At 69.0% G+C, this 93704-nt stretch carries 95 protein-coding genes (1 of these 95 only partly in view); 52 read left to right on the forward strand and 43 right to left on the reverse strand.

Features of this window, described 5'->3' with window-relative positions; translation table 11 throughout:
- The 3 genes from QTI17_RS25685 to QTI17_RS25695 all read left to right on the forward strand — a co-directional run.
- Positions 1–272: the end of an MFS transporter gene (locus QTI17_RS25685; protein WP_286536503.1), read on the forward strand. Its footprint begins 985 nt before the window's first position; 272 of the gene's 1257 nt are visible here — the last part of the coding sequence; its start codon lies beyond the left edge, outside the window; it ends in the stop codon at positions 270–272.
- Complete coding sequence (locus QTI17_RS25690; RefSeq protein WP_286536504.1) at positions 269–1678, forward strand: MATE family efflux transporter; 1410 nt, start codon at positions 269–271, stop codon at positions 1676–1678. Before QTI17_RS25685 ends, QTI17_RS25690 begins: the two co-directional genes overlap by 4 nt.
- Before the next feature lie 175 nt (positions 1679–1853).
- Positions 1854–3947 (forward strand): site-specific recombinase, encoded by a 2094-nt coding sequence (locus QTI17_RS25695; protein ID WP_286536505.1) that lies wholly within the window; start codon positions 1854–1856, stop codon positions 3945–3947.
- Positions 3948–3954: 7 nt separating this feature from the next.
- Here the strand turns inward: QTI17_RS25695 and QTI17_RS25700 are convergent, their stop codons facing one another.
- From QTI17_RS25700 to QTI17_RS25710, 3 genes are read right to left on the reverse strand one after another with little or no spacing between them, the layout of a single operon-like run.
- Positions 3955–4596 carry a 2-dehydro-3-deoxy-6-phosphogalactonate aldolase gene (locus tag QTI17_RS25700; protein ID WP_286536507.1) on the reverse strand — a complete coding sequence of 214 codons (642 nt, stop codon included), beginning with the start codon at positions 4594–4596 and terminating at the stop codon, positions 3955–3957.
- Positions 4593–5489, reverse strand: coding sequence for a 2-dehydro-3-deoxygalactonokinase (locus QTI17_RS25705; protein ID WP_286536508.1), 897 nt, complete (start codon positions 5487–5489; stop codon positions 4593–4595). The genes QTI17_RS25700 and QTI17_RS25705 overlap by 4 nt, the downstream gene beginning before the upstream one ends.
- Positions 5490–5505: 16 nt before the next feature.
- Positions 5506–5898 (reverse strand): RidA family protein, encoded by a 393-nt coding sequence (locus tag QTI17_RS25710; RefSeq protein ID WP_286536510.1) that lies wholly within the window; start codon positions 5896–5898, stop codon positions 5506–5508.
- A gap of 227 nt (positions 5899–6125) precedes the next feature.
- On the opposite strand from QTI17_RS25710, the gene QTI17_RS25715 reads away from it, so the two are divergent.
- The 15 genes from QTI17_RS25715 (at position 6126) to QTI17_RS25785 (ending at position 22455) form a co-directional block, all read left to right on the forward strand.
- Positions 6126–7616, forward strand: coding sequence for an ABC transporter substrate-binding protein (locus tag QTI17_RS25715; protein WP_478140789.1), 1491 nt, complete (start codon positions 6126–6128; stop codon positions 7614–7616).
- 18 nt (positions 7617–7634) lie between these two features.
- Entirely contained in the window at positions 7635–8585 is a 951-nt protein-coding gene (locus QTI17_RS25720) for an ABC transporter permease (RefSeq protein WP_286536514.1), read from the forward strand.
- The gene (locus QTI17_RS25725) at positions 8582–9448 is read left to right on the forward strand and encodes an ABC transporter permease (RefSeq protein WP_286536515.1); all 867 of its coding nucleotides are present in this window, start codon (positions 8582–8584) and stop codon (positions 9446–9448) included. Before QTI17_RS25720 ends, QTI17_RS25725 begins: the two co-directional genes overlap by 4 nt.
- Positions 9445–10485 carry an ABC transporter ATP-binding protein gene (locus QTI17_RS25730; protein ID WP_286536517.1) on the forward strand — a complete coding sequence of 347 codons (1041 nt, stop codon included), beginning with the start codon at positions 9445–9447 and terminating at the stop codon, positions 10483–10485. Before QTI17_RS25725 ends, QTI17_RS25730 begins: the two co-directional genes overlap by 4 nt.
- Entirely contained in the window at positions 10482–11471 is a 990-nt protein-coding gene (locus QTI17_RS25735; protein WP_286536518.1) for an ABC transporter ATP-binding protein, read from the forward strand. The genes QTI17_RS25730 and QTI17_RS25735 overlap by 4 nt, the downstream gene beginning before the upstream one ends.
- A gap of 38 nt (positions 11472–11509) precedes the next feature.
- The gene (locus tag QTI17_RS25740) at positions 11510–12781 is read left to right on the forward strand and encodes an amino acid deaminase (RefSeq protein WP_286536519.1); all 1272 of its coding nucleotides are present in this window, start codon (positions 11510–11512) and stop codon (positions 12779–12781) included.
- Between the two features lie 8 nt (positions 12782–12789).
- The gene (locus QTI17_RS25745; protein ID WP_286536520.1) at positions 12790–13692 is read left to right on the forward strand and encodes a MurR/RpiR family transcriptional regulator; all 903 of its coding nucleotides are present in this window, start codon (positions 12790–12792) and stop codon (positions 13690–13692) included.
- Positions 13689–15194, forward strand: coding sequence for an N-acyl-D-amino-acid deacylase family protein (locus tag QTI17_RS25750; RefSeq protein WP_286536523.1), 1506 nt, complete (start codon positions 13689–13691; stop codon positions 15192–15194). Before QTI17_RS25745 ends, QTI17_RS25750 begins: the two co-directional genes overlap by 4 nt.
- 96 nt (positions 15195–15290) lie before the next feature.
- Positions 15291–16268, forward strand: coding sequence for a Bug family tripartite tricarboxylate transporter substrate binding protein (locus QTI17_RS25755; RefSeq protein ID WP_286522933.1), 978 nt, complete (start codon positions 15291–15293; stop codon positions 16266–16268).
- Positions 16269–16329: 61 nt separating this feature from the next.
- Positions 16330–17283: a 2-hydroxyacid dehydrogenase gene (locus QTI17_RS25760; RefSeq protein WP_286536524.1), complete on the forward strand. Its 954-nt coding sequence runs from the start codon at positions 16330–16332 to the stop codon at positions 17281–17283.
- 10 nt (positions 17284–17293) lie between these two features.
- Complete coding sequence (locus tag QTI17_RS25765) at positions 17294–18040, forward strand: FadR/GntR family transcriptional regulator (RefSeq protein ID WP_286536526.1); 747 nt, start codon at positions 17294–17296, stop codon at positions 18038–18040.
- Positions 18041–18118: 78 nt separating this feature from the next.
- Entirely contained in the window at positions 18119–19495 is a 1377-nt protein-coding gene (locus QTI17_RS25770; RefSeq protein ID WP_286536527.1) for an ABC transporter substrate-binding protein, read from the forward strand.
- A 19-nt stretch (positions 19496–19514) separates the two neighbouring features.
- A complete protein-coding gene (locus tag QTI17_RS25775; protein WP_286522926.1) occupies positions 19515–20387 on the forward strand; it encodes a carbohydrate ABC transporter permease in 873 nt (290 codons plus the stop codon).
- The gene (locus QTI17_RS25780; RefSeq protein WP_286522924.1) at positions 20384–21241 is read left to right on the forward strand and encodes a carbohydrate ABC transporter permease; all 858 of its coding nucleotides are present in this window, start codon (positions 20384–20386) and stop codon (positions 21239–21241) included. The genes QTI17_RS25775 and QTI17_RS25780 overlap by 4 nt, the downstream gene beginning before the upstream one ends.
- A 143-nt stretch (positions 21242–21384) precedes the next feature.
- Entirely contained in the window at positions 21385–22455 is a 1071-nt protein-coding gene (locus tag QTI17_RS25785) for an ABC transporter ATP-binding protein (RefSeq protein WP_286536528.1), read from the forward strand.
- A 32-nt stretch (positions 22456–22487) separates the two neighbouring features.
- Here the strand turns inward: QTI17_RS25785 and QTI17_RS25790 are convergent, their stop codons facing one another.
- A complete protein-coding gene (locus QTI17_RS25790) occupies positions 22488–22880 on the reverse strand; it encodes a DUF2846 domain-containing protein (protein WP_286536529.1) in 393 nt (130 codons plus the stop codon).
- Between the two features lie 246 nt (positions 22881–23126).
- On the reverse strand, positions 23127–24929 hold the full coding sequence (locus QTI17_RS25795; protein WP_286536530.1) for a DEAD/DEAH box helicase: 1803 nt from the start codon (positions 24927–24929) through the stop codon (positions 23127–23129).
- Positions 24930–25220: 291 nt separating this feature from the next.
- On the opposite strand from QTI17_RS25795, the gene QTI17_RS25800 reads away from it, so the two are divergent.
- Positions 25221–25466, forward strand: a complete 246-nt coding sequence (locus QTI17_RS25800; protein ID WP_286536531.1) for an AbrB/MazE/SpoVT family DNA-binding domain-containing protein — start codon at positions 25221–25223, stop codon at positions 25464–25466.
- A 220-nt stretch (positions 25467–25686) separates the two neighbouring features.
- Here QTI17_RS25800 and QTI17_RS25805 read toward each other — a convergent pair whose 3' ends face one another.
- Complete coding sequence (locus tag QTI17_RS25805; protein WP_286536532.1) at positions 25687–26940, reverse strand: tetratricopeptide repeat protein; 1254 nt, start codon at positions 26938–26940, stop codon at positions 25687–25689.
- A 252-nt stretch (positions 26941–27192) separates the two neighbouring features.
- Between QTI17_RS25805 and ettA the strand changes: the two genes are divergently transcribed.
- Both ettA and QTI17_RS25815 read left to right on the forward strand, forming a co-directional pair.
- A complete protein-coding gene (gene ettA, locus QTI17_RS25810; RefSeq protein WP_286522890.1) occupies positions 27193–28854 on the forward strand; it encodes an energy-dependent translational throttle protein EttA in 1662 nt (553 codons plus the stop codon).
- Between the two features lie 169 nt (positions 28855–29023).
- Positions 29024–30205, forward strand: coding sequence for a PQQ-dependent sugar dehydrogenase (locus QTI17_RS25815; protein WP_503011107.1), 1182 nt, complete (start codon positions 29024–29026; stop codon positions 30203–30205).
- Positions 30206–30245: 40 nt separating this feature from the next.
- Here the strand turns inward: QTI17_RS25815 and QTI17_RS25820 are convergent, their stop codons facing one another.
- The 4 genes from QTI17_RS25820 to QTI17_RS25835 form a co-directional block, all read right to left on the reverse strand.
- On the reverse strand, positions 30246–30632 hold the full coding sequence (locus tag QTI17_RS25820) for a carboxymuconolactone decarboxylase family protein (protein ID WP_286536534.1): 387 nt from the start codon (positions 30630–30632) through the stop codon (positions 30246–30248).
- Complete coding sequence (locus QTI17_RS25825) at positions 30577–31044, reverse strand: MerR family transcriptional regulator (protein ID WP_286536535.1); 468 nt, start codon at positions 31042–31044, stop codon at positions 30577–30579. Before QTI17_RS25825 ends, QTI17_RS25820 begins: the two co-directional genes overlap by 56 nt.
- Positions 31045–31078: 34 nt before the next feature.
- A complete protein-coding gene (locus QTI17_RS25830) occupies positions 31079–32452 on the reverse strand; it encodes a TAXI family TRAP transporter solute-binding subunit (RefSeq protein WP_286536536.1) in 1374 nt (457 codons plus the stop codon).
- Positions 32453–32565: 113 nt separating this feature from the next.
- Positions 32566–33582, reverse strand: a complete 1017-nt coding sequence (locus QTI17_RS25835; RefSeq protein ID WP_286536537.1) for a P1 family peptidase — start codon at positions 33580–33582, stop codon at positions 32566–32568.
- A gap of 65 nt (positions 33583–33647) precedes the next feature.
- On the opposite strand from QTI17_RS25835, the gene QTI17_RS25840 reads away from it, so the two are divergent.
- Both QTI17_RS25840 and QTI17_RS25845 read left to right on the forward strand, forming a co-directional pair.
- On the forward strand, positions 33648–33905 hold the full coding sequence (locus tag QTI17_RS25840; RefSeq protein ID WP_478140757.1) for an AbrB/MazE/SpoVT family DNA-binding domain-containing protein: 258 nt from the start codon (positions 33648–33650) through the stop codon (positions 33903–33905).
- Entirely contained in the window at positions 33899–34219 is a 321-nt protein-coding gene (locus tag QTI17_RS25845) for a type II toxin-antitoxin system PemK/MazF family toxin (protein ID WP_286536538.1), read from the forward strand. Before QTI17_RS25840 ends, QTI17_RS25845 begins: the two co-directional genes overlap by 7 nt.
- 23 nt (positions 34220–34242) lie before the next feature.
- On the opposite strand, the gene QTI17_RS25850 is transcribed toward QTI17_RS25845, so the two are convergent.
- The 11 genes from QTI17_RS25850 to QTI17_RS25895 all read right to left on the reverse strand — a co-directional run bounded on the left by QTI17_RS25850 (position 34243) and on the right by QTI17_RS25895 (position 42169).
- A complete protein-coding gene (locus QTI17_RS25850) occupies positions 34243–35226 on the reverse strand; it encodes a glycerophosphodiester phosphodiesterase (protein ID WP_286536539.1) in 984 nt (327 codons plus the stop codon).
- Positions 35223–35786 (reverse strand): YceB family lipoprotein, encoded by a 564-nt coding sequence (locus tag QTI17_RS25855; protein WP_286536540.1) that lies wholly within the window; start codon positions 35784–35786, stop codon positions 35223–35225. Before QTI17_RS25855 ends, QTI17_RS25850 begins: the two co-directional genes overlap by 4 nt.
- 49 nt (positions 35787–35835) lie before the next feature.
- Positions 35836–36630: an amino acid ABC transporter ATP-binding protein gene (locus QTI17_RS25860; protein ID WP_286536541.1), complete on the reverse strand. Its 795-nt coding sequence runs from the start codon at positions 36628–36630 to the stop codon at positions 35836–35838.
- Positions 36614–37267 carry an amino acid ABC transporter permease gene (locus QTI17_RS25865; protein WP_286536542.1) on the reverse strand — a complete coding sequence of 218 codons (654 nt, stop codon included), beginning with the start codon at positions 37265–37267 and terminating at the stop codon, positions 36614–36616. The genes QTI17_RS25860 and QTI17_RS25865 overlap by 17 nt, the downstream gene beginning before the upstream one ends.
- Positions 37268–37274: 7 nt before the next feature.
- Positions 37275–37937, reverse strand: a complete 663-nt coding sequence (locus QTI17_RS25870; protein ID WP_286536544.1) for an amino acid ABC transporter permease — start codon at positions 37935–37937, stop codon at positions 37275–37277.
- 15 nt (positions 37938–37952) lie between these two features.
- Positions 37953–38744, reverse strand: a complete 792-nt coding sequence (locus tag QTI17_RS25875) for a transporter substrate-binding domain-containing protein (protein WP_286536545.1) — start codon at positions 38742–38744, stop codon at positions 37953–37955.
- Entirely contained in the window at positions 38741–39538 is a 798-nt protein-coding gene (locus tag QTI17_RS25880) for a GntR family transcriptional regulator (RefSeq protein WP_286536547.1), read from the reverse strand. Before QTI17_RS25880 ends, QTI17_RS25875 begins: the two co-directional genes overlap by 4 nt.
- 228 nt (positions 39539–39766) lie before the next feature.
- Positions 39767–40201, reverse strand: a complete 435-nt coding sequence (locus QTI17_RS35090) for a GNAT family N-acetyltransferase (protein ID WP_353506730.1) — start codon at positions 40199–40201, stop codon at positions 39767–39769.
- 118 nt (positions 40202–40319) lie between these two features.
- Positions 40320–40643 (reverse strand): hypothetical protein, encoded by a 324-nt coding sequence (locus QTI17_RS25885; RefSeq protein ID WP_286536548.1) that lies wholly within the window; start codon positions 40641–40643, stop codon positions 40320–40322.
- A 64-nt stretch (positions 40644–40707) separates the two neighbouring features.
- Entirely contained in the window at positions 40708–41673 is a 966-nt protein-coding gene (locus QTI17_RS25890; protein ID WP_503011105.1) for a Bug family tripartite tricarboxylate transporter substrate binding protein, read from the reverse strand.
- 55 nt (positions 41674–41728) lie between these two features.
- Entirely contained in the window at positions 41729–42169 is a 441-nt protein-coding gene (locus QTI17_RS25895) for an OsmC family protein (RefSeq protein ID WP_286536549.1), read from the reverse strand.
- A gap of 192 nt (positions 42170–42361) precedes the next feature.
- Here QTI17_RS25895 and QTI17_RS25900 point away from each other — a divergent pair, with 192 nt between their 5' ends.
- A complete protein-coding gene (locus QTI17_RS25900; protein WP_286536550.1) occupies positions 42362–44056 on the forward strand; it encodes a long-chain fatty acid--CoA ligase in 1695 nt (564 codons plus the stop codon).
- A gap of 58 nt (positions 44057–44114) precedes the next feature.
- On the opposite strand, the gene acpA is transcribed toward QTI17_RS25900, so the two are convergent.
- A complete protein-coding gene (acpA, locus tag QTI17_RS25905; protein ID WP_286536551.1) occupies positions 44115–46337 on the reverse strand; it encodes an acid phosphatase in 2223 nt (740 codons plus the stop codon).
- A 170-nt stretch (positions 46338–46507) separates the two neighbouring features.
- Here acpA and QTI17_RS25910 point away from each other — a divergent pair, with 170 nt between their 5' ends.
- A complete protein-coding gene (locus tag QTI17_RS25910; protein WP_286536552.1) occupies positions 46508–47902 on the forward strand; it encodes a cytochrome-c peroxidase in 1395 nt (464 codons plus the stop codon).
- Here the strand turns inward: QTI17_RS25910 and QTI17_RS25915 are convergent.
- Both QTI17_RS25915 and QTI17_RS25920 read right to left on the reverse strand, forming a co-directional pair.
- Positions 47791–48282, reverse strand: a complete 492-nt coding sequence (locus tag QTI17_RS25915; RefSeq protein WP_286536553.1) for a RidA family protein — start codon at positions 48280–48282, stop codon at positions 47791–47793. The two genes, QTI17_RS25910 and QTI17_RS25915, sit on opposite strands and share 112 nt — an antisense overlap.
- Positions 48282–49640, reverse strand: coding sequence for an NAD(P)/FAD-dependent oxidoreductase (locus tag QTI17_RS25920; RefSeq protein WP_286536554.1), 1359 nt, complete (start codon positions 49638–49640; stop codon positions 48282–48284). Before QTI17_RS25920 ends, QTI17_RS25915 begins: the two co-directional genes overlap by 1 nt.
- 160 nt (positions 49641–49800) lie before the next feature.
- Here QTI17_RS25920 and egtB point away from each other — a divergent pair, with 160 nt between their 5' ends.
- The 5 genes from egtB (at position 49801) to QTI17_RS25945 (ending at position 53652) form a co-directional block, all read left to right on the forward strand.
- On the forward strand, positions 49801–51048 hold the full coding sequence (gene egtB, locus QTI17_RS25925) for an ergothioneine biosynthesis protein EgtB (protein WP_286536555.1): 1248 nt from the start codon (positions 49801–49803) through the stop codon (positions 51046–51048).
- Positions 51048–52037 (forward strand): L-histidine N(alpha)-methyltransferase, encoded by a 990-nt coding sequence (gene egtD / locus QTI17_RS25930; protein ID WP_286536556.1) that lies wholly within the window; start codon positions 51048–51050, stop codon positions 52035–52037. The genes egtB and egtD overlap by 1 nt, the downstream gene beginning before the upstream one ends.
- Before the next feature lie 38 nt (positions 52038–52075).
- Positions 52076–52357: a DUF427 domain-containing protein gene (locus QTI17_RS25935; protein WP_286522852.1), complete on the forward strand. Its 282-nt coding sequence runs from the start codon at positions 52076–52078 to the stop codon at positions 52355–52357.
- On the forward strand, positions 52354–53094 hold the full coding sequence (locus QTI17_RS25940) for a 2OG-Fe dioxygenase family protein (protein WP_286536557.1): 741 nt from the start codon (positions 52354–52356) through the stop codon (positions 53092–53094). Before QTI17_RS25935 ends, QTI17_RS25940 begins: the two co-directional genes overlap by 4 nt.
- 111 nt (positions 53095–53205) lie before the next feature.
- Positions 53206–53652 carry a universal stress protein gene (locus QTI17_RS25945; protein WP_286503925.1) on the forward strand — a complete coding sequence of 149 codons (447 nt, stop codon included), beginning with the start codon at positions 53206–53208 and terminating at the stop codon, positions 53650–53652.
- A 6-nt stretch (positions 53653–53658) separates the two neighbouring features.
- On the opposite strand, the gene QTI17_RS25950 is transcribed toward QTI17_RS25945, so the two are convergent.
- Positions 53659–54297 (reverse strand): RluA family pseudouridine synthase, encoded by a 639-nt coding sequence (locus QTI17_RS25950; protein ID WP_286536558.1) that lies wholly within the window; start codon positions 54295–54297, stop codon positions 53659–53661.
- A gap of 124 nt (positions 54298–54421) precedes the next feature.
- Between QTI17_RS25950 and QTI17_RS25955 the strand changes: the two genes are divergently transcribed.
- Positions 54422–55609, forward strand: coding sequence for an MFS transporter (locus tag QTI17_RS25955; RefSeq protein ID WP_286536605.1), 1188 nt, complete (start codon positions 54422–54424; stop codon positions 55607–55609).
- A 3-nt stretch (positions 55610–55612) separates the two neighbouring features.
- On the opposite strand, the gene QTI17_RS25960 is transcribed toward QTI17_RS25955, so the two are convergent.
- Genes QTI17_RS25960 through QTI17_RS25970 form a run of 3 tightly spaced genes read right to left on the reverse strand, consistent with a single transcriptional unit; the run spans position 55613 to position 56318 of the window.
- The gene (locus QTI17_RS25960) at positions 55613–55894 is read right to left on the reverse strand and encodes a 2Fe-2S iron-sulfur cluster-binding protein (RefSeq protein ID WP_286536559.1); all 282 of its coding nucleotides are present in this window, start codon (positions 55892–55894) and stop codon (positions 55613–55615) included.
- Entirely contained in the window at positions 55891–56175 is a 285-nt protein-coding gene (locus QTI17_RS25965; protein WP_286536560.1) for a VF530 family protein, read from the reverse strand. The genes QTI17_RS25960 and QTI17_RS25965 overlap by 4 nt, the downstream gene beginning before the upstream one ends.
- Positions 56172–56318 carry a hypothetical protein gene (locus tag QTI17_RS25970; protein ID WP_286522844.1) on the reverse strand — a complete coding sequence of 49 codons (147 nt, stop codon included), beginning with the start codon at positions 56316–56318 and terminating at the stop codon, positions 56172–56174. The genes QTI17_RS25965 and QTI17_RS25970 overlap by 4 nt, the downstream gene beginning before the upstream one ends.
- A 94-nt stretch (positions 56319–56412) precedes the next feature.
- Between QTI17_RS25970 and QTI17_RS25975 the strand changes: the two genes are divergently transcribed.
- Together QTI17_RS25975 and QTI17_RS25980 are read left to right on the forward strand one after the other, a co-directional pair.
- Positions 56413–56928, forward strand: a complete 516-nt coding sequence (locus QTI17_RS25975) for a GNAT family N-acetyltransferase (RefSeq protein ID WP_286536561.1) — start codon at positions 56413–56415, stop codon at positions 56926–56928.
- Between the two features lie 12 nt (positions 56929–56940).
- Entirely contained in the window at positions 56941–57846 is a 906-nt protein-coding gene (locus QTI17_RS25980) for a DUF808 domain-containing protein (RefSeq protein WP_286536562.1), read from the forward strand.
- 24 nt (positions 57847–57870) lie between these two features.
- On the opposite strand, the gene QTI17_RS25985 is transcribed toward QTI17_RS25980, so the two are convergent.
- Positions 57871–58092, reverse strand: coding sequence for a hypothetical protein (locus tag QTI17_RS25985; RefSeq protein ID WP_286536563.1), 222 nt, complete (start codon positions 58090–58092; stop codon positions 57871–57873).
- A 266-nt stretch (positions 58093–58358) separates the two neighbouring features.
- Between QTI17_RS25985 and QTI17_RS25990 the strand changes: the two genes are divergently transcribed.
- From QTI17_RS25990 to QTI17_RS26000, 3 genes are all read left to right on the forward strand, one after another.
- Positions 58359–61727, forward strand: a complete 3369-nt coding sequence (locus QTI17_RS25990) for an autotransporter outer membrane beta-barrel domain-containing protein (RefSeq protein ID WP_286536564.1) — start codon at positions 58359–58361, stop codon at positions 61725–61727.
- 94 nt (positions 61728–61821) lie between these two features.
- Positions 61822–62238, forward strand: coding sequence for a hypothetical protein (locus QTI17_RS25995; RefSeq protein ID WP_286536565.1), 417 nt, complete (start codon positions 61822–61824; stop codon positions 62236–62238).
- Between the two features lie 19 nt (positions 62239–62257).
- Positions 62258–63055, forward strand: coding sequence for an enoyl-CoA hydratase/isomerase family protein (locus QTI17_RS26000; protein ID WP_286536566.1), 798 nt, complete (start codon positions 62258–62260; stop codon positions 63053–63055).
- Between the two features lie 97 nt (positions 63056–63152).
- On the opposite strand, the gene QTI17_RS26005 is transcribed toward QTI17_RS26000, so the two are convergent.
- Together QTI17_RS26005 and QTI17_RS26010 are read right to left on the reverse strand one after the other, a co-directional pair.
- Entirely contained in the window at positions 63153–64250 is a 1098-nt protein-coding gene (locus QTI17_RS26005; RefSeq protein WP_286536567.1) for a M14 family metallopeptidase, read from the reverse strand.
- Between the two features lie 214 nt (positions 64251–64464).
- A complete protein-coding gene (locus QTI17_RS26010; protein WP_286536568.1) occupies positions 64465–65115 on the reverse strand; it encodes a glutathione S-transferase in 651 nt (216 codons plus the stop codon).
- A gap of 82 nt (positions 65116–65197) precedes the next feature.
- Here QTI17_RS26010 and QTI17_RS26015 point away from each other — a divergent pair, with 82 nt between their 5' ends.
- The 4 genes from QTI17_RS26015 (at position 65198) to QTI17_RS26030 (ending at position 69034) form a co-directional block, all read left to right on the forward strand.
- On the forward strand, positions 65198–65860 hold the full coding sequence (locus tag QTI17_RS26015) for an alpha/beta hydrolase (RefSeq protein ID WP_286536569.1): 663 nt from the start codon (positions 65198–65200) through the stop codon (positions 65858–65860).
- A 96-nt stretch (positions 65861–65956) separates the two neighbouring features.
- The gene (gshA, locus tag QTI17_RS26020) at positions 65957–67534 is read left to right on the forward strand and encodes a glutamate--cysteine ligase (RefSeq protein WP_286536570.1); all 1578 of its coding nucleotides are present in this window, start codon (positions 65957–65959) and stop codon (positions 67532–67534) included.
- A gap of 119 nt (positions 67535–67653) precedes the next feature.
- On the forward strand, positions 67654–68034 hold the full coding sequence (locus QTI17_RS26025; RefSeq protein ID WP_286536572.1) for a response regulator: 381 nt from the start codon (positions 67654–67656) through the stop codon (positions 68032–68034).
- An 82-nt stretch (positions 68035–68116) separates the two neighbouring features.
- Entirely contained in the window at positions 68117–69034 is a 918-nt protein-coding gene (locus tag QTI17_RS26030; protein WP_286536574.1) for an SDR family NAD(P)-dependent oxidoreductase, read from the forward strand.
- A 30-nt stretch (positions 69035–69064) separates the two neighbouring features.
- Here QTI17_RS26030 and QTI17_RS26035 read toward each other — a convergent pair whose 3' ends face one another.
- Positions 69065–69424 carry an HPF/RaiA family ribosome-associated protein gene (locus QTI17_RS26035; protein WP_286536575.1) on the reverse strand — a complete coding sequence of 120 codons (360 nt, stop codon included), beginning with the start codon at positions 69422–69424 and terminating at the stop codon, positions 69065–69067.
- Positions 69425–69581: 157 nt separating this feature from the next.
- Between QTI17_RS26035 and ylqF the strand changes: the two genes are divergently transcribed.
- Positions 69582–70544, forward strand: coding sequence for a ribosome biogenesis GTPase YlqF (gene ylqF / locus QTI17_RS26040; protein ID WP_286536576.1), 963 nt, complete (start codon positions 69582–69584; stop codon positions 70542–70544).
- A gap of 12 nt (positions 70545–70556) precedes the next feature.
- On the opposite strand, the gene QTI17_RS26045 is transcribed toward ylqF, so the two are convergent.
- Together QTI17_RS26045 and QTI17_RS26050 are read right to left on the reverse strand one after the other, a co-directional pair.
- A complete protein-coding gene (locus tag QTI17_RS26045; protein ID WP_286536577.1) occupies positions 70557–71480 on the reverse strand; it encodes an RNA polymerase sigma factor in 924 nt (307 codons plus the stop codon).
- Positions 71461–71766 (reverse strand): hypothetical protein, encoded by a 306-nt coding sequence (locus tag QTI17_RS26050; protein WP_286536578.1) that lies wholly within the window; start codon positions 71764–71766, stop codon positions 71461–71463. The genes QTI17_RS26045 and QTI17_RS26050 overlap by 20 nt, the downstream gene beginning before the upstream one ends.
- Before the next feature lie 145 nt (positions 71767–71911).
- On the opposite strand from QTI17_RS26050, the gene QTI17_RS26055 reads away from it, so the two are divergent.
- From QTI17_RS26055 to QTI17_RS26085, 7 genes are all read left to right on the forward strand, one after another.
- On the forward strand, positions 71912–72955 hold the full coding sequence (locus QTI17_RS26055) for an aldo/keto reductase (protein ID WP_286536579.1): 1044 nt from the start codon (positions 71912–71914) through the stop codon (positions 72953–72955).
- 131 nt (positions 72956–73086) lie between these two features.
- Positions 73087–74316, forward strand: coding sequence for an ABC transporter substrate-binding protein (locus tag QTI17_RS26060; protein ID WP_286536581.1), 1230 nt, complete (start codon positions 73087–73089; stop codon positions 74314–74316).
- A 79-nt stretch (positions 74317–74395) separates the two neighbouring features.
- Positions 74396–75271: a branched-chain amino acid ABC transporter permease gene (locus tag QTI17_RS26065; protein ID WP_286503956.1), complete on the forward strand. Its 876-nt coding sequence runs from the start codon at positions 74396–74398 to the stop codon at positions 75269–75271.
- A 7-nt stretch (positions 75272–75278) separates the two neighbouring features.
- Positions 75279–77228 carry a branched-chain amino acid ABC transporter ATP-binding protein/permease gene (locus tag QTI17_RS26070; protein ID WP_286536582.1) on the forward strand — a complete coding sequence of 650 codons (1950 nt, stop codon included), beginning with the start codon at positions 75279–75281 and terminating at the stop codon, positions 77226–77228.
- Positions 77229–77242: 14 nt separating this feature from the next.
- Positions 77243–77965, forward strand: a complete 723-nt coding sequence (locus QTI17_RS26075; protein ID WP_286503958.1) for an ABC transporter ATP-binding protein — start codon at positions 77243–77245, stop codon at positions 77963–77965.
- A 118-nt stretch (positions 77966–78083) separates the two neighbouring features.
- Positions 78084–78509, forward strand: coding sequence for an ester cyclase (locus tag QTI17_RS26080; protein WP_286536583.1), 426 nt, complete (start codon positions 78084–78086; stop codon positions 78507–78509).
- Positions 78506–79123 (forward strand): TetR/AcrR family transcriptional regulator, encoded by a 618-nt coding sequence (locus tag QTI17_RS26085; protein WP_286536584.1) that lies wholly within the window; start codon positions 78506–78508, stop codon positions 79121–79123. Before QTI17_RS26080 ends, QTI17_RS26085 begins: the two co-directional genes overlap by 4 nt.
- A 3-nt stretch (positions 79124–79126) precedes the next feature.
- Here the strand turns inward: QTI17_RS26085 and QTI17_RS26090 are convergent, their stop codons facing one another.
- Complete coding sequence (locus tag QTI17_RS26090; protein WP_353506729.1) at positions 79127–80296, reverse strand: Fic family protein; 1170 nt, start codon at positions 80294–80296, stop codon at positions 79127–79129.
- 124 nt (positions 80297–80420) lie between these two features.
- On the opposite strand from QTI17_RS26090, the gene QTI17_RS26095 reads away from it, so the two are divergent.
- Complete coding sequence (locus QTI17_RS26095; RefSeq protein ID WP_286536586.1) at positions 80421–81356, forward strand: M14 family metallopeptidase; 936 nt, start codon at positions 80421–80423, stop codon at positions 81354–81356.
- Between the two features lie 6 nt (positions 81357–81362).
- Here QTI17_RS26095 and QTI17_RS26100 read toward each other — a convergent pair whose 3' ends face one another.
- Positions 81363–82220 (reverse strand): M23 family metallopeptidase, encoded by an 858-nt coding sequence (locus tag QTI17_RS26100; protein WP_286536588.1) that lies wholly within the window; start codon positions 82218–82220, stop codon positions 81363–81365.
- Positions 82221–82228: 8 nt separating this feature from the next.
- Complete coding sequence (locus QTI17_RS26105) at positions 82229–84031, reverse strand: glutamine--tRNA ligase/YqeY domain fusion protein (RefSeq protein ID WP_286536589.1); 1803 nt, start codon at positions 84029–84031, stop codon at positions 82229–82231.
- Between the two features lie 136 nt (positions 84032–84167).
- On the opposite strand from QTI17_RS26105, the gene QTI17_RS26110 reads away from it, so the two are divergent.
- Positions 84168–84506, forward strand: coding sequence for a hypothetical protein (locus QTI17_RS26110; RefSeq protein WP_286536590.1), 339 nt, complete (start codon positions 84168–84170; stop codon positions 84504–84506).
- Between the two features lie 77 nt (positions 84507–84583).
- On the opposite strand, the gene QTI17_RS26115 is transcribed toward QTI17_RS26110, so the two are convergent.
- The 6 genes from QTI17_RS26115 to QTI17_RS26140 are packed head-to-tail and all read right to left on the reverse strand — an operon-like array spanning position 84584 to position 88792.
- Positions 84584–85405 (reverse strand): LytR/AlgR family response regulator transcription factor, encoded by an 822-nt coding sequence (locus tag QTI17_RS26115; RefSeq protein ID WP_286536592.1) that lies wholly within the window; start codon positions 85403–85405, stop codon positions 84584–84586.
- A 4-nt stretch (positions 85406–85409) separates the two neighbouring features.
- Complete coding sequence (locus QTI17_RS26120) at positions 85410–86471, reverse strand: sensor histidine kinase (RefSeq protein ID WP_286536593.1); 1062 nt, start codon at positions 86469–86471, stop codon at positions 85410–85412.
- Positions 86468–87505 carry an alpha/beta hydrolase family protein gene (locus QTI17_RS26125; RefSeq protein ID WP_286536594.1) on the reverse strand — a complete coding sequence of 346 codons (1038 nt, stop codon included), beginning with the start codon at positions 87503–87505 and terminating at the stop codon, positions 86468–86470. The genes QTI17_RS26120 and QTI17_RS26125 overlap by 4 nt, the downstream gene beginning before the upstream one ends.
- Entirely contained in the window at positions 87502–87792 is a 291-nt protein-coding gene (locus QTI17_RS26130) for a 2TM domain-containing protein (RefSeq protein WP_286536595.1), read from the reverse strand. The genes QTI17_RS26125 and QTI17_RS26130 overlap by 4 nt, the downstream gene beginning before the upstream one ends.
- Before the next feature lie 24 nt (positions 87793–87816).
- Complete coding sequence (locus QTI17_RS26135; protein ID WP_286536596.1) at positions 87817–88338, reverse strand: DUF6622 family protein; 522 nt, start codon at positions 88336–88338, stop codon at positions 87817–87819.
- Positions 88339–88378: 40 nt separating this feature from the next.
- Positions 88379–88792 carry a DUF2306 domain-containing protein gene (locus tag QTI17_RS26140; protein WP_286536597.1) on the reverse strand — a complete coding sequence of 138 codons (414 nt, stop codon included), beginning with the start codon at positions 88790–88792 and terminating at the stop codon, positions 88379–88381.
- 216 nt (positions 88793–89008) lie between these two features.
- On the opposite strand from QTI17_RS26140, the gene QTI17_RS26145 reads away from it, so the two are divergent.
- Together QTI17_RS26145 and QTI17_RS26150 are read left to right on the forward strand one after the other, a co-directional pair.
- A complete protein-coding gene (locus tag QTI17_RS26145; protein WP_286536598.1) occupies positions 89009–90301 on the forward strand; it encodes an efflux RND transporter periplasmic adaptor subunit in 1293 nt (430 codons plus the stop codon).
- Between the two features lie 10 nt (positions 90302–90311).
- Positions 90312–93425 (forward strand): efflux RND transporter permease subunit, encoded by a 3114-nt coding sequence (locus tag QTI17_RS26150; protein WP_286536606.1) that lies wholly within the window; start codon positions 90312–90314, stop codon positions 93423–93425.
- Positions 93426–93704 lie beyond the last annotated feature (279 nt).

The following is a 93704-nucleotide window of genomic DNA, read 5'->3' on the forward strand; positions in this document are numbered from 1 at the left end:
TCACCTTCCTGTCGACCGTGCCGCCCACTGCCGGCCTGGTCGCCAAGATGTTCGGCCCGGCCAACATGGCGATGCTGTTTGGCATCGTGATGCTGGCGCACCAGGTCGGCGGTTTCCTCGGCGCCTTCCTCGGCGGCTATGTGTTCCAGGCCACCGGCAGCTACGACATCGTGTGGTACATCGACATCGCGCTGGCGGCCGGCGCGGCGCTGGTCAACCTGCCGATCCGCGAGGCGCGGCCGGTGCTGGTGGCGAAGACGGCGGCGGCATGACGGCGCTCGACCCCCGCACCCGGCGCCTGCTCGAAGCGCCGATCGTGCCGACGCTGCTGCGGCTGGCCGCGCCCAACGTGGTGGTGATGGTCGCGCAGGCCTCGGTCGGGCTGATCGAGACTTTCTTCGTCGGCAAGCTCGGCACCGATGCGCTGGCCGGCATGGCGCTGGTGTTCCCGATCGTGATGCTGATGCAGATGACCTCGGCCGGCGCGATGGGCGGCGGCATCGCCTCGTCGATCGCGCGCGCACTCGGCGCCCGGCGGCGCGACGATGCCGATGCGCTGGTGCTGCATGCGATCGCGATCGCGGTCGGCTTCGGCGTGCTGTTCATGGCCGCGATGCTGCTCGGCGGCCGCTGGCTGTTCACGCTGATGGGCGGCGACGGCGCCTCGCTCGAGGCGGCCCTGGTCTATTCCCACGTGGCGTTCTCGGGCGCGGTGCTGGTGTGGCTGTTCAACTCGCTGGCGGCGGTGGTGCGCGGCACCGGCAACATGGCGGTGCCGGCCAACGTGACGGTGGTCGGCGTCGTGCTGCTCATTCCGCTGTCGCCGCTGCTGATCTTCGGCTGGGGCCCGGTCCCCGGTCTGGGCATCGCCGGCGGGGCGGTGGCGCTGCTGCTTTACTACCTGGGCGGTACGCTGGCGCTGTGGGCCTACCTGCGCTCCGGGCGCAGCCTGCTGCGGCCTTCATGGGCCGGCATGCGCTTCCGCTGGCCGCTGTTTCGCGACATCCTGCGCATCGGACTGGTCGCCGCCGTGTCGACCGTGGCGACCAACCTGTCGATCGGCATCGCGACCGCGCTGACCGGCCATTTCGGACCCGGCGCGATCGCCGGCTACGGCACGGCCTCGCGGCTCGAGTACCTGCTGGTGCCGCTGGTGTTCGGCCTCGGCGCGCCGCTGGTCGCGATGGTCGGCACCTGCATCGGCGCCGGCCAGCGCGAGCGCGCCTTGCGCGCCACCTGGGCCGGCGCGGCCATCGCCTTCGTGCTCTCCGGCGCCATCGGCCTCGCGGCGGCCCTGTTCCCGCGCCCCTGGCTGCTGCTGTTCGGACACGACCCGGCGATGCTCGAGGCCGGCGCCCAGTACCTGCGCGCGGTCGGTCCGTTCTATGGCTTCTTCGGCGTCGGGCTGGTGCTGTACTTCGCGTCGCAAGGGGCGGGGCGCCTGCTGTGGCCGGTGATCGGCAACCTGGCGCGGCTGCTGGTGGCCGGCCTCGGTGGCTGGCTCGCGCTGCGCTGGGGCGGCGACCTGCTGCATGTCTTCGCGGTCCAGGGCGCTGCGCTGGTGGTCTATGGCGTCGTCATCGCCTCGGCCATCGCCGGCGGCGCATGGTTCGGCCGCGTGGGGTGGCCGCGCACCACGGCGGGGCTGCTGCGCCGCATCCACCCTTCCTCTTCCTGATTCCCCAAGCCGGATTCTCCGAAAGGGCGGGTTGATCCGGGAGCGTCGCCGGGCCGCGGCTATCATCGGCGTCCCTCGCAGGGATGCCGCAGCGATCCGGCGTGTCTGAACCGGTTGGTTTCTTCACGCATGTTTTCCGCGGGGACCCGGCTGCGAGGATCTCTCCGGGAATTGCATGTTTCGTTCGCTCACAGCCTTCATCAGGAACTGGCGCGCAGCGCGCAGTGCCGGCCATCAGCTCGACGTGCTGCTGGCCATGGCCGATGCAGGCGCGTCGTACACCGAGCGAAGCGAGTGGCTGATCGAACTCGTCCACTGGATCCGCCGGGCCGGGAAGCTGCAGGCCGAAAGCAGCGACGACAGGACATCGGGCGGCGCGCGCCACTTCGCCGAACACACGCGGGTGCGCCATGTGCTGAACGTGCTCGACCGCAATCCGGCATGGAAAGCGAACGTCGCCGGCATCCTGCGCGCGATGCTGCGCGAGAGCGATGGCATCTCGCTGCTGTGCGATGCCGGCATGCCGGTGCATTCGGGCTTCGTCGGCGCGCTGGTCGAGCGTGTGCAGTCGCTGATGATTCCGCCGGCGCCGAACCGCCGCGAGCTGAGCGCGCTGTTCACGCTGATGTTCAGCGCCAGCCACGATGCCGAGTGGACCGATGCGCTGCCCATCGATCTGCTCGACCGCATCCGCGCGCTGTTCCGGCACGAGGAGGCCGACGATGCACGGCGCATCGGTGCGTTCTCGCTCGATTTCCTGGCCGCGCTGCACAACCTCACCTGCCAGATCAGCTCGACCGGCATGTCGCAACTGGTCCGCAGCCGGCTCGGCGATGCGGATGCGCGGGTGGCCACCGAGTCGCAGCCGTTCTACCGGCTCACGCGCGCCATGCTCGCGGTCGAGGCGGCGCACCGGGCGGTGGAGGAGGGCGCGGAGCCGGCGCAGCTCCTGCGCGAGGTCAACTACCTGCGGCTGGTGCTCGACCAGTGCCATGCCGCGATCGATGACGTGTTCAGGAACCTCTACCGCAATGGCGTCAGCGTCGACATCGTGTTCCAGATGGAGCGCATGCGGATGCGCATCGCGCGCACGGAACACCTCCTGGATGCGTGGCTGGCTTCGGACGACATGCGATCCGTCTCGCGCCTCACGGCCGAACTGGTCAAGGCCAACCAGGAAAGCCGAAGTGTTTCGCATCTTCTGAGCAGCAACATTTCGCTGCTCACGCGAAAAGTCGTCGAGTACAACGCCGACACCGGCGAGCACTACATCGCCCGCGACCGCCAGGAGTACCTGACGATGCTGCGGATGGCCGCGGGCGGCGGGCTGGTGACAGTGGCGACCGTGTGCGTCAAGTTCGCGATCACCGGAGCGTACCTGCCCTCGATGCTCGAAGGGCTGCTGGCCGGCATCAACTATGCGGCGAGCTTCCTGCTCATCCACTTCCTGCACTTTTCCCTCGCGACCAAGCAGCCGGCGATGACCGCGCCGACCCTCGCGCGGGAAGTCGACGGCGCCTCGACGCCGGAGGGGCTGGACGGATTCATGTCCTCCGTCTTCGCACTGATTCGCACGCAGGCGGCCGCGGTGCTTGGCAACGTGCTGATGGTCTTTCCGGCGTGCCTGGGCCTGCAACTCCTGTTTCAGGCGCTGTTCGGCACCGGCATCATTTCGCCGGTGAAGGCGCAGTCGACGCTGGAATCGTTCTCGCTGCTCGGGCCGACGCCGTTCTACGCCGCGCTCACGGGCGTGCTGCTGTGGTCATCCAGCCTGCTGGCCGGCTGGGTCGACAACTGGTTCGTGCTGCACCGCGTCGGCGATGCGCTGGAATACAACCGCCGGCTCCGGCTGACGCTCGGCGCGACGGGCGCGGCGAAGCTGGCTGCGTTCTGGCGTTCGAACATCGCGGGCGTGGCCGGCAACATCTCGCTGGGCCTGATGCTGGGGCTGGTGCCCGCGATTCTTTCCGGCTTCGCGTTCAGCTTCGACGTGCGCCACGTGACCTTGAGCACTGGTTCGGTCGGCGTGGCGGTCGGCGTGCTCGGCTGGGACGTCCTGCGGTCCGGCGCCTTCTGGTGGGCGCTCGCGGGCGTGGGCAGCATGGCGATCCTCAATGTGGCGGTGAGCTTCGCGCTCGCCTTCCACATGGCCCTGCGCTCGCGCGACCTGCGCTTTGCGCAGCTGAAATCCATCTACAGGAGCGTGGTGCTGCGCATGCTCAGCCGGCCGTTGGATCTCTTCTGGCCCCGGTCGCGGGCGCGCGCGTGATCGCCGGTCAGGCGCGCTGCGTGCGGTTGAACGCGGCAACGAAGCGCAGTGCGTCCTCGTGCACCGCGGCGGCACTCTTGCCCGGCTTGTAGAGCGCCGAACCGATGCCGAAGCCGGCCGATCCTGCGGCACGCCAGGCGTCCATGTTGTCGGGCGTGATGCCGCCGACCGGCATCAGCGGCGTGTCCTTGGGCAGCACCGCGAGCAGGGCCTTGACCACTGCCGGCGAAGCCAGCTCGGCCGGGAACAGCTTGAGCCCGGTGGCGCCCGCGGCCAGGGCGCCGAAAGCCTCGGTCGGCGTCATCACGCCGGGCAGGCTCACCAGGCCCAGGCGCACGGCCTCGGCGATCACCTCGGCGTTGAAGTTCGGCGCCACGATCAGTTCGCCGCCCGCACCCTGCACCGCCCGCACCTGCTGCGGGTCGAGCACCGTGCCGGCGCCGACCAGCGCCTGCGGGAAGCGCTGGCGCAGCAGGGCGATGCTCTCGAGCGGCTGCGGCGAATTGAGCGGCACCTCGAGCAGGCGGAATCCGGCGTCGATGATGGCGTCGCCCACCGCGGGCGCTTCGGCCGGCGTGAGCCCGCGCAGGATCGCCACCAGCGGCAGTGCCTGCATGGCGGCGGAGAATTTGGCGAGCGGAATGGTCATGTCTTTCGGTGGCTGGTGGAGTGAAGGGCGTGCAAGCCGGCCCAGGTGGCCTCGGCGCCGAGCGTGCGGGCCTGGGTGCCCGAGGCCTGCAGCGCCAGCTGGTAGCGCTGCGTGAGTGCGGGGCTGCCGATCAGCACCACGTCGACCGCGGCATGGACCGACTGGGTGCGCAGTTCTTCGCCGATCAGGATGCCCGACAGGTAGCTGGCGAGTTCGCGCGTCGGCATGCGGTCGAACAGCGCCAGGGTGCGCGCGCCGAAGGCGTTGTGCAGCAGCCCCTGGCCGTTGTCGGACTGCGTCACGCCCTGCAGGAAGGCGGCTTCGTCGAGCGGCGCCGAGGTGTCGAGCGTGCGCGCCAGGATCGAATGCTGGCTCAGCAGCGCATAGAGCTCGCCGGTCATGAAGGTGCGAAAGCCCGTCACCATGCCGTTCTTGACGCGGGCCCACTTGTTGTGCGTGCCGGGCAGCACGAACAGGCCGTCGCGCAGCCCGGTCAGCGCCATGGCGCCGAAGATCTGGACCTCCTCGCCGCGCATCACGTCGGGCACGCCGTCATGGCTGTCGTTGAGACCCGGCACGATCGAGATCCGCCCGGGCTCGATCTCGAGCACCTTGGCGCGCACCTCGGACAGGCCGGCGGGGCAGGGGCAGTAGGGGGCCTCGACCCAGCCCTGCTTGCTGCCGGCCATGCCCGAGATCAGGCAGCGGGTGCCCAGCGGGCGCATCCAGTCGCCGAACAGGGTCTCGAAGACCTCGGTGAAGCCGCCGGGCTTGACGCTCAGGATGCCGCGCGGATGGCTTTGCTCCTCGCGCACGCTGCCGTCGGCGTCGAGCAGCGCGCCGCGCAGCGAACTGGTGCCCCAGTCGACCGCCACCAGGTGATGGGAAGACATCGGCGCGGTCTCCGTCTCAGCCGCGCGGCTTGTAGGCCGTGACGTCGATCTCGACCTTGGCGTCGATCATCAGCCGCGCCTCGACGGTCGAGCGCGCGGGCCGGTGCTCGCCCAGGCATTCCATGTAGACGCGGTTGAAGCTGCCGAAGTCGCGCGCGTCGTCGAGCCAGACGCTGACCTTGGCAATGTCGGCCAGGGTGCAGTCGGCCAGCGCCAGGGCCTGCTCGATGCGCTTGAAGACCTGGCGCGTCTGCACCTCGATGCCGCCGACGACGACCTGGCCCTGGTCGTCGGTGGGCACCTGGCCCGAGACGAAGACGAAGTCGCCGGCGCGGGTGGCGGGCGACAGCGGACGGGCCTGGCGATCGGAGGCGATCGGCGACTGGCCGAGCATTTCAACTTTGGACATAGCGGTTAGATGTGTAATGAAATTACAGAAAAGTTAAGGGTAAACCCCCGTTTGACGCGCAATTCGCAGAGAAATACGATCGCCGATGTAATGTTATTACTCACGGAGCCGCGATGCAATCTTCCGCCAACACTGTAGCCACATCTGGTTTTCTCCGGTTGAAGCCAACGCGTGGATCGCCATGGCGTCCGCTCGCGGGGGCGTTCGCCGCCTGCGTCGCGCTCGGCCTGTGGGCCGGTGCGGCCCAGGCCGAACTGCCCAAGGGCGGGGCCGCCAATCTCGCCATGGTCGGCGAGCCGCAGGGCCTGGACCCGATGGTCAGCACCGCCGACCTGGTCGGCACGATCATGCAGCACGTCTACGAGCCGCTCTACACCTTCGACGCCAACTGGAACGTGGCGCCGATGCTGGCCGAAGGCATGCCGGTGGTCTCGAAGGACGGCCTCAGCTACAGCTTCACGATCCGCAAGGGCGTCAAGCTGCACAACGGGCGCGACCTCAACGCCGACGACGTGGTGGCCTCGCTGCAGCGCTGGATGGAACTCTCGCCGCGCGGCAAGTCGGTCGCCAAGGAAGTCGAGTCGCTGAGCGCCAAGGGCCCGCTCGGCGTCGAGCTGAAGCTCAAGAACCCGTATGCGCCGCTGCTGGCCCAGCTCGCGCTGCCGAGCGGCATGGCGGCCATCATGGCCAAGGAGAGCATCGCGCCGCAGCTCAAGGACTTCATCGGCACCGGCCCCTACAAGTTCAAGGAGCGCCGGCCCGACCAGTTCACGGTGCTGACCCGCTTCGACGGCTACAGCGCGCGCAAGGAAGCACCGAGCGGCTATGCCGGGCGCCGCGAAGCCGTGCTCGACGAACTGCGCTTCGTGCCGGTGCCGAATGCCAACACCCGCGTCGAAGGCTCGCTGTCGGGCCAGTTCCAGTACGCCGACCTGCTGCCGGTCGAGGCCATCGGCCGGATCGAGAAGGGCGCGCCGGCGGTGGTGCCGATCGTCACGAAGAACTTCGGCTTCCCCTACATCGTGTTCAACACCAAGGAGGGCGTGCTGACCTCGCAGCCGCTGCGACGCGCCGTGCAGACCGCGGTCGGGCAGGGCGAGCTGATGGCGGCCGGCTTCGGGGACAACCGCTTCTTCGTGGTCGAGCCGAACTTCTTCCCGAAGGGCACGCCGTACTACGCGGCGACCGGCAGCAACGTCTACAACACGCGCAATCCGCAGGCCGCCAAGGAGGCCGCGGCCAAGGCCGGCTACAACGGCCAGCCGATCCGCATCATGGCCAGCCGGCAGTACGAGTTCCACTACAACATGGCGCTGGTGATGTCCGAGCAGCTCAAGAAGGCCGGCTTCAAGACCGACCTGCAGGTGGTCGACTGGGCGACCCTGGTGCAGCGGCGCAACGACCCGAAGCTGTGGGACGTCTACTTCACCCATTCGGGCCTGTTCCCGGAACCGATGCTGTCGCCGCCGCAGCTCGGCGACGACGCGCCGGGCTGGTGGGATTCGGCGGCGAAGAAGTCCAGCCTCAAGGCCTTCAACCAGGAGACCGACAGTGCCAAGCGCGGCGCCTTGTGGGGCACGGTGCAGCAGACGGTGTATGACGAAGTGCCATTCATCGAGGTCGGCAAGTTCAACGGACTGTCGGCGCGCTCGGCCAAGCTCGAGGGCTACACGCCCGCCATCTGGCCGTTCTTCTGGAACACCGGCCTCGCCAAGTAGGCCGGAACGGAACGCCCCATGCTGCGCTTTCTGCTGACCCGCCTGGCGGGGGCCGTGGTGGTGCTCGCCATCGTCGCGGTGCTCGTCTTCGCGCTGACCCGGCTGGCTTCCGGCGATCCGGTCGCCCTGCTGCTCGGCGACCAGGCCACGACGGCCGACATCGCCCAGGCCCGCATCCAGTACGGCCTCGACAAGCCGCTGCCGACGCAGTTCGTGCTGTGGGTCGGCGAGCTGCTGCAGGGCAACCTCGGGCAGTCGCTGTTCCTGCAGCGGCCGGTCTCGCAGGCGCTGCTCGAGCGCGCCGAGCCGACCTTGTTCCTGGCCCTGTTCGCGGTCGGCATCGCGGCGCTGATCGGCATCCCGGCCGGCATGTCGGCGGCGATCTGGCGCGGCAGCGCGGCCGACCAGGCCGTGAGCAGCGTCGCGATGCTCGGCGCCAGCATCCCGAGCTTCTGGCTCGGCCTGATCCTGATCCAGTTCTTCGCCGTCAGGCTCGGCTGGTTCCCGGCCTCGGGCTACGGCGACCCGAGCGCGTCATTCGGCGAGCGCCTGCAGCACCTGCTGCTGCCGGCGCTGGTGCTGGGCCTGCTGAATTCGGCCTTGATCATCCGCTTCACGCGCGCCTCGATGCTCGACATCCTCGGCGAGGACTATGTGCGCACGGCCCGGGCCAAGGGGCTGCCCGAGCGGGTGATCATGGTCAAGCACGTGCTGCGCAACGCGCTGGTGCCGATCGTCACGGTGCTCGGCCTCACGCTGGCGCTGATGATCGGCGGCACGGTCGTGACCGAGACGGTCTTCAACCTGCCCGGCGTCGGCAACCTGGTGGTGCGCGCGGTGCTGCGGCGCGACTATCCGGTGATCCAGGGCACGCTGCTGGTCATTGCCGCCATCTACGTGTTCATCAACCTCGGCGTCGACTTCATCTACACGCTGGTCGATCCGCGCATCCGGCTGGAGGGAAAATGAGAGCCGCGATCGTTTCCCGCTGGAACAGCGCGATGCCGGTGGCGCGGCGCCTGTTCGGGCGCAAGATCGTGCTGGCGGCGGCCCTGGTGCTGCTGCTGGTGACCGGTGTCGCGGTGCTCTACCCGCTGCTGTCGGACGCCGACCCCGGCGCCATCGAGATCGGCCAGCGCCTGCATGCGCCTTCGCTCGAACACTGGGCCGGCACCGACGAGCTGGGCCGCGACGTGATGCTGCGCATCGTGCACGGCGCGCGCTACTCGCTGCTGATCGGCGTCGTGACGGCCGCCGGCGCGGTGTTGTTCGGCACCTTGATGGGCATGCTCGCGGGCTTCTTCCGCCGGCTCGACGCGCCGCTGATGCGCGTGGTCGACGCCATGATGTCCTTCCCCGACATCCTGCTGGGCATCGCGCTGGTGTCGATCCTCGGCGTCTCGCTTTGGAACGTGATGTTGGCGCTGGTGATCGTCTACACGCCGCGCGTCGCCCGCGTGGTGCGCGCCACCACGCTGGTGCTGCGCGAGCTGCTGTTCGTCGACGCGGCGCGCGCGCTCGGCGTGCGCACCCCGAAGATCCTCTGCAAGCACATCCTGCCGAACCTGATGTCGCCGATCCTGGTGCAGGTGACTTTCATCTTCGCCTACGCGATCCTGGCCGAGGCAGGACTGTCGTTCCTCGGCGTCGGCGTGCCGCCCGACATCCCGACCTGGGGCACGATGATCGCGGGCAGCCTCGACTATGCCGACCGCGCCTTCTGGACCATCTTCTGTCCCGGCCTGGCCATCGTGCTGACGGCGCTGTCGCTGCAGATGCTGGGCGACGGCGTGCGCGACCTGCTCGACCCGAAGCTGAGGAAGGCCGCATGAACGCGATCGCATCCGCAACGCCCCGCCTCGAAGTGCAGGGCCTGTCGACCTCCTTCGCCACCGAGGCCGGCCGCATCCAGAGCGTGGCCGATGTCTCGTTCGCGATCCGTCCAGGCGAGACGCTGGCGCTGGTCGGCGAATCGGGTTCCGGCAAATCCGTCACCAGCCTCACGCTGATGGGCTTGCATGCCAAGACCTCGCATGCGCAGGTCGAGGGCCAGGCCTGGTTCGTGCGGCGCGACGGCCGGCGCGTCAACCTGCTCGACCTGCCCGAGTCCGAAAAGCGCGCGCTGCGCGGCAACGAGCTCGGAATGATCTTCCAGGAGCCGATGACCAGCCTGAACCCGGTGCTGACCATCGGCGAGCAGATCGCCGAATCGGTCCGGCTGCACCTGAAGCTCGACCGCAAGGCTGCGCACGCCCATGCGCAGCGCATGCTCGAACTGGTCGAGATCCCGGCCGCGGCGCAGCGGGTCAACGAGTACCCGCACCAGCTTTCGGGCGGCATGCGCCAGCGCGTGATGATCGCGCTCGCGATGGCCTGCAACCCGACCCTGCTGATCGCCGACGAGCCGACCACCGCGCTCGACGTCACGATCCAGGCGCAGATCCTGGCGCTGATGGGCCGGCTGCAGAAGGAGACCGGCATGAGCATGCTGTTCGTCACCCACAACCTCGGCGTGGTCGCGCAGTACGCCGACGCGGTGGCCGTGATGTATGCGGGCCGGATCGTCGAGTCGGCGCCGGTGCACGACCTGTTCGCCCGGCCCGCGCATCCCTATACGCGCGGCCTGCTGGCCTGCCTGCCGGGCGTGGCGCGGCGGCGCGCCTCGCCGGTGCTGCCCGGCCGGCGCCCCCAGCTGGTCGCCATCCCCGGCCAGGTGTCGAGCCCCTTCGCGCCGCCGCCCGGCTGCGCCTTCGCGCCGCGCTGCACGCACCGCCGCGAAGCCTGCGACGCCCGCATGCCGATGCTCGATGCCAGCGGCGGCGATCGCCGGGTGCGCTGCATCGGATTCACCGAGGAGTTGGCCGCATGACGAGCGCAACATTGGCGAGCGAGAACCTGCTCGAGATCCGCAACCTGAAGAAGTACTTCGGCAAGGGCAGCCATCCGGTGCGCGCGGTCGACGACGTGAGCTTCGACATCCGCAAGGGCGAGACGCTCGGGCTGGTCGGCGAATCGGGTTCGGGCAAGAGCACCATCGGGCGCCTGCTGACGCGGCTGGTCGATCCGACCGGCGGTGCGATGTCCTACCAGGCGCAGGGCTCGGATGCGCCGCCGCAAGACCTGGCGCAGCTGTCGCAGTCGCAGTTCCGCCCCCTGCGCTCCAAGGTGCAGATCATCTTCCAGGATCCCTACGCGAGCCTCAACCCGCGCATGCGCATCCGCGAGGTGCTGGCCGAGGCGCTCGACACGCACGGGCTGGCCAAGGGGGCGGCGCGCAAGCCGCGCATCGAGCAGCTGCTCCAGCAGGTGGGCCTGCGCCCCGAACACGCCGAGCGATTCCCGCACGAGTTCTCCGGCGGGCAGCGCCAGCGCATCGGCATCGCCCGCGCGCTCGCGGTCGAGCCGCAGTTCATCGTCGCCGACGAGCCGCTGTCGGCACTCGACGTCTCGATCCAGGCCCAGGTGGTGAACCTGCTGGGCGAACTGAAGGAGCAGCTCGGCCTCACGCTGCTCTTCATCTCGCACGACCTGGACGTGGTCGAGTACCTGTGCGATCGCGTGGTGGTGCTGTATCTCGGCCGGGTGATGGAGATCGCGCCGACGCAAGCGCTCTATGCCAGCCCGCAACATCCCTACACGCGCGCGCTGCTGGCGGCGGCGCCGATCCCCGACCCGGCCCAGCGGCGCGTGGTCCCGCTGCTGCAGGGCGACCTGCCGAGCCCGGCGAATCCGCCCTCGGGCTGCGTGTTCCGCACCCGCTGCCCGCTGGCCGAGGAGCGCTGCGCCAGCGCCGACACGCAGCTGCGCGAAGTGCAGACTGGCCACTGGCACGCCTGCTGGCGCAACGATCTTTGAGTACGCTGGCGGCACACGAAGCACCAAACGGAACGAACATGACTGAAGAGCTGATCCTCGACCACCGAAGCAAGAGCTATCCGCTGGGCGCCGCGCCATGCCGGGCCGCCGACATCGGCCAGAAGGGCTGGAACGTGCTGGCCGATGACCTGGCCTATCCGCTGGCCGTCATCCGCCGCTCGGCGCTGGCGCACAACATCGCCTGGATGCAGGACTACGCCCGCCGCAAGGGCGTGACCCTGGCGCCGCACGGCAAGACCACCATGTCGCCCGAGCTGTTCGCGCAGCAGCTGGCCGGCGGCGCCTGGGGCCTCACCTTCGCGACCATCTTCCAGCTCGCCGTGGGCGTCGAAGCGGGCGCGCGGCGGGCCATCATCGCCAACCAGGTGCTCGCCGATGCCGATCTCGACGGCCTCGACGTGCTGCTGGCCGGGCACGGCGACCTGCGGGTCTGGTTCCTGGTCGATTCGCTGGCGCAGCTGGCGGTGATCGAGGACTGGGCACGGCGCCGGCAAAGCCCGCGGCGCTTCGACGTGCTGCTGGAGATCGGCATTCCCGGCCAGCGCACCGGCTGCCGCACGCTCGAAGAAGCGCTCGCACTGGCTGCCGCGATCTCGCGCTCGCCGGCCGTGCACCTCGGCGGCATCGAATGCTACGAAGGCGGCCTCGCCCGTTGCGACAGCGAGCACGACGCGCGTGAAGTCACGGCGCTGGTGCAGCGCGTGCTCGAAGTCGCGCGCTGCTGCGATGCGCAGAACCTGTTCGGCGACGACAGCGTGATGCTCACGGCCGGCGGCTCCGCGGTGTTCGACCTGGTCGTGCCGCTGCTGCGAGCACAGGGGCTGTCGCGCCCGGTGCTCGGCGTGCTGCGCTCGGGCTGCTATGTCACGCACGACAACGGCAACTACGCCCGCTTCCTGAGGCAGGTGGAGCAGCGCGAAGGGCTGGACGCCTCGCTGCGCGCGGCGCTGGAGGTCTGGGCGATGGTGCAGTCGGTGCCCGAGCCCGGGCTGGCGCTGCTGACCTGCGGCCGCCGCGACATCTCCTACGACCTGGAGCTGCCGGTGCCGGTGCGGCATGCGCCGCGCGGCGCCCGCGTGGCGGCCGATGCGCCGCCCGGCTGGACGATCAGCGCGCTCAACGACCAGCATGCCTACCTGCGCTTCGATGCCGCGGGCACGGTGCCGCAGGTCGGCGATCGCGTCGCGCTGGGCATCTCGCACCCATGCACCACCTTCGACAAGTGGCGCTGGCTCGCGCTGGTCGACGACGACCTGGCGGTCAGCGGCGCCATCAGCACGCGCTTCTGAGGGTCGACATGCACAACCCTTCCGTTCATCTCCTGCAGCGCCTGCGCGAGCGCATGGCGCTGCTGCCGGCAGCGCAGCGCAGCGTGGTGCAGTGCGTGCTGGAGGACCCGCGCGCGGCGGTGGCCGCCACGGTCGAGCAGCTCGCGCAGCAGGCCGGCGTGTCGATGCCGACCATCGTCCGGACCTGCCGCAGCTTCGGCTTCGAGTCGGTGCGCGAGTTCATGCTGGCGCTGGCCCAGGACCTGGCCGTCACGGGCTCCTACCTGCACCGCAGCGTGCTGGCCGAGGACAGCGCGGGCGACGTGGCGAGCAAGATCGTCCACGCCGCCGTGTCCTCGCTGACCGAGCTGGGCCGCCGCATCGACGTCGAGGTGCTGGACAAGGTCGCGAGCCGCCTGGCCGAGGCCCGGCGCATCGACTGCTACTCGGTGGGCGCGGCGTCGACCTTCATGGCGAACGAGCTGCAGAGCCGGCTGTTCAGGCTGGGCTGCACCGCCAACGCGATCTTCGATGCCCACCAGCAGCTGGTCTCGGCCAGCACGCTGGGGCCCGATGGCGTGGCCTTCGTGATCTCGCACGTCGGCCGCATGCCCTACACGCTCGAGGCCGCGCGTTTTGCGCGCTCGCAAGGCGCCACCGTGGTGGCCCTGACCCAGCCGGGCACCCAGCTGGCCGAGATCGCGGACCTGGTGCTCGCGGTCTCGGTGCCGCAGGACGCGGTGATGCGGGTCGGCACCGAAGCCTATCTGGCGCACCTGGTGGTGATCGAGATCCTGATGGTGCGGCTGGCGCAGAAGCTCGGACCGGTCGCGACGCGCGGCCTTCAGCAATTCAAGCAGCTGCTGCACAAGCACGGCTTCGACAGCGCCGAGTATTCGGGCGCGTCGGAGACATTCGAGGACGAACGATGACCATCCCGGACACTGGCGCCACGGGACCCGGCCACGCGACGCTGCTCAGGGGCGGCACGGTCGTCGATGGCAGCGACAGCCCGGGATGGCAGGGCGACGTGCTGCTCGCCGGCGAGCGCATCGTGTCGGTGGCGGCGCCTGGCCGGACATCCACCGATCTGCTCGCCAGCCTGCGCGCGCTGGGCCCCATCGACGAGATCGATTGCACCGGCCTGGTGGTCGCGCCCGGCTTCATCGACGTCCATACGCACGACGACTCGGCCGCGATCGAGAAGGCCGACATGCTGCCGAAGATCTCGCAGGGCGTGACCACCGTGATCGTCGGCAACTGCGGCATCTCGCTCGCGCCGATGGTGACCGACACGCCGCCGGCACCGTTGTCGCTGCTGGGCCGGGGCCAGTTCCGCCACGCCACGATGCGCGCCTATGCCGAAGCGGTGAACGCGGCGCGGCCGGCGGTCAACGTGGCTGCGCTGCTGGGCCATACCGCGCTGCGGATGCGCCACATGCCGGTGCTCGACCGGGCCGCCAACGCGGCCGAGCGCGCGGCCATGGCGGCCGACATGCAGGAGGCGATGGACGCCGGCGCACTGGGCCTGTCGTCGGGCGTGTTCTACGAAGAGGCGTTCGCCGCCGACGTCGACGAACTGGTCGCGGTCGCCAGCGTGGCGGCGCGCAACGGCGGTGTCTACGCCACCCACATCCGCGACGAACTGGCCGGCATCCTGCCGGCGCTGCAGGAGGCCGCGCTGACTGCGCGGCAGTCGGGACTGCCGCTCGTGATCTCGCACCACAAATGCGCCGGACCCGCCAACTGGGGCCGCACCCGCGAGACGCTGCCGCTCATCGAAGCGCTGGCGCAAGGCCAGGAGATCGGCATGGACGTCTATCCCTACACGGCCGGCTCGACCGTGCTGCGCGAGGACCTGGTCGACGGCATCATCGACATCCTGATCACCGGCAGCCAGCCGCACCCCGAGGTCGGCGGCCGCTATCTGGCCAACATCGCGGCGGAGTGGGGCGTCACGCAGCAGGAGGCGGCCCGGCGCCTGAAGCCCGGCAATGCCTGCTACTTCCAGATGCGGGAGGACGACGTGCAGCGCGTGATGGCGCATCCGCTCTCGATGATCGGCTCCGACGGCCTGCCGAACGACGAACGGCCGCATCCGCGCCTGTGGGGTGCGTTCCCGCGCGTGCTGGCCAGCTACTGGCGCGAGAAGGGCCTGCTGCGGCTCGAAGAGGCGGTCCACAAGATGACGGGCCTGTCGGCGGCGCGCTTTCGCATCGACGGCCGCGGCCTGCTGAAAGCCGGCCACATGGCCGACGTGGTGGTCTTCGATCCGCTGCGCGTGAAGGACGGCGCGACCTTCGAGCAGCCGCGCCAGTTCAGCGAAGGCATCGAGCGGGTCTGGGTCAACGGCGTGTTGAGCTACACGGCCGAGGGGCGCGCCACCGGTGCGCGCGCGGGGCGTTTCGTGCGGCGGGCAATGGCCGCCGGCTGATCGCGGCCGATCAGGGTTTCTCCTGCCGGCCGTCGAAGTCAATCATCATATGATTTGAATCGAGGGCTCCGCGGCGGGCTCCGCAGGAGACGATTCATGGCCCATTCATCGAACGCGGGGCGCCGGCAGTTGCTGCAGGGCCTCGGTGCCGCAGCCTTGCTGCCCTGGGTGCTGCCCGTGCAGGCCGAAGACTACCCGACCAAGCCGGTCGAACTCGTGGTGCCGGCCTCCGCCGGCGGCGGGACCGACGCGCTGGCGCGCGCCTTCGCGGAAGCCGCGAAAAAGCACTTCCCGCAGCCGCTGGTCGTCAACGACCGGCCCGGCGCAAGCGGCGTCGTCGGCATGAGCGACGTGCTCAACGGCAAGCCCGACGGCTACAAGGTCAGCGTCGTCATCGCCGAACTCGTGATCCTGCCGCACCTCGGCCTTTCGAAGTTCACCTACGCCGACTTCCAGCCGATCGCGCGCCTCAACGCCGACCCGGCCGCGATCACGGTGCAGTCCGACGCGCCCTGGAACACGATCGAGGAATTCCTCGCCGCCGCCAAGGCCAAGCCCGGCGAGATGAAGGTCGGCAATTCCGGCAACGGATCGATCTGGCACCTGGCCGCCGCGGGCCTCGAGGACAAGACCGGCGTCAAGTTCAACCATGTGCCCTACCAGGGCGCGGCACCCGGCGTGGTGGCGCTGCTCGGCGGCCACATCGACGCGGTGGCCGTGAGTCCCGGCGAAGTCGCGGTCCACGTGCAGGCCGGCAAGCTCAAGATGCTTGCGGTGATGGCCGACCAGCGCCTGAAGGCCTTCGACAAGGTGCCTACGCTCAAGGAGCGCAAGATCGACCTCTCGATCGGCACCTGGCGCGGGCTGGCGGTGCACAAGGCCACGCCTGCCGAGATCTCGACGGTGCTGCGCACCATGGCCCGCAAGGGCGCCGACGAGCCGCTGCTGCGCGAGCAGCTCGACAAGCTCAACCTCGGCTTCGCGTACCTCGACGCCGAGGCCTTCGGCCAGGCGATGCAGCGCGACCACGACTATTTCAAGCAGCTGGTGCAGAAGCTGGGGATCAAGGTATGAGCCCCCGCCCGGCCGTTCCGAAGGGGGCTCGCACCGCAGTGCGAAGCACGGAGGTTTTCCAATGAGCAGCGCCACCGACCGGCCCGAGCTGCTGCTCGTCGCGCCTCTGATGCCCTTCCTGCTCGACCAGCTGCGCCAGCACTACACCCTGCACGACCGCATCCACGTCAGCGACCCGGCTGCCTTCGCCGCCGTGGCGCCGCGAATCCGTGGCGTGGTCGCCAATGGCGAGGCCAAGGTGCCGCGCGAACTGATCGCGCAAATGCCGGCGCTGGAAGTGATCTCGGTCTTCGGCGTCGGCTACGACGGCATCGACGTCCCGGCCGCGCACGCGCGCGGCGTGCCGGTCACCAACACGCCGGCGGTCCTCAACGACGATGTGGCCGACCTCGCCATCGGCCTGCTGATCGCGGCCGCGCGCCGCATCCCGCAGGCCGACCGCTTCGTGCGCGCCAACGAATGGACCCACGGCCCGATCGCGTTGAGCCGCAAGGTCACGGGCGGCCGGCTCGGCCTGGTCGGCATGGGCCGCATCGGCCAGGCGATCGCCGAGCGCGCGCTGGCCTTCAAGATGGAGGTGGCCTACACCTCGCGCTCGCCGCGTGCCGGTGTCCCTTATGCCTACCACCCCGACCCGGTCTCGCTGGCCGCGGCGGTCGACTTCCTGGTCGTGATCACGCCCGGCGGCGCCGCCACCAAGGGCCTGATCGATGCCCGCGTGCTGCAGGCGCTCGGCCCCGACGGCTACCTCGTGAACGTCGCGCGCGGCAGCGTGGTCGACGAAGCCGCACTGATCGATGCGCTGCGCCACGGCACCATCGCCGGTGCCGGGCTCGATGTCTTCGCCAACGAGCCGAACGTGCCGGAAGCCCTGCGCACGCTGCCCAACGTGGTGCTGACGCCGCACATCGGCAGCGGAACGAAGCAGACGCGCGAGGCGATGGGCCAGCTCACCTTCGACAACCTGCACGCCCATTTCACGGGCCGGCCGCTGTTGACCCCGGTCGACGCCTGAGCCGATCGCGATGGCCAAGAACACCCATGGCCGCACGCTGGACCTGCTCGGCGAGGCGATCGTCTCGCGCCGCTACGCAGTCGGCACGCCGATGCCGGCCGAGCCCCAGCTGTGCGAAGCTTTCGGCGTCAGCCGCACGGTGGTGCGCGAGGCCGTGAAGTCGCTGGTGGCCAAGGGCCTGATCATCACCGGCCCCAAGGTCGGTACCCGGGTGCTGCCCGACGAGGACTGGAACTGGTTCGATCCCGACGTGATCACCTGGCAGGCGCGGGCCGGCCTCACGCCCGAGTTCCTGCGCGACCTGCAGGACCTGCGGCGCGCGGTCGAGCCGGCCGCGGTGCGGCTGGCGGCCGAGCGCGCAACGGCCGAGGACATCGAAGAGATCGAGGCCGCCTATGCCGGCATGAAGCACGCCGTGGAATTCGGCGGCGATTACGTCAGCTTCGACCTGCGTTTCCACAACGGCCTGCTGCGCAGCGCCCGCAACCGGATGCTGGCACAGATGAGCAAGGCGCTGCACGCGCTGCTGCGCACCAGCTTCGAGATCTCGACCATCAAGAAAGACGGCCCGGCGCAGTCCCTGCCGATGCACCGTGCCGTGCTCGACGCCGTGATCGCGCGCGATCCGGCGCGGGCCGAGCAAGCCATCATCCTGTTGATCGACGGCGCGCGCGCCGACATCGACGAGGTGCTGGGTTCGCGCCGACGACTGCCCCGGCTGTCGCGTCCGCCGCCGCGCCTGCGGGCCGCCGTCTGACGCGGAGCACCATAGTTACTTCCCACCCCCGGCTCGCGCATCGAGCTGTTCAGCTGCAAGAAAAAGGAGACAGGCAACATGAAATTCAAAGCACTCGTGGTCCCGACGATGATGGCCCTGGGCCTCGCCGTCGCCGGCCAGGCCTCGGCGCAGGAGAAGCTCACCGTCTGGTGGGTCAAGGGCTTCTACAAGGCCGAGGACGATGCCTTGTTCGCGGCCATCAAGAAGTTCGAGGACAAGCACAAGGGCGTCAAGGTCGAACTGTCGCAGTACCCGGTGCAGGACATGATCCCCAAGACCGTCTCGGCGCTCGACTCCGGCAGCCCGCCCGACGTCGCCTATGCCGACGTCTACGACTTCCAGGTCACGGGCAAGTGGGCCTATGACGACAAGCTCGAGGACATCAGCAGCGTGCTGGCGCCGATCGCCTCCCGCTTCGCGCCCAACACGATCGAGACCACCTTCCTCTACGACGACAAGACGAAGGCGAAGGCCTACTACGCCTTCCCGATCAAGCAGCAGACGATGCACATCGAGTACTGGATCGACATGCTCAACGAGGCCGGCTTCAAGGAGTCGGACATCCCGACGAACTGGAAGGACTACTGGTCGTTCTGGTGCGAGAAGGTGCAGCCCGCGAGCCGGCAGAAGACCGGCAAGCGCAACTTCGGCATCGGCATGCCGATGGGTGTCGATTCGAGCGATGCCTTCTATTCGTTCCTGACCTTCGCCGATGCCTACAACGTGAAGCTCGTCAGCGACAGCGGCAAGCTGCTGGTCGACGACCCGGCCGTGCGCGCCGGCCTGATCTCGGCCATGACCGACTACACCAAGCCCTACCTGACGGGCTGCACGCCGCCGTCCTCGACCAGCTGGAAAGACCCGGACAACAACGTCGCCTTCCACAACAAGACCACCGTGATGACGCACAACGCGACCATCTCGCTGCCGGCCAAGTGGCTCGATGACTCGAACAATGCCTCGCTCACGCCCGAGCAGCGCGAGGAAGCGAAGAAGAACTACACCGAGCGCATCCGCACGGCCGGCTTCCCGAACAAGCCCGATGGCAGCAAGATGGTCTACCGGACCGCGGTGAAGACCGGCGTGGTCTTCAAGGAAGCCAAGAACAAGGCGCGCGCCAAGGAGTTCGTGGCCTTCCTGTTGCAGGAAGAAAACCTCACGCCGTACGTCGAAGGCTCGCTGGGGCGCTGGTTCCCGGTGACCAAGGCCGGCCAGGCAAGCCCGTTCTGGCAGGCCGACTCGCACCGCAAGTCGGTCTACAACCAGTACGCCGCCGGCACGGTGACCTTCGAATTCACGAAGAACTACAAGTTCACGGTGCTCAACAACGAGAACGTGTGGGCCAAGGCGATGAATCGCATCGTGAGCGACAAGGTGCCGGTGGACAAGGCGGTCGACGAGATGATCGAGCGCATCAAGACGGTCGCTCGCTGAGCTGAAACGGCGGCCGACCATGAGTTCCACAGCAAGCGCCGTGACCGCGGCCGGCACCGCCGCGACACCCATCAAGCTCGGACGCTGGCAGTTCTGGGGGCGGATGATGGTCATCCCCTACCTGCTGGTGTTCGCCATCTTCGTGCTCTACCCGGTGTGCTACGGCCTCTGGCTGGCGCGCCATCCGCAGAGCTACGTGCACCTGGTCGAAGACCCGATCTTCTTCCGCTCGGTGATCAACACGATCATCTTTCTGGTCGTCGCGATCAACGTCAAGATGCTCGTGGCGCTGGTGCTGTCGGGCTTCTTCGTGCAGTCGCGCTGGTGGATCAAGATCCTCGCCGGGATCTTCATCCTGCCCTGGGCGGTGCCGTCGATCCCGACCATCCTTTCGGTGCGCTTCATGCTCAACCCCGAATGGGGCGTGATCAACACCACCATCTTCCGCCTGACCGGGCTCGACGGGCCCAACTGGCTCAACGACCCGACGCTGGCGCTCAGCTTCGCGATGCTGATGCACATCTGGAAGTCGCTGCCTTTCTGGACCCTGATCCTGGTCGCCGGGCGGCTCGCGATTCCGGGCGAACAGTACGAGGCAGCTTCGGTCGACGGTGCGAGTTCTTGGCAGAAGTTCCGCTTCATCAGCTGGCCGGCACTGCGCACGCTCTACGTGACCTCGCTGATCCTGTCGATGATCTGGACGCTGGGCGACTTCAACAGCGTCTACCTGCTGACCGGGGGCGGTCCGGCCGACCTCACGCACGTGCTGGCGACGCTCGGCATCCGCTACCTGCGACTCGACCAGGTCGATCTGTCGATGGCCTCCATCGTCGTCGCCATGCCGCTGGTGCTGCCGCTGGTCTATTTCATGATGAAGAGGTTGTCCAAATGAGCCGCAAGCGCTGGACCGTCAAGGCCGTCGGCAACGAGGCCAAGCTGCTGCTGATCGGCATCCCGGTGCTGCTGTGGACGCTGATCCCAATCTACCACATGGTGCTGTTCGCGATCTCGCCGCGCGGCACCGCGACCAGCGGCCGCCTGTGGCCGACCTCACCGACCTTCGACAACTTCTCGACGGTCTTCCATCAGAAGCACTTCTATCTCGATCATTTCTGGGTGCAGCTCGGCAACTCGCTGTTCATCGCGGTGGCGGTCGGGGCGATCACGCTGTTCGTCGCCACCACCGCGGCCTTCGCGATCAGCCGGCTGCGGGTGCGGGGCGGCCGCACGGTCATGAACATGGCGCTCTTCACCTACTTCATCCCCGCCGCGTTCCTCGCCGTGCCGATGTACAAGACCATGGGCAACTACGGCCTGCTCAACAGCCAGTGGGCGCTGATCCTCGCGATGGTCACCATCGCATCGCCCTATTGCATCTGGGTGCTCAAGCAGGCCTCCGACAAGCTGCCCTACGAGCTCGACGAAGCGGCGCGCATGGACGGCGCTTCCCCGCTGCAGCTGTTCCGCCTGGTGTACCTGCCGCTGATGGTGCCCTCGCTGGTGGCGGTGGGTACCTACGCGCTGCTGCTGGCCTGGAACGAGTACCTGTACGCCTTCCTGCTGCTGTCGAACGACCGCAGCGTGACCCTGGCCGTGGCGCTCGGCAACTTCCTCGCGGCCGACGATTCGCCCTGGGAACTGCTGATGGCGACCGGCCTCATCTACGCGCTGCCGCCGGCGGCCATCTACTACACGTTCAAGCGCTACATGGTCGGCGGCATCACCGCCGGCGCTGTAAAGAGCTGACCCCCAGGTTGCCCGGCACTTCGTGTCCGGGCGCCCACCCCCTTTCACGGGGCGACACCGGCGGCCCGGCAAAGCCGGTTCCGCGGTGTCCCCCGAACAGGCCCGGGCTACGCCGGGCCAACAGAGAGAAAGAGACGAAAACAATGGCTTCAGTCACTTTTCGGGACGTCCAGAAGTCCTACGGCAAGACCCGGATCATCGAGCGCCTGGGCTTCGAGATCGAGGACGGCGAGTTCGTCGTGCTGGTCGGGCCTTCGGGCTGCGGCAAGTCGACGCTGCTGCGCATGCTGGCCGGCCTGGAGGACATCAGCGGCGGCCAGATCATGATCGACGGGCGGGTCGTCAACGAGCTCGAATCGAAAGATCGGGACATCGCGATGGTGTTCCAGAGCTACGCGCTCTACCCGCACATGACGGTCGGCGAGAACATGGGCTTCAGCCTGCGCCTGCGCAAGGCCGAGAAGGGCCTGACCGACAAGCGGGTGGCCGATGCCGCCAAGATCCTGAACCTCGACCACCTGCTCGGGCGCTATCCGCGCGAGCTGTCGGGCGGACAGCGGCAGCGGGTCGCGATGGGGCGCGCGATCGTGCGCGACCCGAAGGTCTTCCTGTTCGACGAGCCGCTGTCCAACCTGGACGCCAAGCTGCGCGTCGCGATGCGGGCCGAGATCAAGGCGCTGCACCAGCGGCTCAAGACCACCACCGTCTACGTTACCCACGACCAGATAGAGGCCATGACGATGGCCGACCGGATCGTCGTCATGCACGACGGCGCGGTCGAGCAGATCGGCACGCCGCTCGAGCTCTACGACCGCCCCGACAACCTGTTCGTCGCCCAGTTCATCGGCTCGCCCTCGATGAACGTGCTGGAGGGCACGGTGCGGCGCGCCAACGGCCAGTGCAGTGTCGAGGCGCAGGGCGCCTCGTGGCCGGCGCCGGCCGCGACAGGGGCGGTCGACGGGCAGGCCGTGCACTATGGCGTGCGGCCCGGCGACATCACACTGTCCGAGCCGTCGCAAGGCGTGCCGGCGAGGGTGATCGTGGTCGAGCCGACCGGTGCCGAGACCGAATTGCTGGTCGATGTCGGGGGCGCCCAGCTGACGCTCGCGGTGCACGGCCGGGTCGATGCCCAGCCGGACCAGATGGTCGGGCTGGTGATCGGCAGCGAGAGCGTGCACCTGTTCGATCGCCAGACCGCCAAGCGGCTGGGCTGATACGGCTTCGCAGGGGGCGCGCCGCCGCGCGCCTACTTTTCTGCCTTGAGGACCGTTCCGAGCTGCAGTTGCTTGACTTGGTACTTGCCTTGGACTTCGTCGATCTTGCTCACGCTGTTGCGCGCCATGATGACGCCCATCGAGGGCTCCTGCTGGATGTAGATGATGTCGCCGTCCTTGGCGCTGATCTCGGTGTCGGCCCAGTTCTCGGCCTTGGAATAGATCTTGTGCGTTCCGGGCTTGACGTTGAAATAGATGTACTGGCTCGATCGGGTGTAGCCCATCTCGGACGCAGCTTCCTGATCGTCGACGAAGACGTTGAACCGGACCAGGCCGCCCATGCCGGAAGGGCGCACGACGTAGACGATCGCTTTTCCGGACTCCGGCAGCTTGGGGAGTTGGAAGGAAGCAGTTTCGCTTTTCATGACCTCGGGTGAGGGCAGGCTCGCGCACCCGGCGAGCACGGCGAAAGCTGTTGCGAGGAAGACAGCGGAGATCGAACGGTCGAGTTTCATGGAGGAGGCAGTCTATGAATGCACGCGCCGGGCCGTCTAGAGGAAATGCTTCATGGGCGCACCGGAATCGGCTGCTTCGGGCGTGCCGGATCGCGGCGCAATGAAGCAACGAAAAAGGGCGCCGAAGCGCCCTTTTGTGGATGTGTGGTCGAGCTCTCAGCGACCGAAGGAGCGGCCACCGCCGCCACCGCCGTAGCCACCGCCGCCGCCATAGCCGCCACCCGAGCGGCCGCCGCCACCCGAACGGCCACCGCCGCCGGAACGGTTGCCGCCGTAGCCGCCGCCGCCGCCACGACGGCCGCGGCCGCCGAGGCTGTCGACGCTGGTGCGCAACGGATCCGGCTGGCCGTCGCCGCCGGCGACCGCTTCGGCGCGCAGATGCGCCACCGCATCGGCTTGCGTCGGGCTGTGGCTGTTGCCGTGATGGCGCGGCTGGCGCTCTTCATGCGGCAGGTGGTTCTGATGGTGCGTCGGCGCATGGTGCGGCGCGCGCGCCGGTCCTTGCGGTCCGCGTGCCGGGCCCTGGCCGCGGCCGCCCTGGCCACGCGGGCCCTGGCCGCCGCCGCCGTTGGCGCTGCGGCCGGCCGGTGCGCCCTGGCCCTGGCCGCCGCCGCGACGCTGGCCACCGCCATTGCCACCGCCGCCGCCACCACCACTGCGCTCGCCCTGGCCCGCCTTGTTCTCGCGGATGCGCTGCATCATCTCGGTGCGAGCCGCCTTGGCCGCGGCCTGCATCACTTCGCGGCTCGGCGGACGGCCGGCGCCGCCCCAGATCGTCTGGCGACCCATGGCGATCGGCTCGGCGCGTTCGCCGTCCTCGGGGCCGAAGCCGTCGATGACCTGCACCGGAATCGTCTGCTTGGTGAAGCGCTCGATCTCCTGCATGAAGCCTTCTTCGTCGAGGCACACGAAGCTCACGGCCTCGCCGCTCGAACCGGCACGGCCGGTGCGGCCGATGCGGTGCACGTAGTCTTCGCTGACGTTCGGGATCTCGTAGTTGACGACGTGCGGCAGCTCGTCGATGTCGATGCCGCGGGCCGCGATGTCGGTCGCCACCAGGGCACGGATGTCGCCGCTCTTGAAGCCGGCCAGCGCCTGCGTACGGGCGCTCTGGCTCTTGTTGCCGTGCAGCGCCATCGCCTCGATGCCGTTCTTGGTCAGGAACTCGGCCACGCTGTTGGCGCCGAACTTGGTGCGGGTGAAGACCAGCACCTGGCTCCACTTGTGCTCGTTGATGATGTGGGCGAGCAGCGCCTTCTTCTTGCCGCGGCCGACCGGGTGGATCACCTGCGTGATGCGCTGCACCGTGGTGTTGCGCGGCGTGACCTGGATGCTCTGCGGGTTCTTGAGCAGCGTGGCGGCGAGATCGCGGATCTCGTCGCTGAAGGTGGCCGAGAACAGCAGGCTCTGCTTTTCCCGGGGCACCAGCGCGAGGATCTTCTTGACGTCGTGGATGAAGCCCATGTCGAGCATGCGGTCGGCTTCGTCGAGCACCAGGATCTGCACCTGCGACAGGTCGAGCATGCCTTGCTGCTGCAGGTCGAGCAGGCGGCCGGGGGTGGCGACCAGGATGTCGACGCCGCTCTTGAGCTTGCTGATCTGCGGGTTCATGCCGACGCCGCCGAAGATCACGGTCGAGGTCAGCTGGAGGTACTTGCCGTAGATGCGAACGGACTCTTCGACCTGGGCCGCGAGTTCGCGCGTGGGGGTCAGCACCAGGGCACGGATGCCGGTGCCGCCGAACTTGTTGGTGGCGCTGCGGCTCATCGTGAGCTTGTGCAGCAGGGGCAGGGTGAAGGCAGCGGTCTTGCCGGTGCCGGTCTGGGCGCCGCCCAGGAGGTCGTGGCCGTCGAGCACGGCCGGAATGGCCTGGGCCTGGATCGGCGTCGGCGTTTCGTAGCCCTGCTCATGCACGGCCTTCAAGATGGCCGGGGCCAGCTTCAGTTCATCAAAGTTCATTGAGTTCAACAAGCGCCCTACACGGCGCAGTGGTATCCACCCGCTCGGGCGTCATGTGGACGTCGAGCCAGTAAGGGCAGATGAAGGTCAGAGGTGGGAGCCCGAAAGCCTGCATAAGGCCGTCTTCGTCCCCGGCGGAGAGCCGGCGTCGCGGGCAACTGGACCCGGCAACAGGCGCTATTGTCTCATGAACCGGGATGAAGGGTGAAATGACGCGGCCGGTCGTGGAAGCATGCGGTCTGGAACTGCGGCGCTAAGCTCTTACTTCGTCAGCATTACCAGGAGCCGCCCGTGCGACTCACCTCCAAGGGTCAGGTGACCATTCCCCAGAACATTCGCGAGCTCGCGGGCCTCAAGCCCTACGACGAGGTGGAGTTCGAGTACCGCAACAAGCAGATCATCATGAAGCCCGTGAAGCCCGTGAGGCGCACGACATCGCCGGCCAAGGAGGCGATCGCCCTGCTGCGCGGCAGCGCGAACTCGAATATCGGCTTGTCGGCGGACGAGTGGCTGGAGATGACGCGCGGCGAACGCTGAGGCGCCGGAAACCTTCCTGATCGACAGCAGTGTCCTGATCGACGTCATCCACGAAGATCCGGGATGGATGGACTGGTCGGCTTCGGCCATCGGTGAATGCCTGAACCGTGACAAGCTGGCTTGCCGGACTTCTATATCGGCGCCCACGCTCAACTGACGGGTTGCACCCTCGTGTCGCGCGACAGCGCGCGCTACAAGACCTATTTCCCCAAGCTCAAGCTCATTTCGCCGAAGCACGAGTAGAGCGCCCGCCGCCCGCCCGCTCCAGATAGACGAACATGCCCTGGATCGCCTCGCGCTGGTCTTCGCGGATCGGTGCCCGGATCAATTGGACCAGGTCGAAGCCGTGGCGCGCGGCCAGCCCGCGCAGGTAGCGCTCCGAATGGGCGTAGCGCAGGCTCGGCAGCAACTCGAAATCGACGCTTTCGTCGCCGCCGCTCTCGGCCGAGAAACAGAAGAGTCCGCCCGGCTCCAGCCGCTGCTCCAGCGCGGCGAAGACCGGCTCCAGGTCGCCTACGTAGATGAAGACGTCGGCGGCGGTGACCAGGTCGTAGCGGGCGTCCGTGCCTCGCAGGTAGGCCCCGATGTCGGCGTGCGCAAGCTGGTCGTAGAGCCCGAGGGCCCGGGCCTTGTCCAGCATCTGGCTCGACAGGTCGACGCCGGTGAGCCGCCCCGCCATTGGCCTGAGCAGCGCAGCGCACAGGCCGGTTCCGCAGCCGAGATCGAGGGCCGAGCGGAAGCGGCCCCGGCCCAGCGCGGCGAGGTGCATGGCCAGGGTGCTGTGCGCCTGGTAGCCGAGCAGGCCCACCAGGTGCGCATCGAACTCGTCGGCGTAGTCGTCGAACAGGGTCTCGACATAGTGGCCCGGCGCGGTCGCCGGCGCAGGGCCGTCGGAGACCGCGGCGAGGTAGTACCGGTGCAGCGCCGGATCGCCGCCGTGCGCCAGCGCCTGCTCGAAGGCATGGGCGGCTTCGGGGTGGCGGTTCAGTTCCCGCAGGATGCTGCCTCGATTGCTCCAGGCCTGGGCGATGCCGGGGTCGGCGGCCAGCGCGTGGTCGTAGGAGGCGAGCGCCTCCGCGGGCCGGCCCAGCGCCTGCAGGGTCTGGCCATGGCGAAGCCACAACTCGCCGGCGGGAAGCGCGTCCAGCGATAGCACCTTCTCGAAGGCCGACAGGGCTTCCGGGTGCCGGTTCAGTTGCCCGAGGGCGCTGGCCTTGTGGAACCAGGCATCCGGGTCCTCGGCTTCGGCCTCCAGGGCCTGCTCGGCGGCCGCCAGGGCCGCCTGCGGGCGCGACAGCTTCAACTGCGTCGCGGCGAGATTGACCAGGGTCGAGACGCGGCCCGGCAGCAGCGCGAGCGACGACAGGAAAAGCTGCTCCGCGGCCTCGAAGCGGCCCGTCTCGAGGGCCTTCAGCCCGTCGAGGAAGAACTGTCGGGCCTGGGCGAAGGCATCGGGGGTGGGGGAGGGGCGCATGGCGGCAGGGACGGCGGCCGCTGCGGGCGGCGTCCGGAGAGCTCGGATGGAGCCGGAGAATAGCAGCGCCGCGCGCGCTTCTTCAGGGAATCGAGGGGCTGGGTTAGACTTGGCCCCAAACCCCGGTCGGAAAACGCGCTGCAGCAGCAAGCGCCTGCCACGCAAGGCAGATTCGCCATCGATCCTCGCACAAGATCGTTGTCGGGTTGCCCGGCCACCCCGAACAGTCCCCATCACCGAACAGAGATAGACATGGCCCAGTACGTCTACACCATGAACAAGGTCAGCAAGACCGTGCCGCCCAAACGGCAGATCTTGAAGGACATTTCGCTCTCGTTTTTCCCCGGCGCCAAGATCGGCGTGCTCGGCCTGAACGGCTCGGGCAAGTCCTCGCTGTTGAAGATCATGGCCGGCATCGACAAGGAGATCGAGGGCGAGGCGCTGCCGATGCCCGGTCTCACGATCGGCTACCTCGAGCAGGAGCCCAAGCTGAACGCCGCCCACACGGTGCGCGAATCGGTCGAGGAAGCCATGGGCGCGGTCTACGCGGCCAAGGCGCGGCTCGAGGAGGTCTACGTCGCCTACGGCGCCGAAGACGCCGACTTCGACGCACTCGCGGCCGAGCAAGCCGAGCTCGAAGCCATCATCGCCACCGCCGGCACCGATTCCGAACACCAGCTCGAGATCGCCGCCGACGCGCTGCGCCTGCCGCCGTGGGACGCCAACATCGGCGTGCTGTCGGGCGGCGAGAAGCGGCGAGTCGCGCTGTGCCGGCTGTTGCTGAGCAAGCCCGACATGCTGCTGCTCGACGAGCCGACCAACCACCTGGACGCCGAATCGGTCGAGTGGCTCGAAGTCTTCCTGCAGCGCTTTCCCGGCACCGTCGTGGCGATCACCCACGATCGCTACTTCCTCGACAACGCGGCCGAGTGGATTCTCGAACTCGACCGCGGCCGCGGCATTCCCTGGAAGGGCAACTACAGCACCTGGCTCGAGCAGAAGGGCGAACGCCTGGCGCAGGAGCAGAAGAGCGAAGAAGCCCATGCCAAGGCCCTGAAGAAGGAACTCGAATGGTCGCGCCAGAACCCGAAGGCGCGCCAGGCCAAGAGCAAGTCGCGCCTGGCCCGCTTCGAGGAGCTGAGCGATTTCGAATACCAGAAGCGCAACGAGACGCAGGAAATCTTCATTCCCGTCGCCGAGCGCCTGGGCAACCAGGTGATCGAGTTCAAGAACGTCACCAAGTCCTTCGGCGACCGGGTGCTGATCGACAACCTGAGCTTCGAGATCCCGGCCGGCGCGATCGTCGGCATCATCGGTCCGAACGGCGCCGGCAAGTCGACCCTGTTCAAGCTGATCGCCGGCAAGGAAACGCCGGACTCCGGCGAGGTGGTGATCGGCCAGACGGTCAAGATGGCCTTCGTCGACCAGAATCGCGACGCGCTCGGCAACGAGAAGACCGTGTGGGAAGACATCTCGAACGGCCTCGACATCATCAACGTCGGCAAGTTCCAGATGGCCAGCCGGGCCTACGCCGGGCGCTTCAACTTCAATGGCGCCGACCAGCAGAAGAAGGTCGGCACCTTGTCGGGCGGCGAGCGCGGCCGGCTGCACCTGGCGAAGACGCTGATCGCGGGCGGCAACGTGCTGATGCTCGACGAGCCGTCGAACGACCTCGACGTCGAGACGCTGCGGGCCCTCGAAGACGCGCTGCTGGAGTTTGCCGGGTCGGTGCTGGTCATCAGCCATGACCGCTGGTTCCTCGACCGGATCGCGACCCACATCCTGGCGGCCGAAGGCGACAGCCAGTGGACCTTCTTCAACGGCAACTACCAGGAGTACGAAGCCGACAAGAAGAAGCGCCTGGGCGAAGAAGGTGCCAAGCCGCACCGGATGCGCTTCAAGGCCCTGAAGTAACGACAGCAGGGCGAATAGACCCGGGCGCATCGCGGCGCCCTTTCCGAAGGAGCATGCCATGGCAGCAGCGACTCGGTATCTTCTGGCGACGGCCCTGGCCGCCGTGGTCGGTTGCGGCGGTGGCGGTGGCGGCAGCAGCGTCGCCATCTCCGCCTTCGGCGTCAACGGCATGTCGACGCAGGGCGCGCCGGCCCCGGCCGGCAGCAGCGCCGCCGCACCACCTGCTGGCGCCGCGCCGGCCTCGCCGTCGTTCAAGGTCACCGAACTGGCGACCGGCCTCGACACCCCCTGGGCTTTGGCCTTCCTGCCCGACGGCCGCATGCTGATCACCCAGCGCGGCGGTCAGTTGCGGCTGCGCAATGCCGATGGGTCGGCCGTCAATGGCGGTGCCGATCTGGTCGCCGGCGTGCCCGCGGTCGCGGCGGTGGGCCAGGGCGGGCTGCTCGACGTCGCGGTGGACCCGGCCTTTGCGAGCAATCGACGCATCTATCTCAGCTTCGCGGAGCGCGACGGCGCCGATCCGAGCCTCAACGGCACGGCGGTGGCCCGGGCCGAACTCGATGCGGCCAACCGCACGCTCGGCAACCTGACGGTGATCTACCGCCAGTCGCCCAAGGTCGACAGCACGGCGCACTTCGGTTCGCGGCTGGTGTTCGACCGCAGCGGCTATCTGTTCGTGACCCTGGGCGAGCGCCTGCTCTACACCCAGCGGGGCTTCGCGCAAGACCTGTCGCGCGGTAACGGCAAGGTGGTCCGGATCACCACCGACGGCGCTCCGGCGCCTGGCAACCCCTTCGCCGCCACCGCCGGCGCACAGCCGCACATCTGGAGCTACGGCCACCGCAATCCGCAGGGGGCGGCGCTGCATCCCGCGACCGGCGATCTCTGGACCCACGAGCATGGTCCGCAGGGCGGCGACGAGGTCAACCTGACCCTGCCGGGGCGCAACTACGGCTGGCCCGTCATCAGCTACGGGCAGGAATACGGCACGCTCACGCAGGTGGGCGAGGGCACCGCCAAGCCGGGCCTCGAGCAGCCGCTGACCTACTGGGAAAAGATCGACGGCTCGGCCTGGACGCCAGGCACCCAGAAATCGTCGATCGCGCCGAGCGGCATGGCTTTCTATACCGGCGATGCGCTGGCCGAATGGAAGGGCAATCTCTTCGTCGGCGCGCTCGCCGGCACCGCGCTCTGGAGGCTCAGGCTCGACGGCAACGCGGTGGTCGGCCGCGAGCGATTGCTGGCCGAGCGCGGTGAACGCATCCGCGACGTCCGGCAGGGGCCCGACGGCTGGCTGTACCTGTTGACCGACAGCAGCAATGGCAAGCTGCTGCGGGTGGAGCGTCAGTGAACTGAAAGGCGCCGGCCGACGACCGGCCGAGGCTGTCGCGTCAGTGCGCAGCCTCGGCCGCGGCGGCGAACACTTCGCGGGCCGCCCCGAGCCCGTTCAGCGCTGCCGGAAAACCCGCATACACCGCCATCTGCATGATGGTCTCGACGATCTCGGTGCGGCTCACGCCCACGTTCAGCGCGCCCTGGATGTGCACCTTGAGCTGCGGGGCCGCATTGCCCATCGCCGTGAGCGCGGCGACCACGGCGATCTCGCGCGACCGCAGGTCCAGGCCGGGCCGCGAATAGATGTCGCCGAACGGGAATTCGATCAGCAGCCGGGCGAAGTCGGGCGCGATGTCCTGGAGGCTCTCGACGACGCGCACGCCGCCTTCACCGTCGATCTCCTGCAGCTTGGCGAGTCCGCGCTGGTAGCGGGTGGTTTCCATGGTTTTCCTTTTCCGGGCCTGGGCCCTGTGAAAGGGAACGCTCGATGCCGGCGTAGTGCGCGATCTTCTGCGTGAGCGCATCGACCGATTGCGCGAGCGACTGCATCTGCAGCCGCAGTCCGGCGAGGTGTGCTTCGAGCATCTCGCGGCGCTCGCCTACGCTGGCGTCCCCCTGACTTCGAAGCCTGGCAAAGGCCTGCATGCCCTGGATGGACATGCCGGTCGTGCGCAGGCGCAGCAGGAAAGCGAGCCAGTCCATGTCACTGTCCGCATAGCGGCGCTGGCCGCCCGGTGCGCGCGGCACGGCGGCGATCAGGCCGATGCGCTCGTAATAGCGCAGCGTATGGGCCGTGAGGCCGGTGCGGCGCGCCACCTGGGCGATGGTCAGCAGTGGGCTCGGGCTCGTTTCCATGTCGGGGATTCTGGAAGTTCGAGCGCGCTCCAAGTCAAGCGGGTCCGGTTGAAAGTTCTTGCGCGGCGCCCGCCGCACGCGGTGCGTCCGCGAGCACGCGCCTGCGCACCGCCTCGATGTTGTTGCGCAGCGCATAGAGCTCGTCGGCATAGGACAGCGGCACCGCGACCTTGTTGACCACGCGGTCGAGCTCGCCGAGTTCCTTCAGCAGCGCGTCGGGGTCGCCGGTATGCGCCTCCAGCTTGTGCTCGACCTCGCGCAGCCGTGCATACCAGCGGAACACGCGGCGGCGGACCCGGAACTGGTAGAGCGGCGGCACGATCCGGCTCAGCGGCAGCATCAGCACCAGCAGGCCGCCCAGCACCAGCCACATCCGCTCGACCAGGTTGCTGGCCCAGAACGGCAGGTAGCGCTGCCAGAACGGCGGCGTGCCGTTGATGGCGCGATCGCCTTCGGGGCTGACCGGCAGCTCGCTGGTCCGGGTGTTGGGAAAGTCGCGCGCGCGGTTGAACCAGCCGGCGCCGCCATGCAGGCTCTGCGCGGTCTGTGCGAACAGCTGTCGCAGCGCGGGGTGGGTTTCCTCGCGCGACAGCAGCGAGGTGGTGGCGGCCAGCAGCGACACGTCGTGCGACGGCAGGTCGGCCGCCAGGTCGACCACGCCGCGCGGCAGGTCCACCGGCTGCAGGAAGGCGAATCGCCGCGAATAGGCGTCGCTCTGCTGGAAGTCCATCAACTGGATGTCGGGCGCGCGCAGCAGCCGCTGCACCAGCGGGGATTGCGGTGCCGAGGCCAGCACGATCACGTCGAGCAGGCCGGCCTGCAGCGCTTCGGTCGCGGGCGTCTGCTCGAGGTTCGACAGGTTCAGCGCGGCCGGGTCCATGTGGTTGGCGTGGAACATCCGCTCCATGATGTCGGGCACGCCGCTGCCCGGCTTGTCGACGTTGATGCGCAGGTCCTTGAGCTGGGTCAGCGAGGTCAGGGTGCCGGTCTTGCGGTCGACCCGCTTCGCCGCATCGGTCCGGTAGAAGAACCACAGCGGCTCGAAGAACAGGCTGCCCAGCGAGGTCAGGCCGGCGGCCTCGTCCTTGACCGGATCGGCGCTGCCGCCGCGCACGAAGGCCACGTCGGCGCCGCCGCTGCGCAGCAGCTGCAGGTTGTCGAGCGAGCCGTCGGTGGGCTTGAGTTCGACTTCGATGCCGTTGGCCTTGAGAGCCGCGGCGTAGCGCTTGCCGAACTCGGCATAGGCGCTGCCGGCCGGCCCGGTGGCCAGGGTCACGCGCCGGGGCGGCTGAGGCTGCAGCCACCAGTAGGCGGCGGCCAGCAGGGCGATGACGAGGAAGATGACGGGCCCGGCGGAAGCGATCAGGTCGCGGATCGACAGCAGGAACAGGCGGATGGCTTGGGGCATGCGGAATGTTGGAACGAGGCTCGGGGACACCGCGGTCGCGGCAGCGGCATTTTCTGTGCTTTCCGCCCCCGGCTGGTTACAAAGCGCATGTCGGGTGCCCGCGCCCGAGGCGCTCAGCCCAGGTCGCCGGCGGCCGGGAAGTGGCTGCTGCCGATGCGCACGGAGCGCGCCGCACGCACCGCGCGCACGGTCGCCAGCGCCACGACCTCGGCGGCCATGGTGCCGAGCACCGTCATGCCGGGCGCGTCGCCTTCGAGCGGCACGCGGCCGGTGGCGAGCGCGAAGAGGGTGTCGCCGTCGCTCATCGTGTGCACCGGGTTGATCGCCCGCGCCAGTCCGTCGTGGGCCACGCTGGCCAGGCGGTTGGCCTGCACCTTGGTCAGCACGGCGTCGGTGGCGACCACGCCCAGCGTGGTGTTGGTGCCGGCCAGCAGCGGCTTCGGCAGCTCGCCGCGCAGCAGCGCGCGGCGGGTGTCGAGCAGGGCGCGGCCGTCTTCGGTGCGCGCGCCCGCCACGACGTGACCCGTATCGGGATCGATCACGTCGCCGAGCGCGTTGCAGGCGATCAGCGCACCGACCGTGACGCCATTGACCGTGATCGACGCCGTGCCGATGCCGCCCTTCATGGCTCGTTCGACGCCGAACAGCTTGCCCACCAGCGCGCCGCTGCCGGCACCCACGTTGCCCTCGGCCGGCGCCGCACTGGAGGCCGCCGCGCAGGCCGCGTAGCCGGCATCGGCATCGGGCCGGATGCGGGCGTCGCCGACCGGCAGGTCGAACAGGACGGCCGCCGGAATGATCGGCAGGGTGCCGAATCGGACGTCGAAGCCCACGCCGCGCTCCTCGAGCCAGCGCATCGCGCCGTCGGCGGCGGCCAGGCCCCAGGCGCTGCCGCCGGCGAGCATCACGGCGTGGACCTGCTGCACCAGGTTGCCGGGCGCCAGCAGATCGGTCTCGCGGGTGCCGGGCGCGGCGCCGCGCACGTCGACGCCGGCCACGGCGCCTTCGCGCGCGATGATCACGGTGCAGCCGGTGGGGCGGCGGGGGTCGCTGTAGTGGCCGACTTCGATGCCGGCGACATCGGTGATGGCGCCGGCATGGGGGCGATCGGGAGCAGACTGATCAGACATCGGGCGATTATGGTTGCTGTTCGACCTGTTCAACGGAATCGGCCGGTGATAACATTGTTGCCACCATGAAAGCGCTGCAAGTTCCTATCCGGGCGATCGGAAATTCTCGCGGGATCGTCATTCCCAAGCCACTGCTCGCGCAGGTCGGCCTGGAAGCTGTCGTCGATCTCACCGTCGAGCGGGACGCCATCGTCCTGCGCAAGCCGGCCGCGGCAGTGCGCAGCGGCTGGGCCGAGGCTGCGCGGCAAGTGGCCGAGCGCGGTGAGGACGTGTTGACGATCGGCGATTTCCCCAACGCCGAAGACGATGAGTCGGCATGGTGAAGCGCGGCGAGATATGGCTGATCAACCTTGACCCGACGATCGGGAGCGAGATCAAGAAGAGCCGTCCCTGCGTGGTGGTGTCGCCATCGGAACTGCATGATCATCTGCGCACGGTCATCATCGCGCCGATGGCTTCCAAGGGCTTCGAGGCCCCATTTCGCGTGCCGGTGACGCACGCCGGAACCAAGGGCCTGATCTTGCTCGATCAGATTCGCGCCGTCGGCAAGGCCAGATTGATCCGCCGGCTCGGCGCCGTGTCGGGCAGCCGATTGAAATCGGTTCTGACAACCTTGCAGGAAGTCTTCGCGCAGTAGCAGGTCAGCGTCATCGAGCGCCCTCAGCGACCGCGCTTCGGCGGCAGGGGTGCGCCCCGCTCGCCGAGCAGGTCGCGCAGGATCGCCGGGTCGTCCGTGATGATGCCGTCCACGCCCCAGTCCAGCAGGCGCGCCATGTCGGCGCGCTGGTTGACGGTCCAGGGCAGCACGGCCAAGCCGAGCGCGTGCGCCTCTTGCACCAGGGCAGGGCTCAGATCGTTGTAGGCCGGCGACCACGTCACCGGCCCTTTGCCGTCGCCCGCGGCGGCCTTCACGAGCCGCGGCGCGCTGCCGAAGTCCGCGATCTTCAGGCCCGCGGTCCAGCGGCTGTCCTGCAGCGTCCGGCTGCTCGTGAGGTAGGCGCGCGGCATCAGCGGCGCCGATTGGCCGACCAGCGCCAGCGTGCGCCAGTCGAAGCTCTGCACCGTCACGCGCGGGGCCATGCCGGCCTTGTCGATCTCGGCCAGCAGCGCGCGCACCATCTGCTCGGGCGACGCCGTTTCTTCCGGCCGCCCGGGGTCGAGCTTGGTCTCGATGTTGAAGCGGACGTCGGTCGCGCCGAGTTCGTTGGCCCGCGCGAACAGCGCGGCGAGGGTCGGAATGCGCTCGCCGTCGCGCCACAACTGCTTGGGAAAGGGCTTGCCGTAGCTGCTCTCGGGATTGATCCGGCCGACATCGTAGGTCTGCAATTGCGCCAGCGACAGCGAGCGGATCGGAGGGCCCTTGGCTGGCAGGAAGTTGCCCCGGGTGTCGCGCGTGTGGTCCGGATTGAGCACCGTGTCGTGCGAGATCACGACCACGTCGTCGGCGGTCAGGCCGATGTCGAGTTCGAGCGTGGTGACGCCGATGGCGATCGCATGGGTGAAGGCGCTGAGCGTGTTCTCGGGCGCCAGGGCACGCCCGCCGCGATGGGCTTGCAGGTCGACGGCGCGCTGCTGTGTCGGCGCCGGTGCGGCGCAGCCGGCCAGCAGCAGCGCCGACGCGAGCCAAAGGGCCGGGCGGCTCATTTCAGCGCGACGGTGATGCCGTCGTCCTGAACGGTGATGTCCCCGATTTCGTAGGTCTTGCGGCCGACCGTGAGTTCTTCCGGCTTGAAGGTGCGCAGGGGCTGGTCGCGCAGCAGTTCCTGCGCGACCGCGCCGCCGATCTGCTGCAGCCGCTCGGCGTCGCGGCCGCCCAGGCCCTGCAGCTCGATCCGGTCGGCCTGCGGCCGGTCGAGCCGGACCGCACGCGCCGCGGCGTCGTACTTGAGCGCGCTGCTCACCGTGACGATGCCTTCGACTTGCGAGGGCCGCAGCAGCGGGCTGGCGATCGAGAGCACCGCGGTGATCGCCGCCCGGTTGTTGCGGGCGTCGAGACTGAGCTGGGGATCGCGCAGGCCGACCGTGAAGATCTCGGCGTAGCGCTGCTGCACCGGGAAGCGCTTGGCGACCTGCGCCTGGAGTTCCTCGCGGGTGGCGGTGTATTCGCTGGTGAAGAAGTTGAAGCCGGCCAGGGCGGCCAGCGGCGCCATGGCGGTGGCGCCCCACAGGGCGCGCAGCAGCTGTCGACGGGAATGGTGTGGCATACCCTTCCGAGCTTGCCACAGGCCGGGGGTTCCCGGCCGCGCCCCTCGATCAGTCGTGCAACGATGAAAGAAACTGTTGCAGCTCCGGCGTCTTCGGGCTGCCGAACAACTCCGCCGGCGGCCCCATCTCGTGCACGCGGCCCTGGTGCATGAAGATCACGCGGTCGCTGACTTTGCGTGCGAAGCTCATTTCGTGCGTCACCATCAGCAGGGTCATGCCCTCGACCGCCAGCGACTCCACCACGCGCAGCACCTCGCCCACCAGTTCGGGGTCGAGCGCCGAGGTGATCTCGTCGCAAAGCAGCACCGCCGGCTCCATCGCCAGGGCGCGGGCGATCGCCACGCGCTGCTGCTGGCCACCCGAGAGCTGATCGGGCATGGCGTCGAACTTTTCGGCCAGGCCGACCCGCGTGAGCAGCTTGCGGGCCTGCGAAGCCGCCTCGATGGCGCTGCGCTTCTTGACCAGGGTCGGCGCCAGCATCACGTTCCTGCCGACCGTCAGGTGCGGGAACAGGTTGAAGCTCTGGAAGATCATGCCGACGCGCTGGCGCAGCTCGCGCATCGCCATCGCGCTCTCGTGCAGCAGCGGCTTGCCGTCGACCGTGAGCGAGCCTTCCTGAAACACCTCGAGGCCGTTGATGCAGCGCAGGAGGGTGCTCTTGCCGGAGCCGCTCTTGCCGATGATCGCGATCACCTCGCCGCGCCTGACCTCCAGGTCGATGCCCTTGAGCACTTCGTTGCTGCCATAGGACTTGCGCAGCGCCGTGATGCGCACGATCGGCGCGGCGGAGACCCGGGCGGCGGCAGCGGCTTCGGATGCGGGGGCTTCAGCGACGAGCGACATTGATCTTCCTCTCGAGGTTCTTGGCGTACAGGCTCACGGGAAAGCACAGCACGAAATAAAGCAGGGCGACGCAACTGAACACCACGAAGGGCTTGAAGGTGGCGTTCGAGATCATGCTGCCGGCCTTGGTGAGCTCGATGAAGCCGATCACCGAGGCCAGTGCCGTGCCCTTGATCACCTGCACCAGGAAGCCGACCGTGGGCGCCACGGCGATGCGCGTGGCCTGCGGCAGGATCACGTGGCGCATCTGTTCGCCGAAGCGGAGCGCCAGGCTGCCCGAGGCCTCCCACTGGCCTTTCGGAATGGAGGCTACGCAGCCGCGCCAGATCTCGGTCAGGAAGGCGCTGGTATAGAGCGTGAGCGCGACCGAGGCCGCGGTCCAGGCCGAGACGTCGACGCCGAACAGGGCGATGCCGAAGTAGGCCAGGAACAGCTGCATCAGCAGCGGCGTGCCCTGGAAGACCTGCACGTAGAGGCCGATGAGCCGGTCGGCGACCGGACCTCCCGACAGCCGCGCGAACAGCAGCAGGCCGCCGACCACGCCGCCGCCGACGAAGGCGATCAACGACAGCACCACGGTCCAGCGCAGCGCCAGCAGCAGGTTGCGAAGGATGTCCCACAGCGAGAAATCGGTCATGGGCTTGCTACCTTCCGAAGAAGTACTTGGGGCCGGCCCAGTTGAGCAGGCGGCGGGCACCGACCGACAACGCGAGGTAGATCACGGTGGCGATGATGAAGGCCTCGAAGGCGCGGAAGTTGCGGCTCTGGATCAGGTTGGCCGCGTAGCTCAGCTCCTCGGTCGAGATCTGGCTGCAGACCGCCGAACCCAGCATCACGATGATGATCTGGCTCACCATCGCCGGCCAGACCTTCTTCATCGCCGGCGGCAGCACCACGCGCAGGAACACCTGCACCTTGTTGAGCGCCAGGCTCACGGCGGCCTCGATCTGGCCGCGCGGCGTGGCCTCGATGCCGGCGCGGATGATCTCCGTCGCGTAGGCGCCGAGGTTCATCACCATCGCGATCACCGACGCCACTTCGGGCGACAGCTTGAAGCCGGCCGCGGGCAGGCCGAAGAAGATGAAGAACAGCTGCACGATGAAGGGCGTGTTGCGGATCAGCTCGACATAGCTGCCCACCAGCCAGCGCAGCCAGGCCGGGCCGCTGGCGCGCGACCAGGCGCAGGCGACGCCCACCACCATGCCGATGACTGTCGCGATGGCCGTCAGCCCCAGCGTCCAGAGCACGCCCCGCACCAGCAGGGGCCATTGGCCGAGGACCGCGCCGAAGTCGAATTCGATGCCCATGGCAGGCCGTCGCGATCAGACCGGAAGGTCGCCGGCCGGACGGCCGAGCCACTTCTTCGCCATCGCGTCGAGCGTGCCGTCCTTCTTGGCGTTGGCGATGATCTCGTTGACCTTGGCCTTCAGCGGGTCCTCGCCCTTGGCGATGCCGATGAAGCAGGGGCTGTCCTTGAGCAGCAGCTTGTACTCGGCGCCGAGCTGCGGGTTCTTCTGCATCATGTCGCCGGCGACCGCGGCGCTGGTGGCCAGGGTCTGGGTCTGGCCGGCCACGAAGGCGGCGATGGTGGCGTTGTTGTCCTCGAATCGCTTGTACTCGAGGCTGGCCGGCGCGACCTTGGCGAGCTCCTGGTCTTCCATCGCGCCGCGGGTCACGGCGACGGTCTTGCCGCCCATGTCGGCGAAGCTCTTGATGTTGAGGTTCTTGCCCGCGTAGACCGCCTGGAAGAAGGGCGCGTAGGCGGCCGAGAAGTCGATCACCTTTTCGCGCTCGGCATTCTTGCCCAGGGTGGAGATCACCAGGTCGGCCTTGCGGGTCTGCAGGTAGGGGATGCGGTTGGCGCTGGTCACGGGCACCAGCTCGACCTTGACGCCCAGCTTGCTCGCGATCAACTGCGCCATCTCGACGTCCAGGCCCTGCGGCGTCATGGTCTTGTCGACGGAGCCGTAGGGCGGGTAGTCGGTCGGCACCGCGATCTTGATGAGTTTGGCCTTCATGACGTTGTCGAGCGCGCTCTGGGCATGCGCGAAGCCGGTGGCGAACAGCGTGACGGCGGCGAGTGCGAGCGCGAAACTGCGCTTGGATGACTTCATAACAGGGCTCCTAGGTAGGTCGATGAATCGTCGGGTGAAGCTTCGGGTCCGGCCGCCTTGCGTCCCCTCCTGGCGGGGGTGGTACGCAAGAGCTGTGCCTCGCTCCGGGTGGGGTCGGCCGCGCCCTGCATCGGCGCCAGCGCATCGCGCAGCCGGGCCAGCGGGTCGGTCGGTGACGGCACGCGCAGCGCCGACTGCACGGTGCCGATGTGTTCGCTCATCAGGGCCTCGGCGGCCGCGGTGTCGCCGCGCTCGAGTGCCGCGACGATGCGCACATGGTCCTCGCAGGACTGCGCGGCGTCGTGCGAAGACTGGTAGAGCATCGCGATCAGCGTCGTGCGCGCGGTGAAGTCGCGCAGCGTGTCGGCCAGCAGCGAGTTGCCGAGGCATTCGGCCAGGCAGACGTGGAAGTCGCCCAGCAGGTAGCTGCGGTTGCCGATGTCGCTGTCCTTCAGTGCGGCCTTCTCGCGCTTGAGGTGTGCCTTGAGGGCTCGCAGCGCGTCGCGGCCGATGGCGCCGGCGCTGCGGATCAGGCCGGACTCGATCACGCGGCGGGCTTCGAAGGCTTCGCGCGCCTCGTCCTGCGAGGGTTCGATCACGAACCAGCCGCGGCGCGCGCTCACGGTGACGATGCCGCGGGCCGCGAGCCGTGTCAGCGCCTCGCGCACGATGGTGCGGCTGCAGTCGAACAGCATCGCGAGCTGCTGCTCGCCCAGGCGGGCGCCGGGCGCGAGCTTCTGCGCCATCACCGCTTCGACGATGCGTGCACTGATTTCGGGAGCGCTGATGGACATGCCTGCACATCAGCAGCTTTCATGCCTGCTTGTATGCAAGAAGCTGGTGCATGCATGCGTCCGCGTACGTGCTGGCGAAAAAAAGGCCCGCACGAGGCGGGCCTAACCTTGATTGCACTTGCAGCAATGATTAACACCCCGATTTTCGCGCTCTCCGGCGCGTTTGGGTGTGAAAAATTCGACAGTCGCGGACTGTTACAGGTTTCTCGTTGGTCGGCGCTGCGAAACTCAATCTTCCCACGTGGGAGCGTGGTGTGGCTTGGGTCGGCCGGCCGTGCCGGCCGCGGCTCCAACGTGAACCATCTCGACCATGTGGTCATCCTCAGCGACTGGAACAAACCCAAGGCGACCGTATAACGCGACGGCAGGGTTCGTCTTGAACACCTTGAGGCGCAATCGACGTACTCGCGCAACCAGTGCCATGAGCAATCGTGAACCGATTCCCGATCGTTGATAGCGAGGGTCCAAGCAAATCAGGCGCAGCATTGTGCTTTCCGGCGACTTCTGCAGCCAAACGAATCCGCCAAACTCGCCGTTCACCTCGACAACCTTCGTTGATCCGAGGGACAGGCCACGCGCGAACCCTTGCCGCTGGAACTCCGGATCCCAGCCCCACACTGGCTCAACGTGACATCGCATCGTCCTGGCATAGCACTCGAACATCTGCTCCACATCGTCTGCAATTGCGGGGCGCGTGCTAAAGGATCCAGGGGCAGTCACCCCGATATTCGAACAGATACTCGGTCGGCGTGTCTAGACCGTGATCTGCAGGATCGACACTCTACAAGCCCATGAACTCCGAAATCCTCCGGACGACGGATTTCGGCGGCGGCGTCGAGAAGAGCGTTTCAATGGGCGGTGGAGCGCGCCGGGCGGCCACGGTCTCCAGCGCCTCGGCGACCAGCATCGACGAACCATCGGCCCGCCGCCGCCATGCCCGGGCCACCTGGGCCAGTTCGGCGGGGGTCAGCGGCTTCGGCGGACTGTCCGGGGCGGGCCGCCGCTCCAATTGCTCCGGCGCCAGCCTGGGCCGCCGGCCGCCGAACAGGCCGTCGGGTGCGGGGTCGGGGCGGCGAGAAAAATAAAGATGATCCATGTAAGACATTGTGACTACACGGATTGCGCGTTTGAAGCCGTCCGAAAGTTGTAGGGCGAGCTTTGCCCGGCCCTCAGTCCATCTTCGCGCCCGACGCCTTCACCGCCTTGTCCCAGCGCGGGGTTTCGGCGGCCAGGAACTTCGCGAAGTCTTCGCTGCCCAGGAAGGCCGGATCGGCGCCCTGGCTCACCATGCGCTCGCGCACCTCGGGGCTGGTCAGCACCTGCCTGAAGGCGTCGCTGAGCTTGGCGACGACGTCCTTGGGCGTGCCCGCCGGCGCCAGGAAGCCATAGAAGCCGACCACTTCGAAGCCCTTGATGCCGGCCTCGATCACGGTCGGCACCTCGGGCAGCGCCGGATTGCGGGCGGCGCTGGTCACGGCCAGTGCCCGCACCTTGCCCTGCTTGTGGTAATTGGCCGCCTGCGGGATCGACTCGGCCATGAACTGCACCTGGCCGCCCATCAGGTCGGTGAAGGCCGGCGCGCTGCCCCGGTAGGGGATATGGACCATGAAGATGCCGGTCGCGCTCTTGAACATCTCGGGCACCAGGTGGCTGATGCCGCCGTTGCCGGCCGAGCCGTAGTTGAGCTGGCCGGGCCGGGCGCGGGCGTAGTCGACGAACTGCCGCAGGTTCTGGACCGGCAGCTTGGGCGTGACCAGCAGCGCGAGCGGCTGCATCGCGGTGCGGGCGATCGGCGTGAAGTCGCGCAGCGTGTCGTAGGGCAGCTTGGCGTAGAGCGCGCCGTTGATCACCGCGACGCCGGTGTTCGCCAGCATCAGGGTGTAGCCGTCGGGTGCGCTCTTGGCGACCGCCTCGGCGCCGACCGAGCCGCCGGCGCCGGGCTTGTAGTCGACGATCAGGGGCTGGCCCAGCACCGCCTGCAGCCGGTCGATGAGCAGCCGCGCATGCTGGTCGAGCGGGCCGCCGGCCGGGAAGCCGATGACGATCTTGATCGGCTTGTCGGGAAAGGCGGCCAGGGCGGCCGTCGAAACCGCCAGCCACAGCAGTGCGGCGATGCCTTTGCGGGCCATGTTCATGCGTGTCTCCTCGTTGTGAGGGCGATCATAAACAGCGGCCCGGCGGCCTCGGGCGTCAGGACTTGAGCGTGGCTTTCAGCGTGATCTCCGGCACGCTCGCCAGCGCCTTCGACAGCGGGCAGCCGGCCTTGGCGCCGGCCGCGAGTTCCTGGAACTTCGCCTCGTCGAGGCCCGGCACCACGGCTTCGAGTTCGAGCTGGATGCGATCGATCTTGAAGCCCGGACCGTCCTTGGCCAGCCGCACGGCGGCCTTGGTGTCGATCGAGGTGGCGGTCAGGCCCGCGCCTTCGAGTGCGAAGGCGAAGGCCATCGTCAGGCAGCCGGCGTGCGCCGCGCCCAGGATCTCTTCGGGGTTGGTGCCGCGCTTGTCGTCCTCGAAGCGGCTGGCGAAGCCGTAGGGGTAGTCCTTGATCGCCCCGGTCTCGGTGCTGATCAGGCCCTTGCCGGTCTTGCCGGCGCCTTCCCAGTGAACGCTCGCGTGCTTGTCTGCAGCCATGGAAGCTCCTCGTCGAAATGGGTTGAGAGGCTGCTCTTTTACGGCAGATCGGGCGCCGCGTCTGTCGGTCGATGGCGGTAGCCGGCTTTTTCCTGGCGGCAAGAGGGAGTCGCCCAGGTGACGTCTGTCGGGGCTTCCCCGATGCGTCGGCGCGGCCGGGCATCGTAGGCTCTCACGCTCTCTGGAGACTGTATGGATCGACCGCACTACAAGTTCTGGCCCCAGCGCCTGCCCCATTCGATCACCGTGCCCGCGACCTCGCTCTGGCACAACCTGGCGGTCAATGCCGCGCGCTATCCGCGCAAGCCCGCGCTGGTCTTCTTCGGCAGCGAGATCAGCTATGCCGAGTTCGCGGCCCAGGCCGAGCGGCTGGCCGGCACCTTGCACGCGCTGGGCGTGCAGCGCGGCGACCGCGTCATTCTGGACATGCAGAACTGCCCCCAGCTGGTGATCGCGCATTTCGCGATCCTGCGGGCCAATGCGGTCGTGGTGCCGGTCAACCCGATGAACCGGGCCGAGGAGCTCAAGCACTACATCACCGACCCGGATGCCAAGTTCGCGATCACCACCGGCGACCTGGCACCCGAGCTGGCCAAGGCCAGCAATGCGCTCGATCCCAAGGACCGGCTGGCGCACATGATCGTCACCCAGTTCACCGACACCTTCGACCCCGAAGTGACCGGCGACGAGGCCCCGGCGCCGGCATGGCGCGACTGGCTGCTGACGCAGCATCCGCTGCCGGCCCTGGAGGGCGGCGCCGTGATGCGCTGGACCGAGGCGCTCGCCGCTGGCCATCCGCCGCCCGAGCACGTGGTGGGTGCCGACGACATGGCGCTGCTGCCCTACACCAGCGGCACCACCGGCCTGCCCAAGGGCTGCATCCACCATCATTCGAGCCTGATGCACAATGCCTGCGCCGGCCAGCTCTGGGGCCTGGGCTCGGCCGAGGTGGTGGTGCTGGCCGTGGTGCCGATGTTCCACATCACCGGCGTGGTCAGCATGATGCACACCACGGTGCTGATCGGCGGCACGCTGGTCATCATGCCGCGCTGGGACCGCGACGTCGCCGGGCGCCTGATCTCGCGCCGCAAGGTCACCAGCTGGACCAACATCCCGACCATGGTCATCGACCTGATGGCCAGCCCGAATTTCGCCAGCTACGACCTCAGCAGCCTGAGCTACATCGGCGGCGGCGGTGCCGCGATGCCGCAGGCCGTGGCCCAGCGCCTGTTCGAGCAGTTCGGCCTCAAGTACCAGGAAGGCTACGGCCTCACCGAGACCGCCGCGCCCTCGCACGCCAACCCGTTCGAAAACCCGAAGCAGCAGTGCCTGGGCATCCCCTACATGAGCACCGACGCGCGGGTGGTCGACCCCGACACCCTGGTCGAGATGCCGGTCGGCGAATCGGGCGAGATCATCATGCGCGGCCCGGGCGTTTTCGAGGGCTACTGGAAGCGGCCCGACGCCACGGCCGCGGCCTTCATCGAGTTCGAGGGCCAGCGCTTCTTCCGCTCGGGCGACATGGGGCGCATGGACGAGGACGGCTACTTCTTCATCACCGACCGCCTCAAGCGGATGATCAACGCCAGCGGCTTCAAGGTCTGGCCGGCGGAGGTCGAGCTGCTGATGTTCCGCCATCCCGCGATCCAGGAGGCCTGCGTGATCGGCACCAAGGACGCCTACCGCGGCGAGTCGGTCAAGGCGGTGGTGGTGCTGCGCCCCACGCACAAGGACACGACCGAGCAGGAGATCATCGACTGGTGCCGCGAGAACATGGCGGTCTACAAGATCCCGCGCGCGGTGCAGTTCGTCGACGCGCTGCCCAAGAGCGGCAGCGGCAAGGTGATGTGGCGGCTGCTGCAGGAGGCCGAGAGCGGCAGCGCCTGAGCCAGTCGCCGCCTGCCGCCGCAGGCCGGGGCGCGCAACGCCCCCGGCCCCATGCGCATCAGGACTTGCCGCCGAAGTCCAGCGCGGCCGTGAGGTCGCCCATCGGATGGGCGCCGTTCTTCACCAGCGCCGCATCGCGCTCGAGCAGGCCCTGCAGCGGCGGCAGCGACCAGCGGTGCGTGATGAAGCGCAGGGTCGAGGCGGTGTCGTACGGGGTCTTGTCGACGTAGCCCTTCTTCGAGAAGGGCGAGACGATCAGCGCCGGGATGCGCGTCCCCGGGCCCCAGCGGTCGCCCTTGGGCACCGCGGCGTGGTCGTAGAAGCCGCCGTTCTCGTCGTAGGTGATGACGACCAGCATGTGGCCCCATTGCGGGCTGGCCTTGAGTTTCGCGACCAGGTCGGCGATGTGCTCGTCGCCGTCCTTGATGTTGGCGTAGCCGTTGTGCTGGTTCAGGTTGCCCTGCGGCTTGTAGAAGCTCACGGCGGGCAGCTTGCCGGCGGCGGCGTCCTTCAGGAAGTCGCTGTCGAAATCCTTCAGGTGCGCGGCGCGGGCGTCGGCGTGCGCCACCGGGTCGAAGCTCGCGTAGTAGTTGAAGGGCTGGTGGTGGAACTGGAAGTTCGGCGACTGCGCCGCCGGCGGCACGGCGGCCGGGAACTTGCGGTCGCCCTCGGCGATGGCGGTGGTGCTGTTCCAGGCGCCGCCATACCAGGCCCAGCTGAGCCCCTTCTTGTCGAGCAGGTCGCCGATGGTGGTCTGGGTCTGCGGCGGCAGCGTGTTGGCCTTGGTCGGGTCGGCATAGAGCTTGGTGCTGTCGCCGGCCGCCGGCGCATTGCTGCTCGGCTGGTAGGGCGGCTGCATCGTGTTCACTGCATAGAAATTGCCGCTGGCGTCCTTGGGCGTCAGCGTGTTGTCGTTCTTGTAGACCGCGGCGCCGGCCAGGACCGAGGCCGGCGAGGTGGCGGCCGGCGTGAGGCGGACGAAGTTGCCGCTGGCATCGACGTCGATGGCCGAGATCGAGGCCTTGGCCGGCGAGCTGTCAGCGTCGGCATTGGGATAGACCGGCGCGCAGGCGCACACCAGGTACTGGTGGTTGAGGAACGAGCCGCCGAAGGCGCCCATGTAGAAGTTGTCGGCCAGGGTGTTCTCCTGCGCCAGCTTCCACAGCTTCATCTGGCTGCCGTCGAAGTAGCCCATGCTCAGCGCACCGGCGTCGGAGTAGGCTGCGAACTTGTCGTTCTTGCCGCCGTTGATCTGCATCTGGTTGTTGTAGAAGCGATGGACCAGGTCGCGCGTGATGGTGGTGCCGTCGATCGCGGTGCCGGTGTTGAAGAAGCCCGCGGGATCGTCGATGCGGAACATCTTGTTGGGCATGCCTACCGTCTGCGCCTGCGTGATCACGGTGGTCTGCCCGCTGGCGGTGACGCCGCCCCAGACCGGCGGAAGTGCCGGCAGCACCGAGCCGTCGAAGTCCTTCTGCGCCTCGACGCTGCCGGTCGACGAAGGGTTGACGCCCGGGATGCCGTTGGCGCCGGGATAGAGCCCGTAGAGGTTGTCGAAGCCGCGGTTCTCGGCGTAGATGACGACCACGTTCTGGATCTGCTCGAGCGCGAAGCGGTTGCGCAGCGCCTGCGCGATGTTGCCGCCCGCGCCGGCCTCGGCCACGGCCTCGGCGATGCGCTCGATCGACTGGTCGATCTCCACCTGCAGCGCGGTCCGGACGGCGACGTCGGTGATCTTGTTGTGGTCGGCCAGCAGCTGGGCCTCGCTGACGCCGATGCGCGCGGCCAGCGCGGTGCGGGCGGCGGCCAGGTCGCCGCCGTTGGCATCCATCAGCGCGGCGAGCTCGGTGCTGATGGCGCTCACCACGCCGTTGGCGCCGGCCGGCGCGCGGAACACCAGCGCATCGGTGACGGCGCTCTCGACGCCGGTGGCCGGGTCGAAGCGCTTGCTCGCGGTGCCGATCTCGGCCACCAGCGCGCCCTGGCCGTTGACCTTGAACGCGCCGTTGGCGTCGGTGACGGCGCTGGCCTCGCCGCTGTCGCAGCGGCCGTTGTTGTTGGCGTCGATGCAGACCTTGGCATTGCGGTAGTAGCTGCCGGTGACCACGCCCGAGGTGGTCGGCGTGGCGGCGCTGGTCGGCAGGAAACCGAAGTTCGATCCGCTGCTGCCTCCGCCGCAGGCGGCGACCACCGCGACGGCGATGATCGAGGCGGGCCAGGGCGCGAGGCGCAGGAACTTGGCGCGCAGGGGAGCGCGTTCGCTGTTGGAAGTGCGGTTCATCATGTGAGGTGTTCTTGGATGTCGATGAGCTGGCCGAATGGCCAGCGTCCGCGATGCTCTGCCGGCTTCGTGACAAGGAGATTTCAGCGCGGCTGTCATGGCGCTGACACGGGTCCCGGATAGGCTGGGCTCCCCGCACCGCCTCCGTTCCCTGAAGGCGGCGCCCCTCGATGCCGCTCTTGTTTCCGTCGTTCTCCCGCTTCGTCCCGCACGGTCTCACCGTCCTGCTCGCCATGGCGCTGGTCGGCTGCGAACGACCGGCGCCGCAGGCAGCGGCCGCCACGCCCGCCACGGCGCCGGTCCCTGCCTACGTGGGAGCGACCTATGCACCGGTCCCCGGCCGGCCGCAACCCGGTGCCGCGCAATTGACCGCCCTGGGCCGACGGATCTTCTTCGACGCCTCTTTGTCGGCATCCGGCACGCAATCGTGCGCCAGCTGCCATGACCCGCGCCATGCCTACGGCCCGCCGAACGCGCTGTCGGTGCAACTCGGCGGCGCCGACGGCCGCACGCCGGGGCCGCGTGCTTCACCGTCGCTGCGTTACCTGCAGACGCTCGCCGCCTTCAGCGAGCACCATCACGACAACGACGGCGATGACAGCATCGATGCCGGACCGACCGGCGGCCACATGTGGGACGGCCGTGCCGATTCTGCCCACGCGCAGGCCGCGCTGCCCCTGCTGTCGGCGGCCGAGATGGCGAACGCCTCGATCGAAGAGGTGGCGCACAAGCTCGCGCGGGCCGCGTATGCGGACGAGCTGCGGGCGGCCTTCGGCGACGACCTGTTCCAGGACGACGCGGCGGCGTTCCGGGCCGCCAGTCTGGCGCTGGAGGTGTTCCAGCAGTCGCCCGCCGACTTCTATCCGTTCACGAGCAAGTTCGACGGCGTGCTGCGCGGCCAGCTGAAACTGGACGCCGCCGAGGCCCGCGGGCTGAAGCTCTTCAACGCGCCGGACAAGGGCAACTGCGCCGCCTGCCACATCAGCGAACGCACGCCGGACGGCGCTTTTCCGCTGTTCACCGACTTCGGCATGATCGCCATCGGCGTGCCGCGCCATCGCGGCTTGGCGGCCAACGCGGATCCGGACTTCCACGACCTCGGCCTGTGCGGGCCGATCCGCACCGACCTGCGGGACCACCCCGAATATTGCGGCCTGTTCCGCACGCCGAGCCTGCGCAACGTCGCGCTGCGCCAGGCCTTCTTCCACAACGGCGTGTTCCATTCGCTGGAGGAGGCCGTGCGCTTCTATGCGCAGCGCGACAGCGCGCCGGGGCGCTGGTACGGGCGCGACGCCAGGGGCCGGACGGTGCCGTTCGACGACCTGCCCGCGCAGTACCACGGGAACGTCAACACCGAGCCGCCCTTCGGCCAGCATCGCGGCGACCGGCCGGCCTTGAGCGAAGCGGAGATCCGCGACGTGGTCGCGTTCCTGAAGACGCTGACCGACGCCGATCAGCTGCCGCCGTCGAACTCGACCTCGGCCTCGATCTCGACCGGGATGTCGAAGGGCAGTTCGGCCAGGCCGACCGCGCTGCGCGCGTGGGCCCCGACCTCGGGGCCGTAGAGTTCGAGGATCAGGTCCGAGAAGCCGTTGATCACGGCCGGCATGCGGTTGAAGCCGGCCGCGGCGTTGACCATGCCGAACACCCGCACCCAGGCGCTGACGCGGTCGAGGTCGCCGAGGGCGCGCTGCAGGCTGCCGAGGATGCCGAGCGCTGCCAGGCGTGCCGCTTCATAGCCCTGCTCGACGCTGAGTTCGCGCCCGACCTTGCCCAGCGGCAGGGCGAGTCCGCCGTCGCTGGCGGTCGGGCCGTGGCCCGATATGAACGCCCGCCGGCCGACCAGCCGGACCCACGGAAAGGGCAGCACCACACCGGGCGGCAGCTTGGCGGGCGGCGGCAGCGACAGGCCGAGGATCTGCAGTTTCTGCTCGATGCGTGCCATCAGTCTTTCCCCTTGGCGCGGACGTCCGCCACGACCCGCGCATAGCGCTGGAAGCTCCAGTAGGCGCTGGCCCAGTCCATCAGCACCACGAAGCGGTTGCGGAAACCGATCAGGAAGTAGATGTGCGCGAACAGCCAGAACAGCCACGCCAGCTTGCCCGAAAAGCGCAGCGGCCCGAACGGGCTGCCGAGGTCGACCACGGCCGAGTTGCGGCCGATGGTGGCGAGGTTGCCGTAGTCGCTGTAGCGGAAGGGCTCGGTCGGCTGGCCCGCGATCCGGCGCAGGATGTTCGAGGCCGCGGCGCGTCCCATCTGCTTGGCACCGGGCGAGACGCCGGGCACCGGCGTCGGCTCTTTGCCGGGCTGGTGGCTCATCGCGGCCGCCAGGTCGCCGACCACGCTGATGTCGGGCCGGCCCGGCAGGCTCAGGTCGGGCAGGACCTTGACCCGGCCGGCGCGGTCGGTCTCGGCGCCGGTGGCCGCGGCCAGCATCCGGCCGAGCGGCGAGGCGGCGACGCCGGCGGCCCAGATCACGCAGCCGCAGTCGATGCGGTGGCTGCCGAGGCCGGCGCCGCCATCGCTGAACGGGGAGGCGATCTGCAGCCCGGTTGCGTCGATCGCGGTGACGCGGGCGTTGAGCCGGACCTGGACGCCGAGCTTCTGCAACTGTTCCAGCGCCCGCTGGCTCAGCGACTCGGGCATCGCCTGAAGCACGCGGGGACCACCCTCGATCAGCAGCACCTCGGCGCTGCTCGGGTCGATGTGGCGGAACTCGCCTTCGAGGGTATGGCGGGCGATTTCGGCCAGCGTGCCGGCCATCTCGACCCCGGTCGGGCCGGCGCCGATGACCGCGAAGGTCAGCAGCGCGCGCCGCCGCACCGGATCGGTCTCGACCTCGGCCGCCTCGAAGCTCACCAGCACGCGGCGGCGGATCTCGAAGGCGTCGGCCAGGGTCTTGAGGCCGGGTGCCATCGGTTCCCAGGCGTCGTTGCCGAAGTAGCTGTGGGTGGAGCCGGCGGCGACGATCAGGTGGTCCCAGCCCAGCTGGCTGCCGTCGGCCAGTTGCACCGTGCGGGCCGCGGGATCGATCTGCGTCACTTCGCCGAGCAGCGTCGTCACGTTGGAATGGCCGCGGAACAGCACCCGGATCGGCGCCGCGATGGACGGCGCGGCCAGGCCCGCGGTGGCCACCTGGTAGAGCAGCGGCTGGAACAGATGGTGGTTGGTCTTGTCGACGATCGTGATGTCGACGTCGGCTTTCTGCAGCTTGCGCGCCGCCTCCAGGCCGCCGAAGCCGCAACCGACGATGAGGACATGGGGGCGGCCGGAAGCCGGGGCCGTCGGCGGGGGGATGCTCATCCGCCGGATGATACGCAGGGACCGGGTCGGCGCCGGGCTGGCAGGCGGAAGCGAGTTGTGCCAAAGTGGCGCGTTCCGGTCAGCGCGCAGGCGCGACCTCGTCCTACGGCGTCTCCCCGCCTGCATCGGCTAGAAACACCCAAGTCAAACTGGAGACCCCATGAACCTGATCCGGCCCAAGCTGCCGGCGGCAGAGGCGTTGCGCGAACTTTTCGAGGCCGTGCGCGCGCACAGCCTCGAACTGGCCGCCCCCCTGTCGGCCGAGGACCAGTGCATCCAGTCGATGCCCGACGCCAGCCCGACCAAGTGGCACCTGGCACACACCACCTGGTTCTTCGAGACCGTGCTGCTGCAGCCGCACGCGAGCGGCTACCAAGCGTTCGACCCGCGTTTCCACTATCTGTTCAATTCCTACTACGAGGCGCTGGGACCGCGCCACCCCCGGCCCCAGCGCGGCCTCCTGACGCGGCCCTCGCTCGACGAGGTGCACGCGTACCGGCGCCACGTCGACCGCGCGGTGCTGGAGCTGATCGCGCACGCCGGGGAAGCCGACTGGGCGACCATCGAGCCGATCCTCACGCTCGGCCTGCACCACGAGCAGCAGCACCAGGAACTGATCCTCACCGACATCCTGCATGCGCTGTGGTGCAACCCGCTGCTGCCGGCCTACCGCGCGCCGGGCGGACCGGGGCTGCGTCTCGCATCGTCCCCGCCGCCGCTGAACTGGCTGGAGCGCCCCGGCGGCGTCGCCGAGGTCGGCCACGTCCAGGGCGGCTTTGCCTTCGACAACGAGATGCCGCGCCACCAGGTCCTGCTGCGCCCCCATGCGATCGCCGACCGGCTGGTGAACTGCGGCGAGTTCGCCCAGTTCGTCGCCGACGGCGGCTACCAGCGGCCCGAGCTCTGGCTGTCCGACGGCTGGGCGGCGGTGCAGGCACAAGGCTGGCGCGCACCGGCCTACTGGCTGGCGGCCGACGACCCGCGGCTGGCGCACGAAGGTGTGCCGGGCGGCTGGCAGGTGTTCGGCCTGCACGGGGTGCGGCCGCTGGAACCCGAGGCGCCGGTGGCGCAACTGAGCTTCTTCGAGGCCGCGGCCTACGCCGAATGGGCCGGTGCGCGGCTGCCGACCGAATTCGAATGGGAGGCCGCGCATGACGCGCCCGGCATCGCGCAGATGAGCGGGCAGGTCTGGCAGTGGACCCGGTCTTCGTACGATCCCTACCCGGGCTTCCGGCCGCTGGCAGGCGTCGCGGCCGAATACAACGGCAAGTTCATGGTTGGCCAGCTGGTGCTTCGCGGCGGCAGCGTCGCGACACCCCCGGGGCACACGCGGCCCAGCTACCGCAACTTCTTCCCGCCGGCCGCACGCTGGCAGTTCTCAGGGCTGCGGCTCGCGAAAGACCTCTGATGGGCAATCCGGCATTCAACCTCCATGCGTTCCGCGCCGCGCAACGCGCAGCGCCCCTGTCCGACTTCGCGCGCGAGCTGTTCGCCGGCCTGAGCCTCGACGCTCGCAGCATCTCGCCGAAGTTCTTCTACGACGTCGCGGGCTCGGCCCTGTTCGATCGCATCTGCGAACTGCCCGAGTACTACCCGACGCGCACCGAGCTGCGCATCCTCACCGAATGCGCCTCGGAGATCGCCGCCCAGATCGGTCCCGATGCCGAGATCATCGAGTTCGGCGCCGGGTCGCTGACCAAGGTGCGGCTGCTGCTCGACGCGCTCGAGTCGCCGCGGCGCTATGTGCCGATCGACATCTCAGGTGCCCATCTCGAGGCCGCGGCCGAGCGGCTGCGCACCGACTATCCGCGGCTGGCGGTGCAGCCGGTGGTGGCCGACTACACCATGCCGCTGGTGCTGCCGCCGGGGCGCGGCAATGGCGCCGGCCAGCGCGTCGGTTTCTTCCCGGGCTCGACGCTGGGCAATTTCTCGCCCGACGAGGCGCTGGCCTTCCTGCAGCTCGCGCACCGGCTGCTGCGCGGCGGCGGCCTGCTGCTGGGGGTCGACCTGGTCAAGGATCCGGCGCTGCTGCACGCCGCCTACAACGACGCCCAGGGCGTCACGGCGGCCTTCAACCTCAACCTGCTGCGGCGCGCCAACACCGAGCTCGGCTGCGACTTCGATCTCGACGGCTTCACGCATGCGGCCTTCTACAACTCGCCGCTGCGGCGCGTCGAGATGCACCTGGTGAGCCGCCGGGCGCAGGCGGTGATGCTCGACGGCCAGCGATTCCAGTTCGACGAGGGCCAGACGCTGCACACCGAGAACTCGCACAAGTTCACCGTCGAGGGCCTGCGCGCGCTGGCCGTCAAGGCGGGCTTCCGGCCGGCGGCGGTGTGGACCGATCCCGAGCGGCTGTTCAGCGTCCACTGGTTGCAGGCGCCCGCGGCACAATAGGGCGCTGCCCCCGTTGTGGCGGGCACCGGAGAAACTTGATGAAAGCAGTTTGGAACGGCGTCACCGTGGCGCAGAGCGACGACACGGTGCTGGTCGAAGGCAATCACTACTTCCCCATGGATTCGCTCAACCGCGACCATGTGACCTTCAGCAATCACAAGACCACCTGCGCCTGGAAGGGCACGGCGAGCTATTTCTCGCTGCTGGTCAACGGCGAGCTGCATGCCGATGCGGCCTGGTACTACGCAGATCCCAAGCCCGAGGCCGAAATGGTCAAGAACCGCGTCGCCTTCTGGAAGGACGTGAAGGTGACGGAGTGAGCCTTGCGTTCAGTCCCCCCTTCACACCGCCCGACCGACTCGTTCCCACCCTGCGCCAGGACGGCTATGCGGTGCTGAGCCCGCAGGGCGTCGCCGACTGGCTGGGTACGCCGCTGGCACAGCTCGAAGCCCTGCACGACGACTGGTCCCATCTGCCGCCTGACGACTACCTGAAGGACGGCGGCCGCTATCGCACGCGCCGCCATGCCTGCTTCACGGTCGACGGCGCGACGCTCGAGCAGGCGCCCCACCGCGCCCACTGGCAACCAGTCGAATACAACGCCTTGCACGGCGGCATGCAGCGCTGGTTCGCGCCGATGGAGGCCGCGACCGTGGCGCAGCCGGCCTGGCAGCAGCTGATGCGCAGCCTCGGCGAGGTGGCCAGCGGCGTGCGCGGCACGCAGCGCTGGTATGTCGAGGCGCACCAGTTTCGCATCGATACCGCCGACGGCATCGGCCGCCCGACGCCCGAGGGCGCCCACCGCGACGGCGTCGACCTGGTGGCGGTGGCGCTGGTCGGGCGCCACAACATCAAGGGCGGCGAGACCCGCGTGTTCGAGGCCAGCGGGCGGCGCGGCGAACGCTTCACGCTGACCGAGCCGTGGACGCTGCTGCTGCTCGACGATGCCCGGGTGATCCACGAGTCGACGCCGATCCAGCCCTTGATCGAGGGCGAGGCCGGCTGGCGCGACACGCTGGTCGTCACCTGTCGCAGCGGCGGTTTCCAGGGCGATTGACGCCAGCGTTCCCGCTCCGCAGTCGTCCTACAACCGATGGCCGTGCCTTGGATGTAAATTCGAGGCCCGGTTCGCGCGAACGAGCCCTGTAGAGAACCAAAGAGGTCCGCCATGTTCAATCACATCCTGGTCCCGATCGACGGGTCCGACACCTCCATGCTCGCGGTCAGCAAGGCCAGCGGGCTGGCGCTGGCGTTCGGCAGTCGCATCACGCTCATCCATGTGGTGGACAACTACCCCTTCATCGGCGTCGGCGCGGACTATGCGCTGGGCCAGAACGAATACCTCGCGGCCGCCACCAGCAGCGCCAACGCGGCGCTGGCACGCGGCGTCGCGGCGCTGGCCGCCGAAGGCCTGCACAGCGACCAGCGCGTGATCGACGGCCATGTGGTGCACGAAGGCATCGTCGACACCGCGATCGCGATCGGTGCCGACCTGATCGTCATGGGGTCGCATGGGCGCACGGGCATCGAGAAGCTCTTGCTGGGCAGCGTCACGCAGCGCGTGCTGCAAGACGCCAAGTGCCCCGTGCTGGTGGTTCGCGGCGACCTCCACTGAAGGCCCTCAGGCGAACGGCAACGGACTTTCGAATCGGAGCGCCCGGCCATCGGCCGGGTGGTGCAGGGCGAGCGTGGCCGCGTGCAGCAGCAGGCGGGGCGCGCGTTGCCGGATATCCTCGCTGCCGTAGAGCGCGTCGCCCAGGATCGGGTGCCCGATCGACAGCAGATGTACACGCAACTGGTGGCTGCGCCCGGTCAGGGGCTCCAGCCACAGGTGGCTGGCCTGGCGTTCGGGAAGCAGCCGCTTCACGCGCCAGCGCGTCTGGCTCGGCTTGCCCGACGGATCGATTTTCTGCAGCGGCCGTCGCGGCCAGTCGGCCGCCAGCGGCGCGTCGATCAGCGACCATTCAGGCGACGCCGGCAGCAGGCCGTCGACGATCGCTTCATAGCCCTTGTGCACCTGCCGGTCCGCGAACGCATCGCCGAGCAGGCGCTGCATCTGCGCACTGCGCGCCATCAGCACCAGGCCGCTGGTCGCCATGTCGAGCCGGTGAACCACCCGCGCGTCGGGCCATTGGCGCTGGGCCCGGGCACTGAGGCAGTCCTGCTTGTCCTCGCCGCGGCCGGGCACGCACAGCAGTCCGGCGGGCTTGTCGAGCACCAGCAGGTGCGGGTCTTCGTGGATCGGCTGCAGCTCGGTCATCGGGAGACCGAGTCTAGGGCCTGCGAACAGGCCCTAGGCTCGGATATCCTCGACGCCGATGTCCGCCGCCTCCGAACCCGTCCGCGCCCCGAGTTTTTCCGACCTGACGAGCGAGCGGCCCTTCATGCGGCTGTGGTCGGCGCGGCTGTTCGGCACGGCCGCCAGCCAGATGCTGCTGGTGGCGATCGGGTGGCACATGTACGACCTCACCGGCAGTGCCTGGGATCTCGGACTGGTCGGTCTCTACCAGTTCGTGCCGGCGCTGCTGCTGGCATTGCTCGCCGGCCATGTGGTCGACCGGCACCATCGCGGCCGCATCGTGGCGGCCTGCTTCGGGGTCCAGGGCGCGGTGGCGCTGGTGTTGCTGCTCGCGGTGCAGGCCCGGCACGACACGCGCGGCCTGCTGCTCGCCCTGTCGCTCGTGCTTGGCGCCGTGCGTGCCTTCCAGATGCCGGCGCAGCAGGCGCTGACGCCGCTGCTGGTGTCGCCCATGATGCTGCCGCGCGCGATGGCCTTCAGCTCGGCCGGCATGCAGGGCGCCATCATCGGCGGGCCGGCGCTGGGCGGGCTGCTGTTCGTGGCCGGCATGGGCGTCGTCTACGGGGTCGCGGTGGCCTTCTTCGTGGTGGCGGCCGCACTGGTGCTGCGGCTTCGTTATGCGCACCTGCCGCCGGCGCGCGAGCCCGTCACCCTGCGCACCGTGCTGGCCGGCGTCGACTTCATCTGGAAGCGCAAGCCGGTGCTCGGCGCGGTCTCGCTCGACCTGTTCGCGGTGCTGCTCGGCGGCGCGGTGGCGCTGCTGCCGATCTATGCCAAGGACATCCTTCACACCGGGCCGTGGGGCCTCGGACTGCTGCGTGGTGCGCCGGCGGTGGGTGCGCTGGCCATGTCGATCCTGCTGACGCGGCGGCCGGTCGAGCGGCACGTGGGCCGCACGCTGCTGCTGGCGGTGGGGCTGTTCGGCGTCTGCATGGTGGTGTTCGGCATCTCGCGCAGCTTCACCGTGTCGCTGGTCGCGCTGGCGGTCTCCGGCGGCGCCGACATGGTCAATGTCGTGATCCGGCAAACCCTGGTGCAGCTCGAGACGCCCGACGCCATGCGTGGCCGCGTCAGCGCGGTCAACTCGATCTTCATCGGCGCCAGCAACCAGCTCGGCGAGTTCGAATCGGGCGCCACGGCGGCCTTGCTGGGGCCCGTGGGCTCGGTGGTGGCGGGCGGCGTCGGCACCGTGCTGGTGGCGCTGGCCTGGTTCAGGCTCTTTCCGTCGCTGGCGCAGCGCGACCGGATCGTCCGTCAGTCGGGGGCGGCGTGAAGCCTAGAAGACGGAGAACGCGTACGGCACGTCGAGCACGACATTCCCCACCGGCTCAGCCACGCACGGCAGGATCCAGCCCTCGGCCTTCTCGTCGACGCTGACGCCGGGCCACTCGATGCGATAGCGGATCTCGCCGCTCACGAGCCTGCACAGGCAGGTGCGGCAGGTGCCGTTGCGGCACGAACTCGGTAATTCGATGCCGGCGGCATCGGCGGCCTGCAACAGGGTCTGGCCGGCGTCGCAGTCGAAGCTGAAGCCGCCAGGCTGGATCTCGGCCTTCATTCGGGCCGCTGCGCCGCCGACTGCTGGCGGCGCTGGTCGCGCAGCATGAAGAGGTACAGGCTCTCGACCTTCTCGCGCGCCCACGGCGTCTTGCGCAGGAACTTCAGGCTCGAGGCCACGCTCGGGTCGCTGGTGAAGCAGCGCAGCGGAATGCGCTCGCCCAAGCCGGCCCAGCCGTAGTGCGCCGCCAGCGCGGTCACGATGGCTTCCAGCGTGAGCCCGTGCAGGGGATTGCGCGGCTGCTTCGGCGCGGCCGCGCCCGGAGCGGGCGCCTGGCTCACTTGTTCTTGAGCTTGCCGCGCGGAATCACGGCCGTGGTGATGGTGCGCACCGGCTCGATGGCGGCGCCCGGCGGCTTCGGCGGCGAAGTGTCCTTCTTCGGTTTCTTGGCTTCCTTGGTGCTGCGCTGCTGACTCTTTGCCATGGTTTTCTCTCCGGAATAGATGCGAATTGCGTCGGTCAGTTTAGCGGGGCGGCGACAATAGGCTGCTTCACCGTTCCGTTTCCCGCATTCATTCATGTCCGACTACGAAGTTCGCCCCGCCACCCTGCGCGATGCCAAAGCCATCGCCGAAGTCCACGCCGCCGCTGCCCGGGCCGCCTATGAAGGCATCCTGCCCGAGGACGAATTGCGCGCGCTGGCGCCTGCCACCCGCGAAGCCAAGTGGCGCGATGCCATCGAATTCAGCGAGCCGCAGGTGCAGGTCGCGGTGCTCGACGGCGAAGTGGTCGGCTTCGTCGGCTTCGACCGCTCGCGCGATGCCAAGACGCCGTCGACCACCGGCGAGATCTGGGCCATCTACGTCCTGCCCGAGCACTGGGACAAGGGCGTCGGCGTCGCCCTCTGGGACGCCGCGCGCGACGGCCTCGAGGAAGAGGGCTGCACCGTGGTCACGGTCTGGGTGCCGCTGCGCAACGATCGCGCCATGCGCTTTCACGAACTGGCCGGCTTCAAGCGCGAGATGAAGACCGCCAAGACCACGGCCATCGGGAGCGTGAAGATCGAGGAGATCCGCCTCAAGCGCAACGTCTAGCCGAACCACGCGATGGCCTCCAGCCTGCTGCTGCTGCTCGACGACATCGCGACGGTACTCGACGATGTCTCGGTCCTGACCAAGGTCGCGGCCAAGAAGACGGCCGGCGTGCTCGGCGACGACCTGGCGCTCAATGCGCAGCAGGTGTCGGGCGTCAAGGCCAACCGGGAACTGCCCGTGGTCTGGGCGGTCTGCAAGGGATCCTTCGTCAACAAGGCGATCCTGGTGCCGGCGGCGCTGGCCATCGGCACTTGGTTGCCGTGGCTGGTGACGCCGCTGCTGATGGTCGGCGGCGCCTTCCTGTGCTTCGAGGGTTGCGAGAAGCTCGCCCACAAGTTCCTGCACAAGGAAGAGCACGCGCAGGACACGGCCCGGCACGAGCACGCCGTGGCCGACGAGCACGTCGACATCGCGGCGGTCGAGAAGCAGAAGGTCAAGGGCGCGGTGCGCACCGATTTCATTCTCTCGGCCGAGATCATCGCCATCACGCTGGGCACGGTGCAGGGCCAGCCCTTCCTGACCCAGCTCACGGTGCTGGTCGGCATCGCGCTGATCATGACCGTCGGGGTCTACGGGCTGGTTGCCGGCATCGTCAAGCTCGACGATGCCGGCCTGTACCTGAGCCAGCGCCAGGGCGCGGGCTCGCGCGCCATCGGCCGCGCCATCCTGGTCGCGGCCCCCTGGCTCATGAAGGGGCTTTCGATCGCCGGCACCGCGGCGATGTTCCTGGTCGGCGGCGGCATCCTGGTGCACGGTGTGCCGGCGCTGGGCCATGCGGTAGCGGCCTGGGCGGGGAACGTCGGCGGCCTGCTGGGCGGCCTGGCCTCGATGGGCGCCAATGCCGCGGTCGGGATCGTCGCCGGCAGCCTGGTGCTGGCCGGGGTCGAACTTGTGAAGCGGGTGCGCCGGACCCGCTGAGCCAGGCCGGCCGCGGGCGTTCTTTCAGCGGTCCCGGCCCCGGGCCCGCTGCACCAGGGCCACGACCACCAGCGCGACGCCCAGCACCAGCGCGAACCATCCCACCACGGAGGCCCCGCCGACCGTCTCGCGCCAGCCTGGCGAACTCAGGAAGTTGGGGGCGATCAGCACCGCGGCGCCGATGAGGATGCACAGCACGCCGCGCTCGATCATGCGCGGGTTGCGGGAGGGTCGTCTGGAAGCCATCGTGCGAGTGTAGGGCGCCGGCTGGCTGTCACGGCAGTGTGACAGCGGTCGGTCCAGCGCCGGCGCAGCCCCGATTCAGTGCCAGGTCGCCGTTCGACACGGTGGCTGCTGGGATCACTGCTATCTGAACCATAGCGTTGTTAATTGAAAGTGCACCATTTGTGCGCAATCCGTGAACTTGTTCCAACGAAAAAGAGTACCTAACTACTACAGTCGTAAGTATTAGTTTTGGCCTCCGGGCCCCTCGTTTTCGGAAGAGCAACCGCATGAACCGCGTTTTCAGTGTCGTCTGGAATTCCTCCCTTCAGGTCTGGGCCGTGGCGTCCGAACTGGCGCCGCGTGCCGGCAAGACGACGACGCGCAGCGTTGTGGTGGGCGGGATCGCCGCCGCGCTGCTGGGCTTCGGCGGGGCCGCGACAGCCGCCTGCACGACCAGCGTCGACGTGATCACCTGCGACACCAGCAGCACGCAGGCCACGACGGTGGGCACGGGGCCCGGCATGCCGCAGAACATCTCGGTGATCGTCAACGCCGACGCCCAGGTGAGCACCGGCGACCACACCGCGATCAGCATCGGCGACCACTCCAGCATCGTGATCCACGACAACGCCACGGTCGAGAACCTGGCGCTGAACGGTTCCACCGGCCCCTACGGTACGGGCGCCAACACGATAGAGATGGGCTCGAACAACACGCTGACCATCGCTCAGGGAGCCAAGGTGCTGTCGAGCGGTTCGTCGAGCACGGCCGAGGCGATCAATCCGATCGGCAGCGGCAACGTGATCGTCAACAACGGCGAGATCCGCTCGAGCGCGGGCGGCGGCGCCTTCTGGTTCGAGGCGAACTCGGGCCACAACACCGTCGTCAACGGTGCCACCGGCATCATCGCGTTCACTGGCGGCTCGGACAACATCATGGGCGTGTCCGGCACGATGGCGATAGATTTCACCAACAAGGGCCAGGTGCTGGGCTCGCTGACCTTCGCCGACGGCGACGACCGGCTGACCATCCACGACGGCTCGAAGATCACCGGCAGCATCAACGGCGGCGGCGGCAGCAACACGCTGGCCCTCGGCGGCACCGGGGTCGACACCTTCGACAAGGCGTTCTCCAACTTCCAGACCCTGGTCAAGGAGGACAGCGGGACCTGGACCTACAAGAACCTGCTGCCCGGTTCGGGCATCACCAGCACCCGGGTGGCGGGCGGCACGCTGGTGCTCGGCTCCGACGCCAGCACCTATGCGGGCAGCATGACGGTCGAAGCCGCCGGCACGCTCGAGACCCCCGCCGCCTTCGCGCCCCTGGCGATCACCGACAACGGCCTGGTGCGTTTTGCACAGCCGGCCGACGCCAGCTACACCGGCCTGTTGAGCGGATCGGGCGGCATCGAGAAGACCGGCGCCGGCACCCTGACACTGACCCGCGACCAGGCCATCACCGGCACGACCACGATCAGCGCCGGCACCTTGAGGCTGGGCACGGGTGTCACGGGCGGTAAGGTCGACGGGCCGATCGTCGACAACGGCGCCCTGGTGATCCACCGGTCGGACGCCGTCACCTTCGGCGCGCCGATCAGCGGCAGCGGCAGCGTGACCCAGCTCGGCAGCGGCGTCACCACCTTCACGGCCGACAACAGCTACCTGGGCGGCACCACCATCGCGGCCGGCACGCTGCAGCTCGGCAACGGCGGCTTCACCGGCGGCGTGGTCGGCGCGATCGTCAACGACGCGGCCCTGGTCATCAACCGTTCGAATGCCCTGACCCTGGCCGGCCCGATCAGCGGCAGCGGCCGCGTCACGCAGCTCGGCACCGGCAGCACGACCTTCACCGCCGACAACAGCTACACCGGCGGCACGACCATCGTCGCCGGCGCGCTGCACCTCGGCGACGGCGGCACGACCGGCAGCGTGGCGGGCAACATCCGGAACGACTCGATGCTGGTCCTGAACCGCTCGAACACGCTGCAGCTGGCGGGCGCGATCAGCGGCAGCGGCGACTTGCTGCAGATTGGCGGCGGCACCTCGGTGCTGTCGGGCGCCAACAACTACAGCGGCGCGACCACGGTCGCCGCCGGCACGCTGAAGGCCGGTGCGGCCGGTGCCTTGAGCGCCGCGTCGGCTCACACGGTGGCGGCGGGCGCGACGCTCGACACCGGCGGCTTCGACCAGCGCGTGGCGTCGCTTCGCAACGCCGGCACGGTCAGCCTGCTCGGCGCCGCCGTGGGCAGCAGCCTGACGGTGAACGGCGCCTACATCGGCAGCGGCGGCGTGCTGAGCCTCGGCACCGTGCTGGGCGGCAGCGGCAGCCTCAGCGACCGCCTGGTGCTCGATGGCGCCGGCGCCAGCGCCAGCGGCAAGACCACGGTGCGCATCACCAACCTCGGCGGCCTCGGCGGCCTGACCGCCGGCAACGGCATCGAGGTGGTGAGCGCCGTCGGTGGCGCCACCACCACGGCGCAGACCACGCGCGACGCCTTCGCCCTGGCCAATGGCCATGTCGACGCGGGTGCCTTCGAATACCGCCTCTATGCGGCCGACGCCTCGGGGGCAGGGGAGAACTGGTATTTGCGCTCGACGACGACGGTGTCGCCGACGCCGCCGACGATCCCGCCGGTGCTCGAGAACACCAACACGGGCAAGACCGAGTCGCCGGCCATCGTCGTGCCGACCTACCGCGCCGAAGTGCCGTTGTTCGCCGCGCTGCCGGCCCAGCTGCGCCAGTCCGACCTGGCGATGCTGGGCAACCTGCATCGGCGCGTGGGCGATGAACTGGCGCCGGCGGCCGGCGCGGCGGCCGGCGACCCGTCCGGCGGCCGCCAGGCCTGGGCGCGCGCGGTCTACAGCGACCTCGACATCCGGCAGGAAGGCCCGGCATCGGCCCAGAGCCAGGGCCACGTGAGCGGCATCCAGGCCGGCACCGACCTGCTGGCCAGCGGCGCCTGGCGTGCCGGCCTCTACGTCGGCACGCTCGACGGCAATGCCGGCGTGGTCGGCAATGCGCGCGGGCTGATCGCCTCGGTCGGGAGCAACGACCTGAAGTCGCGCTTTCTTGGCGGCTATGCGACCTGGATGGACGGCGACGGCCTCTACGCCGACGCCGTGCTGCAGGGCGGGCGCCACAGCTACACCGTGCAGCCCTACGGCAACCTGAACATCGACGGCAAGGCGAGCAGCCTCACGGCCTCGATCGAGGCCGGCAAGGCCTTCGCCCTGGGCGAGGGCTGGACGATCGAGCCGCAGGCCCAGCTGATCCACCAGAGCATGCGCTTCGACAACGTGCTGATCGGCGGCGCGCTGGTGACGCAGGATGCCGGCGGCGGCTGGATCGGCCGTCTGGGCGTGCGCGTCAAGGGCGACGTCATGACCGCGGCCGGACGGCTCCAGCCCTATGGCCGCCTCAACGTCTACCGCGCCGGCTCGGGGACCGACGTCGCGACCTTCATCGGTCCGGCGGCGAGCACCCCGATCGCCAGCCCGGTCGGCTATACCTCGACCGAGGTGGCCGCCGGCATGACGCTGGCGCTGACCTCCGCCACCACGCTCTACGGCGAAGTCGGGCAGATCTACAGCGCCGGCGGCGCCGCCAAGGTCCAGTCGACGCTGCAGGGCTCGATCGGCATGCGGCTGCGCTGGTAGACGGGCGTGCGGCGGGCCTGGATTGGGTTCAAATACGCTTCCAGCAGCCGCCCCCGCCGGGCGGTGATCCGAAGCCATCGCCAGACCGGAACCCATGGACCATTCTCGTACCCGACTTTCCGTTTCCCTCGGGCGCATCGTTGCGCCGCTGCTGCTCGCCTTCGCCGCCTCGGGCGCGCCCGCGCAGCAGGACGCCGACCGCTTTCCCGCCGCCGCGATGAGCTTCCTGGGCGGCGAGCTGCCGGCCATGGAAGCCGCCATCACTGCGCGCGACCGCGACTATTTCGAGGACGCGATGGGCCGGATGCTCGACTTCTCCGACAGCTGGGGCTTCAAGACGCGCGACAACCCGGCGCTGGCGCGCTTCCCGATGTGCACCGATGCCGTGTCGGATTTCCTGGTGGTCGGCATGTGCCGCATCATGACCACCAATTCGGCCTGCGAGCCCGGCATGGCAGCCAGGTTCAACAGCAACCTGCAGAAGTGCCGCGAGCTCGCGGCCAAGCTCTGACGACCCGAGGGACTGCACCATGGACTACGGCCACTACCGCACCCTGTCGATCACCCGCCGCGGCGACGCCGGCGCCGTGCTCGACATCCAGATGCGCGCCGCCAACGGCAAACTGCCCACGGCCGGGCCTGACGGCCACCGCGAGCTGGCCGAGATCTGGCGCGACGTAGCGGCCGACGACAGCGTGCGCTGCGCCGTGCTGCGCGGCGAAGGCATGGGCTTCTCGGGCGGCGGCGACCTGGCCATGGTCGAGCAGATGTCGGTCGACGACGCGGTCCGGACCCGGGTCTGGAAAGAGGCGCGAGACCTGGTCTACAACCTGATCAATTGCGACAAGCCGATCGTCAGCGCGATGCATGGGCCGGCGGTCGGCGCCGGGCTGGTGGCCGGGCTGCTGGCCGACATCTCGATCGCCAGCAAGACCGCGAAGATCGTCGACGGCCACACCCGCCTGGGCGTCGCGGCGGGCGACCATGCGGCGATCGTCTGGCCGCTGCTGTGCGGCATGGCCAAGGCCAAGTACCACTTGCTGCTGTGCGAGCCGGTGAGCGGGGAGGAGGCCGAACGCATCGGCCTGGTCTCGCTGGCGGTCGACGAGCCCGAGCTGCTGCCGCGCGCCTACGAACTGGCCGACCGGCTGGCGGCCGGCAGCCAGAGTGCGATCCGCTTCACCAAGTACGCGCTCAACAACTGGCTGCGCCAGGCCGGGCCGACTTTCGACGCCTCGCTGGCGCTCGAGTTCATGGGCTTCGCCGGGCCCGACGTGCGCGAAGGCGTGGCCTCGCTGCGCGAGCGGCGGGCGCCGAAGTTCGGCTGAATCGTTTCAGGCCGGCGCCGGGCCGCCCCAAGGCGGCCTGCGGCCCCCTCGGGGGGCAGCGACCCACACGAAGTGGGGGAGCGTGGGGGCCATGTCTTCAGGCCGACTTCAGACCTTGCAGCGTCTGCAGCAGCACCACGCGGGTCTGCCCCAGCACCATGCCCTTCCATTCGTCGTTGTCGCAATAGAAGGCATCGCGCAGGTCCTGGCGGATCGCGCGTTGCTGGGTTGCCGGCGCTTCCGGATGGCGGCGCAGCCAGGTGTCGGCGCGCAGCCGGTTGAGCACCTCCAGGTCGGGCAGGGTGCCGAACTCCAGGCCCATCAGCGAGGCCCGGGCCTGCGGGCACTCGTCGTACACCGTCGACACCACGGGACCCGAGACGTCGGCCGAGGCCGAATTGCCCTCGAAGGGCGCGAACACGTCGGCGCCCCACCAGGCGCGCGCGCGGGCCAGATCGGCCACCGCGTTGCGGCCCGGGTAGATCTTCTCGCCGTGGCCGTAGGGACCGAGGCCGGTGTGGATGTCGATCCAGGCGATGTCGGTGGCGTTCGCCGCGTACTTGCGCAGGATCGCACGCACCGTGCGGTTGCTCCACGATGGCCCGGTGCCGCCGTAGAACACGCCGTCGGGCGAGGCGTACTGGCCCGCGGTCACCGCGGTGCGGTAGGCGCGCAGGCCGTGCTGCGCGATGTAGGCGGCCATCGCGGCCTCGTCGTCGGCGCCAGGCGGCCAGCTGGCCGGCAGCACGAAAGGCTCGACCTCGGCGTAGGCCGCGTTGACCGGCGGCGGCGCATCGAAGGAGATGTGGTTGCGGTTGAGGTCGATGTTGTCCTCGTTGGTCCGATGCAGGTGCGAGAAGCCGTGCGGGTTCACCGCATGCACCAGCAACAGCGCGACGCCCGCCTGCGCCAGCCGGGCCAGCAGGTCGGCATCGTGCAGCGTCGCCACCTGGCAGCCGGAGCCGCTGAACCCCTCGGGGCCATGGGTGCCGGAGCTCACGATCAGCAGCTTGGCGGCGCCGGGCGCGCCGATCAGCGCGACGTCGGTGGCCAGCGTCTCGCCGAGTGCGCCGCGATGGGCCTCGAGCACGAAGGATTCGACCGTGGCGCCGCTTCCGGCGGCGGCGTCGAGGAACTTGCGCCGGGCCTCGGCGTAGGTGCCTGAAAAATGGCGGGTGGCTGCGGAAGTGTGCATCGTGGGTCCTTGGGATGTCATTCGGGTTCAAGCGGGCTGATGGGCGCCCGCCGCGTCGATGTCCTTGCCGGTGAAGTCCTTGAGCCACAGAAGGCCCAGCAGCGACACCAATGTCATGGCGAGAAGGTAACAGGCCGGCAGGCAAACATCGTGCCCCGGCCGCCCAGCACTTCGTCGAGTGCGTGCAGCTGGCTGCGAAGGCGCAAGCAGGTTCTCAGGCGTAGCGCGCCAGCATGGCCTCGGTGTTGGTCTTGCGGTCGGCGTTGACCGTGGCCACGTGCGGCCGCTGGCCCATGCGCTTGAGGTAGTCGCGCGAGGCCGGCAGCAGCTCGGCCAGCAGGTCGCGCCCGTAGATCAGCCGAGTCGCATTGGCGACCAGCGGCAGGTGCGTGATCGCGGCGCAGTCGGCCAGGGTGAACCGGTCACCGGCGATGAAGGGCGTGTCGAAGCGCGCCAGCTTGCCGAAGGCCGGGATGTTCTTTTCGAGCTGCTGGCCGATCTTCTGCTTGAGGCCGTCGCTGACCTTGCCGCCGAAGAAGGCCTCGGGGTAGAGGTTGCGGGCCACCAGTTCGAGGTGCAGTTCGAGGTAGAGATTCAACTCGCGCACCTTCGCGGCGGCATAGGGGTCGGCCGGCAGCAGCGGAATGTCGGGGTAGGCGGCCTCGATGTACTCGTTGATCGCGGCCGACTCGCACAGCATGCCCTGGTCGGTCCGCAGGTAAGGCACCTTGCCGAGCGGCGAGGCCGTCAGGTCGGTTTCGCCGATCCAGGCCAGCTCTTCGTCGAAGCGAACGTTCTTCTCGAGCAGCGCCAGCTTGACCTTGTTGTAGTAGTTGCTGGCGGCGAAGCCGATGAGTGTCAGCATGGGATGTCTCCTTGGTTGGTTCGGCCGCCATTCTTGCCGGCTTGCCCGAACCCGGGCCGATTTCTGCGGTAACTTCGGTGCCATGTCACATCCGCCCATCGAAATCGAAACCGGCCCGAACCCCACGGCCACCGTCCTCCTCATGCACGGCCTCGGCGCCGACGGCAACGACTTCGTGCCGATCGCCAACGAACTGGACCTGTCGTCGGTCGGTCCGGTGCGTTTCGTGTTCCCGAACGCGCCGGTGATCCCGGTCACCATCAATGGCGGCTATCGCATGCCGGCCTGGTACGACATCCTGGGCGCCGACCTCGCCAAGCGCGAGGACGAGGCCGGCCTGCGCGGCTCGCAGCAGACCCTCGAGGCGCTGATCGCCAACGAGAAGGCCCGCGGCATCCCGGCCTCCCGGATCGTGATCGCCGGTTTCTCCCAGGGTTGCGCGATGGCCTTCATGACCGGCCTGCGCCATCCGGAGCGGCTGGCCGGCATCGTCGGCCTGTCCGGCTACCTGCCGCTGGCCGACCTGACGGCGGCCGAGCGCGACCCGGCCAACCAGCAGACGCCGATCTTCCAGGCCCACGGCCAGCGCGACGGCGTGGTGGTGATTGCCAGGGCGATCCAGGGCCGCGACACCCTGAAGGCGCTGGGCTACGACCTCGAGTGGCACGAGTACCCCATGGAGCACTCGGTCTGCATGGAGGAAATCGCCGACCTGAACCGTTTCCTGGTCCGGGTGCTAGGCTGAAAAGGGGGCGCCGGCGGCGGATTTTCAGTCCGCCTGCGCGCCTTTTCCGGTCATGCTACCTTCCGTCCCCACGAAAGAACGATGGGTGATAACTAAATGAGTAACTTCAAGGAGCGCCTGGACGCGCTCTCGCCCGCGCGGCTCCGGGGGGTGCGGCGCGGGATCGAGAAGGAAAGCCTGCGGGCGCAACCCGATGGCAAGCTGGCCCTGACACCGCATCCCGCGGCGCTGGGCTCGGCGCTCACGCACCCCCACATCACGACCGATTTCAGCGAATCCCAGCTGGAGCTGATCACCGGCGCCCATGCGGACGTCGACACGGCATTGGACGAACTCGTGCGCGTGCACCAGTTCACCTACCGCGTGCTCGATGAGGCCGGCGACGAGCGCCTGTGGGTGTCGAGCATGCCCTGCGGCCTGCCGACCGACGAGACCATCCCGATCGGGCGCTACGGATCGTCCAACGTGGGCCGCGCCAAGAGCGTCTACCGCATGGGCCTGAGCCACCGCTACGGGCGGCGCATGCAGACCATCTCGGGCATCCACTACAACTGGTCGCTGCCGGACGTGTCGAGCGAGCAGTACTTCGCGCTGATCCGCAACTTTCGCCGCCACGCCTTCCTGCTGCTGTATCTGTTCGGCGCCTCGCCGGCGCTGTGTTCGAGCTTCGTCGACGGCCGGCCGCACGAGTTGCAGCCGCTGGGCGAGGGCAGCATGCACATGCCGCACGGCACCTCGCTGCGGATGGGCCGCCTGGGCTACCAGAGCGACGCGCAGGCCTCGCTGGCGGTGAGCTACAACAGCCTCGACGGCTACGGCGCCTCGCTGCAAGATGCGCTGACCCGGCCCTGGCCGGCCTACGAGGCGATCGGCATCCGCAACCTGGGCGGCGACTACAACCAGCTCGCCACCAGCCTGCTGCAGATCGAGAACGAGTTCTACGGCACGATCCGCCCGAAGCGCGTGATCTACCCGGGCGAGCGCCCGCTGCACGCACTGCGCGAGCGCGGCGTCGAGTACGTCGAGGTCCGCCTGATGGACCTCGACCCCTTCGAGCCGGTCGGCATCAATGCCCAGACCATGCGCTTTCTCGATGTCTTCCTGCTGCACTGCCTGCTGTCCGACAGTCCGCCGGACACGCGCGAGGAGATCGCCGACCTGGCGCACAACCAGCACCTGACCGCCGCCCGCGGGCGCGAGCCCGGCCTGCGGCTGCGGCGCGGCGGCCGCGAGGCCGGTCTGACCGAGTGGGGCGCCGAGCTGCTGGAGCAGTTCGGCCCGATCGCCGCCGCGCTCGACGCGGCGCACGGCGGCACGCAGCATGCCGATGCGGTGCGCGCGGCCGGCGTGGCGCTCGGCGACCCGGCCGTGCTGCCCTCGGCCCGCGTGCTCGAGGCCATGAAGGCCCACGGCGATTCCTTCGTCGGCTTCGTGCGTGCCCGCTCCGAGGCCACCCGCGAGGCGCTGCTCGCGCTGCCGTTCGCGGAGGCGCAGCGGACCCTCTTCGAGCGCATGACCCAGACCTCGATCGAGGCCCAGAAGCGGATCGAGGCCAGCGACAGCATGCCGTTCGAGATCTACCGCGAGCAGTACGTGTCGCCGGCGCGGCTCGGCTTCAAGAACCACTGGGCCGAGACGCCGGCCGAACCGGTGAGCCAGCGCGCCGCGCTGTGAGCGGCACGGGCGGGTAGGTCGCTGCCTACCCGCATTGACCGCCGTGACCCACCCGCCTGCGCGCGGCGCCGGGGATGATGGCAACAGAGACATAAACCGCACTCTGTTGACATCCCACCATGACTTTCAAGACCTACCTGGTCGAAGACAACCCCGTCATCCGCGAGAATCTGGTCGGCTTTCTCGAAGAGATCGTCGATGCCACCGTGGTCGCGCACGCCAGCGGCGAAGACGAGGCCGTGGCCTGGCTGCGCCAGCATGGCGAGGGCTGGGACGTGGCCATCGTCGATCTCTTCCTCGACCAGGGCAACGGGCTCGGCGTGGTCGACGCCTGCCGCCAGCGGGCCGCTCACCAGAAGGTGCTGGTGGTCAGCAACTACGCCACTCCCGACGTCCGTGCCCGCTCCAAGGCGCTCGGTGCCGACGCCTTCTTCGACAAGTCGGGGGAAATCGACCTGCTGCTCGACTACTGCGAGCGCCTGAGTCGCCGAAACGACTGATCCGCCCGCTGCGCCCGCCGGGCGGCCTGCTTTCTGGGGTAAAACGCGTCGCGTCAACGACTCCTACGAAAGCACTGAAAGCATGAGCAGCATCGATTTCAAGGGCCGCGTGGCCATCGTGACCGGCGCCGGCGGCGGGCTGGGCCGCCAGCACGCGCTGGCATTGGCGGCGCGCGGCGCCAAGGTGGTGGTCAACGACCTCGGCGGTGCCCGCGACGGCTCCGGCGGTTCGGTCAGCGCCGCCCAGGCGGTGGTCGACGAGATCCGGGCGGCCGGCGGCGAGGCGATCGCCAATGGTGCCTCGGTGACCGATTTCGAGGCCGTGCAGGCGATGGTCGCGCAGGCGGTGGCCACCTGGGGCCGGGTCGACATCCTGGTCAACAATGCAGGCATCCTGCGCGACAAGAGCTTCGCCAAGATGGAACTGGCTGACTTCCGGCTGGTGATGGACGTCCACCTGATGGGCGCCGTGCATTGCACCAAGGCGGTCTGGGCGCTCATGAACGAGCAGAAATACGGCCGCATCGTGATGACCACCTCGTCCTCGGGCCTGTACGGCAACTTCGGCCAGAGCAACTACGGCGCCGCCAAGCTGGCGCTGGTGGGCCTGATGCAGACCCTGTCGATCGAGGGCGCGAAGAACGACATCCGCGTCAACTGCCTGGCGCCGACCGCCGCCACCCGGATGACCGAGGACCTGATGCCCGAAGCCGTGCTCGAGGCCTTGAAGCCCGAGGCCGTGGTGCCGGCGATGCTGGTGCTGGCCGGCCAGGAGGCGCCGAACCGCACCATCCTGTGCGCCGGCGCGGGCAGTTTCGAGGCGGCCCACATCACCTTGACGAACGGCGCCTGGATCGGCCTCGGCGGCGATGCACCGGAGCGGCTCGCCGACCGGCTGGCCGAAGTGACCGACCGCAGCGGCGAGATCGTCCCGCAGAGCGGCGCCGCGCAGGGCAGCAACGAGGTCGGCAAGGCGATGGCGAACGCCGGCCGGCACTGATGTTGCGGCCCGGGCACGCGCGGGCCCTCCTTATTCGACCACCGCGTCGCCGTCCTTGCGGATCGAGTCGCGGTCGCGGCGGCCATAGAGCCGGCCCAGGGTGCTGTCGAGGGCGCGCTTGAGCTTTTCGGCGGCGCCGCGGAAGGCCTCGTCGAGGCCGGCCGCGTGGTGGCTCACGGCGAGCGGCTGATGGCCCGCGATGCGGGCCTCCATCGCGCAGCGCTTGTCCGCACCGCCGCTGGCGGTGTGGTTCTCGTCGCTCAGGTGGATCTCGACGCGCGTGACCTCGGCCGCGAAGCGGGCCAGGGTCTGGCGCATCTCGGTGTCGGCCCAGCGCTCCAGGGCTTCCTTGTTCTCGATGCCGTTGCCGGTGTTGATCTGGATCTGCATGGTGAGCGGTCCTTTCCTCGCAAAACCCTACTGTGCCCTGATCGGCGCGTGCAAGACGTAAGCATTTCGGCAACGTGGTCGAGGTCGGAACGACCACCTGCGCGGCGCGGCGACAATGGCGGGCCCGCATCCCGCAGACAGAGAAAGAATTTCCCCGATGGCCATCCAGTGGTTCCCCGGTCACATGCACCTGACCCAGAAGGCCATTGCCGAACGGATCAAGGACATCGACGTCGTCATCGAGCTGCTCGACGCCCGCCTGCCCGGATCGAGCGCCAACCCGATGCTGGCCGAGCTCACCGGCCACAAGCCGGGACTCAAGGTGCTCAACAAGCAGGACCTGGCCGACCCGGCCTGCACCGCGCTCTGGCTGGCCCACTACAACGCGCTGCCCGAGACCCGCGCGATCGGCCTCGACGCCAGCCAGACCACGCCGGCGCGCCAGCTGATCGATGCCTGCCATGCGCTCTCGCCGGCCCGCGGCGGCATGGCCAAGCCGATGCGGGTGCTGATCTGCGGCATTCCCAATGTCGGCAAGTCGACACTGATCAACACCCTCACCGGCAGCCGCAAGGCCAAGACCGGCGACGAGGCCGGCATCACCAAGCTGGAGCAGCGCATCACGCTGGCCGACGACTTCTACCTGTGGGATACGCCGGGCATGCTGTGGCCGCGAATCATCGTCGCCAAGAGCGGCTACAACCTGGCGGCCAGCGGCGCCATCGGGCGCAACGCCTTCGACGAGGAAGAGGTGGCGCTCGAACTGCTCGACTATCTCAAGGGCCACTACGCGGGCTTGGTCGAGGCCCGTTTCAAGATCGATCCGATCGGCGCGCTGAGCGACGAAGAGGTGCTCGAGGCGATCGGCCGCAAGCGCGGCGCGCTGCTCGGCAAGGGCCGGGTCAACCTGCAGAAGGCGGCCGAGATCGTGATGAACGAATTCCGCAGCGGCAACATCGGCCGCATCACGCTGGAGACGCCCGGGGAGTTCGCCGAGTGGCTGGCGGCCGGACAGCTGCTCGATGCCGAGCGCGCCGCGAAGAAGGCGGCCCGGGGACGCAAGAAGGGTTCTGGCCGGCGCGAAGACGCGCAGCCGGATCCGGCGGACGATCCGGCCTGAGCACCGTTCTGCTCAGGGCGCGAGCACGAGATCGGCGTCGCGGGCGATATAGGGCACGTGGCGGAAGTCGCGGATCAGGCGCAGCCGCCCGTCGCGCCACTGCAGCTCGATGAAGTAGCCGGGCGGACCGTCGCCGCGCCCCGGCAGCACGGCCAGCACCGCGTGGCCGTCCAGCCATGCGGGCACCAGCCGCCAGTCGTCGAGGCGCTCGTAGTTCGAGAAGTACACGCCGACCTCGCGTCGCCCCGCGGCCTTGCGGCGCGACACCAGGTCCAGCCGCACGTCGTCGGCCAGCAGGGCGCGCACGCCGTCCCAGTCGCGGGCGTTGAACAGGCGGGCGTAGCGCAGCAGCTCGGGGGTCGGGGCGCGCGCCGGCGCCGTGTCCGGCGTGGTGGCCGGCAACTGCCGCAGCAGGCCGCGTCCGCGATGCAGCGCCGCCTTCACGGCCGGCACGCTGAGCTCGAGTTCGGCGGCGATCTCCTCGAGCGAATGGTCGAGCACGTCCTTCAGGATGACGCAGCCGCGCTGCGCCGGCGCCAGCTGCAGGAAGCTGCGCAGCGCGGCCCGCACGGCCTGCTCGCGCGCCAGCGCATTGTCGGGCTCGAGTGCCGCATCGTCGGCGAGCTCGAGCGCCGCTTCGAGCGGCTCGGCCCGCCGATGGGCCTCGCGCCGCCAGTGGTCGATCGCGCGGTTGTGGGCGATGCGGAACAGCCAGGGCCGCAGCGGCGGCATCGCCTTGTGCTGGGCGAGCTCGAAGCAGGCCCGGGCCAGCGTGTCCTGCACCACGTCCTCGCCATCGGCGACCGATCCGGTCATGCGTGTGGCGTAGCGGTGCAGGTCGGGCCGGATGTCGTCGACCAGCGCGAGGAACTGGCGCCGCGCCTCTTCGAGGGTGGCGATCAGCGCCTCGGGCGCCTCAGGACCCGAAGAAGCCATAGGCGCCGATTTCGCTGATCCCGACCGTGACGGGCGGCTCTTCGCAGCGCTCGCGCACGCCCGCCACGAAGGCCTTGAAGGCGGGCAGGGCGGTCAGCAGGTTGCTGCCGTCCGGCGCCTCGTGCGAGGCGATGTGGACGAAGCTCACGCCGTCCTCGAGCTTGAAGGTGGCGTAGCGCAGGCCGGTCGGCCTGCGCTCGGCGAGTTCCTGGTACACCGCCCGGACCAGGCGCTCGTTCTCGTCGACCCGATCGGCCTTGAGCTTGTAGCGGACCATGCGTTTCATGATGGAGCCTTTCTCCGGCGAGGCCGGTCTCATTGTTCACCAGGCAAAGACGTTTCGGGCGGCCCGAAGGATGCGGTGCGCGGCCGCCTGCACGATCGGCCGGACCCGCCTATGCTCTGCCGCTTCGACACAAGGAGTGTTTTCGATGCGCAACCATCCCCTGGGCCGCACCGGCCTTTTCGTCTCCGAACTCTGCCTCGGCACCATGACCTTCGGCGGCAGCGAGGGCATCTGGAGCCAGATCGGCGACCTCCAGCAGGCCGACGCCGAGCGCCTGGTCGGCCAGGCGCTCGACGCCGGCATCAACTTCATCGACACCGCCGACGTCTATTCGGGCGGGCTGTCCGAGCAGATCACCGGCCAGGCCCTCAAGAACCTCCAGGTACCGCGCGACAGCGTCGTGGTCGCCACCAAGGTCTTCGGCGAGACCGGCCCCGGGCCGAACGCCCGAGGCGCCTCGCGCAGCCACATCATGGATGGCCTCAAGGCCAGCCTGAAGCGGCTTCAGCTCGACCACGTCGACCTCTACCAGATCCACGGTTTCGACCCCGCCACGCCGATCGAGGAGACCGTTCGGGCCCTCGACCAGCTGGTGCGCCAGGGCCATGTGCGCTACGTGGGCGTCTCCAACTGGGCCGCCTGGCAGATCGTCAAGGCGCTCGGCATCGCCGAGCGCTGGGGGCTGGCGCGCTTCGAATCGCTGCAGGCCTACTACACCGTGGCCGGCCGCGACCTCGAGCGCGAACTGGTGCCGATGCTGCAGAGCGAAGGCGTCGGACTGATGGTCTGGAGCCCGCTGGCCGGCGGCCTGCTGAGCGGCAAGTACGGGCGCGAGCAGCAGGCCGAGCAGGGCAGCCGGCGCGTGAGCTTCGACTTTCCGCCGGTCGACAAAGACCGGGCCTGGGACTGCGTCGATGCGATGCGCCCGATCGCCGCGGCGCATGGCGTCTCGGTGGCACAGGTGGCGCTGGCCTGGCTGCTGCACCAGCCCCAGGTCACCAGCGTGATCGTCGGCGCCCGCCGTGCCGAACAGCTGGCCGACAACCTGGCGGCGACCCAGGTGGCGCTGAGCGCGTCCGAGCTGGCGCAGCTCGACCAGGTCAGCCGGCTGCCGGCCGAATACCCCGGCTGGATGTTCGCGCGGCAGGGCGAGAACCGCCGCAAGCAACTGGCCGGCGAGCCGCGTTGAGCTGCCGTCCGGGAGGTCTGGGGATGGATATTTCCTATAGCGTTTTTAGGGTTGTCACTCTCTCTGAAAGACGCGTGTAACGGTATGTTCTCAGGACTACTTTTTCTCGACCCCTATTGGAGACATTCCTGATGCTGTTTCGATTCAAGCTTCTTGCCGTGGCGGGCGCCGTGGCCTTCAGCGCTGGCGCGTTCGCGGCCGACCCGATCAAGATCGGCGTCGACGGTCCGTTCACCGGCGGTTCGTCTTCGATGGGCGTCAGCATGCGCGACGGCGTGCGCCTGGCCACCGAGGAAATCAACAAGAGCGGCGGCGTCCTGGGCCGTCAGATCCAGCTGGTCGAACGCGACGACGAGGCCAAGAACGAGCGCGGCGTGCAGATCGCTCAGGAGTTCATCAACAAGGAAAAGGTCGTGGCCGTGGTCGGCTACATCAACACCGGCGTGGCCCTGGCGTCGCAGCGCTTCTTCCAGGAAGCCAAGATCCCGGTGCTGAACAACGTCGCGACCGGCTCGATCATCACGCACCAGTTCGACAAGGAGCCCGAGAACTACGTGTTCCGCAATGCGGCGCACGACAGCATCCAGGCACCGATGATCGTCGAGGAAGCGGTCACCCGCCGCGGCTTCAAGAAGGTCGCGATCCTGGCCGACTCCACCAATTACGGCCAGCTGGGCCGCGAAGACCTCGAGAAGGCGCTGAAGGCCAAGGGCATCACGCCGGTGGCGGTCGAGAAGTTCAACATCAAGGACGTCGACATGACGGCCCAGCTGCTGAAGGCCAAGGAAGCCGGCGCCGAGGCGGTGCTGACCTACGGCATCGGCCCCGAGCTGGCGCAGATCGCGAACGGCATGACCAAGCTGGGCTGGAAGGTCCCGATGGTCGGCAGCTGGACCCTGTCGATGGCCAACTTCATCGACAACGCAGGCCCGGGCGGCGACGGCGCGCGCATGCCGCAGACCTTCATCCAGGAGCCGACCACGCCCAAGCGCAAGGCCTTCATCGCCAGCTACCTGGGCAGCTTCAAGCCGAAGAACAACCGCATCGATTCGCCGGTCTCGGCCGCCCAGGGCTACGACTCGATCTACCTGCTGGCCGCCGCCATCAAGCAGGCCAACAGCACCGAGGGTCCGAAGATCCTGGCCGCGCTGGAAGACCTGAAGGCGCCGGTCGAGGGCGTGGTGACCACCTACACCAAGCCTTTCGCCAAGGGCGACCACGACGCCATCACCGCCAACATCCCGGTGTTCGGCGAGGTCAAGGGCGGCCGCGTCAACTACGCCAACGCCGACGACATGAAGAAGGCGGCCACGGTGCAGCTGAAGAACAACGCGGCCAACGACGCCCTGCTGAAGCCCTGATCCGCGCCTGCCTGACGGCGCCGCCCCGGGTCGCTCCCGCGGCGGCGCCTTTTTGTGCCAACGCCTCCCGAAAGCCGTCATGCAAATCCTGACCCAACTCATCTTCAGCGGCATCGCGCTGGGCATGATCTACGCCGTCATCGCCTTCGGCTACCAGCTCACCTTCGCCACCTCGGACACCCTCAACTTCGGCCAGGGCGACGCGCTGATGCTCGGCGCCCTGGTGGGCCTCACCCTGGTCACCCTGGGCGTCAACTATTGGCTCATGATCCCGCTGGTGTGCCTGTTCGGCGCGGTGCAGGGCGCCGTGGTCGAACGCATCGGCGTGCGGCCGGCGATCAAGATCAAGTCGGAATTCGGCTGGATCATGTCGACCATCGCGCTCGGCATCATCTTCAAGAACGTGGCCGAGAACGTCTGGGGCCGCGACGACCTCAAGTTCCCGTCGCCGCTGCCCGAGGCGCCGATCAAGTTCCTCAACGCCAACGTGCTGCCGATGGAGATCCTGGTGGTGGTGGGCGCCATCCTCATGATGCTGGCGGTCGAGCTGTTCAACCGCCGCTCGATCTACGGCAAGGCGGTGGTCGCGACCTTCAACGACCGCGATGCAGCCAAGCTGATGGGCATCAACACCGGCCTGGTCATCACTTTCTCGTATGCGCTGTCGTCGCTGACCGCGGCCTTCGCGGGTGTGCTGATCGCGCCGCTGACCTTGACCGGCGCCACCATGGGCGCGGTGCTGGGCCTGAAGGCCTTCGCGGTGGCGATCATCGGCGGGCTGACCAGTGGCATGGGCATCATCCTCGGCGGCATCATCCTGGGCATCGCCGAGACCACCACCGGCTTCTATCTGAGCACCGGCTACAAGGACGTTCCGGGCCTGGTGCTGCTGCTGATCGTGCTGGCGGTGCGCCCGGCCGGCCTGTTCGGCAAGACCGCGATCAAGAAGGTCTGACGCTCACATGAATACCAAAATCGGACGCTTCCTCCTCGCTCTCGTCGGCTTCGCGGCGCTGCTGCTGTTCCCGATCGGCATCGACAACCCGTACTACATCCACCTGCTTGAGACCATCATGATCTACGCGATCCTGCTGTTCGGGCTGGACATCGTGGTCGGCTACACCGGCCAGGTCTCGCTGGGCCATGCGGGCCTGTTCGGGCTCGGCGCCTACACGGCGGGCGTGCTGGTCTACAAGCTCGGCGCACCGCTGATGGTGGCGCTGATCGCCTCGATCGGCGTCACGGCGCTGTTCGGTGCGCTGCTGGCATTGCCGGCCCTGCGTGTCACGGGGCCGTACCTGGCGATGGTCACGCTGGCCTTTGGCACCATCATCCAGATCCTCATCAACGAGATGAGCTTCATCACCGAAGGGCCGATGGGCATCAAGCTCACCAAGCCGCCGCTGTTCGGCCACAAGCTCGACGAGCGCGAGTTCTACTGGCTGGTGGTCGTGATGCTGGTGCTGTCGCTGGTCGTGGTGCATCGCATCCTGCGCTCGCATCTCGGGCGCGCCTTCGAGGCGCTGCGCGGCAGCCCGGTGGCGTCGGACTGCATGGGCGTGTCGGTGTACCGCTACAAGGTCTATGCCTTCGTGATCAGCGCCGGCTTCGCCGGACTGGCCGGCAGCCTGTATGCGTATTCGGAGCAGTACATCTCGCCGAACACCTACAACTTCGAGCTCACCGTGCTGTTCCTGCTGGCCGTGATCATGGGCGGGCGCAAGAGCCGCATCGGCGCCATGCTGGGCGCGACCATCATCGTGCTGCTGCCCAAGCTGCTCGACGACGTGGAGTTGTTCCGCTACGTGTCGGTGGCGCTGGCGGTGCTGGTCATGGTGGTGGCGGTGGTGGGCGTGCAGATGAAGCGCGTCACGCCCAAGCAGATGGCCATTCCGGTGGTCGGCAGCATCGCGCTCGCGGGCCTGTCGTTCTGGCTCCAGACCATGACCGACTGGCGGCTCTCGATCTTCGGCGTGATCATGCTGTTCGTCGTCTACTACCTGCAGGACGGCATCGTGGGCTTCGTGCGCAACGCGCTGAACCTGCGCCGGCCCAAGGCCCGGCTCGAGGTCGAGGGCGCCGGCATCGCGCCGGCCGATGCCGTGGCGACCGCCGCCATGGCCGGCGGCCAGCCCGAGGTCCTGCAGGCGTCGGGCGTGCTGATGCAGTTCGGCGGCCTGAAGGCGCTCAACAATGTCGACCTGACTGTCAGGCGCGGCACCATCCACGGCCTGATCGGGCCCAACGGCTCAGGCAAGAGCACGATGATGAACGTGCTGACCGGCATCTACGTGCCGACCGCCGGCGCGATCAGCTTCGGCGGGCGTTCGCTGGTCGGTCGCACCTCGTCCGACATCGCGCTGTCGGGCATCGCGCGCACCTTCCAGAACGTGCAGCTGTTCGGCGAGATGACGGCGCAGCAGAACGTGCAGGTCGGGCTGCATCACACCTTCCGCAGCAACCTGTTCGACGTCGCGGTCCACACGCCGCGCTACAAGCGCGAGAGTGCGGCGGCGGCCAACCGGGCGCTGGGCCTGCTCAAGTTCGTCGGCCTCGAGGCCTTCGCCGCCGAGGAGGCGCGCAACCTGCCGTACGGCAAGCAGCGGCTGCTCGAGATCGCCCGCGCGCTGGCGCTCGACCCGCAGCTGCTGCTGCTCGACGAACCGGCCGCCGGCCTGACGGCGCCGGACATCAAGGAGCTGATCGCCATCATCCGCAAGATCCGCGAGCACGGCGTGACCGTGATCCTGATCGAGCACCACATGGACGTCGTGATGAGCATGTGCGACACGGTCTCGGTGCTCGACTTCGGACAGAAGATCGCCGAAGGCGAGCCGGCCGCAGTGCAGGCCGACGCCAAGGTGATCGAAGCCTATCTGGGCGGCCAGGAAGCCGAGCCGCAGCCTGCGTAAGGAAACGGGAACCAATGCTCACCATCCAGAATCTATCGGCCGGCTACGGCAAGGTGCAGGTGCTGCACGGCGTCTCGATCGAGGTGCCCAAGGGCAAGGTCGTGACCCTGATCGGCTCCAACGGCGCCGGCAAGACCACGACCATGCGCGCCGTCTCCGGAATGATCCAGCCGACAGCCGGCGAGATCACGCTCAACGGCAAGCGCATCGACGGCCTCGAGTCCTACCACATCGCCAAGCTCGGGCTCGCGCATTCGCCCGAAGGCCGGCGCGTGTTCGCCACCATGACCGTGACCGACAACCTCACGCTGGGTGCCTTCCCCCGGCTCACGGGCAGTCGGCCGCGCGGCGATGTCGCGGGCGACCTCGAGCGCGCGCTCGACCTGTTCCCGCGGCTCAAGGAGCGGCGCACCCAGCTGGCCGGCACCTTGTCGGGGGGCGAGCAGCAGATGCTCGCGATGGCCCGCGCGGTCATGCTGAATCCCGAGGTGGTGCTGCTCGACGAGCCCTCGATGGGCCTGGCGCCGATCCTGGTGGCCGAGGTGTTCCGCATCATCGAGCGGCTCAAGCAGGAAGGCGTGACCATGCTGCTGGTCGAGCAGTTCGCGGCCGCCGCGCTCGGCGTGGCCGACTACGGCTACGTGCTCGAGAACGGCCGGATCTCGTTGCACGGGCCGGCCGAGAAACTGCGCAACGATCCGGGGGTGAAGGCGGCGTACCTGGGCAGCGGACACTAGGTTTGCGGCCATAGATTCCGTCAATGAACGGGGCTGGCTCATTTGAGACTAATTTCTTGTAATGAGATTATTGTCTCATTAGAGTTGGCGGGAACCCCATCCCCTGGAGGACCCGGACATGGCGCTCACCCGAACCGAGATGGACCGCAGGATCGACCAGCATTTCCGCTTCGAGGCCGCGGACGATGTCGAAGGCGTCCTGGCGACACTGTCGCCCGACGTCGAGCACGACATCGTCGGCGCGCCCTCCGGGCCGACGCGGGGGCGCGACGGCGCGCGGCCTTTCTACGAGGCGCTGTTCAGCGACCTGTCCGACAGTCGCGTCGAATGCCTGCGGCGGCTTTACGGGGCCGATTTCCTGGTCGACGAATCGATCTGGCGCGGCAAGGCGTCCGGGCGGCCCTTCGGCCTCGAGGGCCGCGGCCGGCCGCTCGAATTCAGGCTGCTCCATGTGGTCGAGTTCACTGACGCCGGGGACATCCGGCGTGAGAACGTATGGCTCGATCTCGCGGCCATCATGCGGCAGCTGCCACAGGATTCATGAGCGGCCCGCCAAGCGAGAAGGCCGGCCGTCCCAACCAACGCCGGCGCACGCGCAAGGACCTGCTGCAGGCCGCCGCACGGCTTATGCAGGCGGGTCGCCAGCCCAGCCTCGAGGAGATCGCCGAGGCGGCGGCCGTGTCGCGGGCCACCGCCTACCGCTACTTTCCGAGCATCGAGGCGCTCCACCGCGAGGCCTCGCTCGACATCGCGGTGCCCGAAGCCGCCGCAGTGCTCGGCGACACCCGCTCGCAGGACCCGGTGCAGCGGCTGGAACGCGTCGATGCGGCGCTGAGCGGCATGATCGCCGCCAACGAGGCGTCGCTGCGCATGATGCTGGCGCAGTCGATGGAGCGCGTGGTGCGGGGCGGGCACGACGCCGAAGTGCCGGCGCGCCAGAACCGGCGCAGCCCGCTGATCGAGGCCGCGCTGGCGCCGGCCCGCAGCCAGCTCAGGCCAACAGCGGTGAAGACGCTCGAGCAGGCGCTGGCGCTGGTGATCGGCACCGAATCGATGGTGGTCTGCAAGGACGTGCTGCAACTCGACGACGCGCAGGCGTCGAAGGTCCGACGCTGGGCGATCCGGGCGCTGGTGGCGGCGGCGAGAAAGCCCGACTGAAGTTCAGCCGGCGCCATCCCGCCCATGGGTCCATCCCGGGACGGACAGGTAGTAGCGCAGCGCCTTGCCTTGGCCGGTGGCGTGCAGCAGGCCGCGCTGCAGCAAGTCGGACAGGTCACGGGTGGCGGTGGCCTTCGACGTCGCTGTCATCTTCAGGTACTTGTCGACGTTGAGTCCGCCGAGAAAGCCGCCATCGCCGGCGTCGAGCAGGCGCTTGATCAACTGGCGCTGCCGGTCGTTGAAGGTCTGCTGGGCATGCAAGGCCCAGAAGCGTGACTTCTCCAGGGTCGCCTGCATCACCGCGATCGAACGGCCGCAGGCCTCGCGGAAGGCATCGGCGAACCACGCGACAAATGCCGTGACGTCGACGCTGCCGGCCTGCGCCGTTGCCAGCGCCTCGTAGTAGTCGGCCCGATCCGCCAGCAACTGCCGCGAAAGGCTGTACAGGCGCGCCGCTTCGCCGAGGTCCTGTGCCAGCGCCATGTCTGCGATGGCACGTCCGATACGCCCGTTGCCATCCTCGAACGGGTGGATGGTTTCGAACCAAAGGTGGGCGATGGCGGCGCGGGCGATGCCATCGATTTCGCTTGCCGCGCCCGGCCGCGAGGCCTCGAACCAGGCCAGGAACGCGGCCATCTCGTTCGGCACGCGGGAAGAGGGGGGCGCGGTGTAGTGCACGACCTCCCTGCCTGGCAAACCGCTGACGATCTGCATGGGATCGTCGTGGTCACGGTAGCGGCCGACCGCGATGCGCCGGATGCCCGCCGTTCCGCCCGGAAAAAGCGCGGATTGCCAGCGGCACAGCCGTTCTGCATCCAGCGCTTCGGCGAAGCCATCGGTGGCATCCTGCATGACATCCACCAGCCCCTCGACCCGTCGGTTCGAAGGGCCGGCGTCGCCCTGGCCGAGGTGGCGCAGCACGGAGGAGCGAACCGATGCCAACTCGAGGTTCTCGCCCTCGATCGCTGCCGTGGCGATGGCTTCGCCCGTCCAGAGCTCCTGGGCAACCTGACCCATGTCCGGGAGCCCGATGGCCTGCGCCATGCCCTTGACCTGGCCCTGCGCCTGGCGCGCGCGCAGGAGCGTCGGCCCTGCGGTGACCAGGTCGAAGTGGAGGTGCGGCCAGTCGGCGTGCTCCCAGACGTAGCGGGTTTTCCGAGGCATGAGCCGCATCTTATCGTTTAAGGCTCATTTTTTGAGCCGCATTGTGGGGGATTCGACTCACCCATCGAGCGGCACCGACGCGCATGTAGGAAACTGCGCGCTTCCGTCTCGCACGCCCAGAGAATCCTCCCCCATGACCGACCCCCAACCCGCCCTCGAAGTCCTGCCGCGCGACATTTCCGCCTACCGCGAGGGCAACACGGGCATCGACTACGTGCACCGATTCGAATCCGGCAAGCCCGGTCCGCACGTGCTGATCAATGCGCTGACCCACGGCAACGAGATCTGCGGCATGGTGGCCGCGACCCATCTGCTGGACAGCGGCGTGCGGCCCAAGCTCGGCACGCTGACTGTCAGCTTCGCCCATGTCGAGGCCTACAACGCCTTCGATCCGGCCAAGCCTTTCGACAACCGGCAGATCGTCCACAACCTCAACCGCGTCTGGTCCGACGAATGGCTCGACGGCCCCGAGGACAGCCCCGAGCTGCGGCGCGCCCGCGAACTGCGGCCGGTGGTGGCTGCCGCCGACCACATCCTCGACATCCATTCGACCAGCCAGGACGTGGTGCCGTTCTGGGTCTACCCGGACTTCGAGCGCAATGCGCGGGTGGCGACCGCCATCGGCCTGCCGCCGGTGCACCTGGTGATGCCGAGCGGCCTGGGCTCGGGCACGCCGTTGATCCAGCACGGCCTGCATGCCGGCGCCGATGCGCCGGGCGCCGCGATGGTGGTCGAGTGCGGCCAGCACTTCAAGCAGAGCGCGGCCGATCTGGCGACCGAGGTGACGCTGCGCTTCCTGGCGCACTTCGGCTTGATCGACCGGGCAGGGGCGACGCCCGAGGCCGAAGCTCAGCGCCGCTTCGAGCTGCTGCAGACGCACCTGATCAAGTCCGAGGATTTCCGCTTCGTGCGGCCGCTGATCGGCTTCGAGACCTTTGCCGAGGGCGAGCTGATCGCCACGCAGGGGACTGACGAGATCCGCGCGCCCTGCGACGACTGCACGGTGTTCATGCCGGCGCAGCGGGTGATCGTCGGGCGCGAGGCGGTGTATCTGACGAAGCCGCTGTAGGCCGCCTCAAGCCGCAATGAACAGCGCCGGATCCACCATCGTCCGGTTCAGCATCACCCCCCAGTGCAGGTGCGGCCCGGTCACGCGGCCGGTGGCGCCCACGGCGGCCAGCCGCTCGCCGCTCTGCAGCACGTCGCCGGTCTTGACGTCGATCCGGCTCAGGTGGCAGTACATCGTGAGCAGGCCACAGCCGTGGTCGAGCCAGACGGTGCCGCCGTTGAAGAAGTAGTCGCCGGTGTCGATCACCCGGCCCGGCAGCGGCGCCAGCACCGGCGTGCCGGTGGCGGCTGCGATGTCCATGCCGCTGTGCGGATTGCGCGACTGGCCGTTGAAGACGCGGCGCAGGCCGAAGGAGCTCGAGCGTCGGCCCGGCACCGGCACTCGCATCTGCAGCGCGTGCGGCGCGGGTTCGCTGAAGGTGGCCATCACCGTCGCCTGGTGATCGCGCTCGCGCTCGTAGCGGGCCTGGTCGGCAGCCGACAGGTCGACCGTGCCCGGTGCCACCTTCAGGCGCTGTTCGCTGTATTGCTTGGGCGCGATCGTGTAGGCGATCGGACGCTCGGCGCCATCCCCCGTGCGCACCATGATGCGAGCCTTGCCCGGGGCTGTCGCGAGGGGAATACCGACCAGCGCGGTCCATTCGATCGGGTCACCCAGCACCAGCAGCGGGATGCCGCCCTCGGTGCGCGCCTCCGGCCGCGCCGCGGCAGGACCGAGCGACAGGCGCGCCACGCCGCCCTGGACCTGGGCGCCATGCGGCCAGAGCGCGGGGGCGGACGTGGCCGGCGAGGGCGTTGCAGCGGCCTGCGCGGCCGGCAGCGACAACAGGCCCATCGATGCAAGCAGGAGCGAGCGGCGCTGCATGGCGTGCCTCACTTGCCCCAGCTGTCGCGCATGCCCGCCGCGCGGTTGAACACGCGCTGGCCGGCGGCCGCCGCCTTGGCATCGACCACGAAGTAGCCGTGGCGTTCGAACTGGAATCCAGCTCCGCCCTCGGCGGCGCCGGCGAGCGAGGGCTCGACGAAGGCCTGGCAGGTGACCAGGCTGTCGCGATTCAGTTCTTCCAGCAATTCGCCGCTGCCCGGCTGGGCCGCCGCGAACAGGCGTTCGTACAGGCGCACCTCGGCCTGCAGCGCATCGGCCGCCGCCACCCAGGTGATGTTGCCCTTGACCTTGATCGCGTCCGCACCCGGCGTGCCGCTCTTGGTGTCGGGCACCAGCGTGGCCTGCACTTCCTGCAGCTTGCCCGAGGCGTCGCGGGTGCCGCCCGTGCAGACGATCGTGTGGCCGTACTTCAGCCGCACCTTGTTGCCCGGGAACAGGCGGAAGAAGCCCTTGGGCTGCACGTCCTCGTAGTCGGTGCGCTCGATCCAGACCTCGCGGCCGATCTTGAAGCTGCGCTGGCCGCGCTCGGGGTGGTGCGGGTGCACCGGCGCCGTGCAGTCGTCGAGGAAGCCGGCGCCCATCAACTCGTCCCAGTTGGTGATGACCAGCTTGACCGGGTCGAGCACTGCCATCGCGCGCGGCGCGATCGGGTCGAGTGTGTCGCGCAGCGCGGCCTCGAGGCTCGCGTAGTCGATCCAGCCGCCGGACTTGGTGACGCCCGAGCGCTCGCAGAACAGCTTCAGCGCCTCGGGCGTGTAGCCGCGGCGCCGCAGGCCGGCCAGGGTCGGCATGCGCGGATCGTCCCAGCCGTCGACGTGGTTCTCCTCGACCAGCTGGCGCAGGCGGCGCTTGCTGGTGATGACGTGGGTCACGTTGAGCCGCGCGAACTCGTACTGGCGCGGATGCGGCGACGCGACCAGGCCGCCTTCGGCCAGCCGGTCGAGCAGCCAGTCGTAGAAGGGCCGCTGGTCTTCGAACTCGAGCGTGCAGAAGCTGTGGGTGATCTGCTCCAGCGCGTCCTCGATCGGATGCGCGAAGGTGTACATCGGATAGATGCACCACTTGTCGCCGGTGTTGTGGTGGGTGGCTCGGCGGATCCGGTACAGCGCCGGGTCGCGCATGTTGATGTTGGGGCTCGCCATGTCGATGCGGGCCCGCAGCACGGCGGCGCCATCTTCCAGCTGGCCGTCACGCATGGCGCGGAAGCGCGCCAGGTTTTCCTCGGGCGTGCGGCCGCGGAACGGGCTGTCGGTGCCGGGCGTGTTGAAGTCGCCTCGGTTCGCGCGGATCTGCTCGGCGCTCTGCTCGTCGACATAGGCCAGGCCGGCGCCGATCAGGTATTCCGCGGCCTGGTACATGAAATCGAAGTAGTTACTCGCGAAGTACACGTGGTCGTTGGCCTCGCCAGGCTTGGCAGGGTTGTCGGCCAGATGGGTGTCGTAACCCAGCCATTGCACGGCGTCGCGGATGGCGTCGACGTATTCCTGCTCTTCCTTTTCGGGATTGGTGTCGTCGAAGCGCAAATGGCAGACGCCGCCGTATTCCTTCGCCAACTCGAAGTTGAGCCAGATGCTCTTGGCGTGGCCGATGTGCAGGTAGCCGTTGGGCTCCGGCGGAAAGCGCATGCGAACCTTGGCCGGATCCTGCATGCCCCCGGCGTGATGGGCCGCGTCGCCCGGGGATCCGCCCCACTTGCGGGTGGAATAATTGCCCTGTTCGAGGTCGCTTTCGATCACGTGGCGCAGGAAATTGCTCGGCTTGGTGCTGTCGTTGTCTGCAGGGGAAGTCATCCATCCATTCTAGGTGGCCCCTCAGGCGCGTTACCTTTGGCAACGATCTTCACGCAAGGCCGTGCACCAGGTTCACACCTCGCGCGTTCAATACATGACATGGGCGGCCAATACCCGCCTTCACAGGAGTTTCACGATGAGCCTTACCCGTACCACCTTTTTCAAATGGGCTGCCGCCGGCGTCGTTGCTGCCGGAGCCTTGTTCGCCACGGCGTCGGCCAGCGCGGCCGTCGGCTGGTCGGTGGGCGTCAACGTGCCCGGCGTGGCGATCGGTGTCGCCACTCCGCAGCCCTACTACGCACCCGCCCCGGTGTACGTTGCGCCGGCGCCGGTCTATTACCCGCCGCCGCCGGTCTACTACCGCCCGGCACCGGTGTACTACGCGCCGCCTGCCGTCTACTACCGGCCGGCTCCCGGCTACTACCGTCCGGGCCCGGGCTACTACCGCCATCACGGACACGGGTACTACCGCTGAGCGGCCGATAGCCTCTTTGTTTTGCTGTCACCATGAAAAACCGGCCCCGTCGAACGGGCCGGTTTTTTCATGTCGGTTCACATGGCACGGAACAGGTGCGCGTAGAGCCGGCTGACCGGTATCCGGTCGTCCCGGCCCCGCAGGCTGAGGTGCTGGCGGCCGGTCTCGTCGCGGTGCACCGCCTCGATCGCGCTGCTGCGCACGACCACCGCGCGATGCACCTGCCAGAAGATGTCGGGGTCCAGCTGCGGCAGCAGCTGCTTCAGCGGCGTGCGGATCAGGTATTCGTGGCCGGCGGTCAGGACGCGGACGTACTTGTCGGCCGCCTCGAAATACAGCACCTCGTCGACCGGGACCATGCGCACCGTGGCGCCGCCGGCCTCGCTGGCGGCGATGAACCTGAGCGGCCCGCCGTTGGGGGCCGGTGCCGCCGCGGCGCCGGCCAGCAACTGGCGCCACTGGGCCAGCGTCCGCTCCAGGGCGGCGGGCTCGGCGGCCGCCGCGGGCGCCTGGGCCGCCAGCGCCTGCTGGAGGCGCGCGACGGTCTTGCGCAGCCGTTCGGGCTGGACCGGCTTGAGGACGTAGTCGATCGCCTGGGTCTCGAAGGCACGCGCCGCGTATTCGTCGTAGGCGGTGACGAACACCAGCTGCGGCATCGGTGCCTCGTCGGCCGGCCAGGTGTCGGCCAGTTCGGCGGCAGCGCCCAGGCCGTCCTGGCCCGGCATCCGGATGTCGAGGAACAGCACCTGCGGCAGCCGCTGCAAGGCCTCCCGCACGGCGCTGGCACCGTCGCCGACGCTGGCGATGATCTCCAGGTCGGGCCAGGCGGCGGCCAGTTCTGCGCGCAGGGCCTGCGCGAGCAGCGGTTCGTCTTCGGCGATGAGGGCGGTGGCTTTCATGCGATCAGGTGGGAAAGACGACAGTTGCGAGGGTTCCGCCCGCGGCCGTGGCCTCGAGGGTCAGGCTGCCGCGGGCGCCGTAGACCGTGGCGAGGCGCTCGCGCACCTGCGTGACGCCGAAACCGCCGCCCTCGGACGGCGGCCCGGTGCCGAGCCCGACACCGGTGTCGAGGATCTCGATGCGGATCTGCGGCAGGCCGTCGGCGGCTCGGTTCTCGCGCAGCGCCCGAATGCGGATCTCGCCGCCCTCGACCTTCGGCTCGAGCCCGTGGCGGATGCTGTTCTCCACCAGGGGCTGCAGCAGCAGCGGCGGCACGGGCAGCTCGCGCAGGGCGTCCGGCAGGTCGAGCGCGAAGCGCAGGCGCGGACCCATGCGCACCGACATCAGTTCGAGGTAGTCGCGCAGGCGTTCGAATTCGCGGGCCAGCGGATGCGCCGTGGCGCGCGAGGCGGCGAGCGTGACGCGCAGGTAGTTGTTGAGGTGGTCGAGCATCTCGACCGCCCGCGGCGGATCGACCGTGATCAGCGCCCGCAGGTTGGCCAGCGTGTTGAACAGCATGTGCGGCTCGAGCTGGGTTTCGAGCAGCTTGAGCCGGGCCTCGCCCGCATCGCGCTCGGCGGTGGCGATCTTGGCGATGAGGGCAGCCGCCTTGCCGCGGGCGTGGAAATAGAAGCTCGCGGCGGCACCGGCGACCACCGTGATGACCAGGCTGATGGTGTTGTCGCGCGAGGACGAGACGTTGCGGTAGTTGAAGAGGAAGTCGCCCACCCGGTCGCCCGCCAGGAAGCCGCAGGCGATGCCGATGGCCGTCAGCAGCAGGCCGCGCCAGCCTTGCGGCCAGCCATGGCCGCGGCCGGGGCCGCCGCCCTCGCAGTGGCGCTCGTCGACCAGGTAGCGGCCGAACTCGATGACGCTCCAGGTGATGGTCCCGACCGACAGCGCATAGCCGACCTGCACCAGGTAGGTCTTGTTCGGCCAGATGGCGGTGGTCAGCACGGCCACCACGCAGCAGAACGCGATGACTTGCAGGTAATGCCGGCCCGCGCTGGACCAATGGATCTTCATGGCGCCAGATTCTGGACGAAGAAGCGGGCGATGGCGGCGTAGACGCCGGCGAGGCTCGCCCGGTCGAAGCCCGGCGGGTCGTCCAGCAGCCGGGCCGCCCGGTCGGGCAGGTCCGGCACCTGCGGCGACAGGATCGAGCCGTGGCCCGCGGCGGGCATGTCGGCGACCAGTGTGCAGCGGGCACCGCAGGCGGCGCGCACCGCGTCGATGTGCCATTGCGGGGCGAGCCACTCGTCGTGGCCCGCGCGCACGAGTCCGAGGGGAATGCGGGGATTCGCGAGCGAGCTCATCTCGATGGTGGCGGCCATGGGCACCGCCGCCACCGCCGCAGTGACCCTTGGGTCCGTCCAGGATTCGAGCGTGGTCTGGCTGCCCAGCTTCCAATCGATCACCCGGCGGGAAGCCGCGAGGCGCAAGCCATCCAACATGCCGCCCGTGAGCGAAGTCGCAAGGCCCACGCAGGCTGGGAAGTCCTGCGCCAGGTGCGCCTGGCAATGCGCGTTCAGCAGGGCAGGCGACCAGCGCGCGCCGGCCAGGGTCAAGGCAGTCAGGCCGCCGGCGGACATCCCGTAGACGCCGACGTGGCTGAAGTCGAGCAGCGGCGCGAAACGCGCGTCGGCGGCCATCGCATCGATGGCTTGGGACACCTCCCTGGGGCGATGGCGCCAGGTGGGCGGACCGACGTCGCGCATGTCGCGGTAGTTGTCGCCGGCGTGCTCGGGCATCGCCACCGTGAAGCCGGCGTCGACCAGCGCGATCGCCAGGTCGGCCTGCGGCCAGGGCGAGCCGCCCGAGCCGTGCGACATGACGACCAGGTGCCCGTTGCCGCGCAGCGGCGCCGCGTCGGCCGCCAGCTCGAACGCGAACGGGCCGCGGACGAAGCGGGCGGCCGGCGCGGCGGTCGGGAAGAACACAGTGACCGGACCGGTCTCCGGCGGTGCCGGCAGCACGGCGACACCGGTGGCGGCAGACGCCGCGTGGCCGAGGGCGCCGAGCAACGCCAGCGCCAGCAGGCGCCGCAGGCCCGCCGTCACCACGGGTCCCCCTTGGCGCCGGCGGCCAGCCGGGTGCGCTCGCGCTCGACCATGCGGCCGAGCAGGGCGCCGCCCGGAGGCAGCATCCAGACCGACAGGCCGTGGGCCAGCAAGCCGACGCCCCAGCCGAGCAGCGGGTAGATGGCCCAGCTGCGGCCGTTGGCCAGCGACAGGGCGACCAGCCCGAGGTTGACGAGGGCGTAGACCGCGGCATGGGCGAACCAGCCCAGCTTGGCCTTGGCCCGCCGCAGGGCGAGCTTTTCGATGCGTGCTTGATCGATGGACATGAGGGACTCCCGGGTCGAGTGGAATCAGGCGCCACCGACGTTGTACAACGCGCGATCCTCGCGCAGCGCCAGCTTCCAGAGCCGGAGCGCGCGGCCGGCGAAGACGCCGCTGAAGAAACCGTACATCAGGGGCACCGCGAGCGCGAAGGTGGCGTCGTGGCGGATTTCAGGATGCATCGCGAGCGTCGCCCCCACAGCGTACTTGGTGAAGAAGATGCCCATCATCAGCGCCAGCGGCACCGCGCTGCCGGCCAGGTGGAAGGTGCGCGACGCCGGTGCATAGCGCGTGCTGGCCGGCAGCCCGCGCTGGAGCACCAGCGTCAGGGCCACCAGGGCGGTGGCGGCCCAGGCCAGCAGGGCGGTCGGCGAATCGCCGAAAGCCGAGGTCACGCCGAAGATCGACAGGCCGGTCATCACGATCGGCATGACCGTCACGCGGCCCAGTCCGACGCTGTTCGCGAACAGCTGCTTGGCGCCGAGCCACACCAGGGCCGCGAACAGGACGAACACCCACTTGGGCGTGTGCAGGAAGATCTGGGTCAGCATGGCGATTCTCCGTGAGAGGTTGAGGAAGGAAGGTGCGGGTTCAGGCCACGCCGAGCCATTGGCTCCAGAGGATCTGGCCCAGATAGCGGCTTGGCAGCAAGGTGAAGGCGCCGGCGACGATGCAGGCGCTGATGTAGGTCGCCTGCATGGCGATGCGGTGGCCGCGGATGTCGCCCTTGGCGAGTTTCCAGAAGGCGCGTGACAGGCCGAAGAAGGTGGCCGGCACCAGCAGGTGCACCAGCGTGTAGCCGCCGATGTTGGGCAGCCTGAAATCGCGGATGAAGAGCGCCGACAGCGCGGCCATGACGATCAGCGTGACCCAGGCGTAGCCCAGTGCGCGGTGCAGGCGCGGCCGCTGGGTCCGGCTCTGGCGGGCCCAGAGCACCAGCGGCCCGAGAGCCAGGGCGGAGGCGGCGGCGGCGAGGTGGACGGCGATCACGGGGGACATCTGCATGGCGGGCTCCTGAAGACGATGGGCGGACTGTGCCGAGGCTCCCGGGCGCCCGCCATGGCCATGCGACGAACTGCAGCCGGGCGGCGCCAGTTGCATTCGGTGATCGCCGGACGCACGCGGTCAACGCCGGCTTTACCGAGGCTTTACGGTTCGTAAGGGCTGGGCGCTACGATTCGGCGATCCACTACGGGCTGCCGAATCCACGCCCACTCACCGATGTCGTCCCCCCTTCCCGAGCCCGCCACCGACCACCTCCCCGCGATCCGCCCTGTTCCTTCACGACGGCGGCGCTGGCTCGGCAGCCTGGTGGCGCTGGCCGTGGTGCTGGGCCTGGCCGTGGGCGGCTGGTACCTGATCAAGCGCTCCGGCGAGCCGGCCGGCGGCCGGCCGAACTTCGGCGGCGCCAGTTCCACGGTCGGCCACGCAGCGGCCAGGCGCATGCAGATGCCGATCGTGATCGACGCCCTCGGCACCGTGACGCCGCTGGCCACCATCACGCTCAAGCCGCAGGTCGGCGGCGTGCTGACCGAGGTGCTCTACACCGAGGGCCAGTCGGTCGCCAAGGGCCAGCTGCTGGCCCGCATCGACCCGCGTCCCTACGAGCAGGCCTTGATGCAGGCCCAGGGCACCCGGGTGCGCGACGAGGCCCAGCTCGAGGCCGCGCGCGTGACGCTGTCGCGCTACCGCACGCTGCTGACCCAGGACTCGATCGCCCGCCAGGACGTCGACACCCAGGCGGCGCTGGTCAAGCAGCTCGAAGGCGCCGTGATCACCGACCGCGCCGCCGAGGCGGCCGCCAGGCTCAACCTCGACTACACCCGGATCACCGCGCCGGTGGCCGGACGCATCGGGTTGCGCACGGTCGATCCGGGCAACAACGTGGCGGCCAACGCCAGCACCGGCATCGCGGTGATCACCCAGATGAATCCGATCGACGTCCAGTTCGCGGTGCCTCAGGACCGTGTGCCCGACATCCAGGCCCAGCTCGCCAAGGGCGAGGCGCTGCAGGTCAAGGCACTCGACCGGGTGCGCAGTGCGGTGCTCGACACCGGCGTCTTCTCGACCCTCGACAACGTGGTCGACACCAGCACCGGCACGGTGCGGGCCAAGGCGCGCTTCGCCAACAACGGCACGCCGCTGTTCCCGAACCAGTTCGTCAACGTTCAGATGGTGCTGCGCACCGTCGATGCGCTGGTGGTGCCGGTCACCGCGGTGCGCATCGGGCCCAACGGCAACTTCGTCTACGTGGTCAACGAGGACCGGACGGTGTCGGTGCGCAACGTCAAGCGCGGCGACGCCACGGTCGACGTGGTGGCGATCCTCGACGGGCTGACGGCCGGCGAGGATGTCGTCACCGAAGGCGGCGACCGCCTGAAGGACGGCGCCCGCGTGGCGCTGCAGGGCGACAAGCCGGCGACGGCGCCGCGGCCGGGCGCGTCCGGTCCGCGCGGCCCGCGTGCGCCCGGCAGTCCGGGCGGCGAGGGCAGGCGCCAGCGGCCGCCGCAGTGAGGCAGACGTGCTGAGTCCTTCACGTCCCTTCATCGAGCGGCCGGTCGCGACCGCGCTGCTCATGGTCGCGATCGTGCTCGCGGGCCTGGTCGGTTTCCGATTTCTTCCGCTGGCGGCGCTGCCGCAGGTCGACTATCCGACGATCCAGGTGCAGACGCTCTACCCGGGCGCCAGCCCCGAGGTCATGAGCCGCACCGTGACCGCGCCGCTGGAGCGCCAGTTCGGCCAGATGGCCGGCCTCGACCGCATGAGCTCGACCAGCGCCACCGGCGTCTCGATCGTGACCTTGCAGTTCGCGCTCGACCAGACCCTGGACGTCGCCGAGCAGCAGGTGCAGGCGGCCATCAACGCCGGCGGCTCGCTGCTGCCGGCCGACCTGCCGGCGCCGCCGGTGTACGCCAAGGTCAACCCGGCCGATGCGCCGATCCTGACCCTGGCCGTGAGCTCCGAGACCATGCCGCTGACCGAGGTGCAGAACCTGGTCAACACGCGGCTGGCGCAGAAGATCAGCCAGGTCGGCGGTGTCGGGCTGGTGTCGCTGTCGGGCGGCCAGCGCCCGGCGGTGCGCATCCAGGCCAACACCAACGCGCTGGCCGCGGTCGGCATCGGCCTGGACACCCTGCGCACCGCGATCGCGGCGGCCAACGCCAACAGCGCCAAGGGCGGCTTCGACGGCCCGAAGCGGGCCTACACGATCAATGCCAACGACCAGCTGGTCACCGCGGCCGACTACAAGAACCTGATCGTCGCCTGGAAGAACGGCGCGCCGGTGCGCATGACCGATGTGGCCCGCGTCATCGACGGCGCCGAGAACACCCAGCTCGGCGCCTGGGCCGGCTCGGATTCGAGCGCCGCGCCGGGCGCGCAGGACGGCAAGCTCTATCCCGCGATCATCCTCAACGTGCAGCGCCAGCCCGGCGCCAACGTGATCGGCACGGTCGACGGCGTCAAGAAGCTGCTGCCCGAGCTCGAAGCCTCGCTGCCCGGCGCGCTCAAGGTCGAGGTTCTGAGCGACCGCACCACCGGCATCCGCGCTTCGGTGCGCCACGTGCAGCTCGAGCTCGCGCTGGCGGTGGTGATGGTGGTGCTGGTGATCTTCTTCTTCCTGCACAGCCTGCGCGCCACCGTGATCGCCAGCATCGCGGTGCCGATCTCGCTGATCGGCACCTGCGGCCTGATGTACCTGCTGGGCTACAGCCTCAACAACCTGAGCCTGATGGCGCTGACCATCGCGACCGGCTTCGTGGTCGATGACGCGATCGTGATGATCGAGAACATCGCGCGCTACCTCGAAGAGGGCGAGCCGCCGTTCCAGGCCGCGCTCAAGGGCGCGACCCAGATCGGCTTCACCATCATCTCGCTGACGGTGTCGCTGGTCGCGGTGCTGATCCCGCTGCTGTTCATGGGCGACGTGGTGGGGCGGCTGTTCCGCGAGTTCGCGGTGACCCTGGCGATAACGATCCTGATCTCGGCCGTGGTCTCGCTGACCCTGGTGCCGATGATGTCGGCGCGCTGGCTCAAGCCGCAGGCCGAGGAGGGCGGACGCTTCGGCGCCGCCGTGCAGCGCTTTTTCGACCGCGTCATCGCGCGCTACGACACCTGGCTGCAATGGGTGTTCCGCCATCAGCCGCTGACCTTGCTGGTGGCGCTGCTGACGCTGGCGCTGACGGTGGCGCTGTACGTGCTGATTCCAAAGGGCCTGTTCCCGACCCAGGACACCGGGCAGCTCAAGGCGCGGGTGCTGGCCGCGCAGGAAGTGTCCTATGCGCGGATGGCCGAACTGCAGCAGTCGGCGGCCAACATCGTGCTGGCCGACCCGGACGTGCAGAGCCTGAGTTCGGTGGTCGGCGTCGACGCCGCCAACAACATGGCGCTCAACACCGGCAGCATGCTGATCAACCTGCGCTCCGGCCATGACAGCCAGGCCGTCGTGATGCAGCGGCTGCGCGAGCGGGTGCGCGAAGGCGTGGCCGGCGTGTCGCTCTACCTGCAGCCGACGCAGGACCTGACCATCGACGCTGAGACCGGTCCGACCGAGTTCCGGGTCTCGCTCGAAGGCGCCGACACGGCGACGGTGAACACCTGGGCGCAGAAGCTGGTCGAGCGCCTGCGCAGCGTGCCGCAGGTGCGCAACCCGACCACCGATGCGGGTGCCAAGGGCCTGTCGGCCTACGTCGACATCGACCGCAACACGGCGTCGCGGCTGTCGGTGACGGCCAGCTCGGTCGACGATGCGCTCTACAGCGCCTTCGGCCAGCGGATCGTCTCCACCATCTTCACCGAGACCAACCAGTACCGCGTGATCCTCGAGGCCGACCGCGAGTCGCTGTCCTCGCCGGAGGGCCTGGGCACGCTGCAGCTGCGCACCGGCGCCGGCACGGCGACGCCGCTGTCGGCGCTGGCGACGGTGCGCGAGCAGTTCGCGCCGCTTCAGGTGACGCGGGTGGCCCAGTATCCGGCCGCCACCATCGGCTTCGACACGCCGCCGAACGTGGCGCTGGGCAAGTCGGTGGCGGCGATCCGCGCCGCGGCCAAGGACATCGCGCTGCCGCCGAGCGTGACCATGACCTTCCTCGGCGCCGCCGGGGCCTACGAGAAGTCGCTCACCAACCAGCTGTGGCTGATCCTGGCGGCGGTGGTCTGCGTCTACATCGTGCTGGGGGTGCTCTACGAGAGCTACATCCACCCGCTGACCATCCTGTCGACCTTGCCGTCGGCCGGCGTCGGCGCGCTGCTGGCGCTGCTGGTGACCGGCAACGACCTCGGGGTGATCGGCATCATCGGCATCATCCTGTTGATCGGCATCGTCAAGAAGAACGCGATCATGATGATCGACTTCGCGATCGACGCCGAGCGCAACCAGGGCAAGGGGCCGCTGGAGGCGATCCACCAGGCGGCGCTGCTGCGCTTCCGTCCGATCCTGATGACCACGCTGGCGGCGCTGTTCGCGGCACTGCCGCTGATGCTGGGCTGGGGCGAGGGCGCCGAGCTGCGGCGTCCGCTGGGTCTCGCGATTTTTGGCGGGCTGGTGGTGAGCCAGGTGCTGACCTTGTTCACCACGCCGGTGATCTACCTGGGCTTCGATCGGCTGGGGCGGCGGTTCGGGGCGAGGGCCGTGGGATGAGCTTCCTAGCTGTTTTCGTTGCACGGGCGCCCGGGATGCGGTGTGGGCCGAGCGACCCCACTGCGCCGGCCCTTCGGGCCGGGCTTGGGGGTGATCAAAGATCCGTGTCGTCTCCAACGTCGATGCAACCCCGACGTCTCAGCGGTGGCGGGCGGTATGCCCTGGGCCGGCCGTTGAGGCACCGCCGAGCAGCGGAGCGGCAGGCGGATCAGGGCCGCGCGTGTTTGAGTGGAGCGCAGCGGAGCGAGTTTGCGCGGACCCCGCCTGTCGCGAGCAGCG

Source organism: Variovorax sp. J31P179 (assembly GCF_030316985.1).
Lineage (GTDB): Bacteria > Pseudomonadota > Gammaproteobacteria > Burkholderiales > Burkholderiaceae_C > Variovorax > Variovorax ginsengisoli_B.

Excerpts from the sequence above, each read along its gene's own strand:
- QTI17_RS25690 (WP_286536504.1), top strand. The coding sequence starts at position 269 with ATGACGGCGCTCGACCCCCGCACCCGGCGCCTGCTCGAAGCGCCGATC.
- QTI17_RS25695 (WP_286536505.1), top strand. The coding sequence starts at position 1,854 with ATGTTTCGTTCGCTCACAGCCTTCATCAGGAACTGGCGCGCAGCGCGC.
- QTI17_RS25700 (WP_286536507.1), bottom strand. The coding sequence starts at position 4,596 with ATGACCATTCCGCTCGCCAAATTCTCCGCCGCCATGCAGGCACTGCCG.
- QTI17_RS25705 (WP_286536508.1), bottom strand. The coding sequence starts at position 5,489 with ATGTCTTCCCATCACCTGGTGGCGGTCGACTGGGGCACCAGTTCGCTG.
- QTI17_RS25710 (WP_286536510.1), bottom strand. The coding sequence starts at position 5,898 with ATGTCCAAAGTTGAAATGCTCGGCCAGTCGCCGATCGCCTCCGATCGC.
- QTI17_RS25720 (WP_286536514.1), top strand. The coding sequence starts at position 7,635 with ATGCTGCGCTTTCTGCTGACCCGCCTGGCGGGGGCCGTGGTGGTGCTC.
- QTI17_RS25725 (WP_286536515.1), top strand. The coding sequence starts at position 8,582 with ATGAGAGCCGCGATCGTTTCCCGCTGGAACAGCGCGATGCCGGTGGCG.
- QTI17_RS25730 (WP_286536517.1), top strand. The coding sequence starts at position 9,445 with ATGAACGCGATCGCATCCGCAACGCCCCGCCTCGAAGTGCAGGGCCTG.
- QTI17_RS25735 (WP_286536518.1), top strand. The coding sequence starts at position 10,482 with ATGACGAGCGCAACATTGGCGAGCGAGAACCTGCTCGAGATCCGCAAC.
- QTI17_RS25740 (WP_286536519.1), top strand. The coding sequence starts at position 11,510 with ATGACTGAAGAGCTGATCCTCGACCACCGAAGCAAGAGCTATCCGCTG.
- QTI17_RS25745 (WP_286536520.1), top strand. The coding sequence starts at position 12,790 with ATGCACAACCCTTCCGTTCATCTCCTGCAGCGCCTGCGCGAGCGCATG.
- QTI17_RS25750 (WP_286536523.1), top strand. The coding sequence starts at position 13,689 with ATGACCATCCCGGACACTGGCGCCACGGGACCCGGCCACGCGACGCTG.
- QTI17_RS25755 (WP_286522933.1), top strand. The coding sequence starts at position 15,291 with ATGGCCCATTCATCGAACGCGGGGCGCCGGCAGTTGCTGCAGGGCCTC.
- QTI17_RS25760 (WP_286536524.1), top strand. The coding sequence starts at position 16,330 with ATGAGCAGCGCCACCGACCGGCCCGAGCTGCTGCTCGTCGCGCCTCTG.
- QTI17_RS25765 (WP_286536526.1), top strand. The coding sequence starts at position 17,294 with ATGGCCAAGAACACCCATGGCCGCACGCTGGACCTGCTCGGCGAGGCG.
- QTI17_RS25770 (WP_286536527.1), top strand. The coding sequence starts at position 18,119 with ATGAAATTCAAAGCACTCGTGGTCCCGACGATGATGGCCCTGGGCCTC.
- QTI17_RS25775 (WP_286522926.1), top strand. The coding sequence starts at position 19,515 with ATGAGTTCCACAGCAAGCGCCGTGACCGCGGCCGGCACCGCCGCGACA.
- QTI17_RS25780 (WP_286522924.1), top strand. The coding sequence starts at position 20,384 with ATGAGCCGCAAGCGCTGGACCGTCAAGGCCGTCGGCAACGAGGCCAAG.
- QTI17_RS25785 (WP_286536528.1), top strand. The coding sequence starts at position 21,385 with ATGGCTTCAGTCACTTTTCGGGACGTCCAGAAGTCCTACGGCAAGACC.
- QTI17_RS25790 (WP_286536529.1), bottom strand. The coding sequence starts at position 22,880 with ATGAAAAGCGAAACTGCTTCCTTCCAACTCCCCAAGCTGCCGGAGTCC.
- QTI17_RS25795 (WP_286536530.1), bottom strand. The coding sequence starts at position 24,929 with ATGAACTTTGATGAACTGAAGCTGGCCCCGGCCATCTTGAAGGCCGTG.
- QTI17_RS25805 (WP_286536532.1), bottom strand. The coding sequence starts at position 26,940 with ATGCGCCCCTCCCCCACCCCCGATGCCTTCGCCCAGGCCCGACAGTTC.
- ettA (WP_286522890.1), top strand. The coding sequence starts at position 27,193 with ATGGCCCAGTACGTCTACACCATGAACAAGGTCAGCAAGACCGTGCCG.
- QTI17_RS25815 (WP_503011107.1), top strand. The coding sequence starts at position 29,024 with ATGTCGACGCAGGGCGCGCCGGCCCCGGCCGGCAGCAGCGCCGCCGCA.
- QTI17_RS25820 (WP_286536534.1), bottom strand. The coding sequence starts at position 30,632 with ATGGAAACCACCCGCTACCAGCGCGGACTCGCCAAGCTGCAGGAGATC.
- QTI17_RS25825 (WP_286536535.1), bottom strand. The coding sequence starts at position 31,044 with ATGGAAACGAGCCCGAGCCCACTGCTGACCATCGCCCAGGTGGCGCGC.
- QTI17_RS25830 (WP_286536536.1), bottom strand. The coding sequence starts at position 32,452 with ATGCCCCAAGCCATCCGCCTGTTCCTGCTGTCGATCCGCGACCTGATC.
- QTI17_RS25835 (WP_286536537.1), bottom strand. The coding sequence starts at position 33,582 with ATGTCTGATCAGTCTGCTCCCGATCGCCCCCATGCCGGCGCCATCACC.
- QTI17_RS25840 (WP_478140757.1), top strand. The coding sequence starts at position 33,648 with ATGAAAGCGCTGCAAGTTCCTATCCGGGCGATCGGAAATTCTCGCGGG.
- QTI17_RS25845 (WP_286536538.1), top strand. The coding sequence starts at position 33,899 with ATGGTGAAGCGCGGCGAGATATGGCTGATCAACCTTGACCCGACGATC.
- QTI17_RS25850 (WP_286536539.1), bottom strand. The coding sequence starts at position 35,226 with ATGAGCCGCCCGGCCCTTTGGCTCGCGTCGGCGCTGCTGCTGGCCGGC.
- QTI17_RS25855 (WP_286536540.1), bottom strand. The coding sequence starts at position 35,786 with ATGCCACACCATTCCCGTCGACAGCTGCTGCGCGCCCTGTGGGGCGCC.
- QTI17_RS25860 (WP_286536541.1), bottom strand. The coding sequence starts at position 36,630 with ATGTCGCTCGTCGCTGAAGCCCCCGCATCCGAAGCCGCTGCCGCCGCC.
- QTI17_RS25865 (WP_286536542.1), bottom strand. The coding sequence starts at position 37,267 with ATGACCGATTTCTCGCTGTGGGACATCCTTCGCAACCTGCTGCTGGCG.
- QTI17_RS25870 (WP_286536544.1), bottom strand. The coding sequence starts at position 37,937 with ATGGGCATCGAATTCGACTTCGGCGCGGTCCTCGGCCAATGGCCCCTG.
- QTI17_RS25875 (WP_286536545.1), bottom strand. The coding sequence starts at position 38,744 with ATGAAGTCATCCAAGCGCAGTTTCGCGCTCGCACTCGCCGCCGTCACG.
- QTI17_RS25880 (WP_286536547.1), bottom strand. The coding sequence starts at position 39,538 with ATGTCCATCAGCGCTCCCGAAATCAGTGCACGCATCGTCGAAGCGGTG.
- QTI17_RS35090 (WP_353506730.1), bottom strand. The coding sequence starts at position 40,201 with ATGTTCGAGTGCTATGCCAGGACGATGCGATGTCACGTTGAGCCAGTG.
- QTI17_RS25885 (WP_286536548.1), bottom strand. The coding sequence starts at position 40,643 with ATGTCTTACATGGATCATCTTTATTTTTCTCGCCGCCCCGACCCCGCA.
- QTI17_RS25890 (WP_503011105.1), bottom strand. The coding sequence starts at position 41,673 with ATGAACATGGCCCGCAAAGGCATCGCCGCACTGCTGTGGCTGGCGGTT.
- QTI17_RS25895 (WP_286536549.1), bottom strand. The coding sequence starts at position 42,169 with ATGGCTGCAGACAAGCACGCGAGCGTTCACTGGGAAGGCGCCGGCAAG.
- QTI17_RS25900 (WP_286536550.1), top strand. The coding sequence starts at position 42,362 with ATGGATCGACCGCACTACAAGTTCTGGCCCCAGCGCCTGCCCCATTCG.
- acpA (WP_286536551.1), bottom strand. The coding sequence starts at position 46,337 with ATGAACCGCACTTCCAACAGCGAACGCGCTCCCCTGCGCGCCAAGTTC.
- QTI17_RS25910 (WP_286536552.1), top strand. The coding sequence starts at position 46,508 with ATGCCGCTCTTGTTTCCGTCGTTCTCCCGCTTCGTCCCGCACGGTCTC.
- QTI17_RS25915 (WP_286536553.1), bottom strand. The coding sequence starts at position 48,282 with ATGGCACGCATCGAGCAGAAACTGCAGATCCTCGGCCTGTCGCTGCCG.
- QTI17_RS25920 (WP_286536554.1), bottom strand. The coding sequence starts at position 49,640 with ATGAGCATCCCCCCGCCGACGGCCCCGGCTTCCGGCCGCCCCCATGTC.
- egtB (WP_286536555.1), top strand. The coding sequence starts at position 49,801 with ATGAACCTGATCCGGCCCAAGCTGCCGGCGGCAGAGGCGTTGCGCGAA.
- egtD (WP_286536556.1), top strand. The coding sequence starts at position 51,048 with ATGGGCAATCCGGCATTCAACCTCCATGCGTTCCGCGCCGCGCAACGC.
- QTI17_RS25935 (WP_286522852.1), top strand. The coding sequence starts at position 52,076 with ATGAAAGCAGTTTGGAACGGCGTCACCGTGGCGCAGAGCGACGACACG.
- QTI17_RS25945 (WP_286503925.1), top strand. The coding sequence starts at position 53,206 with ATGTTCAATCACATCCTGGTCCCGATCGACGGGTCCGACACCTCCATG.
- QTI17_RS25950 (WP_286536558.1), bottom strand. The coding sequence starts at position 54,297 with ATGACCGAGCTGCAGCCGATCCACGAAGACCCGCACCTGCTGGTGCTC.
- QTI17_RS25955 (WP_286536605.1), top strand. The coding sequence starts at position 54,422 with ATGCGGCTGTGGTCGGCGCGGCTGTTCGGCACGGCCGCCAGCCAGATG.
- QTI17_RS25960 (WP_286536559.1), bottom strand. The coding sequence starts at position 55,894 with ATGAAGGCCGAGATCCAGCCTGGCGGCTTCAGCTTCGACTGCGACGCC.
- QTI17_RS25970 (WP_286522844.1), bottom strand. The coding sequence starts at position 56,318 with ATGGCAAAGAGTCAGCAGCGCAGCACCAAGGAAGCCAAGAAACCGAAG.
- QTI17_RS25975 (WP_286536561.1), top strand. The coding sequence starts at position 56,413 with ATGTCCGACTACGAAGTTCGCCCCGCCACCCTGCGCGATGCCAAAGCC.
- QTI17_RS25980 (WP_286536562.1), top strand. The coding sequence starts at position 56,941 with ATGGCCTCCAGCCTGCTGCTGCTGCTCGACGACATCGCGACGGTACTC.
- QTI17_RS25985 (WP_286536563.1), bottom strand. The coding sequence starts at position 58,092 with ATGGCTTCCAGACGACCCTCCCGCAACCCGCGCATGATCGAGCGCGGC.
- QTI17_RS25990 (WP_286536564.1), top strand. The coding sequence starts at position 58,359 with ATGAACCGCGTTTTCAGTGTCGTCTGGAATTCCTCCCTTCAGGTCTGG.
- QTI17_RS25995 (WP_286536565.1), top strand. The coding sequence starts at position 61,822 with ATGGACCATTCTCGTACCCGACTTTCCGTTTCCCTCGGGCGCATCGTT.
- QTI17_RS26000 (WP_286536566.1), top strand. The coding sequence starts at position 62,258 with ATGGACTACGGCCACTACCGCACCCTGTCGATCACCCGCCGCGGCGAC.
- QTI17_RS26005 (WP_286536567.1), bottom strand. The coding sequence starts at position 64,250 with ATGCACACTTCCGCAGCCACCCGCCATTTTTCAGGCACCTACGCCGAG.
- QTI17_RS26010 (WP_286536568.1), bottom strand. The coding sequence starts at position 65,115 with ATGCTGACACTCATCGGCTTCGCCGCCAGCAACTACTACAACAAGGTC.
- QTI17_RS26015 (WP_286536569.1), top strand. The coding sequence starts at position 65,198 with ATGTCACATCCGCCCATCGAAATCGAAACCGGCCCGAACCCCACGGCC.
- gshA (WP_286536570.1), top strand. The coding sequence starts at position 65,957 with ATGAGTAACTTCAAGGAGCGCCTGGACGCGCTCTCGCCCGCGCGGCTC.
- QTI17_RS26025 (WP_286536572.1), top strand. The coding sequence starts at position 67,654 with ATGACTTTCAAGACCTACCTGGTCGAAGACAACCCCGTCATCCGCGAG.
- QTI17_RS26030 (WP_286536574.1), top strand. The coding sequence starts at position 68,117 with ATGAGCAGCATCGATTTCAAGGGCCGCGTGGCCATCGTGACCGGCGCC.
- QTI17_RS26035 (WP_286536575.1), bottom strand. The coding sequence starts at position 69,424 with ATGCAGATCCAGATCAACACCGGCAACGGCATCGAGAACAAGGAAGCC.
- ylqF (WP_286536576.1), top strand. The coding sequence starts at position 69,582 with ATGGCCATCCAGTGGTTCCCCGGTCACATGCACCTGACCCAGAAGGCC.
- QTI17_RS26045 (WP_286536577.1), bottom strand. The coding sequence starts at position 71,480 with ATGGCTTCTTCGGGTCCTGAGGCGCCCGAGGCGCTGATCGCCACCCTC.
- QTI17_RS26050 (WP_286536578.1), bottom strand. The coding sequence starts at position 71,766 with ATGAAACGCATGGTCCGCTACAAGCTCAAGGCCGATCGGGTCGACGAG.
- QTI17_RS26055 (WP_286536579.1), top strand. The coding sequence starts at position 71,912 with ATGCGCAACCATCCCCTGGGCCGCACCGGCCTTTTCGTCTCCGAACTC.
- QTI17_RS26060 (WP_286536581.1), top strand. The coding sequence starts at position 73,087 with ATGCTGTTTCGATTCAAGCTTCTTGCCGTGGCGGGCGCCGTGGCCTTC.
- QTI17_RS26065 (WP_286503956.1), top strand. The coding sequence starts at position 74,396 with ATGCAAATCCTGACCCAACTCATCTTCAGCGGCATCGCGCTGGGCATG.
- QTI17_RS26070 (WP_286536582.1), top strand. The coding sequence starts at position 75,279 with ATGAATACCAAAATCGGACGCTTCCTCCTCGCTCTCGTCGGCTTCGCG.
- QTI17_RS26075 (WP_286503958.1), top strand. The coding sequence starts at position 77,243 with ATGCTCACCATCCAGAATCTATCGGCCGGCTACGGCAAGGTGCAGGTG.
- QTI17_RS26080 (WP_286536583.1), top strand. The coding sequence starts at position 78,084 with ATGGCGCTCACCCGAACCGAGATGGACCGCAGGATCGACCAGCATTTC.
- QTI17_RS26085 (WP_286536584.1), top strand. The coding sequence starts at position 78,506 with ATGAGCGGCCCGCCAAGCGAGAAGGCCGGCCGTCCCAACCAACGCCGG.
- QTI17_RS26090 (WP_353506729.1), bottom strand. The coding sequence starts at position 80,296 with ATGCGGCTCATGCCTCGGAAAACCCGCTACGTCTGGGAGCACGCCGAC.
- QTI17_RS26095 (WP_286536586.1), top strand. The coding sequence starts at position 80,421 with ATGACCGACCCCCAACCCGCCCTCGAAGTCCTGCCGCGCGACATTTCC.
- QTI17_RS26100 (WP_286536588.1), bottom strand. The coding sequence starts at position 82,220 with ATGCAGCGCCGCTCGCTCCTGCTTGCATCGATGGGCCTGTTGTCGCTG.
- QTI17_RS26105 (WP_286536589.1), bottom strand. The coding sequence starts at position 84,031 with ATGACTTCCCCTGCAGACAACGACAGCACCAAGCCGAGCAATTTCCTG.
- QTI17_RS26110 (WP_286536590.1), top strand. The coding sequence starts at position 84,168 with ATGAGCCTTACCCGTACCACCTTTTTCAAATGGGCTGCCGCCGGCGTC.
- QTI17_RS26115 (WP_286536592.1), bottom strand. The coding sequence starts at position 85,405 with ATGAAAGCCACCGCCCTCATCGCCGAAGACGAACCGCTGCTCGCGCAG.
- QTI17_RS26120 (WP_286536593.1), bottom strand. The coding sequence starts at position 86,471 with ATGAAGATCCATTGGTCCAGCGCGGGCCGGCATTACCTGCAAGTCATC.
- QTI17_RS26130 (WP_286536595.1), bottom strand. The coding sequence starts at position 87,792 with ATGTCCATCGATCAAGCACGCATCGAAAAGCTCGCCCTGCGGCGGGCC.
- QTI17_RS26135 (WP_286536596.1), bottom strand. The coding sequence starts at position 88,338 with ATGCTGACCCAGATCTTCCTGCACACGCCCAAGTGGGTGTTCGTCCTG.
- QTI17_RS26140 (WP_286536597.1), bottom strand. The coding sequence starts at position 88,792 with ATGCAGATGTCCCCCGTGATCGCCGTCCACCTCGCCGCCGCCGCCTCC.
- QTI17_RS26145 (WP_286536598.1), top strand. The coding sequence starts at position 89,009 with ATGTCGTCCCCCCTTCCCGAGCCCGCCACCGACCACCTCCCCGCGATC.